The sequence below is a fragment of the Leptospira chreensis genome, from assembly GCF_016919165.1.
GTDB lineage: Bacteria > Spirochaetota > Leptospiria > Leptospirales > Leptospiraceae > Leptospira_A > Leptospira_A chreensis.
Window position 1 is genome coordinate 1 of sequence record NZ_JAFFPS010000041.1, and the last position, 115,343, is coordinate 115,343.

Annotated in this window: 109 protein-coding genes and 1 pseudogene (1 of these 110 running past the window's edge); 54 read left to right on the forward strand and 56 right to left on the reverse strand. The window is 39.5% G+C overall.

Annotation, left to right across the window (positions count from 1 at the left end; all coding sequences use genetic code 11):
* The 3 genes from JWG41_RS12605 to JWG41_RS12615 all read right to left on the reverse strand — a co-directional run.
* On the reverse strand, positions 1 to 1,242 hold a 1,242-nt coding region (locus JWG41_RS12605; protein ID WP_408611756.1), incomplete at its 3' end, for an OmpA family protein.
* A gap of 353 nt (positions 1,243 to 1,595) precedes the next feature.
* A complete protein-coding gene (gene serS / locus JWG41_RS12610; RefSeq protein ID WP_205270287.1) occupies positions 1,596 to 2,852 on the reverse strand; it encodes a serine--tRNA ligase in 1,257 nt (418 codons plus the stop codon).
* Positions 2,845 to 3,654 (reverse strand): TatD family hydrolase, encoded by an 810-nt coding sequence (locus JWG41_RS12615; protein WP_205270288.1) that lies wholly within the window; start codon positions 3,652 to 3,654, stop codon positions 2,845 to 2,847. Before JWG41_RS12615 ends, serS begins: the two co-directional genes overlap by 8 nt.
* A 105-nt stretch (positions 3,655 to 3,759) precedes the next feature.
* Between JWG41_RS12615 and JWG41_RS12620 the strand changes: the two genes are divergently transcribed.
* Genes JWG41_RS12620 through JWG41_RS12635 form a run of 4 tightly spaced genes read left to right on the forward strand, consistent with a single transcriptional unit; the run spans position 3,760 to position 7,406 of the window.
* On the forward strand, positions 3,760 to 4,749 hold the full coding sequence (locus JWG41_RS12620; protein ID WP_205270289.1) for a M23 family metallopeptidase: 990 nt from the start codon (positions 3,760 to 3,762) through the stop codon (positions 4,747 to 4,749).
* Positions 4,749 to 5,102, forward strand: coding sequence for a bactofilin family protein (locus JWG41_RS12625; RefSeq protein WP_100788910.1), 354 nt, complete (start codon positions 4,749 to 4,751; stop codon positions 5,100 to 5,102). Before JWG41_RS12620 ends, JWG41_RS12625 begins: the two co-directional genes overlap by 1 nt.
* An 8-nt stretch (positions 5,103 to 5,110) precedes the next feature.
* Positions 5,111 to 5,581 carry a YaaR family protein gene (locus tag JWG41_RS12630; protein WP_205270290.1) on the forward strand — a complete coding sequence of 157 codons (471 nt, stop codon included), beginning with the start codon at positions 5,111 to 5,113 and terminating at the stop codon, positions 5,579 to 5,581.
* A 4-nt stretch (positions 5,582 to 5,585) separates the two neighbouring features.
* The gene (locus JWG41_RS12635; RefSeq protein WP_205270291.1) at positions 5,586 to 7,406 is read left to right on the forward strand and encodes an ABC transporter transmembrane domain-containing protein; all 1,821 of its coding nucleotides are present in this window, start codon (positions 5,586 to 5,588) and stop codon (positions 7,404 to 7,406) included.
* On the opposite strand, the gene JWG41_RS12640 is transcribed toward JWG41_RS12635, so the two are convergent.
* Genes JWG41_RS12640 through JWG41_RS12650 form a run of 3 tightly spaced genes read right to left on the reverse strand, consistent with a single transcriptional unit; the run spans position 7,380 to position 9,778 of the window.
* The gene (locus JWG41_RS12640) at positions 7,380 to 8,276 is read right to left on the reverse strand and encodes a ParB/RepB/Spo0J family partition protein (RefSeq protein ID WP_015682732.1); all 897 of its coding nucleotides are present in this window, start codon (positions 8,274 to 8,276) and stop codon (positions 7,380 to 7,382) included. The two genes, JWG41_RS12635 and JWG41_RS12640, sit on opposite strands and share 27 nt — an antisense overlap.
* Positions 8,277 to 8,280: 4 nt before the next feature.
* Positions 8,281 to 9,042: a ParA family protein gene (locus JWG41_RS12645; protein WP_002972914.1), complete on the reverse strand. Its 762-nt coding sequence runs from the start codon at positions 9,040 to 9,042 to the stop codon at positions 8,281 to 8,283.
* On the reverse strand, positions 9,035 to 9,778 hold the full coding sequence (locus JWG41_RS12650) for an RsmG family class I SAM-dependent methyltransferase (protein ID WP_205270292.1): 744 nt from the start codon (positions 9,776 to 9,778) through the stop codon (positions 9,035 to 9,037). Before JWG41_RS12650 ends, JWG41_RS12645 begins: the two co-directional genes overlap by 8 nt.
* 58 nt (positions 9,779 to 9,836) lie before the next feature.
* Here JWG41_RS12650 and JWG41_RS12655 point away from each other — a divergent pair, with 58 nt between their 5' ends.
* Positions 9,837 to 10,562, forward strand: a complete 726-nt coding sequence (locus JWG41_RS12655; protein ID WP_205270293.1) for a hypothetical protein — start codon at positions 9,837 to 9,839, stop codon at positions 10,560 to 10,562.
* Between the two features lie 348 nt (positions 10,563 to 10,910).
* Here the strand turns inward: JWG41_RS12655 and mnmG are convergent, their stop codons facing one another.
* A complete protein-coding gene (gene mnmG / locus JWG41_RS12660; protein WP_205270294.1) occupies positions 10,911 to 12,785 on the reverse strand; it encodes a tRNA uridine-5-carboxymethylaminomethyl(34) synthesis enzyme MnmG in 1,875 nt (624 codons plus the stop codon).
* Positions 12,786 to 12,954: 169 nt separating this feature from the next.
* Between mnmG and JWG41_RS12665 the strand changes: the two genes are divergently transcribed.
* The 10 genes from JWG41_RS12665 to JWG41_RS12710 all read left to right on the forward strand — a co-directional run bounded on the left by JWG41_RS12665 (position 12,955) and on the right by JWG41_RS12710 (position 25,072).
* Positions 12,955 to 13,878, forward strand: a complete 924-nt coding sequence (locus JWG41_RS12665; protein WP_205270295.1) for a branched-chain amino acid transaminase — start codon at positions 12,955 to 12,957, stop codon at positions 13,876 to 13,878.
* Positions 13,879 to 13,883: 5 nt separating this feature from the next.
* Positions 13,884 to 14,816, forward strand: a complete 933-nt coding sequence (locus JWG41_RS12670) for a hypothetical protein (RefSeq protein ID WP_205270296.1) — start codon at positions 13,884 to 13,886, stop codon at positions 14,814 to 14,816.
* A 175-nt stretch (positions 14,817 to 14,991) separates the two neighbouring features.
* Positions 14,992 to 16,317 (forward strand): chromosomal replication initiator protein DnaA, encoded by a 1,326-nt coding sequence (dnaA, locus tag JWG41_RS12675; protein WP_205270297.1) that lies wholly within the window; start codon positions 14,992 to 14,994, stop codon positions 16,315 to 16,317.
* 246 nt (positions 16,318 to 16,563) lie between these two features.
* Positions 16,564 to 17,682 carry a DNA polymerase III subunit beta gene (gene dnaN, locus JWG41_RS12680; protein ID WP_205270298.1) on the forward strand — a complete coding sequence of 373 codons (1,119 nt, stop codon included), beginning with the start codon at positions 16,564 to 16,566 and terminating at the stop codon, positions 17,680 to 17,682.
* On the forward strand, positions 17,682 to 18,779 hold the full coding sequence (gene recF / locus JWG41_RS12685; protein WP_205270299.1) for a DNA replication/repair protein RecF: 1,098 nt from the start codon (positions 17,682 to 17,684) through the stop codon (positions 18,777 to 18,779). The genes dnaN and recF overlap by 1 nt, the downstream gene beginning before the upstream one ends.
* Before the next feature lie 3 nt (positions 18,780 to 18,782).
* Entirely contained in the window at positions 18,783 to 19,106 is a 324-nt protein-coding gene (locus tag JWG41_RS12690; protein WP_205270300.1) for a DciA family protein, read from the forward strand.
* A gap of 79 nt (positions 19,107 to 19,185) precedes the next feature.
* Entirely contained in the window at positions 19,186 to 21,105 is a 1,920-nt protein-coding gene (gene gyrB / locus JWG41_RS12695) for a DNA topoisomerase (ATP-hydrolyzing) subunit B (protein WP_205270301.1), read from the forward strand.
* 19 nt (positions 21,106 to 21,124) lie between these two features.
* Positions 21,125 to 23,650, forward strand: coding sequence for a DNA gyrase subunit A (gyrA, locus tag JWG41_RS12700; RefSeq protein WP_205270302.1), 2,526 nt, complete (start codon positions 21,125 to 21,127; stop codon positions 23,648 to 23,650).
* Positions 23,651 to 23,663: 13 nt separating this feature from the next.
* Positions 23,664 to 24,677, forward strand: a complete 1,014-nt coding sequence (locus tag JWG41_RS12705; protein ID WP_205270303.1) for a tRNA dihydrouridine synthase — start codon at positions 23,664 to 23,666, stop codon at positions 24,675 to 24,677.
* 11 nt (positions 24,678 to 24,688) lie between these two features.
* Positions 24,689 to 25,072 (forward strand): PilZ domain-containing protein, encoded by a 384-nt coding sequence (locus JWG41_RS12710; protein ID WP_205270304.1) that lies wholly within the window; start codon positions 24,689 to 24,691, stop codon positions 25,070 to 25,072.
* 71 nt (positions 25,073 to 25,143) lie between these two features.
* On the opposite strand, the gene JWG41_RS12715 is transcribed toward JWG41_RS12710, so the two are convergent.
* Positions 25,144 to 25,725, reverse strand: a complete 582-nt coding sequence (locus JWG41_RS12715) for a lipoprotein LipL21 (RefSeq protein WP_205270305.1) — start codon at positions 25,723 to 25,725, stop codon at positions 25,144 to 25,146.
* A gap of 129 nt (positions 25,726 to 25,854) precedes the next feature.
* Between JWG41_RS12715 and JWG41_RS12720 the strand changes: the two genes are divergently transcribed.
* Together JWG41_RS12720 and JWG41_RS21225 are read left to right on the forward strand one after the other, a co-directional pair.
* Positions 25,855 to 27,432: an LIC10012 family protein gene (locus tag JWG41_RS12720; protein ID WP_205270306.1), complete on the forward strand. Its 1,578-nt coding sequence runs from the start codon at positions 25,855 to 25,857 to the stop codon at positions 27,430 to 27,432.
* Complete coding sequence (locus JWG41_RS21225; RefSeq protein WP_205270307.1) at positions 27,413 to 28,300, forward strand: helix-turn-helix domain-containing protein; 888 nt, start codon at positions 27,413 to 27,415, stop codon at positions 28,298 to 28,300. The genes JWG41_RS12720 and JWG41_RS21225 overlap by 20 nt, the downstream gene beginning before the upstream one ends.
* Here JWG41_RS21225 and holA read toward each other — a convergent pair.
* Positions 28,279 to 29,388, reverse strand: coding sequence for a DNA polymerase III subunit delta (gene holA, locus JWG41_RS12730; protein ID WP_205270308.1), 1,110 nt, complete (start codon positions 29,386 to 29,388; stop codon positions 28,279 to 28,281). The two genes, JWG41_RS21225 and holA, sit on opposite strands and share 22 nt — an antisense overlap.
* Before the next feature lie 51 nt (positions 29,389 to 29,439).
* Here holA and JWG41_RS12735 point away from each other — a divergent pair, with 51 nt between their 5' ends.
* Positions 29,440 to 29,670, forward strand: a complete 231-nt coding sequence (locus tag JWG41_RS12735; RefSeq protein ID WP_205270309.1) for a hypothetical protein — start codon at positions 29,440 to 29,442, stop codon at positions 29,668 to 29,670.
* Here the strand turns inward: JWG41_RS12735 and JWG41_RS12740 are convergent.
* Positions 29,654 to 30,229 carry a Maf family protein gene (locus JWG41_RS12740; RefSeq protein ID WP_205270310.1) on the reverse strand — a complete coding sequence of 192 codons (576 nt, stop codon included), beginning with the start codon at positions 30,227 to 30,229 and terminating at the stop codon, positions 29,654 to 29,656. The two genes, JWG41_RS12735 and JWG41_RS12740, sit on opposite strands and share 17 nt — an antisense overlap.
* Positions 30,230 to 30,507: 278 nt before the next feature.
* Here JWG41_RS12740 and JWG41_RS12745 point away from each other — a divergent pair, with 278 nt between their 5' ends.
* Complete coding sequence (locus tag JWG41_RS12745; RefSeq protein WP_205270311.1) at positions 30,508 to 31,245, forward strand: SDR family NAD(P)-dependent oxidoreductase; 738 nt, start codon at positions 30,508 to 30,510, stop codon at positions 31,243 to 31,245.
* A 14-nt stretch (positions 31,246 to 31,259) separates the two neighbouring features.
* On the forward strand, positions 31,260 to 31,889 hold the full coding sequence (locus tag JWG41_RS12750) for an L-threonylcarbamoyladenylate synthase (RefSeq protein ID WP_205270312.1): 630 nt from the start codon (positions 31,260 to 31,262) through the stop codon (positions 31,887 to 31,889).
* 52 nt (positions 31,890 to 31,941) lie between these two features.
* Here the strand turns inward: JWG41_RS12750 and JWG41_RS12755 are convergent, their stop codons facing one another.
* A complete protein-coding gene (locus tag JWG41_RS12755) occupies positions 31,942 to 32,937 on the reverse strand; it encodes a CapA family protein (RefSeq protein ID WP_332461295.1) in 996 nt (331 codons plus the stop codon).
* Positions 32,938 to 32,989: 52 nt separating this feature from the next.
* Between JWG41_RS12755 and JWG41_RS12760 the strand changes: the two genes are divergently transcribed.
* Complete coding sequence (locus JWG41_RS12760) at positions 32,990 to 34,696, forward strand: alkaline phosphatase family protein (RefSeq protein WP_205270313.1); 1,707 nt, start codon at positions 32,990 to 32,992, stop codon at positions 34,694 to 34,696.
* A 27-nt stretch (positions 34,697 to 34,723) separates the two neighbouring features.
* Here JWG41_RS12760 and JWG41_RS12765 read toward each other — a convergent pair whose 3' ends face one another.
* From JWG41_RS12765 to JWG41_RS12780, 4 genes are read right to left on the reverse strand one after another with little or no spacing between them, the layout of a single operon-like run.
* Positions 34,724 to 36,916: a ribonuclease R family protein gene (locus tag JWG41_RS12765; RefSeq protein ID WP_205270314.1), complete on the reverse strand. Its 2,193-nt coding sequence runs from the start codon at positions 36,914 to 36,916 to the stop codon at positions 34,724 to 34,726.
* 4 nt (positions 36,917 to 36,920) lie between these two features.
* Positions 36,921 to 37,592 carry a tRNA (adenosine(37)-N6)-threonylcarbamoyltransferase complex dimerization subunit type 1 TsaB gene (tsaB, locus tag JWG41_RS12770; protein ID WP_205270315.1) on the reverse strand — a complete coding sequence of 224 codons (672 nt, stop codon included), beginning with the start codon at positions 37,590 to 37,592 and terminating at the stop codon, positions 36,921 to 36,923.
* On the reverse strand, positions 37,589 to 38,047 hold the full coding sequence (gene tsaE, locus JWG41_RS12775) for a tRNA (adenosine(37)-N6)-threonylcarbamoyltransferase complex ATPase subunit type 1 TsaE (protein ID WP_205270316.1): 459 nt from the start codon (positions 38,045 to 38,047) through the stop codon (positions 37,589 to 37,591). Before tsaE ends, tsaB begins: the two co-directional genes overlap by 4 nt.
* Entirely contained in the window at positions 38,044 to 38,898 is an 855-nt protein-coding gene (locus JWG41_RS12780; RefSeq protein ID WP_205270317.1) for an Hsp33 family molecular chaperone HslO, read from the reverse strand. The genes tsaE and JWG41_RS12780 overlap by 4 nt, the downstream gene beginning before the upstream one ends.
* A gap of 75 nt (positions 38,899 to 38,973) precedes the next feature.
* Between JWG41_RS12780 and JWG41_RS12785 the strand changes: the two genes are divergently transcribed.
* The 6 genes from JWG41_RS12785 to JWG41_RS12810 all read left to right on the forward strand — a co-directional run bounded on the left by JWG41_RS12785 (position 38,974) and on the right by JWG41_RS12810 (position 45,566).
* Positions 38,974 to 40,956 carry a beta-galactosidase gene (locus JWG41_RS12785; protein ID WP_205270318.1) on the forward strand — a complete coding sequence of 661 codons (1,983 nt, stop codon included), beginning with the start codon at positions 38,974 to 38,976 and terminating at the stop codon, positions 40,954 to 40,956.
* Positions 40,957 to 40,980: 24 nt separating this feature from the next.
* On the forward strand, positions 40,981 to 41,871 hold the full coding sequence (locus tag JWG41_RS12790) for an LIC_10030 family protein (protein ID WP_205270319.1): 891 nt from the start codon (positions 40,981 to 40,983) through the stop codon (positions 41,869 to 41,871).
* Between the two features lie 12 nt (positions 41,872 to 41,883).
* Positions 41,884 to 42,726 (forward strand): inositol monophosphatase family protein, encoded by an 843-nt coding sequence (locus JWG41_RS12795; RefSeq protein ID WP_205270320.1) that lies wholly within the window; start codon positions 41,884 to 41,886, stop codon positions 42,724 to 42,726.
* A 107-nt stretch (positions 42,727 to 42,833) separates the two neighbouring features.
* Entirely contained in the window at positions 42,834 to 43,409 is a 576-nt protein-coding gene (locus JWG41_RS12800; protein ID WP_205270321.1) for a superoxide dismutase, read from the forward strand.
* A 112-nt stretch (positions 43,410 to 43,521) separates the two neighbouring features.
* On the forward strand, positions 43,522 to 44,904 hold the full coding sequence (locus tag JWG41_RS12805; protein WP_205270322.1) for an anthranilate synthase component I family protein: 1,383 nt from the start codon (positions 43,522 to 43,524) through the stop codon (positions 44,902 to 44,904).
* 56 nt (positions 44,905 to 44,960) lie between these two features.
* Entirely contained in the window at positions 44,961 to 45,566 is a 606-nt protein-coding gene (locus tag JWG41_RS12810; protein WP_205270324.1) for an anthranilate synthase component II, read from the forward strand.
* Positions 45,567 to 45,616: 50 nt separating this feature from the next.
* On the opposite strand, the gene JWG41_RS12815 is transcribed toward JWG41_RS12810, so the two are convergent.
* Both JWG41_RS12815 and JWG41_RS12820 read right to left on the reverse strand, forming a co-directional pair.
* Positions 45,617 to 46,840, reverse strand: a complete 1,224-nt coding sequence (locus JWG41_RS12815) for an LIC10025 family lipoprotein (RefSeq protein ID WP_205270326.1) — start codon at positions 46,838 to 46,840, stop codon at positions 45,617 to 45,619.
* Positions 46,815 to 47,378, reverse strand: a complete 564-nt coding sequence (locus JWG41_RS12820) for a hypothetical protein (RefSeq protein WP_232373980.1) — start codon at positions 47,376 to 47,378, stop codon at positions 46,815 to 46,817. Before JWG41_RS12820 ends, JWG41_RS12815 begins: the two co-directional genes overlap by 26 nt.
* Before the next feature lie 43 nt (positions 47,379 to 47,421).
* On the opposite strand from JWG41_RS12820, the gene JWG41_RS12825 reads away from it, so the two are divergent.
* Positions 47,422 to 48,156 (forward strand): SHOCT domain-containing protein, encoded by a 735-nt coding sequence (locus JWG41_RS12825; RefSeq protein WP_408611757.1) that lies wholly within the window; start codon positions 47,422 to 47,424, stop codon positions 48,154 to 48,156.
* On the opposite strand, the gene cysE is transcribed toward JWG41_RS12825, so the two are convergent.
* Positions 48,153 to 48,869 (reverse strand): serine O-acetyltransferase, encoded by a 717-nt coding sequence (cysE, locus tag JWG41_RS12830; RefSeq protein WP_205270327.1) that lies wholly within the window; start codon positions 48,867 to 48,869, stop codon positions 48,153 to 48,155. The two genes, JWG41_RS12825 and cysE, sit on opposite strands and share 4 nt — an antisense overlap.
* A gap of 362 nt (positions 48,870 to 49,231) precedes the next feature.
* On the opposite strand from cysE, the gene JWG41_RS12835 reads away from it, so the two are divergent.
* The 3 genes from JWG41_RS12835 to JWG41_RS12845 are packed head-to-tail and all read left to right on the forward strand — an operon-like array spanning position 49,232 to position 52,330.
* Positions 49,232 to 50,158 (forward strand): site-2 protease family protein, encoded by a 927-nt coding sequence (locus tag JWG41_RS12835; protein WP_205270328.1) that lies wholly within the window; start codon positions 49,232 to 49,234, stop codon positions 50,156 to 50,158.
* Positions 50,158 to 51,555, forward strand: coding sequence for an NHL repeat-containing protein (locus tag JWG41_RS12840; RefSeq protein ID WP_205270329.1), 1,398 nt, complete (start codon positions 50,158 to 50,160; stop codon positions 51,553 to 51,555). The genes JWG41_RS12835 and JWG41_RS12840 overlap by 1 nt, the downstream gene beginning before the upstream one ends.
* Positions 51,500 to 52,330: a hypothetical protein gene (locus tag JWG41_RS12845; protein WP_232373982.1), complete on the forward strand. Its 831-nt coding sequence runs from the start codon at positions 51,500 to 51,502 to the stop codon at positions 52,328 to 52,330. The genes JWG41_RS12840 and JWG41_RS12845 overlap by 56 nt, the downstream gene beginning before the upstream one ends.
* Before the next feature lie 7 nt (positions 52,331 to 52,337).
* Here the strand turns inward: JWG41_RS12845 and JWG41_RS12850 are convergent, their stop codons facing one another.
* Positions 52,338 to 53,531, reverse strand: a complete 1,194-nt coding sequence (locus tag JWG41_RS12850) for a DegT/DnrJ/EryC1/StrS family aminotransferase (protein ID WP_205270330.1) — start codon at positions 53,529 to 53,531, stop codon at positions 52,338 to 52,340.
* A 156-nt stretch (positions 53,532 to 53,687) separates the two neighbouring features.
* Here JWG41_RS12850 and add point away from each other — a divergent pair, with 156 nt between their 5' ends.
* Positions 53,688 to 55,040, forward strand: a complete 1,353-nt coding sequence (gene add, locus JWG41_RS12855) for an adenosine deaminase (protein ID WP_205270331.1) — start codon at positions 53,688 to 53,690, stop codon at positions 55,038 to 55,040.
* A 298-nt stretch (positions 55,041 to 55,338) separates the two neighbouring features.
* Here add and JWG41_RS12860 read toward each other — a convergent pair whose 3' ends face one another.
* The 3 genes from JWG41_RS12860 to JWG41_RS12870 all read right to left on the reverse strand — a co-directional run bounded on the left by JWG41_RS12860 (position 55,339) and on the right by JWG41_RS12870 (position 56,821).
* Positions 55,339 to 55,701, reverse strand: coding sequence for a nuclear transport factor 2 family protein (locus JWG41_RS12860; RefSeq protein ID WP_205270332.1), 363 nt, complete (start codon positions 55,699 to 55,701; stop codon positions 55,339 to 55,341).
* Positions 55,702 to 55,732: 31 nt separating this feature from the next.
* Positions 55,733 to 56,329 (reverse strand): dihydrofolate reductase family protein, encoded by a 597-nt coding sequence (locus tag JWG41_RS12865; RefSeq protein WP_205270333.1) that lies wholly within the window; start codon positions 56,327 to 56,329, stop codon positions 55,733 to 55,735.
* Positions 56,330 to 56,437: 108 nt separating this feature from the next.
* Positions 56,438 to 56,821: a hypothetical protein gene (locus JWG41_RS12870; protein ID WP_205270334.1), complete on the reverse strand. Its 384-nt coding sequence runs from the start codon at positions 56,819 to 56,821 to the stop codon at positions 56,438 to 56,440.
* Positions 56,822 to 56,988: 167 nt separating this feature from the next.
* Between JWG41_RS12870 and ygiD the strand changes: the two genes are divergently transcribed.
* Positions 56,989 to 57,825 carry a 4,5-DOPA-extradiol-dioxygenase gene (gene ygiD / locus JWG41_RS12875; RefSeq protein WP_205270335.1) on the forward strand — a complete coding sequence of 279 codons (837 nt, stop codon included), beginning with the start codon at positions 56,989 to 56,991 and terminating at the stop codon, positions 57,823 to 57,825.
* Positions 57,826 to 57,839: 14 nt separating this feature from the next.
* Entirely contained in the window at positions 57,840 to 58,499 is a 660-nt protein-coding gene (locus JWG41_RS12880) for an alpha/beta hydrolase (protein WP_205270337.1), read from the forward strand.
* Positions 58,500 to 58,981: 482 nt separating this feature from the next.
* Here the strand turns inward: JWG41_RS12880 and purB are convergent, their stop codons facing one another.
* Positions 58,982 to 60,286 carry an adenylosuccinate lyase gene (purB, locus tag JWG41_RS12885; RefSeq protein ID WP_205270338.1) on the reverse strand — a complete coding sequence of 435 codons (1,305 nt, stop codon included), beginning with the start codon at positions 60,284 to 60,286 and terminating at the stop codon, positions 58,982 to 58,984.
* Positions 60,287 to 60,394: 108 nt separating this feature from the next.
* Between purB and JWG41_RS12890 the strand changes: the two genes are divergently transcribed.
* Entirely contained in the window at positions 60,395 to 61,162 is a 768-nt protein-coding gene (locus JWG41_RS12890) for a glucose 1-dehydrogenase (protein WP_205270339.1), read from the forward strand.
* Here JWG41_RS12890 and JWG41_RS12895 read toward each other — a convergent pair.
* From JWG41_RS12895 to JWG41_RS12910, 4 genes are all read right to left on the reverse strand, one after another.
* Entirely contained in the window at positions 61,149 to 63,113 is a 1,965-nt protein-coding gene (locus JWG41_RS12895; protein ID WP_205270340.1) for a M23 family metallopeptidase, read from the reverse strand. The two genes, JWG41_RS12890 and JWG41_RS12895, sit on opposite strands and share 14 nt — an antisense overlap.
* 90 nt (positions 63,114 to 63,203) lie before the next feature.
* Entirely contained in the window at positions 63,204 to 63,986 is a 783-nt protein-coding gene (locus JWG41_RS12900) for an enoyl-CoA hydratase/isomerase family protein (RefSeq protein WP_205270341.1), read from the reverse strand.
* Positions 63,987 to 64,021: 35 nt separating this feature from the next.
* Positions 64,022 to 64,987 carry a response regulator gene (locus tag JWG41_RS12905; RefSeq protein ID WP_205270342.1) on the reverse strand — a complete coding sequence of 322 codons (966 nt, stop codon included), beginning with the start codon at positions 64,985 to 64,987 and terminating at the stop codon, positions 64,022 to 64,024.
* A gap of 7 nt (positions 64,988 to 64,994) precedes the next feature.
* Positions 64,995 to 66,305 (reverse strand): EAL domain-containing protein, encoded by a 1,311-nt coding sequence (locus JWG41_RS12910; RefSeq protein ID WP_205270396.1) that lies wholly within the window; start codon positions 66,303 to 66,305, stop codon positions 64,995 to 64,997.
* A 127-nt stretch (positions 66,306 to 66,432) separates the two neighbouring features.
* Here JWG41_RS12910 and JWG41_RS12915 point away from each other — a divergent pair, with 127 nt between their 5' ends.
* The gene (locus tag JWG41_RS12915; protein ID WP_205270343.1) at positions 66,433 to 66,678 is read left to right on the forward strand and encodes a GlsB/YeaQ/YmgE family stress response membrane protein; all 246 of its coding nucleotides are present in this window, start codon (positions 66,433 to 66,435) and stop codon (positions 66,676 to 66,678) included.
* A 105-nt stretch (positions 66,679 to 66,783) separates the two neighbouring features.
* On the opposite strand, the gene JWG41_RS12920 is transcribed toward JWG41_RS12915, so the two are convergent.
* Positions 66,784 to 67,527 (reverse strand): YebC/PmpR family DNA-binding transcriptional regulator, encoded by a 744-nt coding sequence (locus JWG41_RS12920; protein ID WP_205270344.1) that lies wholly within the window; start codon positions 67,525 to 67,527, stop codon positions 66,784 to 66,786.
* Between the two features lie 123 nt (positions 67,528 to 67,650).
* Here JWG41_RS12920 and JWG41_RS12925 point away from each other — a divergent pair, with 123 nt between their 5' ends.
* From JWG41_RS12925 to JWG41_RS12940, 4 genes are read left to right on the forward strand one after another with little or no spacing between them, the layout of a single operon-like run.
* Entirely contained in the window at positions 67,651 to 68,817 is a 1,167-nt protein-coding gene (locus tag JWG41_RS12925; protein WP_232373983.1) for an acyl-CoA dehydrogenase family protein, read from the forward strand.
* 55 nt (positions 68,818 to 68,872) lie between these two features.
* The gene (locus JWG41_RS12930; protein ID WP_205270345.1) at positions 68,873 to 69,442 is read left to right on the forward strand and encodes an anthranilate synthase component II; all 570 of its coding nucleotides are present in this window, start codon (positions 68,873 to 68,875) and stop codon (positions 69,440 to 69,442) included.
* Complete coding sequence (locus JWG41_RS12935; protein WP_205270346.1) at positions 69,439 to 71,334, forward strand: ABC transporter ATP-binding protein; 1,896 nt, start codon at positions 69,439 to 69,441, stop codon at positions 71,332 to 71,334. The genes JWG41_RS12930 and JWG41_RS12935 overlap by 4 nt, the downstream gene beginning before the upstream one ends.
* Positions 71,331 to 71,732 (forward strand): response regulator, encoded by a 402-nt coding sequence (locus JWG41_RS12940; protein ID WP_205270347.1) that lies wholly within the window; start codon positions 71,331 to 71,333, stop codon positions 71,730 to 71,732. Before JWG41_RS12935 ends, JWG41_RS12940 begins: the two co-directional genes overlap by 4 nt.
* Here the strand turns inward: JWG41_RS12940 and JWG41_RS12945 are convergent.
* Positions 71,719 to 73,599 carry a HEAT repeat domain-containing protein gene (locus JWG41_RS12945; protein ID WP_205270348.1) on the reverse strand — a complete coding sequence of 627 codons (1,881 nt, stop codon included), beginning with the start codon at positions 73,597 to 73,599 and terminating at the stop codon, positions 71,719 to 71,721. The genes JWG41_RS12940 and JWG41_RS12945 overlap by 14 nt on opposite strands.
* Before the next feature lie 143 nt (positions 73,600 to 73,742).
* Here JWG41_RS12945 and hflX point away from each other — a divergent pair, with 143 nt between their 5' ends.
* Positions 73,743 to 75,305: a GTPase HflX gene (gene hflX / locus JWG41_RS12950; RefSeq protein WP_205270349.1), complete on the forward strand. Its 1,563-nt coding sequence runs from the start codon at positions 73,743 to 73,745 to the stop codon at positions 75,303 to 75,305.
* On the opposite strand, the gene JWG41_RS12955 is transcribed toward hflX, so the two are convergent.
* Both JWG41_RS12955 and JWG41_RS12960 read right to left on the reverse strand, forming a co-directional pair.
* Complete coding sequence (locus JWG41_RS12955) at positions 75,289 to 75,660, reverse strand: STAS domain-containing protein (RefSeq protein ID WP_205270350.1); 372 nt, start codon at positions 75,658 to 75,660, stop codon at positions 75,289 to 75,291. The two genes, hflX and JWG41_RS12955, sit on opposite strands and share 17 nt — an antisense overlap.
* A gap of 6 nt (positions 75,661 to 75,666) precedes the next feature.
* Positions 75,667 to 76,950: a homoserine dehydrogenase gene (locus JWG41_RS12960; protein ID WP_205270351.1), complete on the reverse strand. Its 1,284-nt coding sequence runs from the start codon at positions 76,948 to 76,950 to the stop codon at positions 75,667 to 75,669.
* Between the two features lie 144 nt (positions 76,951 to 77,094).
* Between JWG41_RS12960 and JWG41_RS12965 the strand changes: the two genes are divergently transcribed.
* Positions 77,095 to 77,739 (forward strand): hypothetical protein, encoded by a 645-nt coding sequence (locus JWG41_RS12965; RefSeq protein ID WP_205270352.1) that lies wholly within the window; start codon positions 77,095 to 77,097, stop codon positions 77,737 to 77,739.
* A gap of 3 nt (positions 77,740 to 77,742) precedes the next feature.
* Here JWG41_RS12965 and JWG41_RS12970 read toward each other — a convergent pair whose 3' ends face one another.
* Entirely contained in the window at positions 77,743 to 78,354 is a 612-nt protein-coding gene (locus tag JWG41_RS12970) for a hypothetical protein (protein ID WP_205270353.1), read from the reverse strand.
* A 94-nt stretch (positions 78,355 to 78,448) separates the two neighbouring features.
* Here JWG41_RS12970 and JWG41_RS12975 point away from each other — a divergent pair, with 94 nt between their 5' ends.
* Positions 78,449 to 79,717, forward strand: a complete 1,269-nt coding sequence (locus JWG41_RS12975) for a formylglycine-generating enzyme family protein (RefSeq protein ID WP_205270354.1) — start codon at positions 78,449 to 78,451, stop codon at positions 79,715 to 79,717.
* Between the two features lie 5 nt (positions 79,718 to 79,722).
* Here JWG41_RS12975 and JWG41_RS12980 read toward each other — a convergent pair whose 3' ends face one another.
* The 3 genes from JWG41_RS12980 to JWG41_RS12990 are packed head-to-tail and all read right to left on the reverse strand — an operon-like array spanning position 79,723 to position 83,244.
* Positions 79,723 to 80,184, reverse strand: coding sequence for a MarR family winged helix-turn-helix transcriptional regulator (locus tag JWG41_RS12980; protein WP_205270355.1), 462 nt, complete (start codon positions 80,182 to 80,184; stop codon positions 79,723 to 79,725).
* A gap of 37 nt (positions 80,185 to 80,221) precedes the next feature.
* Entirely contained in the window at positions 80,222 to 81,808 is a 1,587-nt protein-coding gene (locus JWG41_RS12985; RefSeq protein WP_205270356.1) for a phytoene desaturase family protein, read from the reverse strand.
* A complete protein-coding gene (locus JWG41_RS12990) occupies positions 81,808 to 83,244 on the reverse strand; it encodes a DUF4139 domain-containing protein (RefSeq protein WP_205270357.1) in 1,437 nt (478 codons plus the stop codon). Before JWG41_RS12990 ends, JWG41_RS12985 begins: the two co-directional genes overlap by 1 nt.
* A gap of 92 nt (positions 83,245 to 83,336) precedes the next feature.
* Between JWG41_RS12990 and mtnP the strand changes: the two genes are divergently transcribed.
* The gene (gene mtnP / locus JWG41_RS12995; protein ID WP_205270358.1) at positions 83,337 to 84,200 is read left to right on the forward strand and encodes an S-methyl-5'-thioadenosine phosphorylase; all 864 of its coding nucleotides are present in this window, start codon (positions 83,337 to 83,339) and stop codon (positions 84,198 to 84,200) included.
* Here mtnP and JWG41_RS13000 read toward each other — a convergent pair.
* Positions 84,197 to 84,589, reverse strand: a complete 393-nt coding sequence (locus JWG41_RS13000) for an STAS domain-containing protein (protein WP_205270359.1) — start codon at positions 84,587 to 84,589, stop codon at positions 84,197 to 84,199. The two genes, mtnP and JWG41_RS13000, sit on opposite strands and share 4 nt — an antisense overlap.
* Entirely contained in the window at positions 84,586 to 85,755 is a 1,170-nt protein-coding gene (gene galK / locus JWG41_RS13005; RefSeq protein WP_205270360.1) for a galactokinase, read from the reverse strand. Before galK ends, JWG41_RS13000 begins: the two co-directional genes overlap by 4 nt.
* Positions 85,756 to 85,799: 44 nt before the next feature.
* On the opposite strand from galK, the gene JWG41_RS13010 reads away from it, so the two are divergent.
* The gene (locus JWG41_RS13010) at positions 85,800 to 87,143 is read left to right on the forward strand and encodes a glucose-6-phosphate isomerase (RefSeq protein WP_205270361.1); all 1,344 of its coding nucleotides are present in this window, start codon (positions 85,800 to 85,802) and stop codon (positions 87,141 to 87,143) included.
* Here the strand turns inward: JWG41_RS13010 and JWG41_RS13015 are convergent.
* Genes JWG41_RS13015 through JWG41_RS13030 form a run of 4 tightly spaced genes read right to left on the reverse strand, consistent with a single transcriptional unit; the run spans position 87,129 to position 92,134 of the window.
* The gene (locus JWG41_RS13015) at positions 87,129 to 87,851 is read right to left on the reverse strand and encodes an NTP transferase domain-containing protein (RefSeq protein WP_205270362.1); all 723 of its coding nucleotides are present in this window, start codon (positions 87,849 to 87,851) and stop codon (positions 87,129 to 87,131) included. The genes JWG41_RS13010 and JWG41_RS13015 overlap by 15 nt on opposite strands.
* Entirely contained in the window at positions 87,851 to 88,831 is a 981-nt protein-coding gene (locus JWG41_RS13020) for a phosphotransferase (RefSeq protein ID WP_205270363.1), read from the reverse strand. The genes JWG41_RS13015 and JWG41_RS13020 overlap by 1 nt, the downstream gene beginning before the upstream one ends.
* 8 nt (positions 88,832 to 88,839) lie before the next feature.
* The gene (locus JWG41_RS13025) at positions 88,840 to 90,351 is read right to left on the reverse strand and encodes a hybrid sensor histidine kinase/response regulator (RefSeq protein ID WP_205270364.1); all 1,512 of its coding nucleotides are present in this window, start codon (positions 90,349 to 90,351) and stop codon (positions 88,840 to 88,842) included.
* Entirely contained in the window at positions 90,344 to 92,134 is a 1,791-nt protein-coding gene (locus JWG41_RS13030) for an ATP-binding protein (RefSeq protein ID WP_205270365.1), read from the reverse strand. Before JWG41_RS13030 ends, JWG41_RS13025 begins: the two co-directional genes overlap by 8 nt.
* 1 nt (position 92,135) lies before the next feature.
* Here JWG41_RS13030 and JWG41_RS13035 point away from each other — a divergent pair, with 1 nt between their 5' ends.
* A complete protein-coding gene (locus JWG41_RS13035) occupies positions 92,136 to 93,005 on the forward strand; it encodes an alpha/beta fold hydrolase (protein WP_232373985.1) in 870 nt (289 codons plus the stop codon).
* Here JWG41_RS13035 and JWG41_RS13040 read toward each other — a convergent pair whose 3' ends face one another.
* Positions 93,006 to 93,239 (reverse strand): ferredoxin, encoded by a 234-nt coding sequence (locus tag JWG41_RS13040; protein WP_205270366.1) that lies wholly within the window; start codon positions 93,237 to 93,239, stop codon positions 93,006 to 93,008.
* 49 nt (positions 93,240 to 93,288) lie between these two features.
* Between JWG41_RS13040 and JWG41_RS13045 the strand changes: the two genes are divergently transcribed.
* Positions 93,289 to 93,654 (forward strand): response regulator, encoded by a 366-nt coding sequence (locus JWG41_RS13045; RefSeq protein WP_205270367.1) that lies wholly within the window; start codon positions 93,289 to 93,291, stop codon positions 93,652 to 93,654.
* On the opposite strand, the gene JWG41_RS13050 is transcribed toward JWG41_RS13045, so the two are convergent.
* From JWG41_RS13050 to JWG41_RS13075, 6 genes are read right to left on the reverse strand one after another with little or no spacing between them, the layout of a single operon-like run.
* Entirely contained in the window at positions 93,651 to 94,433 is a 783-nt protein-coding gene (locus tag JWG41_RS13050) for a TlyA family RNA methyltransferase (protein WP_205270368.1), read from the reverse strand. The genes JWG41_RS13045 and JWG41_RS13050 overlap by 4 nt on opposite strands.
* Entirely contained in the window at positions 94,414 to 95,337 is a 924-nt protein-coding gene (locus tag JWG41_RS13055) for a polyprenyl synthetase family protein (protein WP_205270369.1), read from the reverse strand. Before JWG41_RS13055 ends, JWG41_RS13050 begins: the two co-directional genes overlap by 20 nt.
* 51 nt (positions 95,338 to 95,388) lie before the next feature.
* Positions 95,389 to 95,802, reverse strand: a complete 414-nt coding sequence (locus JWG41_RS13060) for a nucleoside-diphosphate kinase (RefSeq protein WP_205270370.1) — start codon at positions 95,800 to 95,802, stop codon at positions 95,389 to 95,391.
* Positions 95,803 to 95,844: 42 nt separating this feature from the next.
* Positions 95,845 to 97,953, reverse strand: a complete 2,109-nt coding sequence (locus JWG41_RS13065) for a cation:proton antiporter domain-containing protein (RefSeq protein ID WP_205270371.1) — start codon at positions 97,951 to 97,953, stop codon at positions 95,845 to 95,847.
* 18 nt (positions 97,954 to 97,971) lie between these two features.
* Positions 97,972 to 98,454 (reverse strand): pantetheine-phosphate adenylyltransferase, encoded by a 483-nt coding sequence (gene coaD, locus JWG41_RS13070; protein ID WP_205270372.1) that lies wholly within the window; start codon positions 98,452 to 98,454, stop codon positions 97,972 to 97,974.
* A gap of 1 nt (position 98,455) precedes the next feature.
* Entirely contained in the window at positions 98,456 to 99,664 is a 1,209-nt protein-coding gene (locus tag JWG41_RS13075; RefSeq protein ID WP_205270373.1) for an argininosuccinate synthase, read from the reverse strand.
* An 81-nt stretch (positions 99,665 to 99,745) separates the two neighbouring features.
* On the opposite strand from JWG41_RS13075, the pseudogene JWG41_RS13080 reads away from it, so the two are divergent.
* The 3 genes and pseudogenes from JWG41_RS13080 (at position 99,746) to JWG41_RS13090 (ending at position 102,960) form a co-directional block, all read left to right on the forward strand.
* Positions 99,746 to 100,894, forward strand: a pseudogene (locus JWG41_RS13080) (nitrilase-related carbon-nitrogen hydrolase).
* The gene (locus tag JWG41_RS13085; protein WP_205270374.1) at positions 100,878 to 101,405 is read left to right on the forward strand and encodes a hypothetical protein; all 528 of its coding nucleotides are present in this window, start codon (positions 100,878 to 100,880) and stop codon (positions 101,403 to 101,405) included. Before JWG41_RS13080 ends, JWG41_RS13085 begins: the two are co-directional and overlap by 17 nt.
* 1 nt (position 101,406) lies before the next feature.
* A complete protein-coding gene (locus tag JWG41_RS13090) occupies positions 101,407 to 102,960 on the forward strand; it encodes an FAD-dependent oxidoreductase (protein ID WP_205270375.1) in 1,554 nt (517 codons plus the stop codon).
* Here the strand turns inward: JWG41_RS13090 and rlmD are convergent.
* Together rlmD and JWG41_RS13100 are read right to left on the reverse strand one after the other, a co-directional pair.
* Positions 102,953 to 104,152, reverse strand: coding sequence for a 23S rRNA (uracil(1939)-C(5))-methyltransferase RlmD (rlmD, locus tag JWG41_RS13095; protein ID WP_205270376.1), 1,200 nt, complete (start codon positions 104,150 to 104,152; stop codon positions 102,953 to 102,955). The genes JWG41_RS13090 and rlmD overlap by 8 nt on opposite strands.
* The gene (locus JWG41_RS13100; protein WP_205270377.1) at positions 104,149 to 105,222 is read right to left on the reverse strand and encodes a quinone-dependent dihydroorotate dehydrogenase; all 1,074 of its coding nucleotides are present in this window, start codon (positions 105,220 to 105,222) and stop codon (positions 104,149 to 104,151) included. The genes rlmD and JWG41_RS13100 overlap by 4 nt, the downstream gene beginning before the upstream one ends.
* Positions 105,223 to 105,323: 101 nt before the next feature.
* Between JWG41_RS13100 and JWG41_RS13105 the strand changes: the two genes are divergently transcribed.
* Entirely contained in the window at positions 105,324 to 106,940 is a 1,617-nt protein-coding gene (locus JWG41_RS13105) for a sensor histidine kinase (RefSeq protein ID WP_205270378.1), read from the forward strand.
* On the forward strand, positions 106,937 to 107,866 hold the full coding sequence (locus JWG41_RS13110) for a response regulator (RefSeq protein ID WP_205270379.1): 930 nt from the start codon (positions 106,937 to 106,939) through the stop codon (positions 107,864 to 107,866). The genes JWG41_RS13105 and JWG41_RS13110 overlap by 4 nt, the downstream gene beginning before the upstream one ends.
* A gap of 5 nt (positions 107,867 to 107,871) precedes the next feature.
* Here JWG41_RS13110 and JWG41_RS13115 read toward each other — a convergent pair whose 3' ends face one another.
* From JWG41_RS13115 to JWG41_RS13130, 4 genes are read right to left on the reverse strand one after another with little or no spacing between them, the layout of a single operon-like run.
* Complete coding sequence (locus JWG41_RS13115; RefSeq protein ID WP_205270380.1) at positions 107,872 to 108,513, reverse strand: HAD family hydrolase; 642 nt, start codon at positions 108,511 to 108,513, stop codon at positions 107,872 to 107,874.
* Entirely contained in the window at positions 108,503 to 109,216 is a 714-nt protein-coding gene (locus JWG41_RS13120) for an RluA family pseudouridine synthase (protein WP_205270381.1), read from the reverse strand. Before JWG41_RS13120 ends, JWG41_RS13115 begins: the two co-directional genes overlap by 11 nt.
* Positions 109,213 to 110,403: an ankyrin repeat domain-containing protein gene (locus JWG41_RS13125; RefSeq protein ID WP_205270382.1), complete on the reverse strand. Its 1,191-nt coding sequence runs from the start codon at positions 110,401 to 110,403 to the stop codon at positions 109,213 to 109,215. The genes JWG41_RS13120 and JWG41_RS13125 overlap by 4 nt, the downstream gene beginning before the upstream one ends.
* Complete coding sequence (locus JWG41_RS13130; RefSeq protein WP_205270383.1) at positions 110,397 to 111,725, reverse strand: hypothetical protein; 1,329 nt, start codon at positions 111,723 to 111,725, stop codon at positions 110,397 to 110,399. Before JWG41_RS13130 ends, JWG41_RS13125 begins: the two co-directional genes overlap by 7 nt.
* Positions 111,726 to 111,891: 166 nt before the next feature.
* On the opposite strand from JWG41_RS13130, the gene JWG41_RS13135 reads away from it, so the two are divergent.
* Both JWG41_RS13135 and JWG41_RS13140 read left to right on the forward strand, forming a co-directional pair.
* Complete coding sequence (locus JWG41_RS13135) at positions 111,892 to 113,067, forward strand: EAL domain-containing protein (protein WP_332461296.1); 1,176 nt, start codon at positions 111,892 to 111,894, stop codon at positions 113,065 to 113,067.
* 180 nt (positions 113,068 to 113,247) lie between these two features.
* Entirely contained in the window at positions 113,248 to 114,480 is a 1,233-nt protein-coding gene (locus tag JWG41_RS13140) for a DUF2804 domain-containing protein (protein ID WP_205270385.1), read from the forward strand.
* 147 nt (positions 114,481 to 114,627) lie between these two features.
* On the opposite strand, the gene JWG41_RS13145 is transcribed toward JWG41_RS13140, so the two are convergent.
* Together JWG41_RS13145 and JWG41_RS13150 are read right to left on the reverse strand one after the other, a co-directional pair.
* A complete protein-coding gene (locus JWG41_RS13145) occupies positions 114,628 to 115,107 on the reverse strand; it encodes an LA_3150 family lipoprotein (protein ID WP_205270386.1) in 480 nt (159 codons plus the stop codon).
* Between the two features lie 9 nt (positions 115,108 to 115,116).
* On the reverse strand, positions 115,117 to 115,343 hold the end of the coding sequence (locus JWG41_RS13150) for a porin (RefSeq protein ID WP_205270387.1). It continues 1,477 nt past the right edge of the window; only the last 227 of its 1,704 coding nucleotides appear in the window; its start codon lies off the right edge, out of view; it ends in the stop codon at positions 115,117 to 115,119.

The window sequence follows — 115,343 nt, forward strand, 5'->3', positions numbered from 1 at the left end:
TCGATTTTTTTTGGACGAAGTCTCATCTGTCCCTTGAACCATCGGCTGTGTTGGCCCTTTTCCATCCGTCGCCAAACGTTTGGGATCCACTCCTTTAGAGACTAAATACTGTTTAACGGACTCCGCTCGCTCTTTCGAGAGAACCATATTGTCTTCAAACGTTCCTGTTAAATCTGTATGGCCTATAATTTTCATTTTTTTATCAGAATTTTCATGTAGGTAGTCAACGATAGAGTCTAGTGGAGCCGAAGATTCCGGTTTTAAAACCGAGGAAGCCCGTTCAAAGTATACCGAATCCAACGAGATTTTTTTTGTTTCCTCTAGTTTCTTTTGCACCAGATTTTCTTGTTTGGGGACGGATGCGGTAAACACATCAAAGGATCTACCTTCGACTCTCCTACAAAATAAAAATGTCTTTTTTACCTGTTGGAAAACAATATAAGCTTCATCTTCTGTGGAATTGATTGGGGCCCCTAAATTCTCAATATCTTTAAAGGATTCTCCGTCAATTTTTGCCATATACAAATCAAATCCACCGTATCCACCAGGTCTGTTTGATGAGAAAAAAAGAATGCTTCCATCATCATTAAAGGCAGCCGCAATCGTCGCATAATTATCATTAATGGGAGAAGGGAGAAGTTTTGGATTCGACCAAGTGTTATTCTTATATTGGCTAAAATATACTTTGGCGAGATTTGGTTTCCCAAAAGGATACCTAGTAAAAAGTAGCGTGTCTCCTAGTAGATGAGGATTCTCTTCGATTTCTTCTGTGTTGATGGGACTCGGCAATGCCACGGGACTACCCCAAGATTTTCCGTTCCAATTCGAAACATATAAATCTCTAGAAATACCAACCTTACCATCGGGTAACATTACTTCTACGGAACCATCTCTATTCGAAGACAATAACAATGTTTTTCCATCCCTTGTGATAAAAGGGCTTTGGTCATCATAAGGAGAATTTAAAACATCAACCTCTTCTGGAAAATCCCAAGTCCCATCCTTTTTACGTTCCGATTTAAAAATTTCAGTATAACCCTTACTCGAACGTTTAGAATAAAAATACAAACTCTTAGCATCCGGAGTCATCGTAGGTCCAAATTCTTGAAACTCAGTATTGATCGGCCCTTGAATTGGAGCAACCACCAGACTTGGTTCTACATCCGCTGTTTGGCTATAAATAGAATTAGGAAGAAAAAGAATCTGAAAGGAAAGAAATAGAAGAAGTGTACAATAAACGATATGCGATAAGGATTCAGTCCTATCCTGACGACGGGAACTCCCTATCAATTTACGAATAAACGTAATGCGTTTAACACCCCCGCGTGCTGGGGAATAAGCGAGATTCGCATAATCAACGTATATGCGAGATTTTATGAGTAACGCATAAACCACCAATCCGGCTAAATATCTGCATTTCGTATATAAACCCCAGACTGAAAAAGAATTTATCTTACCTAACTCCAAAAAATTATTTTTACCAATTAGAATTAGTAATGGGAGTTTTTTATCAATCGATATGGTGATGGATTTTGAATTTGATCTAGATAAAGACGAATAGGGCATTTGACACCTCGGTCATCTGCCCTAAATTTTTAACGAATGTATGGTTTCAATACATCCGGAATTTGGAAGGTTCCATCTGCTGATTGGTAATTTTCGATCACTGCAGCCAGTGTTCGACCGATAGCAAGACCGGAACCGTTCAGAGTATGGACGAGCAGGTTTTTTCCTTCCTTTGACTTGTATCGAATTTTTCCCCGTCTTGCTTGATAGTCTTTGAAGTTAGAAACAGAAGAAATTTCCATAAATCGACCAAGACCCGGCATCCAAACTTCGATATCGTAGGTTTTCGAGGAAGCACTAGACATATCTCTACTACAAAGTAACATCACTCGGTAAGGAAGTTTTAGTTTTTGCAAAATGGATTCGGCATCTTGGAGCATTTTTTCGTGCTCCGTTTGTGAAGTTTCCGGTTCTACAAATTTGACTAGTTCCACTTTTTGGAATTGGTGCACACGAACAAGACCCCTTGTATCACGCCCATAAGAACCCGCTTCCCTTCGAAAACAAGGAGTGTGAGCACATACGGAGATTGGTAATTCTTTTTCAGAAATAATTTCATCACGGTAGTAATTCGTGAGTGGCACTTCCGCTGTTGGAATCAAGTTGAGTCCGTCTTTTTCTAGCCTGTAAAAATCCTCTGCAAACTTGGGCAACTGGCCTGTGGCAGTCATGGACTCATCATTCACAAGAACAGGAACCCACATCTCTTCATAACCATTTTCAGTTGTATGGGTATCAAGCATTAAGTTCATCAATGCTCTTTCAAGTTTGGCACCAAGTCCACGGTAAGTGTAAAACCTTGCTCCCGCAAGTTTCACTCCCCGTTCAAAATCAAAAATACCTAATTTTTCCCCAATGTCAAAATGTGTTTTTGCTTCGAAAGATAGTTTGGGAACATCACCCCACTGACGAACGAGAACATTGTCTGCTTCTGATTTTCCTTCTGGAACCGATGGATCGAGTAAATTCGGAAGACCCAAATTGAGATCCTGTAAAGACTCTTCTTCTTTGGTCAGTTCATCTTCAATGGCTTTGATTTGATCTCCAACACCTTTCATCGATGCAGAAATTTCGGTGATGTCTTTGCCTTGCGATTTTTGGATTCCAATTTCTTTCGAAACTCGGTTTCGTTCCGCACGAAGGTCCTCTACTTCCAATTTTAACTTACGTTGTTTTTCAGAAACAGATTTGATTTTAGCTTCGATGTCTGCGGAAGCAACACCTCTCTTTTGTAAGGTGGAAAGTAGCTCTTCTGGATTTTGGACGATACGGTTGATATCAAGCATGGTGATAGGCCTTTCTTTCTGTAAATTTTATGGAATTTTGATAAATACGATCGGATACTTCGGAATTAGTTTCTGTACGCAACGAGAACATTTTTTCTAATACAAAAGGTAAATGCGAAGAATCATTTCGTTTTCCTCTATGAGGCATTGGCGATAAAAATGGTGCATCCGTTTCGATAAGAATTGTCTCTAAAGGAATTCTACGTGCAGCTTCTTGGATGTCGGTCGCAGACTTAAACGTAACAATTCCTGAAAAGGAAACATAGTAACCCAAATCCACAAATTGTTTTGCTGCTTCATAATCATAAGTAAAACAATGAATCACACCAAATGCTTTTGTTTTAAATTCTTTTAACGCTTCATACGTATCTGCAAAGGCGTCGCGCGAATGAATCACTACAGGCAATTTATAATCAGCAGAAAACTGTAAAAACTTTCTTAACACTTCATTCTGAGCCAGTCTAGTACTCGCGTCATGATAGAGATCGACACCAATCTCACCGATGGCTGAAAATTTTGGATCATCCATTCGGGATTTTGCTAAATCTAAAATTTGGTCCGCATTGGGGAATTCATGCGTTTCCGTCGGATGGCAACCAATCGAATAGAAAATCTCTAAGTCTTTAGTCGAATGAGTTTCTGAAATACGAACAGCTTCCTTAGAACTAGGTAAATCAATTCCGATTTGAACCATGCGGTCTACTCCAGCCGTTCGGGATTTCGCCAGTGTTTCTTCAATCTCTTGGCCCTGTTCCCGAATTATGTCTAAGTGGCAGTGTGTGTCGATGGTTGAATATCCCATAAATAGCAAGATTTGTAATTTCCACTGGATGAAAATGAAAATTCAATCGAAAGATATAGTGGGTGCATTAACTTTTGTTTAAATAGTCAAAGGTCTCGAAAGAACGTGGAAGTAAAACAAAGACTACATTTAATTTTTTACCGTTTGCGGTATAAAGTCCAGGAATGGAAGCTTAAGTTGTCTCAACGTTACGAGGATCTTGATAAAAAAGGCCGTGAACGTCTGACCATTATGGTCATTCCGCATACCGACCGTAAAACCATTAACTTTGTTATCTCCTACAAAGCCATTTCCATCTTTATCGGAATCATGGTAGTCCTTCTTGTGATCAGTGCTGTGAATGTTTTATCACACAGTGGATCCATTCACCAACTCACAGAACTCAATTTAACCAACAAAGACTTTATTCGACAATCCTCTAAGATGAAGGAAGAGGTGAACTCCCTTCACGAAACCATCCAGTATTACTATGAAAGGATATCGAACCTTTATATTAAATTAGGTGGAGATCCATCTCGCGTTTCTAAAGGGATGGGTGGACAAGCAGGACAGTTCCTCGCATTACAAGGAACACCGCAATCGGACATTACTGATGAATCCTTTCGCATCAAAGAAGACATTCATAATCTAAAATTATCTTCCGAACTTTCTGAAGAGATCATCAAACTCATTAAAAAAAGAAAGAGCATCATTCGAAATACTCCCTCCATTTGGCCAACCAAAGGTTATGTTTTGTTTCCATTTGGAAAATACATCTCTCCTGTGACTGGAAAAGAAGAGTTAAACCGCGGATTGGACATTGGATCTTTTCCAGGTGCGGAAGTCATTGCCACTGCTCCGGGTATGGTGTTTGATACAGGATATTCTCCTGCTACTGGTTATTATGTAAAATTGTCTCATCGTTTTGGATGGAAAACAATCTACTCCAATCTCGATCGAATTCGTGTTAAGAAAAATGAAAAACTCTCCAAGGGCGACATTCTAGGTTATGTTGGAAAATCACCAGAAAATCCGATTTACCATCTTCATTATGAAGTCCATGTTGGTACCCAAGCGTTGAATCCGTTTTCGTTTCTCAACCAAATTCAAGAATAATGCCGAATCCATCTACAGAAGAAGAATTTTTAGTTAATAGCATCATTGGGGAAGGCGCCGAGTTCGTAGGCGAATTCAAATTCCCTGGCCTCATTCGTATCGATGGAAAATTTCGAGGAGTTCTCGAAACTACCGGAAAGGTACTTATAGGAAAGTCTGGAATCGTCGATACAGATATCAAAGCACGTGTGGTCGTTGCCGGGGGAGAAATCCGCGGAAACATCTATGCAACAGAACGAGTTACCTTACTTTCCAGCTGTCGATTAGAAGGGGACATTGTCACTCCTCGCCTAATCGTAGAAGAAGGCGTAGTGTTTCACGGAAAATGCACGATTAACCCCACTCGTCATTAGGCGGGTTTATGATCATTCAAAACAACAACCCTAAGTCGGTATCCACTCAGGCGAAGAAAGGTGCCAAAGAAAAGCTCTCCGGATCTTTTGCTCCAGTCGATGAATCCAAACAAAGTTTTTTAGATATTTTAGAATCTATCGTTCCTTCCGGAAAAGAGGAAACCCGAGAGTTAAACGAACTCTGGAAAGATCTACCTGATTTGGAAAAAGAACTGATTAAAGATCCCAACCACAAAAATCTCGAATCGTATAAAAAACACATCAAACAAATTGCAGAGCTGATTCTAAAGAAAAACTACAAAGTCATGCAAGCCCCACAACGCGGACGAAATGACCAAAAAGACGTACGTTATGTAAAGGTTGTGGATGAAAAATTAGATCTCCTCGCCAAAACCATGTTTTCTCCCAACAACAGTGCGTTCGTGATTTTGAAACAATTAGATGAAATCAGAGGTCTACTTATTGATCTAAAAGGATAATTCTTTGCAAACTCCAGACCGACCAAAATCGAAAAACATCCGCGCGCTCTCCAAAACTTTTTCTTACCTCAAACCCTACAGATTACAAATGGCACTTTCCTCCTTTGCCTTACTTTTTACCGCAGGGGTAACTTTAGGATTGGGTCAGGGTTTACGCCATTTGATTGATGCTGGTTTTTCTGCGAGATCCAAACAAGAATTAGGTTATTCACTCGCCTTTATTATTTTAGTGGGAATCCTCCTTGCGATCGGAACCTACATTCGGCATTACTCAGTTTCCTGGATTGGGGAACGAGTGGCCTCAGACATTCGAAGAGATGTTTTCAAACATATCATTTTCATCCATCCCAGTTTTTTCGAAATGAATTCTCCAGGGGAAATTCAATCTCGGATCACCACCGATACAACTCTCATCCAAACAGTGATTGGATCTTCTGCGTCCATTGCCCTTCGAAATGTTTTGATGTTTGTAGGAGGGATCATTTTCCTTTTTATCACCAATGCCAAACTCACAATGATCGTTCTACTCAGTGTTCCTTTCATTGTGTTTCCGATTTTGTTTTACGGAAAAAAAGTTAGAAACCTATCACGCACCACTCAGGACAAAATTGCAGGGATTGGAACTTACGTGAGTGAATCCCTTCTCAATATTAAAATTTTGCAATCCTTCCACCACCAAGAAGAGGATGTTGAAAAATTCACTCATACGGTTGAGGCTGCTTTTGATGTCGCTGTTGCACGAATCAAACAAAGAGCACTCCTAATTGCAGCAGTGATTCTTTTTATTCTCACAGGAATCAGCGTCATGTTATGGATTGGGGGAACCGATGTATTAGAAGGAAAAATTACTGGTGGAGAACTCATCGCTTTTTCTTTTTATGCGATCATGGTTGCCAATAGTGTTGGTGCTGTTTCGGAAGTGCTTGGGGATTTGCAAAGAGCGGCCGGAGCTACCGAACGTTTGATGGAACTTCTTTTATCTGAATCAGAAATCAAAGATCCACAATTTCCAAAACCGATCGCAAACATTCTTTTTCCCAATGAAGGAAACGGATCTCTGAATGGTTCTTCTAAACAGAAAGGACTAAAAATTAATTTGGATCATCTGCAGTTTTCGTATCCATCACGTCCCGATCATAAAGCCATTCGAGGCATCCATTTAGAAATTCCTGCAAACAAAACCACGGCCTTAGTTGGTCCTTCCGGTGGAGGAAAGAGTACACTCTTTGAACTCATCCTCAGGTTTTATGATCCCACGGAAGGAAAGATTCTTATCGAAGGTGTCGACCTAAAAGATTTAACTTTAAAAGACTTACGCTCTCTAATCGGCTTTGTTCCCCAACAACCCATTCTCTTTAGTGGGACCTTACGCGAGAACATCGCCTATGGAAAACCAAATGCCAGTTTTGAAGAAATAGAGAAAGCTGCAGAGAATGCCTACGTAACAGAATTTCTAAACCAACTTCCCGATGGATATGAAAGTAATTTGGGACATCTAGGAACCAGACTCTCGGGGGGACAAAAACAAAGAATCGCGATTGCGAGAGCCATACTTCGGAATCCAAGAATTCTACTTTTAGATGAAGCCACCTCGGCTCTCGATTCGGAATCGGAACAAATGATCCAACGAGCTTTGGACTTTTTGGTGAAAGAAAGAACTACCATCATGATCGCGCATAGACTTTCCACAGTAGTGAAGTCGGATCAGATTGTGGTGATCAAAGAAGGGGAGATCGAGTCCGCCGGAACCCATGACGAACTCATTAGAAAAAGTGAATTGTACGACCGGTTGGCGAAACTACAGTTTCACACCGAGCTGCTCTAGGATTCTTTCCATATCACTTAAGTTCGCATAAGAGAAAACGATCTTTCCTTTTCCATTCGTTTCATTGTGAGAGACTTCGACTTTGGAACTGTATTTGTTTCTGAGTTTTGTTTCTAACTTCACGATACTACCGTCGCGTTTGTCTGGGCCAACAGAAGCAGACTTTGATTTTTTATCAGGGTTCAAAAGATTAGAAACATAGTTTTCTACCTCACGAACATTCCAACCTTCAGAGATTACCTTTTGACCTACTTCTAATTGTTTTTTAGAATCGGGTATGGAGAGCAGAGGGCGAGCTTGGCCTTCCGAAAGTTTTCCTTCTTTCACCAAGTCTTGTAATGGTTTGGGTAAAGACAAAAGCCGAATCAAGTTGGAAATGGTGGCGCGGTTTTTTCCCACACGAGTGGCAAGGTCTGTTACCTTTAACCCGCGTTTGTCGATAATTGCCTGGTAAGCCAAAGCTTCATCCATTGGATTGAGATTTTCTCTTTGGATGTTTTCAATCAGAGCCAACTCCATCATATCCGCTTCGGAAATGTCACGAACAATGGCTGGTATTTTTGCAAAGCCAGCAAGTTTACAAGCCCGAAGCCTTCTCTCACCTGCTACCAAAAGAAATCCAGAACCAGATGGATTTTTTTGTACAACGATGGGTTGGATCACTCCATGTTCAACAATGGTGTTCGAAAGTTCTTGGATAGAGGCATCCGAAAATTGTTTTCTTGGTTGGTGTGGGTTTGGTAAAATTTCTGTGACTTTGATTTCTCTAAGACCGCTGAGTTCCTCTTTAGAAATCTCAACATTGTTTTCATTTACAGGAATTAAATTCCCAAGTCCTCTTCCTAAAACTTTACCTTTGCCGAGTGCCATAACCTTATGCCTTCCCTACAATTTCTTCCGCTAAACTTTTATAACTTTTAGCACCCACACCATCTGGATCATAATAGTTGATCGGTTTTCCAAAAGACGGGGCTTCTGATAATTTTACATTTCGTGGAATGACAGTTTCATAAACTTTTTCTTTGAAGTAGTTACGAACATCTTCTGCCACTTGGTTTGCTAAGTTGGTTCGTTTGTCATACATCGTAAGCAATACACCTTCGAGTGCGAGAGATGGATTCCATTGTGACTGTACGAGAGAAATAATTCTCATCAACTGCGAGAGTCCTTCGAGTGCAAAGTATTCTGTTTGTAAAGTGATCATCACTGACTGCGAAGCACAAAGAGCGTTGATGGTAAGAACACCAAGAGAAGGAGGGCAATCGATTAAAATATAATCATAGGATTCTTTGATCGAAGCCAAAGCATCTTTCAATTTGAATTCTTTCTTATCCATTCCAAGGAAGTCGACTTCCAAACCAGAGAGGTTGATGTTTGAAGGAATGATATCCAAATTGTTTACGAAAGTTTTTTGAACTGCTTCTCTTGCTGAGAGTTCTCCAATCAAAACTTCATAAGTAGTTTTGTGTAAGGACTGCACTTCCAACCCAAGACCTGAGCCTGAGTTTCCTTGAGGATCAATATCGAGGAGGAGAACTTTCTTTCCCAAATCAACAAGATTGGATGCCAAGTTAATCGCTGTGGTCGTTTTACCGACTCCACCTTTTTGGTTACTGATAGAAACGATTTTACCCATTCTTGCTTTTAGTCTCCTTTACGATTTCTTTCCAGTCGCGGGGGTATCCCTTTTTGGGAAGGGAATTCTTTTGCAGTATTTTGATATGTCTCTTTCCCACAAACTCTAATTCGGGAATGGGAATTTCTTTTTTCATAAAGAAACCATTGTTCGTGAGAACCTCTGTTTCTTTCTCCAAATCTTGGTAGGGTTGTGCAAGGAAGGGACATAAGATTCCTTTTTGTTTCACCATCCGCGCAGTTACTTCGGCTATGTATGGGTAAGGAACCATCGCTCTCGAAGTGACCACATCAAAATTGGAATTGATCTCCTCTGTGCGTGCATAGATAAACTCGACTCGCTTTTTCACTTTAGAAAGACTTCCACTTTCTATCTCTGTTTCCAAAAGCGTCAGTTTACGTTTCTGCGAATCAACGAGAAAGACGTGGGGTGCTTTTTTCAAAAGGGCAAAAAGAAAACCGGGAAGTCCGGGCCCTGTTCCTACATCGGCCACGTTTGTTTCACGTGAAACATATCCTGTGCTTTTTAGTTTCCAAACGTAGATCATCGATTCCAGAATATGTCTCTCTAGTATTTTCTCAGAATCATTTCGAGAAAAGAATCCGCCTTTCTCGTTGTCTCGTTTGAGAAACTCATAAAAATTCTTCACTAGTTCCCAATCAAACTCAGGTTCGAGAGATGGGAATAGAGTAGGGATGATGGCTTGGATTTCTTCTTGGATCGTTTTTTCTGACATAATCTCGTTATCGTTTTAAATGAATTCGCCGATGTCTCCTGTAGGAGAACTCTTTTCCATGATTCGAATCATTAGTTTTTTAATCATCCTTTCCTTTCCTATTTTAGGTTACACTCCCGGCAAGTGGTCCCACAAAGATGCCTACCTTTTTAAAAAAATTAAGAAAGTTCCGAATAAAGAAATCGTACGCAACGCAGAAGGGCAGGTTGTTTATGTCGCAGAATATGAATACAACTCTGATGGAAAATTGATCAGCGAAACCTATTCAGATAAAGAGGGCAAAGGAGATGGAAAGACAACTTTCCGTTACACCGATGGACTCATCTCTAGTGAAGAAGTCTATGACAACGGTGGTCATCTTGTTGAAAGAAAAGATTTTCAATTCAAAGGTCGTGCTTTGAAAAAGATGAACATCAAAGATGGAGAAGGACGACTATTGATTGTTTATTCCATTGAGAGTGATGGAGAAGGAAACGTCTTTGCGGCTGAAGGTAAAAACTTAGAAACCAAAGACAATGAATCCTTTCGTTTTCAAATTGATCCGAAACGTCCCAATGTCCAAATCCAATACCTGACTGATGATAAGAAAAAAGGTCTTGGTGAGATTCATTTCAAATTCGATGCAAAGGGAAATCTCGTTGAAAGAGAATTCTTTCAGGGTGAAAGCCGTCGGGTTCATAAACTTAAATACAAAGCCGATGGAATTTTGGAGTCTCATTCGTTTCACGTGAAACAAGGGGACAACTGGATCCTAGAAAAGACTCACGTGCTTGTTTACGATTAGAAAAGCTTGATACTAGTTTCCCAGGATCGTTTTAAAAATCGCCAACCAGTCAGTGCCGATTTAAAAACCTGGAACAGAGATCATCAATCGGAAGTTTAAGATCGTGTGATACGCAAAGCGAAAGACGAAACAATTTAGCTGAATTCAAAGTTTGATTTTAGAAAGTTAAAAAGTCTATTTTGCGAATGATAAAATTCAGTTCCTGGGTTTTTGAAAACAAGCTATCCAGGTTTATCGATGCGGCCTAAAATTTTTGATTCAGAAAATGGATTCAAAGAGGATAAAAAAAACCAAGAGGGGAGTCCTTCTTGGTTTTTTAATTTGAGGAGCTTTGTCTTTTGTTTTTGATTATCGTCTGTCTACCAAATGATAAAGAAGTAGATCCACATCAGAAGGATCCACTCCTGAGATATGAAGAGCATTTTCCAAATTCAAAGGCCGATGTTTTTCTAACTTCACCACAGCTTCTGTCTTCAAACCTTTCACACTGGCGTAATCAAAATCAGAAGGGATCTGAAAGTTTAAAAACTTATTACGATACTCAATGGTTTCCAACTCACGTTTCAGATAACCTTCATATTTGACTTCCATTTCCAAAACTGCCTTTTCGTCTTCGTTCAAAGATTCAAGATCTGAAAGAATCGGTTCGATATCTTTGATTTTGATATCGGACCGTTTTAGAAACGAAGCCACGGTGTGGCCGAACTTATAATTTTCAATCTTCCTTTCTTCCAGAACTTTCGTGAGTTCTTCGGTAGGCTTCATGGAAGTCACAAACATTTGTGATTTGATTTTTTCAATCCGAGCATAACGATCTTTCATATCCGTATAGAGAGACTCGTCCACAAGTCCCATCTCATATCCATACTGCATGAGTCTTCGATCCGCATTATCTTGGCGAAGGAGTAGGCGGTATTCTGCACGACTGGTAAACATTCGGTAGGGATCTTCCACTCCCTTATAAACCAAATCATCTACAAGAACTCCGATATAAGATTCGCTGCGTTTGAAAAGAATGGGTTCTTCTTTTCGAACAGATCGAATCACATTGTAAGCGGCCACAAGCCCTTGAGCTGCAGCTTCTTCATACCCAGTTGTGCCGTTAATTTGACCTGCATGATAGAGGCCTTTGACTTTCTTTGTTTCCAGAGTTGGGTTTAGTTCTGTTGGATCCACAAAATCATATTCGATAGCATAACCCGGACGCATGAGTTCCACTTCTTCTAAACCTTTGATGCTCCGAAGAAACTTCCACTGCACTTCCTCGGGCAAACTTGTGGAGACACCATTCAGATACATCTCGTTGGTTTCATAACCTTCGGGTTCGATAAAAATTTGATGGCGATCCCGTTCTGCGAAGCGAACCACTTTATCTTCAATGGAAGGACAATATCTGGGGCCAATACTTTTGATCTGACCGGAATACATTGGAGAAAATTCTAAGTTTTGTTTGATGAGTTCATGAGTGGTGTCGTTGGTATAAGTGATGTAACAAGGAATCTGTTTGCGATCGATCTTAGAAGTGGAGAATGAAAAAGGACGCGGGTTCTCATCTCCCTCTTGTACATCAAGTCCTTCAAAGTTGATGGAGTTCTTATGAACACGAGCCGGTGTTCCTGTCTTTAATCTTCCCAGTCGCAATTCAAAACGTGCAAGTGTATGGGAGAGACCTTTGGTTGTTGGCTCACCAATCCGGCCGGATTCTTTTTGGTAAGTTCCAATATGGATCACACTGGATAAAAAAGTTCCTGTCGTTAAGATCACATGGTTGGTATAAAATGTAAACCCGCGTCCCGTGATGACACCGGTCACTTGGTTTCCTTCCACAATCAAATCCTCAACCGTGTCTTGTCGGATCGAGAGAGTTTTTAATTTTTCCAACTGGTGTTTGATCATGAGTTGGTATTGTTTTTTCTCTGCTTGTGCGCGAGGAGCCCAGACCGAAGGACCTTTGGATGTGTTTAACATCTTAAATTGAATTCCCGTTTGATCGATGACTCGGCCCATAAGACCACCGAGGGCATCGACTTCTCGCACCATATGTCCTTTGGCAATTCCACCGATGGCGGGATTACAACTCATCTGTCCGATGGTATCTAAGTTCATTGTGATGAGGAGAGTTTTGAGACCAGCCTTGGCAGAAATATAAGCAGCTTCTGTTCCGGCATGGCCTGCGCCGACAACGATACAATCAAATTGGTTGGGATAAAAGGATGGATTCATATTATGTCTTCTTAAGTATTCGTTCGTATCAAAAACGAGTGAGAGGATTCATTCTTGTTCTACTCTCTAGAACGATATCAAAACCATCGGCCTATGGTTCGAGAGAAAAAAAGATAAAATTCATTTTCTAATTTTGAAACTTCAGAAGATTGGAGTGATAGGAATCTCAATGGCTCAGAATTCATTCCCTTATACATACTTTGAAGGAAAGATCGTTCCTTCCGAAGACGCAAAAGTCAGTGTCCAAACCCATGCCTTGCAATATGGGACCGGCGTTTTTGGTGGAATCCGCGGATACTACAACGAAGCGAAAAAAAATCTCTATGTCTTTCGATTGCCGGAACATTGCAAACGTCTTGTGAACTCCACAAAGATCATGCAGCTTCAAATCAAAATCACACCAGAAGAAATCCAATCTATCATTTTGGAACTGCTTCGAAAAAACGAAGTAAAACAAAACGTATATCTTCGGCCTTTTATTTATACTTCTGCCTTACAACTTTCTCCGAGATTCCATGATGTGAAAGCTGACATCACTGTTTATGCTTTGAAGTTGGACGACTACCTCGACACACAAAATGGTCTTACAACAATCGTTTCTTCTTGGCAAAGATTTTCTGATAACCAAATTCCCACTCTTTCGAAAGTCAGTGGTGGGTATGTAAATTCTGCTCTGGCAAAATCAGAAGCGGTTCAAAATGGAATGGACGAAGCCATCTTTTTGGATGCGAGAGGATTTGTATCAGAAGGTTCAGCGGAAAATCTTTTTATCGTTCGGGATGGAGTGATCCATACACCAACCATTCCTTCTTCCATCTTAGAAGGAATCACTCGTCGCAGCATCATTCAAATTGCAAAAGACTTAGGGATCCAAGTTGTGGAAAGAGATATCGCTCGTTCGGAACTCTACATTGCTGATGAATTATTTTTTTCAGGCACTGGTGTGCAAGTGGCTTGGGTGAAAGAAGTGGATCGAAGGGTGATTGGAGATGGAAACATCGGTCCCATCACAAAAAAAATCCAATCGATTTTCTTTGAAGCAGTTCGCGGCGAACAACCGAATTACATGAGCTGGCTCACTCCGGTATACTAGTCACTATGTCTGATACTTTGTTTTCCTTCGACCAAGTGTCAGGCCAAGATGTTGCACTGACCTACTTAAAGTCTTTTGTAAAAGATAGATCCCGAATTCCAGGATCGATTATCTTTCACGGTCCCGATGGAGTAGGGAAGTGGATTGCAGCAGAAAGATTTGCAAGACAACTTCTTTGTTTGGAAGGAACCTCTTGTGGAGTTTGCGATTCTTGCCGCCAATTTATGAAAGGAGTCCATCCCGACTTCATTCAATTTCCCCGAAGAAAAAACATTGCGATTGGAAAAGAAAAAGATCCAGAAGACTTCACCATCCGTTGGCTTTTGTCCTCACGCATTCCTTACAAACCTCATACCTCGGATTACCGAGTGGTTTTATTTCCCGAAGCCAACCGCATCAACAATGAAGCAGAAACCACTCTTCTTAAAACTTTAGAAGAGCCACCTCCTCATACAAAGTTTATTCTCATCGTCAATGACTTACGAAACTTAAAACAAACCATTGTGTCACGATCCGTTTGTGTTCCCTTTAATTATCTCCCCCAAGACGAAATCAAAAAGATTCGCAGAAATGAAATTTCTGAATCCAAACTTTACTATGGTGGATCACTCAATCCGTTTGAAATCGCTGATGAATTTTTGGAAGAGTGGCATGAGAACGTGAGAGAACATTGCCATGATTCCATTTTGTTATTCAAATTGGAGAATTGGGTGCGTGATCAGTTGGGAGAATTTCGAGCTAGCAAGGAAGGGCTTACGGGAATCGATTTTTTAGAGATGATTTGTCTCTTACTTCTCTATGAATACAGACAAAAAAACTTTGAAGCCAATGTCGGGCGAATTGAAGCCATCCTCGATTTCAAAATGAAATTACATTATGAAATTCCAGCCCTTGAGTATGTTCTTTTATCACAACTTTTTTTAAGACTTGCCACTTAATTAAGAACACCTAACAGCCAATATTCGAACGAAATTCAAAAGAAGCATTTGGAGACATAATTTTTTTATCAGCGTCGACTATTTTTCCTAGTTTGGATCGTTTCTCGATTTTTCATTTGAATTCTACCTACTTGCTAAAAGTATAGTACCCGATTTCACATTTAGGGCGGGAAACTTGGACATACGTTGGGAAGAAATTTTAGAAGAAATATCGAAACAGATACCTCCCAAGTACTTTTCCAATTTCATTGCACCACTCCGATTCGATAAATCGGAAAACCAAATGGTACATTTGACAGCTCCTTCCACGGGAATCAAACGCCATGTGGAAACCAAATATGTTAGTTTCATAGAAGACGCCGTCTATCAAGTAATAGGTGATCGTTTTCGAGTCTCCATTCTCGCAGAATCGGAAGCTTCCACACAGATTTTCAAAGAAGTCATCCAATCCAAATTCGATGAATCTGACTCAGATCTAAATCCAGAGTTTATTTTTAGTAATTATATCACTTCTGATTCCAACCGGATTGCTTTTACAGCTGCCAAAAGTGTAGCCGAGCAACCCGGAAAATACAATCCACTCTATATCTTTGGGCCTGTGGGTGTTGGAAAAACACATTTACTCCACGCCATCGGAAACGAGATCAAAAAGAAGGATCCATGGAAAACGGTTCGTTATGTAAACAGTACCTCTTTTTTAAACGAGTTTATTTTTACCGTCAGACAAAATAACCGTGAGTCTCTCGAGTCTTTCAAAATTCGTTACCAGTCTTATAATGTTTTACTCTTTGATGACATTCAGTTTTTAAATGGGGGTGCTGAGAAAACTCAAGAAGAGTTTTTCGCTCTCTTCAATTTTCTTTATGATAGAAAACGCCAGATTGTCATCGCATCAGATCGCCCAAGTTATGAACTTCCGTTACACGAAAGGCTCAAATCCCGATTTGTGCATGGTCTCCAAGCCGATATCAAATCCCATGACTTGGCTCTACGCATCGAACTTTTACGTGCTAATTTTTCAGAATTCAATATTCCTGCCAGTGACAAACTCCTACTCTGGCTCGCCGAACGTTTGGAAGGTGATTCTAGAGCTCTCATTGGAATCGTAAACGACTTGGTTTTGTATAAAAAGGCGTATGAATACTTTTTACTCACGGAAGAAAAAATTCAGGAGATCGCAGAAGCCCGATTTCTCACAAATAAAAAGAGAATCGGGTTCAGCCCCGACATGGTCATTGATCTCGTCTGTGAAAGGACGAATGTGGCAAGGAAAGATCTCCTAGGGAAGAGCCGGAAGGCCGATTTCATCCCACCTAGGCATTTGTGTATGCTCCTCCTTCATGACGTCCTCCATGTTCCCAAAGCGCAAATCGGTAGGATTTTTTCGACCACACACTCGACTGTCATCCACGGAATTGATAAGTTCAAAGAACGGATGAAAACAGACCCACAATGGGAAGATTTTTTCCACACCATCAAACACAAGATAAGTTTCCAATAACCTGTCAGTAACGCAAAGACTACCTGTCGATAAACTGTCGATAGGACATAGTCACAACTTATTGTCCCTAAAATTTCTCCTTACCTGTTCAAAGTGACATAAATATTGACAGTTGCAAAAAGGAAAAAACCTGACATAATTCAATAAAAATTGAACTTTCCAGGCTTTATCAACATACTGACAGAACCAGCGGAAACGACATAATATATATAAAGATATATAATATAAATAAGAAGAAGAGGAAAAATGAAATTCACTGTCAATACTACAGACTTCCTAAAAGCAATCAACTCAGTGGATGGCGTAATCTCCGTTCGAGAGATAAAGTCAGCCCTTTCCAATTTGAAAATTCAAACTGGAGACAATGAAGTATATCTTTCTGCGACCGATTTAGAGATCGCTATTAAAACTTCTGTTCCATCTACCATTGGGGAAAAAGGAACGGCATCCTTACCTGCAAAACAACTATCGAGTATTTTTAAAAATCTAAACTTTGATACAAGTTTACTCACAACCACCGACCAAGCAGAAAACTCTGAGACAACAATCACAGATGCTTCTGGTAAGATGGACACTAAGTTTAAAGTAAACGGAATTGATTCAGAAGATATCAAAACAATTCCTAAAGTAGATGAGTCAAGTGTGGTTGAGTTTCCTTGCCAAACCATTCGTGAGATGTTTCGTAAAACTTCTTATGCAATGGCGATTGAAGAAACACGTTTTGTATTCAATGGTCTTTTTTTAAAACCAGAAGATACCAATCTGATTGTTGTGGGAACTGATGGACGTCGTCTTTCTAAAATCATTCGTAAGTTTCCAAAACAGTTTCCATTTAAAAATGGTGTGATCATTCCTCACAAAGCAGTTCGCGAAATGCTTAAGATGATGGAAGGAAAAGAAACAGCAAAGATTGGTTTTGTAGAAGAACAAATTTATGTTTCCTCTGGAAACGTAGAACTTCTTTTCAAACTCATTGATGGAAACTTTCCTGATTATGAACAAGTCATTCCTAAACAAACATCCGAATCCGTTCGAGTTGTTAAAGCTGACTTTTTAACTTTCTTAAAACAAGCTTTGATTTCTGCAGAAGAACCATCGAAACAAGTTCGTTTGGCTTTTACAAAAGGGAGTGTGAACATCAGTTCTTCCAATCCAGGAACGATGATGTTTGATCACAACATGCCAATTGAATACAATGGAGAACCAATCACCATTGCCTTTAAAGGTGATTATTTGAGTGATGTGGTTAAAGCTGTGGATGATCCTGAAGTCATTTTTGAGTTCACGACTTCTAGTGCACCGGTTCTATTTAAAGATCCTTCTGATAGTGACTTTGTTTCAGTCATCATGCCAATGAAACTTTAATGTTTCTAAAAAAGATCTACATAAAGAACTTTCGTAATCACGAAGAAACAGCGCTTACTTTCCAATCACGTCTTATCTTTTTTATTGGCAACAATGGAGAAGGTAAGACAAACCTTCTCGAATCCATCTCCCTTCTTTCTTATTTAAAAAGTTTTCGTGAATCGGACCAAAACCAACTCCTTCGTTGGGAAACTTCGGACACCTTCATTCGAGCTGAATTTGAATCAGAAGGGAATGAATATCTTTTTGAATATGGAATTGAACATTCTTATTCCAAACGAAAGAAATTGAAAGTGAATGGAGAAGAGTTTAAAAAGATTTCTGACTATGTGGGATATTTTCGTTCGATTGTAATGAGCCCACCAGACATTCTCATCATTGAAGATGGGAACGTAGAAAGAAGACGATTCTTAGATGCTTTTATCTCTTCCACAAACCGTTATTATCTCAAACAACTCATTGAATATGATAGGCTTGTCAAACAACGAAATGCAGCCCTAAAAAAAGAAAATTCCACAGATCGTGAAATTGGAATCTGGGATGAACCCATCATCGAACATGATGCAGAAATTCGAGAGATCCGAACCAAAACGATAGAAAGTCTTTCTGGTTACTTTCATAAAAACTTACAACAGTTAAGTTCTGGAAAGGATCCCTTCTTTTTAACTTATAAACCTAACCTATCCTCTAAAGAAGAACATAGACAGCGGTTGATCGATAATTTGCGGAAAGACAGAGCCATCGGATACACAAGCTGCGGCAATCATAGAGACACACTTCCTATAGGATTTGATGATAAGGATCTCAGTGGGTTTGGATCCCAAGGCCAAAAACGAAGTGCTGTCATTGCTCTCAAAACTGCCTGTTTCCAAATGATCCGTGATACGACAGGTGAGGCACCGGTGCTTCTCATTGATGACATCATTCGGGAACTGGATGTCAAACGGAGAGAATACTTTGTAAATTTGATTTCCGAATGTGGACAGGCATTTTTTACCACCACTGATTTAGAAGGAATCAATGAATATGTCGGGAACCTAACACTAGATAAAGAAATCTACCAAGTGGAAAACGGCAAAGTGAAGGTGTTTTCTTAGATTATGAAGAAAGTCGAACTCTCGGAACTCTTCCAAAGTTTGGAAAAAATGGGTATGGACCGGGAAGCAGTCTTCCGAGACCAGATCCTTAAAAAACTCCGACTGCAATGGAACGACATTGTGGGTGAGTATTTTGGCAAACAGAGTTTTCCCAAATCCATTGATGGTAAAAAACTCACAGTTGTTTGTCGTCACTCCATGATATCCCAGGAATTGGAGTTTCAAAAGGCCGAAGTTCTCGGTAAAGTAAACTCAATTGCGAACCCGGTTTTATTGGAAAAAATCCACTTTAAAACAGGAAACGAATTCCAAAATCCTAGGTCTTAAAGCCACCCAAATCCCCCCGATTTCACTTGCCCTTCGAAGGTCTTTCTGGGATACTTCCTATAGGGTATCTTATAAATCTATGTCCAACCAAACCGATCCAAACGCCTATTCAGCCTCGAAAATCAAGATCCTAGAGGGTCTCGAAGCGGTCCGGAAACGTCCCGGAATGTATATCGGAACCCAAGATGAGTCCGGCCTACATAAGATGGTTTATGAGGTGGTGGATAACTCTGTGGATGAGGCTATGGCCGGTCATTGTACTGAGATTGATGTTCGCATCCTACCGGATCATATCATAGAAGTCAGAGACAATGGTCGTGGGATTCCTACAGGAATTCATCCCGACAAAGGTAAGTCCACAATTGAAGTGGTGCTAACCATTTTACATGCCGGTGGTAAGTTTGAAAACGATGCTTATAAAGTTTCCGGTGGTTTGCACGGGGTGGGGGTTTCTGTAGTCAACGCACTCTCCACATATTTAGAAGTGGAAGTCCACCAAGAAGGCAAACTCCATTACCAAAAATACCAAGCTGGTGTTCCTGTTGAAGATGTAAAAGTCATTGGAGACTCTACTCACCGCGGAACAGTCGTTCGCTTTAAAGCGGATGATACAATTTTTACCACTGTTGATTTTTCTTTTGATACCCTTTCCGCAAGATTTAGAGAAATTGCCTTTTTAAACAAAGGGCTTCTGATTCGGATTCAAGACCAAAGAAAAGAAGAAGTTGCAAGTCACGAATTTAAATTTGAAGGTGGGATTGTTTCTTTTGTCGAATACATCACAGAAGCTAAACACCCTTTACATAAAGTTTTACATTTTGTGGGTGAGAAGGAAAATGTTTGGGCAGAGATTGCTCTCCAATACTGTGATACGTATAGCGAAAACATTTTTTGTTTTACCAACGCTATTAATAACAACTTAGGTGGAACCCACTTAGAGGGATTTAGAACCGCTCTTACACGAACTTTGAATGACCATCTAAAGAAAGACCAAATTCTTTTTAAAAAACAGCCCAATGGTTTGCAAGGGGATGATATTAAAGAAGGTATTTGTGCGGTTATATCGATAAAAATTCCACAGCCACAGTTTAACTCACAAACAAAAGAAAAGTTAGTGAATGCCGAAGTGAAGGGTCTTATGCAAACCATCACGGGTGAAGGACTCAACCGTTTCTTCGAAGAAAATCCGGCTGTTATCAAAAAGATTTTAGAGAAATGTATATTAGCTTCCAAAGCAAGAGAAGCAGCGAGACGGGCACGTGATCTCACGAGAAGGAAAACAGTTTTAGAAGGTGGTGGCCTTCCTGGGAAACTTGCGGATTGTTCCGAAAAAGATCCTGAACATTGTGAGTTGTATCTTGTCGAGGGGGACTCGGCTGGTGGCTCCGCAAAACAAGGTCGGGATCGTAATACGCAAGCGATCCTACCACTGAAAGGTAAAATTCTAAACGTTGAAAAAGCTCGTTTGGACAAAATTTTGTCAAACGAAGAAATTCGAACACTAATCACTGTTATGGGAACAGGAATTGGTGATGATGAATTTAATATCAATAAACTCCGTTACAAAAAAATCATTATCATGACGGATGCGGACGTGGATGGATCACACATCAGAACCTTATTACTTACTTTTTTCTTTCGGTATATGAAACCCATTATCGAAACTGGATCTTTGTTTGTCGCACAACCGCCGTTATATCTTTTGAAATTTGGTCGTGAAGCTGTTTATGTTTATTCGGATCGGGAAAAGGATGAAATCTTAAAAGGCAGACCCAATGATAAAGTAACGATCCAACGATACAAGGGACTTGGGGAGATGAACCCGGAACAACTTTGGGATACCACAATGGATCCAAAAGAACGAGTGATGTTACAAATAAAGTTACAAGATTTTGTAGAAGCAGAGGATACATTCAATATCCTTATGGGAGATGAAGTATCTCCTCGCCGTCGTTTCATTGAAGCGAATTCATACAAAGTTGCAAATTTAGATCTTTAATCGGAATTAGGATAGAAAAATGACCGAACAAAACGGCCAAGAAAACGAATCAAACAAAACCTTAGCACTGAATCTTTCCGGTAGACCAGACGTAGCCGGAGCTCTTAAAGCTGGTGTACGGGTCATTCCGGTTGAAATCGAAGACCAAATGAAGGAAGCTTACCTTGATTATGCAATGAGCGTAATTGTGGGTCGTGCCCTTCCTGATGTCAGAGATGGATTAAAACCAGTTCACAGACGTGTTCTCCATGCGATGAATGAAAGAGCTTGGAGATCCGATCGTCCTTATGTAAAATCTGCGAAAATTGTTGGGGAAGTAATTGGTAACTATCACCCTCATGGTGACTCTCCTGTTTATGAAACCATGGTTCGTATGGCGCAAACTTTTTCCATGCGAGAAACTCTTATCGATGGTCAGGGTAACTTTGGATCTGTCGACGGGGACAACGCGGCGGCATATCGTTATACGGAAGCAAGGCTTACTAAACTTGCAGAAGAACTTCTCAAAGACATCGAAAAAAATACTGTAAGTTTTTCGCCAAACTTTGATGATACGAGACAACAACCAGATGTTTTACCTGCTAATTTTCCAAATATTTTGGTGAATGGTTCCACAGGAATTGCCGTGGGTATGGCAACAAACATCCCACCACATAACTTGAAAGAATCGGTGAATGCTGTCATTGCTCTCATTCAAAACCCTGATATCACACTTCCTGAACTCATGAAAATCATTCCGGGCCCGGATTTTCCTACGGGAGGAACGATCATTGGTGGGGAAGGCCTCTATCAAGCTTATGCGACGGGAAAGGGTTCCATTCGCATTCGTTCCAAAGTTGATATCATCGAAAACAACAAAGGTCGCGAGATCATTGTCATCAATGAAATTCCTTATCAGGTAAACAAAAAGAACCTACTCGAAAAAATCGGGGACTTGGTGAATGAAAAGATCATTGAAGGGATTTCTGAAATATTAGACCTCTCTGATCGAAAGGGAATTCGTGTTGAGATTCATATTAAAAAAGATGCCAATGCTCAAGTCATTCTAAACCAACTTTTCAAACTGACTCAACTACAAGTAAGTTATGGAATTACCATGCTTGCGATTTTGGACAACCGTCCTAAAATCTTTTCGCTGAAAGAAATTCTAAAGGCTTATGCCAATCATAGAAATGAAGTCGTTATCAAACGAACTGAATTTGATTTAGACAAAGCACAGAAACGAGCTCATATCTTAGAGGGCTTACGCATTGCACTCGATAATATTGATGAAGTGATCCGTATCATTCGTGCTTCGAAAGATGCGAGAGAAGCACAAAGTTCTTTGATGTCGACCTTTGCTCTTTCTGAACTGCAAGCAGATGCCATTTTGGAAATGCGTTTGCAACGCCTCACATCATTAGAAGTACAAAAGATCATTGAAGAATTAGAACAAGTGAGACTTCTCATCGCTGACTTAGAAGACATCCTTGCCAAACCAGAACGAGTGAAATCAATCATTTGTGATGAGCTTGGGAAAGTAGCGCAATCTTTTGGAAACAATCGCGCAACAGAAATCAGTCTTGAGTCTATAGAGTCTTCTACATTCAACGCAGAGGACTTGATCGCTGACGAAGAAGTGGTTGTCCAACTTTCTGAAGATATGTTTATCAAACGCCTTCCTATGGATACCTTCCGCCGACAAAAACGCGGTGGAAAGGGCGTACAAGGAATCTCTACCAAACGAGAAGACTTTGTTAAAAAACTAAGTAGCGCGATGACTCATGACAACTTGATGCTCTTTTCCAACAAAGGTCGGGCTTTCCTTATGAAAGTTTACGAACTACCGATTGGTTCGAAAGAAGCACGTGGTAAGTCACTCAAAGCCGTAATCAATTTGAATGATGATGAAATTATCACATCTTTATTCACTTTTAGAAACTTTGATGAATCCTATCTACTCATGGTGACGAAAGAAGGATTTGTGAAAAAGATCCAATTGGATGAATTCACAAATACGAAAAAATCGGGAATCATTGCCATTGGACTTCGTGATGGAGATGAACTCATCGATGTGATCGCCAATCCAAGTAACTACGATGTCTTTATCGGAAGTAAAAATGGTCTCGCCATTCGAATGAATTTGAATGAACTCCGCTCGCAAGGTAGAACAGCATCTGGTGTCACTGCGATGAAGTTAGAAGACGATGATGCCATTGCAGGGATTACGAAAGTAGAACCTGATACTACATTATTCTGTATTTCTGAAAATGGATTTGGAAAACGTACTGATTTTGAAGAATTCTCAACCAAAGGTCGTGGTGGCAAAGGGATGACTTACTTTAAAATTGGAGAGAAAAACGGAAGATCTGTAGGTATTGCTACTGTGAAAGAGGACGATGAACTTCTTGTCATCACTCAATCCGGAATGGCCATTCGAGTGGAAGTAAAAACCATTTCTATGGTGGGACGTTCCGCTATGGGAGTCAAAGTTGTGAATACGAAAGATGAAGACTTTGTAAAAGACTTTGCTGTTGTTAGAGACTCGGAAACCGAATCTGAATAATTAGAGAGTTAGCATGATTACCATCGGGAATGTAACAATCAAAGGTGACGTTGTTCTTTCTCCGATGGCAGGTATTTCAGATAGTCCTTATCGACAAATTTCCAGACGATTTGGATCTGCCTTTGCTTATACGGAGTTTGTTTCCACGGAACAATTGTTAATGGGAAATACAAAATCCCTAGATATGTTTCGTTATTTAGAAAAAGAAAGACCTATTTTTTTTCAAATCTTTGGCTCCGATTTAGAAACGGTTGTCAATGCATCGGAAATTGCCGCTTCTAAAAAACCAGATGTGATAGATCTCAATATGGGCTGTTCTGTGGCAAAGGTCTCTCATCACGGTTCCGGAGCAGGGCTCTTGCGAAATGTTCGGTTGGCAGGAGAAATGATCGAAGGGATCCGCAAAAAAACTGGCCTTCCTGTTACAGCGAAGATTCGCCTTGGATGGGATGCAAATTCCTTAAACTATTTAGAAACAGTCAAAGTATTAGAAGGATCTGGGGTCTCTGCGATTTCCGTTCATGGAAGAACGAAAGCAATGGCATACACTGGTTTAGCCGATTGGAATCCCATTGGTGAGATCAAATCAAAAGCAACGGTTCCCATTTTTGGAAATGGTGATGTGGCAAGTTTTGCGGAAGCCTTAGATAAGAAAAAGAAATATGGTGTGGATTTAGTTCTGATTGGTCGCAAAGCCATTGGAAATCCTTGGATCTTTTCGGAATCACCAAAGGAAAACTGTTCCTGGTTAGAAATCAAAACTGTGATCCTAGAACATTTGCATCTTATGTTAGATTTTTATCCTTCCGTTGATGATTATGCTTTGATCCTCTTTCGAAAGCATTTTATACGGTATATAGAAAACACAGGTTTTCCTGAAGAGAGCAAACGAGAGTTATTGCAATTTACAAATGTGAATCAATTTATAGATAGATTGGAATCTGTTTCTATAGATTCTAAGTTTTTGGAAACAAGCGAAATAAAAAACGAGAATATAAACTGTGAAACGTTTGTGAGTCTCGCGTAAAGGAAGTTAAAATGGCAGATTCAAAACAATCGATATTTTCTGATAGTTATAGTAAGTATGGTGGAGCCAAACAAAAACGTAAAGATGCAAGGGTGAAGTTAGATGTGCCTTGCACTGTGGAACTTGTAAAATCCAAAAATACGCCGGTTACTGGACATCTTTCCGATTTGGGAACGGGAGGTTTGGCATTCCAAACCACTGCCATCTTTTATGAAGGAGATCAGGTGAGGGTTCAATTTTCTCTGCATCAAAATCCTTTAGAAATTATTGGAACGGTCCACCGGACGGCTGGTAAAACGACTTCAGTGATATTCCAACCACTGGGTGCGGAAGAACATAAAATCGTTCAAGAATTCATTCACAAACACTACTTCGACCCTAAGTTAAAAAAGTAAACTAAGACGAAGGCAAAAAAAAGCCTCCTAAAGAGGAGGCCTTCTTTGAAACTAAAAACTAAACAGTCAGATTACTGAACTGCAGTTGCCTTAGCTTCAAGCGCTTTTTGTCCACCTGCATAACGCAAGTATCCAACACACTGACATTCTTCCCAAGTTTCAGGTTCGCCAACATTTGCACAAATTCCTGTTTCATTGTTAAGTGAGCAGCAGTCGTAAACCCCAACACCTTTGATGATACCTTTAGATTCAGAAACAATCACGGAACCTGTGGATTGACCATCAGATACACCGGATGCTTGTTCTAAATATTCACCTAAGATTTTTTTCAAACCATCACCAGCAACTTGGAGACGAGCTGCTTCACGGCAAGTGGATTGTTTCATTGCAACTGAGTTAGCTTTGATTGCTTTGTCAGAAGCACGTGCAGAAAATTTCATGTAAAGATAATCGTATTCTTTCTCTTTTCCTTTGCAATACTCAGCCGGGCTTTCACCACGTTTTGCAGCAGCGGCGTCAGGCGCACAAGCCCAACCTTCAAAAATCCAACCATTTTTACCTACGGTCGTAGCGTCTCTTCTGCCTCCATCATTGGATCCGCAAGATACAACAAATGCGATTAGAGAGGCACATACGATAAGCGATTTCTTCATAAAGAATCTACTCCTTTTCCGGAGAATTTGATCCTATAAAAACCCCTTGTCAATCTTTTCTCAAAGAAAACGAAAGAAGGTAGAAGGATAAAGATTTACATTTTCCCTCAATGGACCGATTCTAATTTTATGTCTCGCCGACCCTTCCGAATTCCCTACGTATGGATACTCGTTTTTATTGCGTTCTTCCCCGAATTTATTTTTGCGAAAGAAATTTCTATCCTACCCGCTTACATTTCTGGTGAGGTTCCTTCGGTTCTAGGAACCAGACGTGAGGCGGGTTTTGAATTGTCCCGACTTTCACGACATTATCTAAAACGAAATTTTTTTACTGAAATTACAGATCCAAAATTAATAGAAAATTATTTAAATGAAACAGAGTGGAATGAGGAAGCTGAGCTAAAAGATCAGGAACTTTTCTCTTATTGTAGTGAATGGGATTCTCATTTTGTGGTTCAGGATCAGATTGATTTTGGAACTCCCATCCTTGTGAAAACGGTCATTTTTAATTGTAAAAACCAAACAAGACAAACCATCCAATCTAAACTCATTTCTAATTTTGTATTGGCATACGAAAAACATAACGATAAAAGTTTTCGGTTTTTACCCCCAAGGTTTTATGAAAAAAAGAATAAGGCAGTCTCTTATTATGAAATCAATCTATTTGTAGACATCCACTCGTCCTATGCTTATTACAAAAAAGATATTTTAAAAAGTTTATCCGCTCTGTATGACCAAGACGGTTTGTATTTGGGTGTCACTCTTGTTAAAAAGGATAAAACGGTTTCTATTCCCCCAACAAAGGAACATGCAGAAATTAAAAAACTGATGGAAGAAACCGGATGGCAAGGGAATAACCAAACCGAATCTGTAGTTTCCGCATTACAAGGGTTAAAATCAAAAATCTCTTCTGGTAAAAAGGAATCTAGAAAACTATTTCTATTACTTTCCTCCAGTGTGAAGGACAAATCAGGATCTATCATTATGGCACTGAATGATCTTCGTCATATGGAAATTGAACCGGTGCTTCTTATTCCCAATCATTCAGACTTGAGTACAATCAGGGAATTACAACGAATCGGTAAGGCAAGTAATAGTCGTGTTGTAGGAATTACAGAATACCAAAAAATTGGAACTTCAGAAGGTTATGAATACCTTTATCTAAATCAGTTTAATGTTTATTCTTCTGCGGAAGAATTACAAATGCCTTTCAATTGGAACCAAAACCAAGTCAAAAAATACGATGCCTCTTTGGTCCGAGCCGCAGTGGATGTGATCACTCCCTACAATCTTTACCTTGCTTATGAAAAAATTTCGGACAAACGTGTTTTAGAGAAAGAAGAAGTAAAAACGGATTTGGAATATATTCTTCGGACAGAATCCAATACGGACCAAACAGAAAAAGATCGTTTCCAAACTGTCCTTGTCGAATCGAAAGGCGAAGCAATTTGGATTCAATTGCCTTATGATGTGACTGTTACCAAAGGAAAGGAATATTTGATCCAAACAACATTTGTTTTGGATCCTCTCTCCACTTGGGGAGTTAAAAATGCACCGGCGGAAACGAACTTACTCAAAGTAAACACCACCTATCCCAAAACATTGATGGTGAAACCTTCACAGGCAAAAAAGTTCTTAGATACAAACAAAATCAGAGAGTTCAATGGTTATCTCCAAGGGACAGTGAGTGTCATCAAAAAGAAGTAAATCCAATCACGAATGGATTTGTAGCGGATCCGATATACAAAAGATTCGTAACCAATGGATCGAAACATCCAACTCAAACTTACCAATGTTAATCATTGGAGAAAGAGGAGTTGGTAAAAGTTTTTGGATTCAAAGAAGTTTGGAACAAAGAAATATCGCCGAAAATTCTATCATTCGATTGGACTTTCAATACCCGTTTCTTTTTGGAGAAACATTAGAGAAAATCAAATCTTCTAAGCAAATGATCACAATTCTCATTGATCAAATCACAAAGGCAAAGCCGGAAGAAGTTATCCAATTACAACAGTGGTGGAAGTCTGAAAAATATGAAGAAAAGTCGAAGGTGTATTTGTATTGGGAAATTCATTCGGAAGAATTAGAAATTCTAAACCAAAAGAATGTGTATTCCGATTTTTATGACCAATTGAAATCCTTTCGATTTGAATTACCGAATCTTAAAAAAAGAATTTCTGAACTTCCACAGTTTGTTTCCCAATTTTTAGAAGAAGCAAACGTTGGGTTGAATAAAAAAATCACAGGGATTGAAGAAGAGTTTTTTGTATTTTTTAAAAACAAAAACTTCCGCACCAATCTTTCTGAACTCAAAGATATGATCTTTGCTCTTGTGGGTTTTTCTTCTAGTAAACATTTACATTGGAAACAAATCCCTTCACATTTTTTTGAAAATCAATTATCAGAATTAGAAGTAAAACCAGGAATCAGTTTGGAGATTTATGAAAAAGAAATCATTAAAGCCAATTTGATTTATACAAAAGGAAACCGGGAAAAGGCGGCTAAGTTACTTGGAATTTCAGAAAGAAATTTGTATCGAAAACTACATGAATATCAATTAGAAGATCTTTCTTGAAGTAATGAAAACAAATGCATGATTTTCTGTAGAAAATAGTTTTTCCCTTCTTCATCGCGAAGTCCCGATTTGAATTTAATATTCATCTCAATCACTTGCTCATAAAACTGATCTAAAATTTTATCCGTAAACAACGCCGAATCAGAAACCAATTGTCGTCTTACAAAATTTTTTCTCGCATCGGAATAACTTCCGGTTTTTAAAAGTTCATCCATAAGAGGAATGGGAACTTCTCCGTTATGTCTTGAGCGAATGACTTTGATTTTACGAATCTCATCTAATTTGTAAGTGAGTCTTGTTAAGAAACTGAGGATCTCGGAATTTTGATCACCAAACTTTGTGAATTCTTTAAAAAAATCTACTTTTCGTTTTTGGACGAGTGATTCAACGAGAGTATTTGTATTGAGTTCATTTTGGCTAAATAGAACGATATTAACATCGTCGATTGTAAATTTAGAACGATGTAGGTATTGTTTTAATTTTTTAACACTTTTTAAATAAGCACCGACGTTTGCAGGAATTCTATGAATGAATTCCTCAGCCGCATTGGGTTCGAAATGTGCTTGTTCCTGATCACAAACTTCTTTGAATACTTTTGGATAGTCGCTTGGGTATAAAAATTTTGTTTTATAGAAGTTAAGCGTACTTTGAAAGAGTTGGATCAAACTCTGTGGGATGTCTTTGCTATCGTAATGCACTAATAAAAAAATTTCATCGGATACGGAGGTGATGTTTTTACGAAATCCAGAAGCAAAGTCTTTCCACTCCTGAGCGGACTTTGTATCAAGGATAGGTTTAAAAAGGGCAGAAGCTTGTTTGACTATGATTAACTTTCTTGGATAAAACATATCCGGAGTGAAAAGTTCGGCAAAGAGTTTTGCTTGTTCGCCGGATTCGGAAACAATCAAAATGATTTCGTAAGTGCCTGCTGATTTGGAAAGTGCTTCCTTGTAGTGTTCAATGATGAGTTCAAATTCGTAGGAGTCTTCCCCCGAGTAGGCAAAAAACTGGGGTAAGTTCGAAGTTTGGGTTTTGAAGAGTTGGAAAAGAGAGGTAAATTCCCTAGCTTGCGATTTTTTTGTTTCCATTTTCGATAAACCGGTCTAATCTTTCGTTAGGATCAGGGCGATATTCATAGTATGGAAATCTCAAGTAATGTGGCAAGAGTTTCAGGACTAGGCGAACCGTATATGTATGTGTCCCCCACATACAATACCCAAGCGGTCGAACAAGTAGAAGCGATCCAATCGCGCGCCTACCAACCAAAATATGTTTCCGGGGAAACGGAAAAAAAAGCAGCGGAGATCCAAACAAGTCCGGATGCAAAAGCAGCTTACAAACCTGGAAATTTAGTCAACATTTACGCGTAAGCGAATTCTCCCAGAAAGGCAACCATACCGAAGAACGTGAAAGAAAACTTCGGAGGGGAAATCCCATAACATTCGTATACGATCCCTCTCTAAACCGCACAGGTCCGTCCGTGTCTTGGATTCCATAAGAACCTGCTTTATCAAACGGTTGGCAACGCAGGATATAATCTCTAATTTCCTCTTCCTTCCAATCTTTAAATTCAATGATGGTTTCTTCATAGAAAAAATCAAAAGTTGAATTCGTCTTAAGCCCGGCACCTGAAAATACAGAATGTTTGTTCCCGGATAGTGTTTGTAAGATGCGAATCGCATCCTCTAGATCTAAAGGTTTGTGTAAAATTTCATTTTGAAACACAACGATCGTGTCAGCGGCCAGATATAAATGATTGGGATTCCCGTCTGCCCCCAATTTTGAGTGAACCATTCGTTCTAAATAAACTAGCGGAGGTTCTTTATTGATTTGGGCCTCATCTATGTTCGCTGGTTCCACCAAAAATTGGAATCCAAGGTCACTTAGGATTTGGATTCGTCTGGGTGATGCTGATTTGAGTATAAACAAATTCTTGCTATTCCTTACGGGATATTGTTTCATTTCATAATGATGAGTCCTCGAGTTTTGGCTATTTTTTTATGGGCATTCGTTTTGGTTTTTGGATGTAAACGAGGTTATTCGGAGGACATCCAAGATTGTAATCCCGTGGCGGATTACTATGACAAAGGGACACACTACATAAGAAGAGATTTAGTTCGGGACGATAATACTTTAGATTATAAAAAACTTTTGGAAGACACAAAACCTCAAGCTAGCGATTGTTATCCTTCCAATCACGAGGTAAAATGAGTTTATTTGATGTAAAAGGGAAAACGATTTTAATCACCGGAGCAAGCCGCGGTATTGGAAAAACCTTAGCTCTAGGCTTTCGCGATGCCGGTGCCATTGTTTACGGAGCAGGGTCAAGACCTGAGTCTATCGAATGGATGGCGAAAGAAGGTATCAATGGAGTTGTGCTTGATGTTCGTAGCGAAGGTTCGGCATTTGAAATCATAGGCCAAATCAAAGCCAAACATGGCAGACTTGATACACTTATCAACAATGCAGGGATCGCAACGAATACCCCAGCCTCTGGATTCAAAGAAGAAGAACTACAAAATATTGTCCAAACAAACTACGTAGGCGTCTTTCGCAATTGCCAGGCTTATTACAAACACCATAAAAAAGAAGGTGGGAACATCATCAATGTGGCTTCTGTTTTGGGTATGGTCGGCAGTAAACTTGCCTCCGTATATTCTGGAACCAAAGGTGCTGTGATCACACTTTCCAAAGCTTTAGCCATTGAATGGTGTAATAATGGTTATCGGGTGAATGTGATTTGTCCGGGTCTTATTGATACCGAGATGACCGATATGATTAAAGATAAAGAATTTATCATGAAACAAGTGCTTGCGGGGATTCCTATGGGTCGGCTCGGAAAACAAGAAGAGATTTTGGGAGCAGCGATTTATTTAGCTTCCGATTCTTCTTCTTACATGACAGGTCAGTGTATTGTTTTGGATGGGGGACTCACTGCTCAGTAGCAGGAATCCAATTTATGATCCTATACCTTCATCCTGAAAATCCAGAAATTCGAAAACTAAAACAGATTTCGGAGCGATTGAAGGATGGAGCTGTTTATATTTTTCCGACGGACACTGTGTACGCTATGATCGCTGATTCACATTCGAAATTAGGCGTCGAGAAAATATACGCAATCCGTAAATTACCCAAAGACAAACCTCTTTCTCTTTTGTGTAAAGATATCTCGATGGCTTCCAATTTTATCGAATACTTGCCCAATTCTGCATACCGCCTGATGAAAAGGATTACTCCGGGGCCTTTTACCTTTGTTTTAAGGGCCAATAAAAACCTACCGAAACCCTCAGTGGTTCACCATAAAGATAAACAAATCGGTATTAGAATTCCTAATCATATTTATCTTTCGGAACTTTTAAACATTCATGATTCTCCTTTAACCTCCACATCAGCATTTTGTGATGACGAATTCATTATCGATATCGATGATTTAGAAACTATCTATGGAAACATGGTGGATGGAATTGTCGATGGTGGGATTGTAAAAACAGAATTATCTACTATTTTACAAATCAATGATGATTCTATTGATTTAATTCGCGAGGGAAAAGGATTCGAATTAATCGCCTCGGAAATTTCTAATACTTAAAAACTAAATACCATTGTTTATGATAACACGATCATAAATAGAATTCTCTTATCTAAAAAACTAAACCTGGAATCTTCTTTAAAAGAGATTCATATTCATACATTCGTTTTTCAGAATGTTTTGGTAATTTCAATGGAATTCCGTTTTGTTTGTACTTCTGAATGGGGATGATTTTATACCCGTGCGGATAAACCCATACGGGATCTGTGGTAATATTTTTGATTCGTTTTCGTTCTTTCGAATCTAGTTCCAAATCAAATGTAAGAATGATTCCTCCATCTGTTGCTTCTCTGTTTTGAGCAGATAAAAAATTCCCGAGAGAGTATGCAACAAGCCTATCTTCTGAATGTTTCTCTTCTTGGAATAGATCCACTCTTTGCACTACATGGGGATGGCCTCCGATAATGATATCGGCTCCGACTTCTAGTCCAATGTTTACCCATTTGGTCTGTGAGTTGTCTGGTTTTTCTTCGTACTCTTTTCCATAGTGATACCAGAGAATTACAAAATGGATCCCATTTTCTTTAGCAAAACGTACGTCTTCACGAATTTTTTCCTCATTTAACAAACGTACGATCCTATCGTTTTTTACCGGGATTCCGTTTGTCGAATAGGTATAGTTATAAATAGCAATTTTGATTCCATTCACTTCTTGGATAAAATCTTTTCTTTCTAAGTAGTCCGCATTATTTTTGAAAGTACCAACTGGAATCATTCCTTTGTTGATTACCGAATCTATTGTATGGTCAATTCCCGAAGGACCTTTGTCGGCGGAATGATTGTTGGCAGTCGATAGAATATCAAATCCTGCATTTTGAATTCCTGTTAAATAACCAATGGGAGAACCAAATCTAGGATAACCAGTAAATTCATTTGGGTCAGAGCTTATGGTTGTTTCCAAATTTCCAAGTGTCAGATCGGCATCTTGTAATTGGTTTGAAACGAATTCGAAACTAGAACTGGAATCGTAGTCTTTAGTTTTTGGTCTATAGTAGGTTGCGATTTGTGAGTTGTGACACATGAGATCACCTACCACTTTAATTCTCACTTGCCTCGAAAAGTAAACATCAGGTAAAGTGTAGCAAGACAGGAAGGAAACAGTGATAAACCAAAATAATAATAAACGAAAAATTAGATTCATCATTGGTTTGTTGATCGTTTTTGCCAGCTGTGGTTGGGAACAGGATTATAAACGTGCTGCTTTTTTATCCATGCAACCAGATACCGATTTAATACTGGCTCCGTATCCATTCAATATTTTTGATAGAGAGGCAAGGGATGCAATCACTCTTTCTCATTATTCCAAAGAAGAGATTAAAAATATTTTAGAAGACCATGATTTGTCTTGGGAGGAATTAAAAATCCAATGGCAATTGGATGCTGAAGAAGAAAATTTTTCCAAAGAAGTCAACTATACCTCCCATTATACACAATACTTTTATGATACAGAAATTCCTATTTGGATTTATGGTCCCAAATGGATACGAAATGGACAGTATTCCGATGAGATCAACCAACAACATATCCCTTCTATCTATGGAAAGATTTTAGATTTTAAGTTTAAAAACACAATCGATGTCTCTTACTTAGATAAAATCTTTCAGAAACAAAAAGAAAAACCAGAAATCATTGTTACCATTGTTGTGGACCAAGGTGGTAGACAACTTTACAAAGCGCACAAAGGTTCTTACCCATTTTTAGAAGATCTAAAAAACAAATCTGCCTATTTTAAAAAAGCCAGAGTAGGGCATTTAGAATCTCATACAGCTGTTGGTCATATGGCAATCGGAACGGGAGCCTTTCCTAAAGATTCCAAAATATTTTCTAATGAAATCTATTCGTATGCAGATGGAAAGGTTTTGCATAGGCCTGTATACCAAGGAGTTGATAAAGATTGGGATCTCAGTGAATTAGAAGTCCCTAGCTTTTCCGATGAGTGGGATCTTTTCAAAAATAACGAACCGGTCGTTGTTAGCCAATGTTATGCGGCAAGAGCAGCTGTCGGTATGGCGGGACATGGAAAACTTTTTAATCCTTCCTCAAAAGGAAAGAGCTCTCTTAGTTCCGACTCTGACTTTGTGTATTGGCAAGATATCAAAAATTTATCTTGGTCATCCTATGCTGATGCGTTTCTTACTCCAAAGGCGGTGCAAAAATACAATTTGTATCAATTCTATCTGGAGAACAAAAAAGATATTACCACTCATTTTAAAGCAAAAGATCCAGTGGAACTCATGGCTAAAATCCATCATTTTCAAGGATCCGAGTTCCAAGTCAAAATGGACGGAGGTCTCTTTCGAGATACTCTAACAGAAACAATTCTTACCACTAAAAAAGACAAAGATGGAATAACAGATCTTGCCTATGTAACCTTAAAAGCAACAGATGCTGTTGGCCATTTATATGGATGGGAATCGAAAGAAGCAGAAGAAGTTTTGAAAGCAACAGATAGTGAAATTCAAACCATCTTCGAATTTCTAAAAACCAATTTTGGAGATCGTTTCCTTTTGGTGGTCACCGCTGACCACGGTGCCGCTCCTATGCCAGAAATTTCGAATGCACTTTTTTTAAGCCATGAAGGATTTTTCTCTAAAATCAACGAGTTACTCCCTGAAGCTGAAAGAAACAAACGTTCCTTAGTGAAATGGGTGGCGCATTCGCAGTTATCTTTGGACAGGGAACTAATGAAGACTTATGGTGTGACAGAAGATGCGATCATAGAAAAAATTCTGTCCATTCAAGTGAATGAAAGAAAGTTTTTTAGAAAGGTATGGAAACGTGATGAGATCCCGAACCTATCTCTATGAGATAGAAAATAGATTCGGAAAGTTAGTTTACTTTTTTTTGGTTGGGGTTTCGTCTTTTTTGAAATCAGTTAATTTCAAATAAACTTTGATCTCTTCAAAATCAATTCGATCGAGACTTACAGAAACCGGATCGCCGATAAAGAATATCTTGGAATATTTTTTAGAATAGAAGGAGAAATCGTTTTTGATCACAACTTCAAATTCATCTGTAAATTCAGATTTATCCAAAACTCCTTCCAAATTGGAAATATCCAATTCTACAAAAATCTGAGAAGGCCGGATTCCAACGATAAAACCTTTGAATTCTTTGATTCCCGTAGATTCCAAATAACGAAAGGATTTGATTTTAACAATGTCGCGTTCGGCATCGGCGGCTCTACGTTCTTCCTCTGAACAATGAAGTCCCATCACTGCAATTTCATTTTCAGAATAGGTTCTTTCTGTTTCGAGAAGTGTGGCTTCTAAAACCCTATGAACGATCAAATCCGGATAACGCCTAATTGGTGATGTGAAATGGCAATAGTCCTTAAAACCAAGTCCCCAGTGGCCCAGTGGATCGGCTCCGTAGTAGGCTTGCATAAAACTTCTTAAGAGCAAATAATTAAAAATTTTGCCAACAGAATTGTTTTCAATTTCTTTTACAGCCTTCATAATCTCGGCATAACTTGTATCTTTGATTTGGATATTATAACCGTTCAGTTGGAGGAAATGATTTAAAGTTTCTAATTTCTCTTCATCCATGGCTTCGTGGATACGATGCAGTGAAGGAGCTTTTCTCTTTCGTAAAAATTCATCTACCTTTAAGTTGGCTGACAACATCAACTCTTCGATTAACATATGGCTTGTTAATCGTTCACGATTTTCGATGCCTACTGGTTCTTTTCTTTCGTTCCAAGTAATCGTAGTTTCTTTTAAATTTAAATCAATTCTACCAGCTAACATTCTGCGTTTGCGTAAGGCTTCGGTAAATTGAGAAACCTGATACATCCAGTTGTTTGGGTCTTTGGCTTTGATTTCTTCTTCGGCCATCTCGTAGGTATATCGGGTATTAACTTTGATTACCGATTTATAAAACTTAGCGTTATAAATTTCACCAGTTTTACTCGCTTCCAACTCTACGGTAAAAGCAAGTCTGTTGGTTCCAGAAACCAAACTACATAGACTTTCGGATAGGATTGGTGGTAACATTGGTACCACTCGGTTGGCTAAATAAACTGAAGTGGCTCTTTCATAGGCTTCTTTGTCTAAAGCCGAACCTTTTTCTACGTAATAGGAAACGTCAGCAATATGAATCCAAATTCGTAATCGATTTCCTTCATCTACGTAACTAATTGCATCATCAAAATCCTTAGCAGTAATTCCGTCGATTGTAACAGCATACAATTCCCGTAAGTCGGTTCTTGTATTCCAATCAGTTACTGTTTTTTCAGAAACTTCGTCTGGAAAATCTAAAGGAATAAAATCAGGATGCACCGGATCATAATTGTATTTCATTAAAATCCGTTGTAAGTCGCTGTCTTCTTTTGTATCCGATTCAAAACGGATAAAACTGACATCGTACAGATTCTCTTGAGGAGGTGCACCTTCTTTAAATTTTACGATTAGGATGTCGTTTATATTAATTGAATCGAAGGTATCTTTCAAAATCGATTTTACGTGAAGGACTCCTTCTTTGTTCTCCCCAAGCATATCCAAAAAGTTTCCAAAAACAAATTTGTTTGTTTTTTCGCGGACTCGCATGCGGTAGAGGACACGGCCTCGTTTGAGGACATTGGTCACTTCTGCTTCGAGCCTATCTTTCTTTCCAACTCCTAAAGGAATGACTTCTACTTTATCGCCTGTGATGGCAGAATTAGTCATCGGCCCTGGAACAAAAATTTCATTTTTGGAAGGTAAGGAGATAAACCCATCCCCTCTTCTGGAGATAGATATTCTTCCTGTTAGGCGAAAAGGATCTGCAACAGTTAAATACTTTTTGTTTGGTATCAACAATCCTTCGACTTCTAATAGATTGAGCAGTTGATCGATAAGAAATTCAATTTCCTTTCTAGGAACTTTTTCTTTTCGTTTGAAGGATTTTACCTTCTTAGTTTTTGGGTCGGGTCGTTTGAATTCACTGGATTCGGTAAATTTTTTTTTGATCTCTTGTCTTGTGATGTCCTTTCCGGATTTTTGATCCAGAAATTCTATGATTTTTCTTTGTATTTTATAGGTATCCATAAATTCATTTGTGATCTACATAGGTCCCGCGAATGTAATTGGGCAGGAGAGATAAATAGTCGTTTTTATTTAGTTCGGTATTGAAATAATGTTTCAAACTATACTCTAGTATAGACGAAAGATTTAGGTTTGTCGCTTCAATTTTTGTTGCCGTTTCTGTGTAAAACTTAGGCAAATTTCCAGTATAGTACCAATTGTTAGGTGTCCATTCATTCGTTTTGATTTTGGATTCAATTGTTTCTGGTGTCAGGTCATAGGATTCGGAAAACTCAAAACCGTGATTATATTTTACGTAGTATTTACCTTGTTTGCCATCCAAACAGAGTAGGGAAGATCCTTTGTCAGAACTTTTATCTTTTATACCTACTAAATAGGCTTCCAAACTATCGATTCCTAATACCGGAATCTTCCAAAGTTGAGCTAAATCTCTCGCAGTAGTTACTGTTATGCGAATTCCAGTAAAGGATCCGGGTCCGCTTGCGACAAGAATCAAATCTGGTTTTTGGATGTTTGCCATTTCTAAACCTAGACGGATCATTTCCACTAGTTTATAAGAAGATTCTTTTGGAGTCGTTTCTGTGAGCTCTGCTAGAGAAGTAAGTCCTGATTCCGCCGAGTGATTGGCGACTAGAATTTGGATCCAATCCTGGGTGGTGTCAAAGTAAAGGATATTCATCGGATCTCGTCTTCTGACCATTCTAAGGTATAGGATCGGCAATCTATAGAATCAGATTCAATGGATAATAAAATTCGATTGGTTTTTGGTAGGTAAGGCTCTGCGATTTGCCACCATTCAATGGCTGAAACTCCTTCTTTTCCCCAGATCTCTTCAAATCCTAATTCCTCAAGTTCTTCAGGAAATTTGAGTCGATACAAATCAAAATGATACAAACGGAACTTAGGCGAATCGTAAATATTGTATAAGGAAAAAGTGGGGGAGTTGATTGAACTTTCTGTACCCATACGGCTGAACCACTCGCGAACGAAGGTGGTTTTCCCCGCTCCCATCTCACCCGTGATGAGTAAGACAGGAAATTGTTTTTTCTTTAGAAATTGTTCTACCAATTGGTCCAAACTCACAAACAGAGGGTTTAGTTCTGATTCTCTCAAAGAGAGAAAACTTGCCTTCATTGGTTAAAGAATTTCTCCACATCGAAGGAATCAAACTGGTAAGCGGTTCTACAAAATTCACAAGTGATTTCAATCTTTCCCATTTCATCAATGATTGAATCTGCTTCTTGTTTACCGAGAGAAGCAATGATATCAGCCACCTTATGTCTAGAACAATCACACAAAAATTCAGGAGCTTCATTACTTAAAATTTCTAACTCCGATCCTATTTCGGTTTGTAAGGATTGAAACATATCATCCAAACCCAAAGACCAAAAGGATTCTTTTTTGACTAAGGAATGAATCTTAGAACTTAAAAAATCAAAATTATCCTCCGGTGCATCAGGCAAAGCTTCAAAGAAGATTCCCTTCGCAGAAAAATCATTTCCTGGGAAATCAAAGGGAAAGACTTCCATTCCAACAATGGCTTTGATTTGTTCCGATTCGGTAAGGTATTTGATAAAATTAACTTCGAAAGTATCTTCTACAAGATTAGTATAAGACTGATAAGTATCTGAATCAAAGTCCCAACGGATTACTTTCATAATCCCTTGGCCTAAAATGAATTCGTTTCGAATATCTCCATCTTCTAGGTTTGCAGAATAAGCGACAGATTTCATTTTTCCATAACGATCACTGTAGGCTAATGCTTGTTTATTGGATTCATCCTTCCATTGAATGCTCACCTTTTGTTGGTTTTTTGTCATCTCTGCGAGAAACAAAGCTCCCATCATGGTTTTGGAAAGGAATACGGACATTTCTTTGTTAAGAGAATGTAGGAACATCGCCTCTTTGGCGGTTTCCGTGAGATTCACTAGCGTAAATCGATAGTGGTGGGTGTTGGCAATACCTAAAATAACTTTATCAGACATTATTTGATTGAAAGGGGTGTTTTCTGATTCAGTCTGTGTCACAAGATAGATTCTGCAATCGCAAAAAGGAAAAATATGATCTTTGGTGCCTGTTATTACCCCGAACAATGGAACCCTAAGGACTGGGATGAAGACCTAAAAATAATGAAAGAGATGGGTCTTTCTTCTGTAAGGCTCGCAGAATTCGCATGGGGAATCATGGAACCGAAGGAAGGAAAGTTCGACTTTTCTTTGTTTGATGCGGTTTTAAAAAAAGTCCAAGACCATGGGATGACTGCTATCTTAGGAACTCCCACAGCAACCTTCCCTCCTTGGTTGTATAAAAAATTTCCAGAAATCGTTCAGGTTTCGAAAGAGGGAATTGTTCGAGGCATCGGCACGCGCCGCCAAGCTTGTTTTTCTTCCCCTGCTTATAAAAAAGCTACAGAACGGATTGTGACTGCCATGGCAAAACATTTTGGCAATCACCCCGCTGTGGTTGGTTGGCAAATTGATAATGAGCCGGGTCACGAAGGATCGGATGTCGATTATTCCCCCCTGGCTTTAAAAAATTTTCGCACCTGGTTAAAGGACAAATACAAAACTTTAGATTCGCTTAACGGGCGTTGGGGGAATGTATTTTGGGGAGTGATTTACTCCGATTGGAATGAAATTCCCTTACCAGCCGCTCATGTGGCAAGTAATTTCAATCCCGCTATGATCCAAGACTACTACCGGTTCCAATCCGACGAACTAGTTTCCTATATCCACTTCCAAGCAGAGATCTTACGAAAGTATAGCAAAAACAAACCTCTCACTACCAATCTTTATCCTTCTCCTTTTTTACCTGTTACCGATATGTCGGCATTATTTTCTAAGTTAGACTATGTATCTTGGGACAACTATCCTGTTTGGGGGAACCAACAAGAACCATACCCACATCCACTAGTCACTGCCACCCAACAGTATTCGAGAGGATTAAAAAATAAACCATACACTGTGATGGAACAATTTTCTGGTGTACAAGGCCATGATACTTTGGGTTATCTCCCTCCACCCGGACAAATTGGACTTTGGTTAACACAAGCCATTGTCAATGGTGCGAACCAAATATATTTTTTTCGATACCGCACAGCGCGTTTTGGACAAGAACAACTTTGTTACGGAATTTTAGATCATGGAAAAAGGAAAACTGCAAAATACTTTGAACTAAAAAATACCATTGAAGATATCAAAGAATTTGCAGAAGATATTACAGATTCGCCTTACAAAGCAGAGGTGGCAATTTTACATGACATTGATAATTCTCGCAATTACAAACACCAACCTTTAAGTGATGGATTAAAATTTGCTCCCGTTCCTTTTGCGCAAGTGGGTTATGATATTGAACTTGCCACTTGGTTTGCCGGAACCAATGTTTTAAATGTAAATTCGCATTCTTTGGCAGTTCATGCAGATTACGATTGGTCCAAGTACAAAGTTCTAACCCTTCCCCTCTACACGATGTTTGACACAAAGGTTGTGGAAAAACTGAAATCTTATGTGGCAGGTGGGGGAACTTTGGTTCTTGGATACCGAGCGGGAATCAAGGACAAAGACCATTGGATGGTGGAAGAACCAGTTCCCGGTGTGTTTGGCGAGATGGCAGGTGTGGAAGTATTTCAGTTTGAAGCACCAGCAACAGACAAGGTCGGAATTCGTATGGGGATCTTACCACTCAAAGGTGCCAAGTTTTGTGAAATCCTAGAACCAACCACAGCGAAGGTGATCGCCAAGTATAACGATTCTAAAAAGTTTTATTCCGGAAAACCGGCAATCACAGTCAATTCCTATGGAAAAGGCAAAGTTTATTATGTGGGAACCTCTTTAACTCCTGAAAGTTTCATCCTCTTATACCGAAAGATATTAAAAGAAGCAGGTGTAAGATTTGGTTTTCTCGGTGCGAGCATCGAACGCCATTATCGTGAAGGAAAGAATTACAATTACGAAATCACGATGAATCATTCCGGTCGATATAAGTTGGCTGGACTTTCGATTTTGAAACCCTTTGGTTATCGAATCAAAAGAATTCAGAAATAGTAAGTTAAAATTTCAAAATAGAAAATGAAAGTACAAGATTATCAATCAATCAATCGAATTCTCAATGAGACAGCTGCTAAAAATAAACCAGGGGAAATCTATGTAGATAATCTACATTCTCCTTATATCCAATTTTCTGATCGATTTATAATTCCAGGAACATCAGTCACACAACCAGAGTTTGGTGATATCAAAGAATTTGTGCAAACCGTTTTGAAACACATTCCCGAGGCAATTGAGGGAACTTATTTATTACCAGAACCGAGACCTAAAAGAGAAACAGGAAAATTGTTTTTTGTTCGGCCTATGATGTTTGGGTCTTCTCGGTTTTTATATGTTTTTTCAGTAGATATGTTGTATTTGGGCGGTGCCAGGTCGGAAGAAGTAAAAAAGGCCGGTTCTCAAAATATGACACCATCAATCATCACTGACAGGTTGTATTTCCAAATCAAAATCATCCATCTTCAATCGACTAAAGAAGAGGGAGAAAACGTTACGGACTTCCAAGCCAAACGGTTTCAAGGTGGGATCTTTCGCGTTGAATCGGAAAAAGATGCCAACAAACCAATTCGAAGGTTTTCCGAAATCTTTGATGAAATTGATTTTTCAGAAACAGAATCTAAAATTCGTGAAGAACTGGGAATCACTCCTGAGGTTTGGAAATTGGGGAGGATTTATAGTCCGATAGGCATTGATTATTTGTCTTTATCACTACGATTTTTAATTCCTAGTTTACCAAACACCATAAAGCAGTTTCGAAACTTCTATCCCATTCTGACAGAAACAGAAGCGGGAATTCCAGATGAAACCTTAAAGAAATACCATGACTATCTTTCTTTGTTCGAAGTGGAAAGAACCCAATCAAAGTCCGGTAATATTTTGTGGAAAGTCATTCAGAAATCATCCGATAATTAAAAAGTAGGTAATATGGGCATATCGTCACCAACCATTAGTTTCCCCATTGATGAAACCATCAAACGGATCGAATACGTAAAAGCAAATGCGATGGGAATCATCCATGAAGCAAAAAAAATCCAAAGGGAAGTATCTTCCGTTCGTTCGGAAACCGATGCCGACGAGAAGGAAAGAATTGATTCCGCCGATGGTAAGTTAGGTGATATCCTGATTCGATTTTTGCAAAAATCATTCCCAAAAGATGGAATCATTTGTGAAGACAAACCAACCATAGATGGCGGTGATTTTAAATGGGTACTCGATCCAGTGGATGGTTCCATGAATTTCGTTCGTGGGCTTCCTTTGTATGCCATCTCCTTTGGATTGGAACATAGAGAAACACCGGTGGGCGGAGTTGTTATTGTTCCCCCGCAGGAGTCCGTGTACTCAGCGGTTATGGGAGAGGGTGCTTATAAAAATGGGGAACAGATTCGAACTTCAAAAATTTCGGAATTGAACCGAGCCATTTTTTCACCGAACCTTCCCACAAAACGAGCCCATATGATCCAAGAAATCATGGCAGACCTTTCCGGTTTTTTAACCTATGCGCGATCCTTTCGTAGGACTGGCTCCTTTGTTTTGGACGCCTGTTTCATTGCCGAAGGTGTGATGGATGCGATTTGGGAAAAGACAGTCAAACATTGGGACGTTTCGGCCATTTCCGTGATTTTAGCGGAAGCAGGTGGGAAATTGACTGACTTAAACGGAGTCCATTACTATACCGGACTTCCGGAGTTAGTGGCTTCTAACGGAGTTTTACATTCGGAAATTTTAAATTTATTAAAGACAGTTCGTTCTACAGTCAGTCGAAATTGATAGAGGAATGATTAGAATCATTCCACTTTTTTAGTTTACGATTTGCTTTTGCGAACCATACTAGAGACAAAATACAAATACACTTGAATCCATCAGGAGACACCACCATGGAACATAAACTCCCAGAACTTCCTTATGCTAAGGATGCCCTTCTTCCCCACATTTCACCTGAAACTCTCGAGTTTCATTACGGAAAACACCACCAAACTTACGTTACAAACCTGAACAACCTAATCAAAGGTACAGAGTTTGAAAACGCTAGTCTCGAGGAAATTGTACAAAAATCTTCTGGCGGAATTTTTAATAACGCAGCTCAGATCTGGAACCATACTTTCTACTGGCATTCTCTATCCCCAAAAGGCGGCGGAGCTCCTACAGGTGCTGTTGCTGATTTGATTACTAAGTCTTTTGGTTCTTTTGATGCTTTCAAAGAAAAGTTTTCACAATCTGCCATTACTAACTTTGGATCTGGTTGGACTTGGCTTGTTAAAAAAGGTGACGGTGTCGAAATCGTGAATACGAGCAATGCTGGTAGCCCTTTGAAAGATGGTCTCCAATCCTTACTCACAATTGACGTTTGGGAACATGCATACTATATCGATTTCCGTAATGCTCGTCCAAAATACGTGGAAGCATTCTGGAATTTAGTAAACTGGGACTTCGCAAACCAAAACTTAAAATAAGAACGGATTTAAGAATCACACGTCGAAAGGCAGGTTCCGGAATCCGGCTCCTGCCTTTTTTATTTCATAAAAAGATTCATAATGAATCTTGGTACCTAATACAGAGTTTTTTATGACCCAAACACTTCCGAAAATCAAGATCCCCAAAAAACCCAATTACACTTCATTATTGTTACCGGAAGGAATCGAGTTTTGGGAACTCTTTCGGGTCATTGAGGCTAAATACGAGAATTGTTTTTTACTCGAATCGGCAGGGGACAACCAATACGATTCCCGTTATTCCGTTATGGGATTCCAACCGTCCCATCTCCTCGTGGGTGAGACAGGCGTTTTAGAAATTGATGGAAAAAAATATTCTGTAGATAACCCATACTTTGCACTAAGAGAACTCACGGATTATGATTCGCTAAGCATTAGTTATGCGGGTGGATTTGTGGGATATCTCGGTTACCAAAGTATGCAATTCTTTGAACCCAAACTGAAACTAGAACCACATCCTGATTTTCCTGCGATGATTTTCGGTTTGTATTTGGATGGACTGATCTACGATAAATTTACAGGGGAATTGATTTATTTCGATAATGGAACCAACCGCATCGATGAAGTGAACCAAATCCTGAAATTGGCAGTGAATCAAAAGTCTGAAAAACCGAAAGCCAAGGTTTCTTTATTACAAGCTGGTTTGTCGAAAGAAGTGCACAAACAAATGGTGGAAGAGGCTTTAGAAGAAGTAAAAGCCGGAAACACTTTCCAATGCCAAATTGGATTTGAAGAAATCTACCACGTGGATGGAAATCCATTGGCCATTTATGAAACCTTGCGAGAGATCAATCCTTCTCCTCATATGTATTATGTAAAATTTGGATCTCGTGCTATTTTGGGTGCGAGCCCCGAGCTATTATTTCGATTACGCCAAGGAGAAATGGAATCCTTTCCGTTAGCAGGAACCACCAAACGGGGAGTAGATGCCAAAGAAGATACTCTCCTTGCAAGAAAACTTTTAACCGATCCTAAAGAAATCGCGGAGCACAATATGCTCATCGACCTACACCGTAATGATGTGGGGCGTGTGGCAAAATTTGGAACTGTCAAAGTGCGTAGGCGTTTTGATGTAAAAAGATTTTCTCATGTCCAACATATCTCCAGCGAAGTGGTAGGAATTCTTTCATCCAAAGAAGATATGTTTTCCGGACTTGCCTCTTCCTTTCCCGCAGGAACCCTTTCTGGGGCACCAAAGATTGAATCTATGAAGATCATTGAACGGATCGAAAAATCACCTCGTGGTCCCTATGGTGGTGCTGTGGGAAGTTTTGGATTGAATGGGGATTGTACGTTTGCAATTCCGATTCGTAGTTTTTTTGTGAATGGAAACAAAGGTTTCGTTCGGGCTTCTGGTGGGATTGTTTTTGATTCCAAACCGGAAGATGAATACCAAGAAATCATCAATAAAATGGCCTCGGTTCGCAAAGCCTTAGATTTACACAAAGGTTCTTAACTTGTGATGGAAACCTATTTAATAAAAATCTTATATAAAGGAATTTCAACATCCCTATGAAAGTACTCATTCTCGATAATTATGATTCATTTACATTTAATCTTTACCAAATCGTTGGGGAAATTTTGGAAGAAAGAGAAGAACTCTTCCAATTGGATGTGATCCGAAATGATGAAAAGTCATTTGAAGTAATTAGATCAGCTAACTATGATAAGATTATTATTTCCCCTGGTCCCGGCCACCCCGCTGACCCTGCCTATTTTGGCGTGAGTGCGGACATACTAAAGGAATTGGGTAAAACCACTCCAGTGCTTGGGATTTGTCTCGGAATGCAAGGAATGGCAACGGTGTTTGGCGGGGAAGTGGTTCGAGCCAATGTGGCAATGCACGGAAAACTTTCTCCGATTGAACATGATGGGAAAGGGGTTTTCCAAGGACTCACACAAGGAATTGAGATTATGCGTTACCATTCTTTGGTAGCGAAAGAGACTTCTCTTCCTAAGGATTTGGAAATTACGGCAAGAGTTTCAGCAGGGGAAGGAAAAGGGGAAATCATGGGACTTCGCCACAAAACTTTAAAAATCGAAGGGGTTCAGTTCCATCCTGAATCTTTTGGGTCGGAAGAGGGGAAAGATCTACTTCGAAATTTTATTAATTCCTGATCCTATAAAGCTAGATGATCAAAGAAATATTTAAATCTAGCTCCTTTAAATTACTTTAAATCTTTTAACATAGCCTCTTCCCAAGAGGCAAAAAAATCAAAATCATTGCTGGCTTTTTGGGAATCGTCTCCACCAAACAGAGAAAAACGTTTCCGTTTGGTTTCGTTGTATGTAGTGATGGTGTTGGTTTGTCCACTTGGTGTTTTTTTGAATGTGGCGTGAATTTGAGAACCGCCCCGGCCTTGAGTTCCTTGGATGAGTAGGGTAAAGAACTCATTAAAATATTCATCCATATTTCCGGGAATAAAGAAGTTTACAAACCCTTGGGGAATGACATAGAAAAAGTTTCCATTAATTTCTTTTTTTCCAATCCGTACAAATTGTCCATCGAGTGTATCAGTTTGTTTATCAAAAGTTGTTTTTAATTTATATTCCAAGTTATCAATTTTTACGGTGATTCCAAAAGATCGAATTTCCACATCTCCTAAGAATCGAATTTCTTTAGGTGATGAAAAATAGTCGGAAGGGGGATTGACTGGAAAATGAAATTGGACGGTTCTTCCTTGGTTTGTGATTTTAAACTTGTGGGTTGGATTGCCTTTATCCCAAACCTGCAAATTGATTTTGGTTTTTTCCAATCGTGATCCTGTCCTTTGGTAAAAGCCGGGAAACTTAGCTTTTGTATCCTCATTGATGGTAAATTCCAATGTATGCCACTCCGCGTTTTCAGTCACATGGCAAGCCATGGCGCTACATAGAAATTGTAAGTTTTCAGAGGAAGATTTTAAGGATTGGTAGGTGCTGTGGTCGTCAACGGCTAAGGCAAAATCATGGAACCATTGGAAAAAATCTCTGGGTTGGTAACCATTCAGTTTGTGAATGATTTTTCTTTCGACAGCATAGATTTCTCGATCTTCCCAAAGTTTGGGAGTGAAGGTAACTTTTGCCAAATAATCATATTTAGGTGGGTCGGCTTCATTCCAATGGAGATTCCAATTCTTCTGGTTGTCAACCGTGCCAGAGAGAGAAAGGAAGGGGTAACCTTCTGAGGTTTTTTGTAATTGGGATTCGTTTTCTTCGCTTAGGCTACCGGCTAGTGCGGAAAAATAGACTTCGTTTTTGGCAGTGGATTTAATCGAACGCTGGAGATGATCATATCCTTTCCAGAATTGGTAGTAGTTTTCATTTTTTTGCAAACAATTAGAAACACTAACGAGTATTAAAGGTAGAATTAAATAACTTTGTAATTTATATTTCTTTTTTAAGAATTCCATACACTTCTTGGATGAGAGCTTCTTCCATTTCTTCCTGATAGGACGAAGATATCATTTTGCCTGATTTATTAAATATACGTAAATAGGATTCGCCTTTGGTTAGACCGGTCGATAGGTGGCCTTTGCGATCTAAAAGAATACTTTCGAATTGTTTTGTCTTGGATTCTTCTACATAATCTTCCACTAGTTTGTTAGTTTCTTGGAAGTCTAAATAGAGAAGGAAGTGGACTTTGGAACTATCTTTCCAAAGTAAATTTTGCATTTTCCAATAGAGTTTTCGGCCTTGTTTGCGGCAAAGTTCCAGATCACGAAGAAAGCATCCCATAAGGACAACCGGTTTTCCTTTTACGGAACTGTCAGAATACGATTGCCCATATTGATCCTTCATGTGAAACTGTGGTATGGACTGTGCATTCCATTTTTCCCCAGAGAAAAGAACAAAGACCAATAGAACAAAAACCAACCGGCACACGGTTTTTAGCATATTCATAAATTCATTAACGGCAAGTTCAAAATATTCCTTTGTTCTGATTCTCATTTTTTTTATTTCTAGTTGTTCGAGTTTTAACAGTAAAATCAAACTGATTGATTCCTCTGCGTCCTTGGCTTTTTTTGAAGTAGAGGAAGAGGAGTGGAGAAATATCTTCCCGAATGAAATTTCCAAACTCACCATAAACACAAAAAATTTTCAGCAATTACCTAACGTTCTAAAATCCATTCAATACAAACGGGGTGTCCTTGCTTATGAGGATTGGGATGTTTTAGTTCCCGAAGTTTATCTTTCTGAAATAGAAAAATTTGCTGAAAAGGTAAGTTCGAACAAGGAACCAAAAGTTTATCTTTGTATTTTCAAGTTAGATGATATTCTTTCTCCCAATGTTAAAATTCTAAAAACAAGTTTTTATATTTTGAGTACTGAGGATGGTTTGGTTTTATTATTCCATGAAATTAATACCAATATCAGTTTTCAATCGCAGTATTCCTTTGAAGACTGGGTGATCTTTCATCCCAATCGCATCAAACCAATCTATCGACCAGAACTTTGGTTACGGGATAAACAAAATACAAGTATGTATAGAGATAAGGTCGCAGTTAAAAATGCCATTTATGGAAACGTGGTAATTTATAATATTCCGGAACTGATCTCCCAACCTCCTCTCTTTCGGTATCCGAAAGAAGATGAAATTTCGATTCCAACAGAACAGTGGAAATCAGTTCCAGAGAAATTGAAAGCACTTGAGGAGTTGAGGAAAAATCAACTCATTACAGATGAAGAATACAATCGGAAAAAGACGGAACTTTTAAAAGAATTTTAAATTCCATCTCCATGGATGAATTCTTGGATGAACTTATCATCTTCTGGAGCATCGATCGAAGATTTTTCTAAGAGTTGTTGTTTCTCGTATAGTTTGTTAATGAGTTGTTGTTGGGTTTCCACCTTTTCTAACAAAACAGAAAATACTTTCGCAATCGGGTCTGGCATTTGATTGTGTTCTAACATTTGTTCTACGCTATCAGAAGTAGGATCACCAGCTTTGACAACCTTACCAGGAATCCCAACCACAGTAGATCCTGCGGGAACGTTTCGCATAACAACGGATCCAGCTCCGACACGGACATGGTCTTCGATTGTGATATTTCCCAGGACTTTGGCCCCAGCACCAATCACGACATTTTTACCAATGGTCGGGTGGCGTTTCCCAGTTTCCTTTCCTGTTCCACCAAGGGTCACACCTTGGAAAATCAGTGATCCACTTCCGACAATGGCCGTTTCCCCAATCACAACTCCAGAGCCGTGGTCGATAAAAACTCCCGCTGCAATTTTGGCTCCCGGGTGGATGTCGATCCCTGTCAAAAACCGGCTAATATAGTTCACGAGTCTTGGGATGATGGGCAATCGAAGTTTATAGAGTAAATGTGCGAATTTATGAAGCCAAAGGGCGTGCAGGCCTGGGTAACAAAGAATGATTTCCAAATAGGACTTTGCTGCCGGGTCAAATCTTTTGATAATTTTTATATTTTCAAACATTGATTAGTTGGTATTAAATTTAATGATTAGACTAGTCAACTTTTCCGAGAGTTGGGAAAGATTCAATGGGAAATCTGGCTCGAACTGCGTACAAAAAATTCACTTGTTCAATGGATTCTGAAGACCTGTTTTTCGGAAGAAAAATTTTCCTTTTATCTACTTCGTAAAATCAAATCAACTTTGGCAATTCGATCGGATTTGACACAGTTTTTCCAAATGATTCTCGAGTTCAAATTCCAACTGAATGAGGTTCAGATCGTAGGGAAAATTCAAATTTCTTTGTCGGTTTTAGTTTCTAATTGATTCTATGGTTAGGTTCTATATCTTTTCGAGTAGAAATAAATTTCTAGGTTGTTCCGAGTTTGGAATCAAAAAAAACAATACACATTCTTTTATTCATTCTTACATTTTTTACATTAACTTACTCCGATATATTTCTAAATCCGCAAGTTCCACAAACATTAGAGAATTATAAACTTATGTTTTTTGAGAATTGGCCTTATTCGGTTTCTTTGCTGTTGATTTTACTCGCTCATGAAATGGGACATTATTTGCCAGCAAGGTATTATGGTGTGAAAGCAACTTTGCCTTATTTCATTCCTTTGCCTGTGGGTCCGATTGGAACTATGGGGGCTGTCATTCAAATCAAACAACAAATTCCCGATAAAAAAGTTCTATTTGATATCGGGATTGGTGGACCTACGGCTAGTTTGGTTTTATCGATCATTGCTTGGTTAGTGGGGATTAGCCTTTCAAAAGTAATGGAGATACCACTAGGTTTTGATCGGTCTGGATTTTTATTTTTTGGTGATAGTCTTTTTACGTATTTTACAACGCAGTGGATTCTAGGACCCATTGATTTTGCAACCATGGATATCCAAGCTCATCCTTTGGCAAAAGCGGGCTGGGTTGGTCTTCTCATCACAGCGGTAAACTTATTACCTTTTGGTCAATTGGACGGTGGCCACGTCATCTACTCTATGTTTGGTGAAAGTTATCGTAAATGGATCCATCGTTTGTTTATATTCTTTTTGATTTTTGCCTTGCTTCACTTTACATGGTTACTTTGGGGTTTTATCATTTATTTTGTTGTGAAGGTGGAACATCCATTCATTCGCGATTCCCTTTCTGGTATTGGGAAATTTCGTTTTTATTTTGGAGCGGCAATGTTAGTAACATTCCTAATTATTTTTGTTCCAAAACCGATTATCTTGGGTTCTGAATTTGATGATTCCTCTCTACTCACAGATATTTTTCGTCTGATAACAGATAACATTGGGTTGAATTAATGATTCGTATTATATTATTATTAACATTTTTTTCCTTCGGGCTACTAGCTCAGGAAAGTAAAGAGTACAAACTTACAGACAAAGCTTATGGCCTTGCTTGGGATGGAGTGAACTTTTGGTACATTGATACCAATCGTCGAGCTATCATCAAAATCAATGAAATTGGTGAACAAGAAATCTTTAACTTAGGATTAGCCAACCTTCGTGGAATTAGTTTTGATTCCAGGGAAGGAAAACTCCTTGTGGTGGCACCAAAACAGATTCTGAAATTGGATCCCAATTCTGGCGGGATTACAGACAAAATCCCAATCCCTCTTTCGAATGTTGCAGGCATTGCCAGTGTAGGAAATTATTATTATATTTTAGATTTGGATTCTGGAAAAGTGCAAATTTATGACCAGTCTTCCTCACTCTTGATAGGTGGCTTCTTTACCGACCGAACTCGGCCGCGTGACATCTGTTATGGTAGGGATTCTTTGTGGATTTCGGATTCCGCTGACAATAGTATCTATCGTTATGATACCAAAACTGGAAAAATCACAGGTTCGATCAAAACAAACTTACGTTCGGTGCGAGGTGTTTTACTGAGTGGATCCAAACTTTGGGTTGTGGATCGGGAAAATAAAGAAATCAAAAACATTCCCTTCATTGAAACAGAACGTTTCATTGCTTCCGGTGAAGAAGAATACAACCTAGAAGTTTCGTTAAAATTCAAACTGGATTCCGTGTCGCTTTCGAAAGCACAGATTGCGATCCTCCATCCCCCTTCGAACGAACAACAAAGAATTCGTTCCGTAAAATTTTTGGATGCAACTTACCAACCCACCTTTATCCAAAGGAACCGAGTGCATCTAAAGAAATTATCGATTGAGGATTTACCGGGAGAACAGATTGTTAAGTATAAGTTTTCTTCTAAAAACCAATTCATAAAGTATTATGTGACCGATGAATATTTGGATAAAGACGCCGTTTATCCTGGAGACGTAACCTCTTTTTATGAAAAACCGGCAGAAGAATCTAAATTGTTACCGAGAGATTATTTAGATGCGATTTACCAGGCTCGCCAAACTAGTGTAAGCATCAATGATTTCAAAGATAAAATGAAAACACTCGGTGTTCCTATGCAGCCTTTTCGTATGATTCGTTTTGAAAAAGGAAAACCAAAATCAATTCAAGATTCTTTATCCATTTTTCTTTTGAGTTATGGATGGATTCCCATTGGTGATTTAGGGCTTGGAAACAATACAGATAAACGTTATTTTGAAAAAAAGGAAACAGATTTGATTTTATACCAAAGTTTGAATTTCAAATCTTCAGTTTCTCCGGTATACTTCCGTAAGGATGTTAATTCGGAATGGGAAAATTTACCTGCAGAAATTACTTACAAAATTAAGTAGAGTATCCCTTCTCTTACTCTTTGCCTGCTCTGGACTCGGACAAAAATTTGATTCTTTGTTTGTGGACAGGGCCGTCGAACGAGAGGATAAATTTAAGGAACTTGTAGAATCCACATGGATCCAATTTCCAAAACTAGGACTTTATTGTGAAAAAGAAACTTCCTATCACAAAGTGTTTTGTAAGATCCAAACTGTTCTTAGTTTTCGAAAACTTTCTGAATATTTAGAAATTCCGATTTTTGAATCCGGTCCACACACCAAATACTATTTGGAATTGAACTCCCCTTCAGAGTTTGGACATTACAATCCAGAGTTTCCTTTGAAACTAAGAGAGTATCTTCTTCCTGCAAAAACAAACCCAGAGTTATATGCTCTCACTTTACCGATTTACGAGCGACTCATTCGAAGTACTGCTCGTGAGTTTTTTATCGTTTACCAAAAGTTGGATTCGAATCCTAAGTTTTTTAGAAAAGAAGCAGATCGTTATTTATTGTTAGTGGAAGAAAACAGGTTGGATCCTTATTATTTGGATCGATTCATCTTATTTCTTTATCCGGCTTTTACAGATAATGAAGATCCTGAAGAATCCTCTCGTTTTGTTTATTTGAAAGGGGATGAAACCATGGATTCCCAAGTAGTAAAGGAACTGGTAGGATTTTGGATTCGTAGAAAGGCAGATGGTACGGATACCGAATTTGTTTTGGGATTGGTGGATCTACTTAAGTTGTACGATCCGGAGTTTTATCAAAACCGGACCGCACCTAAAAACGATTAACTTAAGATTAACCGAGAATTTCTTTGACGGCGTCGATCACATCTTTTTCATCTGACTTGGTCATACCAGCAAATAAAGGAAGTGATACAGAGCGATCATACATTTGGCAGGCATTCGGATATTCCTTTCGATTGTATTGGAATGTCTTTTTATAGTAAGGATGTTCAAAGATAGGAATGAAGTGAAGGCTTGTGCCAATATTTCTTTCTTTTAATTCTTCTACCAAACTATCTCGTCCTACTTTAGCAATTTTAGGATCTACTTCGATTCGATAAAGATGCCAACTGTGAATTCCATCTGAATCTTCTTTGGGAAGTTTGATTCCTTTTAGGGAACTAAACTCTTGGTTATAATGTTTTGCAATTTCTGTTCTGCGTTCCCAAAAACTATGAGATTCTTTGAGTTGGACAACGCCTAACGCCGCGGCGATGTCAGTCATATTGTATTTATAACCGGCATCGACCACTTCATAATACCAACCTGGTCGGTTGAATGCATCACGGTTAATTCCATGAAGGCGCATTTTACGAATTCGTTCTGCAGCTTCTTTATGAGAAGTGGTGACCATCCCCCCTTCTCCTGTTGTGATACCTTTAGTGGCATAAAAACTAAATACTGTGAAGTCACCCCAGATACCGATCATTTTGTTTTTATGGACTGCTGGGAAAGCATGGGCTGCATCTTCAATCACATAGAGATGATACTCTTTTGCGATTGCCATAAGCGCTTCCATATCGCATGTATAACCGGCCAAATGTACAGGTAAGATGGCTTTGATATGTTTGCCTGTTTTTTTACTTTTGAGTTCTTTGCCGTTCCAAACGCATTTGGTTTTGATGGTCTCTCGCAAAGTTTCTGGCGTCATCAAATTATGGATGGGATCCACATCGGTAAGAATCGGTTCGGCACCAAAATAACAAATTACTTCCGAGGTGGCAGTGAAGGTGATGGCACTTGTGATGGCAGCATCATTTGCGGTGAGTCCGATTGCTTCTAAGGCAAGGTGGAGGCCGGCGGTCGCTGAATTCACAGCGATGGTTTCTTTACTTCCGACAAAGTCACCAAACTCCATCTCGAATTGTTTGACTTTGGGGCCTGAGGTGACCCATCCAGATCTTAACACTTGGGCCACTTCTTCAATTGCATCTTCCGAAATGGAAGGAAGTGCAAACGGTAGGAAGGTTTTGCGAGATGTGAGCATATTCATTTATACGACATAATTCGGAAAAAATTTCCAGTCTTTTCCGCTCCCAAACTTCCTATCGACGGGAATTTTCAAACCTAAATAGGGATTTTCACCGGGTCTTTAAAAATCTACTTGTAGAGACCTACCAATTTCCCCATTCTTTCCTGGAACATGGAAGTTCCTTTTTTTGAGATTTTAAATCGTATTGCTGTCATTGACCGCGACATTGCAGAGCTCAATCGCCTAAAGAGCCGCCTGCCAGCTGACAGACCGTACTCGCCTACCATTCAACTTACATTTGATAAACAAATCAACACTCTGTTAAACGAGAGAGTTTCCCTTATGGAGCTCCCGATCCTCCACCCGCCACTTTGGTTGCTTTCCAAAGAAGGGTTGGAACCGTCCGCAGAGCCTTCTCTCCTCAGAGAACGGAAGTCTTTACTTGCCGGGGATCTCTCGGTTCCTCATCCCAACGAACAGGATGTCATTAATTTCATTCGAGAAATTCCAAAGACCGAGGTGCATCTTCATTTAGAAGCTTGTGTGAACAAAGAAACGTTGAAGTTTCTCTACAAAAAGAACGGGATCGAAGTCACCGACAAAGAGTTTGAAGATAAATATAATTTCAAAGATCTAAATGGTTTCATTCAGGTATTCTTCTTTGTTCAAGGATCTGTGAAAGAAGCATCCGACCTTGGATATTTTATCGATAGTTTAGCCGAATATTTACGTTCTAATAATATCATCTATTGCGAAGCATTCTTTGCTCCTTCTAAGTTCATCCAAAATGGTTTGGATTTTGATGAAATGGTGGAAGTGATGGTAAATCGCATTCGCCAGATCGAAGCTAAAGATGGAATCACCATTCGATTGTTAGTTGACGTGTCTCGTTCCTTTGGCCCAGAGAATGCAATGAACAATCTCAAAAGAGTTTTGGGATTAAAACATAAAGAAGTAATTGGAATTGGTCTAGGTGGTGCAGAACTTATGGGTCCTGCCAAAGATTATTCTGAAGTTTTCAAAGTAGCACGTGAGTCGGGTTTACGATGTGTCGCTCACTCTGGTGAAGACGATGGGCCTTGGGCCATTTGGGATGCAGTAAACCTTTGTAAGGCGGAAAGGATTGGTCATGGCACTTCTGCCATCCAAGATCCAGAACTGGTTCGTTACATGAAAGAAAATCGAATCCCGATTGAGATTTGCGTTACTTCCAATGTTTTTACAGGGAAATATGTTCGTAAGGAACAAAACCATCCTGTTCGTTATTATTATGATCAGGGATTGATGTTATGTATCAATACGGATGACCCTGATATTTTTAATGTAAATCTAACATACGAATTCTTTAAACTCTATCGCTTTTTGGATTTTTCTATCGATGAAATCATTGATTTAGTGAGACAAGGTGTACTTTGTACCTTCCATCCAGAAAAAGATTCCTTATGGAAAGCTATGGAAGAAAAAATCGATTTAATTAAATTGAAATACAATTTGGTTTCCGAGAAACAAGTAACGGCTGTTTAAGTTTCTGCAACAAGGTTCGTCTATTTGATATAGATGGAGCCCGGCTAAAGTAAATTAAATTAATTTGTTCGTATTTCTAGTTATTGAAATTCAGACGGTACATCGTTTGACGTTTTCCTGATATAATCTTCATTTATGAGTGTTTGGTTTCTATATCTTTTGAAATAGAATTTATTTCCAACGATTTTAGTGAATTGTTCTACTGCGCTGGATGTATATTGGTGTTTTTCTCATCAGGGTAACCTTTTTAAAGTTAAATTTAACAACTATTATCGCTATATTTTCTAAGTTTTAGTAATTATAAAAACTTTGGTTCTCCCATTAAAAACCAAACTTTGCTTATTTTCTCATTTTCGATTTCATAAATTGCTAAAACTTCGATTGTTGCTTTTCCTTCTGGTAAATTTCGAGTGACTACTTCACTATCCACAATTTTTCCATCATAGTAATTTCTTGATATTAGTTTTGCATAAAGATCTGGTTCTTGAAAGCGAATCAAATGCCTTTCTTTGATTTGTTCGATACCATCGGCAATCAATGTCTTTGGATGTAAAAACATTTTAGCATTTGTATCCCAACATTTTAGGAATAAATCAATATCTTTATTATTATAAGCTTTTAATTGAGTATTAATTAAATCTAAATTTGTTTCTTCATTCATATGATTTTGTTTCGTATTTTATTTCAGACCTTTAGAAACTTCCTGTCTGAACTTCTCCGGCACGTTTGTAATTTGCGATTATGATCCCCGTTTGCGAAATTTGGCTTTCAATCAGTTTGAAAGCAGCGGGGATGGTTCCCTCCATAAATAATTTTTTTCCGCTACCTAATGTGATAGGATAAATCTTTAACCAGAACTCATCTATTAAATCATTTTTCATCAGAGTTTGTACAAGGTTGGCACTTCCATAAACATGCAAATTTGGACCATCTTCCAGTTTAAGTTTTTTGATTTTCTCTACTATGTTTCCATTAAGAAATACAGAGGGTTTCCATGAATGAGATGTGATTGTATTAGAAGCAACATACTTAGTTACTGACATGACTTTCGGCCAAATCTCCGAATGTTCTGGCCAGTATGGTGCCCAGATATCAAAAGTTTTTCTACCTAGTAACAAATCAAACGACATATTCATTTGCTTTTCCATGACCTTGCCGATTAAGTCATCAGAATAAGGAACTTGCCAGCCACCATAAACAAAACCGCTGCTTGTATCTTCTGTTGGCCCACCACCAGCTTGTATCACTCCATCAAGGGTAAGAAATTCAAGTACAATTAATTTTCTCATGGTAATGCTCCTATCAATGATCTAAAATTCATTTAAATTAATAAAAGTTAGGCGTATTAATTTAAATGATTCAGAGTTTATAGATTCATTCAATAGTTTTGAATTTTGTTATTTGTTTTTTTGTTCTAGGATACTGCCCATTGCAATAGCAAAAAATAACAAAGATAAATATCGAAATCCAATTTGAATAAAGTATACATCAATTTGCATTTTGGACATTGGCAATAGAATCAAAAAGTCAAGAATCCAATTGATAGAAATCCAAGAAGTTCCTATGATGATGCCTTCTTTTAAAAACTTTGAATCCACTAACAAAAAATAGCGATACAGCAAAAAACAACCGCTTAAGGAACCAACAACAATCATAATTGTTTTGAAAAGAAATAGATCAATTTGTAGTTCGCCATCTTTGGAAAAAAAGAATATCGAAATAAAAAAGGGAAAAAACCAACTCAAAAAACCGTATCCCAAATTCCATTTAATTGCCTTCATATGGTAAATCCTATGTGTAATTGCTAAAACATTTTGCAGATTCTCATATGGTGGTGAAAACAATAATTTTCCATTTTACTGTCCAACAATAGCTTGACAATAAGTAGTTTGATATTAAACTATCTAAATAGAGGGATCGGAGTTAGTCAAGAACTCCGCTAAATCGTATGAACCAGCCAGAAACCACAGAGAATTCGAATATTTTTCAAACATCCGCGACTATGCCGTCATTCTTTTTAGGACATGGAAGTCCGATGAATGCTATCGAGGAAAATGAATTTGTGGATGGTTTGCGTGAACTCGTAAAATCCATTCCCAAACCGCAGGCTATCCTTTGTATCTCGGCACATTGGGTTACAGATGGTACATTTGTAACTGCTATGGAAGAACCTCCCACCATACATGATTTTGGCGGCTTTCCTAAGGCTTTGTTTGATGTGCAATACCCGGCTCCCGGTAGTCCTGATCTCGCAAAACTAGTTCAATCGACAGTGAAATCTCAAAATGTAAAATTAGATTACGAATGGGGATTGGATCATGGAGCTTGGAGTGTGATTAAACATATTTACCCCAAGGCAGATATTCCAATCGTTCAGTTGAGTATGGACTATAAAAGTTTACCGGAACAACATTTTGAGTTAGCCAAAGAATTAGCGCCACTTCGAAATCAAGGAATCCTCATCATTGGTAGTGGAAACATTGTACATAACTTGCTTATGGTGGCTTGGGACCGATTGAATGAAGTGTACGGCTTTGATTGGGCACTTGATGTAGATCGAAAAGTGAAAGATTGGATTAATAAAGAAGATTATCAATCGCTAATCCAAATTAGAAATCATGGGAAGGAATTTGAATGGGCCATTCCCACAGCCGAACATTATTTGCCTCTTCTTTATACTTTAGGATCTAAATTGAATTCAGATTCGGTTTCGTTCTTCAATGATAAACCGGTTGCTGGTGCCTTGACTATGACTTCGGTAAGACTGGATTCGCAACGTAATTAGGGGGAAACACACAGATGGAAAAACCACTAGAATACTTAGTTCGTAAACCCAAAGTTCCGATTGAAAATCCTCCTCTTTTACTTTTGTTACATGGGGTTGGTAGTAACGAGGAGGATTTGTTTTCTTTAACCAACTATCTTCCAGAATCCTTACTCATCGTATCTGTCAGAGGTCCTTTAACTTTAGGAAGGAATAGTTTTGGATGGTACGAAGTTTTATTCACAACGGGACAACCGAAAATCAATTTGGAACAAGAAACTGAGAGTAGAATACTTTTGTTACAATTTTTAGATTATTTAAAACTGAATTATAAATTCGATGAATCGAATGTTTGGATTGGTGGATTTAGCCAAGGTGCCATCATGTCTTATTCGATTGGTTTATTACATCCAGAAAAAGTGAATGGGATCATTGCGCTCAGTGGTCGTTTGTTAGAAGAAAACAAAGCGCAAGTGAAAGTCTCAGAGAAAGTTCTAAGTAAAAAAGTATTTATATCTCACGGAACCAATGACCGCGTGTTGTCTGTGGATTACGCTAGATCTGTGAAAGGATTTTTAGAATCGATTGGAGTAAATCCTCATTATCAGGAATATGAAGAAGGTCATAGCATCAACCGGGAGATGTTAAAAGATTTAATCCAATGGTTGGAAGTAGAATTGGAGAATCCAAACTAAGGCTTCAAAATAAAATTTTAATATAAGCTGCTTTCCTAATTACTACCTAGATAAGTTTATCTGAACTTTGTACGTTTGGTGGGTTTTAAAATTTGGAGCACGATATACGTATGTCGTTTAACCAACATCTACGAGACGATAACCGCCAGCGTTAGCGTTTATTCGCCCCATCAGTGCGGTTAATTGCATTACGTTTATTACCCGCCCGCCGTAAGTCCAATAAACGCTCCCTCTATCCATTTACGCACACAATATTGACGAATATATGCAATCCGTTTATAGCGCGTACACCAATCTAATCCATATAGAATCAATAAAATCCCAGGTTGAAAGTTTTATTTACAAACGAATCCAAAACAAAAAAACCTATAGACCAAAGTAATTTGATCTATAGGTTTCAAAGTCAATTGGTTGATAGTTCGATTACTAGTTCTTTGTGAGCCAATGAGTTAGCAAACTAGCGAACATATTTACTTAGAAAATTAATCGATAATTCCCAAACGTTTGAAGATGAGCGGAATTCGTTCTAAGTAAGGTTTGATTTGAAAAATTTCTTCCAAATCGCTATCTTTTAGAATGGCCGAACATCTTGGATCTTGTTTCAAAAGATCGCGAAGATTTTTGGATTGGTCTCCCCAGACAGCCATGGCATTTTCTTGAACGATGAGATAGGCATCTTCACGAGAGATTCCGCCTTTTTCAATGAGCCATAACAATACTTTTTGTGAAAATATCAAACCACGAGTTACATTTAATGTACGTTCGGTGGCATCTGGATAAACATGAAGTCCTTTTAAGACGAAGTTCATTTTTTCTAAAATGTAATCGAGGGCAATCGTAGAATCAGGAAGAACGATTCGTTCCGCAGAGGAATGGGAAATATCTCTTTCATGCCAAAGGCCTACGTTTTGTAATCCAACGTTAACGTTAGAACGAATCACTCTGGAGATTCCAGAAATACGTTCACAGACAACAGGGTTACGTTTGTGAGGCATTGCGGAAGATCCTTTTTGGCCTTTAGCAAATGGTTCTTCTACTTCTCGGCCTTCTGTCTTTTGTAAGAGGCGAATTTCTGTTGCCATACGATCCAAACTGGCTGCAACCACACCGAGAACTGACATATAAAAAGCGTGTCGATCGCGAGAGATCACTTGCGTTGCAATTGGATCTACCTTAAGGCCGAGTTTATTTAGAACATATTCTTCGATTTCTAAATCAATATTGGAATAGGTTCCCACTGCTCCGGATAATTTTCCTACAGCAATTTGTTCGCGCGCATCTTTCATTCTTTCCAGGTTACGTGTCATCTCAGCAAAGAAGAGGGCAAATTTTAATCCTAAAGTCATTGGCTCTGCATGGATACCATGCGAACGTCCGATACAAGGAAGGTCTTTGTACTCTTTTGCTTTTTCTTTTGTTGTTTGCAATAGGGTTTCGGTTCTTTGGATGAGAAGGTCCATTGCTTGAACCATTTGTACACAAAGTGCTGTGTCCCCAACGTCACTGGAAGTCAGTCCAAAGTGAACATGTCGGCCTGCAGGGCCAATATAAGAGTTTAGGTTTGTCAAATAGGCGATGACATCATGATGTACTTTCGATTCTATTTCTAGAATTTCATCTACATTGAATTTTGCCTTTTGTTTGATGGTTTCTAGGTCTTCTTTTGGGACCTCTCCTCGGTTGGCACGGGCCTCGCAGGCATAAATTTCAATATCTGTCCAAATTTTAAATTTGTTCTCTAATTCCCAGATGGCGGAAATCTCTGGGTGGCTATAACGATCGATCATAAGGGCAGTCTTTCATTAGAAACTTCTGTTTCAACTGGGAATTTTACGATTGCCGAACGATGTTCGAGATTCAAGTTTAGAATCTAGTAATAAATCCTAGGGGGGCATATGTCCAAAGAATTCGAAGGAAAAGTAGCACTGGTAACAGGAGCTGCCTCTCCCATTGGTTTGGGAAGAGCAATCGCAAACCGTATCGCATCGCATGGTGCAAGTTTGGTGCTTGTAGACTTAAATCAGGAAAAAATTGAAGAAGCTGCCAGAGAAGTAGAAGCAAAGTTTGGTGTGAAAGCAATCGGTGTTGCTTGTAACGTAACAAAACCAGATGATTGCGACGCTGCTATCAGCAAAACCAAAGAAGCTTTTGGAAAATTAGACTTTCTTGTAAACAACGCAGGGGTTTTGAAAGACAACCTCCTCATTCGTATGTCTGAACAAGACTACGATTTCGTAATGGATGTGAATTGTAAGGGAGTTTTCCTTATGACTAAATCCGCAAGTAAATTGATTCTTAAATCTGACTCTGGTCGAATCGTAAATATCTCCTCAGTTTCTGGACTCACAGGACAACCGGGACAAGCAAACTACTCCACGTCTAAAGCCGGAGTGATTGCACTTACCAAAGTATCTGCTCGTGAATTTTCAGGAAGAAACGTTCTTGTGAATGCAGTTTGCCCTGGATACGTACAAACAGAAATGACGGGAACACTTTCTAAAGAAGTGCAAGATAAGTTAACTGATCCTGCTGTGATCCCACTCAAACGTCCGGGAAAACAAGAAGAGATCGCATCTGCTGTTAAGTTTTTCTTAAGCAACGATGCATCTTACATTACTGGAACTTACCTCCGTGTAGACGGTGGTGCTGCTATCGGGATGTAGACTTTTTATCCTTTGCCTTGGGTGCGGATGTGATAGGTTTCACCGCCTTTTGCACCTTAGGCGAAGATGGTTTGGTTTTCGTTTCTTTCGTATTTTTTTTATCTTTCAAACTATCAACGTTTTGATTATCTATTGTCGGTTTTTTCTTTTCTTCTGGAACCGGTGGTGTTTGGATTTCGTAATCATAACGAACGGTAGAGCTCCAATTTCCTGCAAAATCCCTGACACTCGCAAGCACCGTATGTTTTCCTGGTTCATATAAAATCTCTGGTTCAAAGATTTCTAAACGTCCATCCTTCGGAAAATATTCTGCTTTTCCAGGAACACCATCGACTGTGATATCAAATCCGTCTGGCATAATTCCTGATCCAACATCAACAGCCTTTAGATAGAGAGCAAAGTCTTCTCTCGGATAAACTGTTTTGTTCATCAAATCATGTAGATAAATTGTAGGAGGCGTTTGGTCGGATAGAACCACGAAAAGTCCGGTTTTACGGAGTCTTACTTTAAAAAACTGACCCCAGGAACTAAAAGAAGATCCATTGATTTTTTTTACATTTCCATCAGCTAAAACTTCATATAAATCCGCAGAATTGATGTCTTTGGTTTTAGGAACCTTTACATAAAGATCATAACCCAAGTTGAAGTCTTTAAAATCAGGACCAATTTTGTATACGCTGGAGAGTTGGTTCAGTCCCTGCGTATTGATTTTAATTTGTTCTTGTGCTTCGATTTCAAAAAATGCTTTGGAATATACTGCATTCACTGGAAAAAATAATTCCACTTTTGTATCTTTGGATTTGAAAGTTGTGTAACGATCATAGTACACATTGTACTTCCATTCTTTGGTAACGATGTGGCTGTAATCACCCTGGTCTTTCAGGATAAAAAAGGAAGCAAAGGACATTTGCCCACCCATTCCCGTTGCCCGGATTGTGATTTCCTTTGGCTCTCCCATTCGCATCTGTTCGCTATCAAGAAGCCCTTGTTCTCGGCCATTACTTCTCATACCCACAAGATCATTTCCATCGCGAGTATGTAAATAGTATGAAAATGGATTTCCGTTGGGTTTACTTACAGAACTATCATAAAGTAAAACATTCTTTCGTGTATGTTCTTTTAGAATCTTGGAAAGTTGAAAACCTTGTAAGATATTCTCACCAATTAACATATCTAAGGTGAAAATTCCTAAGCGATTGTTATTGGATTTTTGATGGAGGGCGACTTGGATTCCTACTTTACCTTGGATGAATAGGGTGGGAGACTCCGATAATTCAAATCGATTTCCGCCACTTTCATAAAATGGAATTTCAATGGTTTCGTTTCGGCCGTTGATGAATGTACGAGGAGTTTGCGGAGTGATCCGAATTGTATTAAAAACAATTGGTTCGGCCACATTGTATCCCAAACCATAATGCATGGGATTATAATATACATTGTCTTTAAATAGTTCAAAATGTAGGTGAGGAGGTCCAACACCAGTATCGCCAGAAAAAGCAATCGTTTCTCCCGCTTCTACATCCACCGCTTCCGGAAGTGCGATATCAAAATCCGTTCGATCTTTGTATCGTCTTGCTTGTTTTGATTTTAGAATCTGTTTGATGATCTTTTGCGAAAATTTATGTAGATGACCATAACGAGAAGTCATTCCATCATCATGTTGCAAAAATAACGCATAACCAATGCTAGTCCATCGTCTTTGGACTCGTGTTACTTTGCCTTTTGCGACGGCAAGAATAGGGATTCCGATTTTTCCCCCTGTAGAAAAATCCTGTCCCATATGAAAATGGCCGGTTCGAAATTCGCCAAAGGCACCAGTAATGGAATCATAACCCTTCACTGGCCAAAGGTATGGAGTTTTTAAAACAAAACCGGGAGGGTAATCAGAGATAGATATTGCAGAGAGTGGATAAAGAGAGAGTATAAGTACTAATACGAACGAGCGCAACATCTGATTTCACTATTATTTTCGGCGCTTATGGTGAAAAGACTTATAAGAATCGAGGGGTGTTCGTATTTTTCCCCTCGATCAGCGAATTTTTTATTTAAAAACGGGTCTACGTTTTTCCTTCAGAGCTGTCATTGCTTCGAGTAAATTGTCTACAACACCTGGCTGTTCAAAAGATTTGATCGTATCTTTTTTATACTGTTCTAAGTTTGCGAGGAGTGCGCCGTTCAATGTATTTTTAGTGGAACGATATGCAGCCGACGGAACTTTTGAAAGTGTTTCCAATTTCTTTAAAGCGATCTTTCTTATGTCTTCTGGTGTTGGAGCAATTTCATCAATGAGTCCAATTTTTTTGGCCTCTGCTCCTTTGTAAGTGGATCCTTCCAAACAAACTTCCGCCCAGTATCTTGGATCCACACACATACGAATGCGATCGATAAAACTTCCTGGCAATGGAAGGCCTACATTCACTTCTGTAAATCCGATCCTTCCCTTTCCATCGAGCATATATTTAAAATCGGAAGCAACTGTGATGACAGCACCACCACCCATCGCATGACCTGTGACTTCGGTGATGAGAGGTTTATCAAACTTAACAAGTTCACCAAAAAGGATGACAATTCCACCCACTTCATCAATCAGTTTATCCCGACTTGTGGAGAGTAGATTTTCTGCATCGAGTCCATTACAAAAAAACTTTGGATTATCTGTCGTAAGGATGACACCTCGTTTGGTATTATCAGCTTTGATTTCATTTAAAATCTCACCTAGGTCTCTCATGTTTTGACCTGTTAGGGAGTTTTGTTCGTTCATTTGAAAGCGAATGATTTCGCCTTTACCGTTGGGAATGTCGATGACTTCGCGTTTGTAATTCATTGGTTACTTCTTTTGTTTTGTGATTTTAATATTTATTATTGAGGAGGATTTTCAGTCGAATTAGGATTAGGTGGTGTTTCAGCAGGAGTTTCAGAAATGATTGGATCTTCGGATATTGCGGGAAGTACAGGTCCACCCAATGGAATCTCTATCTTTATATCTCCTAAAGAAGTAGGAGGAGGTGGTGGACTTTCTTTTCCACTATCTTTTGAAAATTTATCTTTTTTCTCTTTTTTACGTTGTTCTTCTTTTTTCTGTTCTTCCATTTTAACGTATTCATCGAATTCGTTAGGTGCCATAAACACTAACATCTTTTCATCATCTGATGCGTGTTCAATAAAAGCTCCCATATGACGACCAGCAATAAACACTACTTTTTCATGACCCAGAAAAAGCTTCATGACTCGTTCGAATACTTCTACTTCTTCCTTACCGAGTTCTGGAACGACGCGGACATCAAAACAAATCCATTCTGATAAGATGGATTTTAAAAAGTTAGGAGTGAAGATTTTTTTAAATTCTGGAAATACATATCGTTTGAGATTGGCACGGCATTGGAACAAAACACGACCATGCCCCCTGTCCACAACAATGAAGGACATATTGTCTCTTGTTTTGGAAGATTCACTAAATTTATATTCTTCAATATGAGAGTGGATTCGATCAAGGAGTGGTTGTTTGATCAATGGTTTTACCATATAATCTGTAAACCCAAGAGCCTTTTGGTTTGCCACAAAGTTAGCATCTTCTTTAGGAATCATTGCGACAATCGGAATGTTGTGTGTGATCACATCGCGGCGAAGTTCCAAAACAAATTCTAATTCTTTTTTGTCCTTAAATGTCAATCCCATCAGAATGATATCTGGGTTAGAGGATTTAACATACTCCTGAACCGTTTGAGAAAATTTTGTTACGACAACTCTTTGGCGTAAACCAAGGAAGATGTTTTCCAAATCCTGAGCGGAATTGGGATCGTTTTCAATCGCCATAATAAAATGCATAATTATTTTAAATCAAACCCTCTTCTGATGCAACTCGAAACAAATTCCCGACTTTCTTTTGTTTTTCTGACAAAATTTTATCTGTCAATACTTCTTTCACTACATCTTCATGAATGGAATGCAGAAGTTCAAAATCTCTTTTGTAATCAGAGACAGTCATTTTTCCAAATAGAATGTTTGCTTGGAATTGATAGATTTGGTGTTCCATAAGAAATCGCAAAGTATCATAATCCTCAACCGCTTCTGCAGTGATCACGGCCTCCCTGTTGTCGGCAAGGCGTTTGCAATAATCAATAAATGCCAGGTTATCTAAAAATTTAATTTGGTCTTCTTCGATTTTGAATTTAAAACTGATCGGATCTAGTTTGAATTCTTTGATCATAATTCCGAGATCCAAAACAATTTGGTGGGATTGACTTTTGACACCAAAGTCGTCGGCAGCAAAACTCATTCCGTGAGAATAAAAAGCATGGCAAACATCTTTCAGTGGGTAGTTGGAATCGTCGTAAGGTTTTTCTACCAACTCAAAGCGAATGTTCTCTGGAAGTAGGTCCTTGTTTTGAATCAGTTTTTTCAAACGATCCACACGGCCTACGTGGGAAAATGTATCAATCAATGATTGAGGAGAAATATTGAATTTTAAAAGTCCGGGAGCTCCTTCACAGGCAATGATTAGTTTTTCTAAAATCAAAAGTTCAATGCGGTTTAGATCTTGGTCGGCCGGGATGTCATTGATTAAATCTTTGTAACCGATGTAAGCTCCACCGCCTAGAAATACTTCTCCCCCTTTGACAGAATAGGTTTTGTCTTTGGGATTGAAGATCACAGTGGGTTGGATCATGGCTTCGTGTACGGAGCCAGAAATATAAGTGTTGGCTTTGTTGTAATAGGTCCAACTCCAACGAACTAAGTTATCGTTTAGATTTTTTTCCGAAGATTTATAAAGTTCATTATAAATTTCATCACTATCAGAGATAAAATTAGATTGGGTTCTGGAAACTCCAAAGTGAAAGGATGCCGTTTTATTTTGCATACACTGTTGTTGGAACTTACCAACAGCGTTTTCGATATTGGGAAATTTTTCAATATCCCATTCAAAAAGGGGAGAAATTCCCATAATCAAAATGTTTCTTTTTTCTAAGTAATGAAATCCGAAACTGATATCTTCTAAATCCAAACAGGCATAAAACTCGGTTCGGAGGAGGTCTAGAAAATCAGTCAGTTCAATACCACAAATGTTTTCGAAACGAATGAGGAAGAGCGGTTTTCCTTGGTTCTCTTGGATGAAATTTTTTTTGAACACGTCCAAGTCCTTCATACCAAAATAATAGGGACCTGTTAAAAGTTGATTTTTCAAATGTAGCCTTCGTATATGATTTGATTCTCAAACGACTTCTTGTAAATTTATGAGAATTCTAAAGAAAAGGCAACAAGGATAGTAACTTATGTATAGTTTTATTTGGTTTTTACTGATTGGTCTTGCGGCAGGTTGGCTTGCAGGTCGTATTTTACGTGGAAGAGGATTCGGGCTCATTGCCAATTTGGTGATCGGTGTAGTGGGTTCCTTTTTAGGTGGGATTGTGTTTGGACTTTTGGGCTTTCGCTCTTACGGTCTCGTCGCAGAACTTCTAGTGGCAGTCGCAGGATCCATTTTACTCATCTTCATCGCAGGCCTGATTAAAAAAAGATAAACCCTTTGTAGTGGATTTCTCTTGTAGAGCTTTTGCAAAACAAAAGGTCCCATTAAGATAAAAGACAGGGCGACATAAATCGTCCCTGTCTATGGGAGAAAAATTTTAATCCAGTTCGACTCCGTCACCTAACTCAAAGTTGGAACTCACACCTTGCACGTCGTCGTTGGCTTCTAGGTTTTCAATTAACTTCATTACTTTTTCTGCCGTTTCTTTATCGTTCACTTCCACGGTCGTCATCGGAATGTATTTGATTTCCGATTCTTCCATATTCAGACCCTTAGTGGAAAGAGCTGATTGCACGGCTTCGTATTCGGCAGGAGCCGTCAGAACCACATACATCCCGTCATTGATTTGGATGTCTTCGGCACCGGCACCGAGTGCTAAATCAAACAGAGCTTCTTCAGAAATTTGATCCGCTTTGAGGGTCAGTTGGCCTTTCCGTTCAAAAAGACGAGATACGGCCCCGGCATTGGCAAGCGACCCGCCTTGTTTGGTTAGAATGCTTTTAATTTCGGGAGTAGTACGTGATTTTTTATCCGTGAGGACATCCACCATAATGGCAACCCCACCCAGTGCGTAACATTCGTACAGACACTCTTCATATACCATCCCTTCCAAACCACCGGTACCCTTTTTGATGGCACGTTCGATATTGTCCTTTGGCATGTTGGCAGCTTTTGCTTTTGTAACGGCTAGGCGAAGTCTTGGATTTCCTTCTTGTTCTCCGCCACCATCTTTGGCTGCTACGGAAATTTCTTTGGCAATCCTTGTAAAGATGGCGCCTCTTTTGGCGTCAATGGCTCCCTTTTTTCTTCGAATCGTCGCCCATTTCGAGTGTCCTGACATTGTTTTCTCCCAAGGCTAGGATTTTGGATTCAAAAGATTTTTCAACAGATTTAAGTCGCCCTAGTTTCTTGACTCAGAGAGAAAATTCCAAAGTACTGTAAAAAAACATCTATAAGGCATACCATGATCGACTTTTCCATCACCGATGAACAAAAAGCCCTCCGCGATTTAGCGAGAGATTTCGCCAAAAATGAAATGATTCCAAAGGCGGAACACCATGACCACTCAGGTGAATATCCGAAAGAAGTATTAAAGAAAGCTTTTGACGTAGGCCTTATGAATATGCACATCCCCGCAGAATACGGTGGGGCTGGCCTCGGTGTTTTGGACGAACTCATTGCCTCAGAAGAGTTGTTTTATGGCTGTTCGGGAATGGCCACTGCCATCCTCGCGAACAATCTTGCATTAGCGCCTGTTTTACTTGGTGCTGATGACTACGTAATGAAAAAATTTATCCAACCAATGTCGGAAACCTTCACTCTTGCCGCTTATGCCGTGACAGAGCCTGGAGCTGGATCTGACGTAGCAGGGATTCGAACCACTGCCAAACGAGTCGGTGATGAATACATTGTCAATGGATCCAAAATGTGGATCACGAACGCAGGTCATGCGGACTGGTTTTTTGTTTTAGCAAAAACAGATCCAAATGCCGGCCACAAGGGTATGACTGGATTCATCGTAGATGCAAAAACTCCAGGAATCATCATCGGTAAAAAAGAAAAAAACATGGGACAACGTTGTTCCGATACTCGCGGTGTTACCTTCGAAGATGTAAAAGTTCCTAAAGAAAACATGATCGGTAAAGAAGGGGAAGGATTCAAAATCGCCATGGGTGCTTTTGATAAAACTCGCCCAGCCGTTGCGATTGGTGCTGTGGGAGTGGCTCGTGCGGCCCTTGATCATTCCATTCGTTATGCGAACACTCGTAATGCATTTGGTAAACCGATCTCTGTCAATCAAGGTGTTAGTTTTATGATCGCTGAAATGGCTCGAGACATTGAAGCCGGAAGACTACTCTGCTGGCAATCTGCTTGGCTTATCGATAATGGATTTAGAAACACATACCAAGCATCTATCGCAAAAGTATTTTGTGCTGATATGGCAATGCGTGTCACAACGGATGCCGTTCAAATCTTTGGTGGTTACGGATTCAACGAAGAATACCCTGTGGAAAAATTGATGCGTGATGCAAAAATCTTCCAAATCTATGAAGGTACTTCACAAATCCAACGTGTGATCATTTCCAAATTTCTCAATGACGGGGTTGGGATCGAATCTCCTAACGCGTAAAGATTGGATTTAGGACAGGTGGATATATGCGAACCTCCACTTGTCCTCTCCTAGTATGTTTCTTCTCATCGACAACTACGACTCATTCACCTATATTCTGTACCAATACCTGAACCAAATCATACCAACCACTGTCATGCGGCACGATGAAGATCTGCCTCTGGACTTACATAAAAAATACCAGGCAGTTGTTTTGTCACCGGGACCTGGCCTTCCTAAAACTTCCGGCAAATTAATGGCTCATATCCAATCTGTGTATGAGACCATGCCTGTACTTGGGATTTGTCTTGGCCACCAGGCACTAGCAGAAATTTCCGGTGCCCGTCTCGAACAAACATCGGAAGTGTTCCATGGACGGCCATCTGAGATCCAACACAATGGGGAAGGTGTGTTTAAAAACATTCCCAATGGATTTTTAGCGAATCGGTACCATTCCTGGGCTGTTTCGAAAGTTTCTTTACCCAGCGAATTGGAAGTGACAGCCGAAACAAAAGATGGAGTCATAATGGGAATTCGTCATAGAAAATGGAATAAGGTATTTGGGGTTCAATTCCACCCTGAATCTATCCTCACCGAACATGGGGAGACCTTACTCCGTAACTTCTATGAGGAAGTGATCCAATGAAATATTTTTTAAGACTATTGTCCTATTCTGTGCACTACCGAGAACGATTTGTTCTGGGTTTGGTATTTGCACTTTTGACAGCTGTTTTGAATGGTATTTCTCTTACCGCACTCATCCCTCTCTTTGATTCGTTAGGTGGCGATAAAAACAATCGTTTTCATTTGGATTTGACCCTTCCGGAAAAAACCATTCTCGTCCAGGAAGTTCTACTGGGTGAAGACAGTCTTGATGGGCTCGAACGACTGAAACGTGTCATTATCTCTGCAAAACTCCAAATCAACCAGTTCACAGAGGATATGGAACCGAAAGAGGTGGTCTGGGCGGTTTGTATTGCCGTTTTTCCGCTATATCTCTTAAAACTAGGAACTTATCTTTTATCTGTTTATTGTATTGCTACCGCTGGTTATAAAGCGGTGAGAGACATTCGCCAAGAGTTATTCCAAAAAGTCCAGAGGTTACCTCTCACATACTTTTATAAAGAAAAAACGGGTCTTATCATGAGTCGCGTGATTAACGATGCAGAGACTGTAGCGGCGGTCATTTCAAGTAACTTACGTGATGCGGTGATTAACTTTTTTTACGTGGTCACTCACCTAATGATTTTGATTTATCTAAATTCAGAATTATTAATTTTGGCCTGTCTTACGATTCCTGTTGTGATTTTGCCGGTAACATTATTCACGAGAAAAATATCATCATCCACAGCCCGGTTCCAAGAAAAACTGGCCGACCTCAATAGCCATATCCAAGAATTCATTTCAGGGATTAAGGTCATCCGAACCTTCCGCCAAGAGAATCAGGATCTTAAAAAATTCGATAACATCAACTATAAGGTGTATCGCCGCACTTTCAAAGGACAGTTCTATTTACAAATGGCACCGAGCCTTGTAGAACTCACTTCTTCCATCGTGGTACTTGGATATTTTGCTATGGGTGCCAAATTCATTTACTCCGGTAAGTTTACCCAAGGGGAGTTTATGGCCTTCCTTCTTACCTTGTTATTTTTACTTCGTCCGCTCACCCAACTCTCGCAAATGGTCGGTAAAATCACCCAAGCCAATTCGGCAGGGAAACGGATTTTTGAAATCATCGATCGGGATTCGGAAGTGGTAGAACATGGAGACGAAACGATTCTCGAAAAAATCGAAACGGGAATCCAATTCGATGACATTCATTTTTCTTATCCAGGCACCAACCAAGAAGTTCTAAAAGGAATCAATTTAGATATCAAACTTGGGGAAACATACGCCTTTGTCGGAACCAGTGGTTCTGGTAAATCCACTCTTATGGATTTAATTCCCCGCTTTTTTGATCCCACTTCTGGAAAGATCCGAATCGATGGGGTGGACATCCGTAACTTTTCTCTGAACTCCCTTCGTAAAAAAATTGGGATTGTCACCCAGGAAATTTTTCTCTTCCACGGAACCATTGCAGATAACATCGCCTATGGGACGGGTGCTGCTTCCCGGAAAGAAGTGGTTCGCGCCGCTCGTCTTGCCAATGCCCATGACTTCATTACCAAAATGGAAAAGGGATATGATACGGTCATAGGCGTTCGAGGACTCGATCTCAGTGGGGGCCAAAGACAACGTCTGGTCATTGCTCGTGCTTTGTTACGAAATGCGGAAATCATGATTTTGGATGAGGCAACAAGCGCTCTCGATGCGGAATCGGAACGTTTGGTCAGCCGCGCTTTGGAACGACTCTTTAAAAATAGAACCACTTTTATCATCGCCCATCGTCTTTCGACAGTGCGTCGTGTGAAAAACATCGTAGTCATTGAAGAGGGTGAGATCAAAGAACAAGGGGATCATGACTCCCTTTTAGCAGAAAATGGAATTTATAAAAAACTATACGACAGTCAATTTGCTGATGCGGAGATTCAAATATGAAAAGAGTTTTAATTGTTGATGATAATGATCGTTATGCGAACAATTTAAAATCATATTTTGATTCAAAAAATATCCCATCGGACAGGGCAGTGGATGCCAAAGAAGGCCTAGTTCTTTTTTCTAAAAATCCAAACTACGATATGATCGTTTCTGATGTGACTATGGAAACCCAAACCTCAGGGCTTTGGATGATGCGTCAAATTTACAAATCAGGTTACAAGGGTGTTCTTGTGATTGCTTCTACTGGATTTGATGTATTCGGTGTGATGCCGTTTTCCTCTCGGTTTTTACCTTGGTTTTGTGGTCTCCATTGGATGATTCCGAAAGTGCCACTCAAACAAGGAACGGTGGAATGGGTTCCCACCGCCCTCTCTTTCGGAAAAGTTAATCCTTTTTAAGAACTTTGATCTCTTCGATCGGATTGAAGAGATTGTTGTGTTTTCCTTTTTTCAAATTGGAATACTTTCCAGACTTTCCATCACTTCCTAATTGTTTCACTTCAATGATATCCAGTTTTGGATAAAATACCCAACCCGTCACAAACGCATCTCTGGCACCCGGTAGCGTAGATTCCATTTTCACTTGGATGTATTTGTCTGTGAGGATATCTTCCCCAATCCGAACGGCAAATTCCTTTTTGGTTTCAGAAAGAACGAGACCAATCTCTTTATTTTTAATATAAGATACGGGTCTAGACCTTTCGTTTGGTTCAGATCTCAGATAGTCATCTTCGATCAGAATGATGGCATATTTGCCAAAGGCTTTTCTTCGGAGTAAAGATTCTCCAATTCGTTTCCCGAGTTTCTCATCGGTTTGGGCTTCGTTCAATCGAATCAGTGCAAAAGTGGCAGAAAGAGATGGGTTTTTACTAATTTCATCAACAGCTAATAAAGCAAGGTTTGGCTCTTCCGCCACCACTCGTTCTAAAATCCGTAAACTTTCTCGGCTACCGTGAATGGCGAGAGCTTCGAGGGCCGCTTCTTTGATCTCAGGTTCATTGGACTTTAAAAATTTATCAAATACTTCTACATCAGCATCTAGCCTGTGATAGGCGAGTCCTCTTAGGGACCCGGAAACAATGACAACATATTCAGAAGCAAGTCCTGTGGTAAGGATCATCTCTCTTCCTGCTGGATCTTTGGTTTTCCCAAGACCTTCGTAACTGACGGCAATCACTTCGGGATCTTCAGCTTTCGTTCCAGCAATGAAATAGGAAAGAGACCTTTTGTCTCCCAGATCCGACAAAGCTTTGTATGCGGCCGGTCTTACTTGGTATCCATCTCGATCAATGGCAGTTTGTAAACTCACACGGCCTGCTTTGAGACGACCGAGAGCCAGGGCTGCTGCCGAACGAACTCGAGGGATGGGGTGGGTGGCTAGAATTTTTTCTAAGTTCCTAGGTCTACGGTAGTATTCCCATTGGAAAACTTGGACGAGGCCGCTACGAATTTGTTCCGTATACTCTCTGTCTTTTTTTTCTTCGTCAGAGAGAACTTCTTCCTCTTCCTTTTTGACGAGTTCATTGATTTGTTCATCGACTTTCGCTTTTCCTGTAACTTTTGTTTTGCGATTCAGGCGTTTGATCGAAATTTTGGAACCAATATCTTCTTTTTTAGTAATTATCTTTTCTGGTTTTTTGGGTTTATCTTTTTTATCATCTATAATGATGGGATCTTCCACCACAGGTTTGATTTCTGCGTCGGCAATATCTTTCCCTTGGGAATAGTTATTGGAATCTGATCGAATATTACGAATGGCATTTTGAATTCCAATGGCTTTGGGACTGTATTGTTTTAGCGAATCTAAAATATTTCCCAATGCATAAGTCACGCGACCAATGGCAGGTCCATCAAAATCATTTGGTGTGCTATCAATTAGGTCTTGGTTGGTTTGTACAAGCCCAGGAAGTTTTGTGATGATGGGTGGGAGGTCTTCTTCTAAGTAGGCCGCCGCTTGCATCTCTTGCGCTGCCGGTTCCCCTACGGTTTTTTTGCTATCGGCACGAAGGGCTACATTTTCCCCAAATTCTAAAAGCGCAATGGCCTTATGTGCCTCTTGAATGAATTCATCATACTTACGATTGTTTGTTACCGGGACCAATACTTCCTTTGTTTTATGCGGATCTAAATCGGTTCCTTGGTATTCTTTATACTTTGGTGAAACGTCTGTTAACTGGTATGGCTTTGAAGTGGAACAACCTATCAACAGAACCAGGACCACCCATAAACTGCTCTTCCAAATTATGTCTTGACCCTTTTGAAACATCTGATAGCCTACTTCCATACTTTGAATATCGGATACTTACTATAAGTAAAATTAGCGGCAATCTAGCTGGTCTCAAGCCAAACCAGGTAAAAAAGTTAAAATCTCTCTCCGAAAGGCGTCTCAGAGAGGATTCTATCATATCTATGGACCTTGCTAGGCTCGTAGGTGAGATTTCTGTAGAAATTCGTAGGCAAGTCGGCCTTCTCATTGAGAGGACAGGTTATGTCACGCATCTCATTGTTGGCAATGACAGCTCCATCGAAATTCCTCATTTGGACCGCTACCGTGTTGCCCATTCACGACTCCGAGGCCTTCGCCTTTTTCACACTCACCTCAAAGAACACCCGTTAAACCAAGAAGATTTGATGGACCTTGTCCTCAACCGCTTTGATTCCATTACCGCTGCTTGTGTGGGTTCTGACGGAATTCCCAAATTCTTTTTTTCCGCTTTTATCAATCCAGATCCCGATGCTAAGGAACCTTGGATCCTCTCTCCGAAACAATATCCTGGCCAATTGAAGTATGGATATTCAGAGCAAGTCGAAGCCCTTGAATCCGAATTCACAAAAAAAACATCCATCTTAAAGGAATCGCAAAAAGAAAACCGAGCCTTCCTTGTGGGTGTGTATGATGTGCGAAAGATGAAACGTTCGCCTGACCATTCTATGGCGGAACTCAAAGAACTTTGCCGCACAGCCGGAATCCATGTTGTGGATACCTATATCCAAAAAAGAGATCCTGATCCCAAAACTGTTGTGGGGAAAGGAAAGTTACAAGAAATCATCTTAACTTCTGTCCATAAAGACATTGAACATTTGATTTTTGATTTGGAACTCACTCCTTCTCAGGCTAAAAAAATCTCTGATGCTAGTGATTTAAAAATCATCGATCGCACCCAATTGATTTTAGATATATTCTCCAAAAATGCAAAATCGCGGGATGGAAAACTCCAAGTCGAACTGGCCCAGCTCAAATACCTCAAAAATAGACTTTCTGAATTGGATGACAATATGAGTCGCCTAACAGGAGGAATTGGGGGAAGGGGGCCTGGGGAAACTAAGTTAGAAATTGGGAACAGGCGAGTGGAAGAAAAAATCACTCGTTTGGAAAATGAACTGAAAGACCTCAAACGCCGACGGGAACTAAACCGTAAGTCTCGGACAAGAAATGAGATCCCCATTGTGGGAATTGTTGGTTATACCAATGCAGGAAAGTCCACTCTCCTCAATGCCTTAACCAATTCCACAGTCATTGCCGAGGACAAATTATTTGCTACTTTGGATCCTACAACCAGGAGGATTCGTTTTCCTGAAGAAAGGGAAATTATCATTTCCGATACGGTTGGATTCATCCATGACCTCCCGCCAGATCTCTCCCAAGCCTTCAAGGCCACTCTGGAGGAATTAGGGGACGCCGACCTACTTCTACATGTAGTAGATTCGACAAATGCTAATTATGCGGAACAAATGGATGCGGTAGACACCATTCTTAATTCCTTAAAATTAAACGAAATTCCACGAATGGTGGTTTTTAACAAAGCCGATGGACTCGATGAAGAGACTCATGCCTCTTTTGAAAAAAATGGGTCTTTACTCGTCTCCGCTGTTACTCGTGACGGATTGCCTAATCTTTTGGGTTTGATTGAAGAAGAGATTTGGAAAACCAAGGAACAAAAACCGGCCCTCGTGGCTACTCCCAGTGAGTGATGGCTTCCTGCTTTGTATTGAAGATCTGAACCTTACGCGGTAAATCCATCAGGCGAATCACGTTTTCTAAAAAGTGATTCAAACCCCCAATCAGAATTTTGCCATGATGGCTCTCCACAGTTTTGATGATTCCGATTAGCGTTGCTACCCCAATGCTATTGATGTACTCCAGTTTTGTGAGTTCCAAAATGATATTGTAAACTGCATCCCGAAAGATCACCGAAATATTCCGATTGATTTCATAAGCATTGGTATTGGTGATCTGGCCTACAAAGGAAACTACCAGAACTCGTTCGCCTTTGATCTCGACGAATTCTGTTTTTAGATCTAGGGAAGGAAATTGTAAATTCGCCATGGCGAGTTACAGTTTTTCCAAGAGCCGGATGGCCACAGTTTTCTGTTTGATGATGGCAGACATGGTATCAATTTCCTGCAGAGATTTTTGAAATTCTCCTTCCGTGGCAGCGTGTGTGAGAACAATTACGGACACAGGCTCGGAAGTAGACTCTCTTTGTTGGACGGATGCAATTGAAATATTATGACGGCCGAGGACCTTAGAAATTTCGGCAAGAACCCCGGGTTTGTCTACAGTAGAAAAACGTAGGTAATAACGAACCAAATTGTCCGGTTCTGGAAAGGCTTTTGCTTCTGGAAAAAGATTATTTTCTTTGGCGATGTCACTACTTCCGAGTCTTGAGGAATAGTAAATGATGTCGGAGAGAACGGCACTGGCCGTCGGCATTCCCCCAGCCCCTTTCCCTGTGATCATTCCTGAATCTGCTTCTTTGGTTTTATAAAACACAGCATTGGATTCATTCATCACATTGGCGAGTGGATGGTCGAGAGGAACAAGGGTAGGATGCACCTTGGTCAGAACCCCCGCCGAACTTCGTTTAGAGATTCCTAAAAGTTTGATTCGGTATCCGAGAGAAAGTGCGGATTGGATGTCCGAGGATTGTAAGTCAGAGATTCCTTTTACAGATAAAGAAGAGAACGAAACGTAATCACGGAAGGCAAGACTCGCAAGCAAACTGATTTTATGGCCCGCATCAATTCCTTCCACATCGAAGGTGGGATCTGCTTCTGCAAATCCTAAGTCTTGGGCTTTCTTCAAAGCAGTGGAATAATCCCAAGATTCTTGTTCCATTTTGGTCAGGATGAAATTGGTTGTCCCATTCAGGATTCCGCAGATGACTTCAAATTCGCAAGAAGAGAGTCCGTCCCGTAAAGTACGGATGATGGGAATGGAACCGGCAACGGCCGCTTCATACCCGAGTTCCGCTCCGGTTTTTCCGGAGATCGAATACAATTCCCTACCTTTTTCGGATAACAACGCCTTATTGGCCGTGATGACAGTTTTGCCATTTTCCAAGGCAGACTGAACCGCTTTGTAGGCAATGTCGGTTCCGCCTATCAATTCAACAATCATATCGATATCCGAACGATTTGTAACCGATAGTACATCGTCCGTTACTGGAACGTTTGTTTTACCTTGGAGTTTTCCCGGGCTACGAGTGGCAATCGCCGTTAGTTGTAAGTTGATTCCATAATGATTTTGGATTTTTTCTCGGTTTTTTTCCAAGAGTTGGAGTAAGCTAGTGCCGACAACTCCGGCACCCAATAGACCAATACGAACTTCTTTCATCTAGGATCACGATTTCGTAGGAGAAAGGGAAACACACTTAAAAAAAATTTAAAAAAAAACAAATTTGAGAAGAAGTTCTTCAGCTTTTTTTGTTTTTATGTGATAACTATAATTAGAATTGTCTCGGCAATAAGGATTATCATTATGGCAACGAAAAAATCATCATCTGCCGCTAAGAAGAAGGCTGTTAAAAAAGCGGCTAAGAAAACAAATACGGTTAAGAAACAATCTACAAGAAACGAGAGTGCATCTCTTTATAAAAATGACGAGTCAGCGCAAGTTTCTCTTCAATCCCCGGTATCTCATTCCGACGGATCTTCCCACGGTACAAAAGAATCTGGAAATGGAGTGTATCTATTTTTGGTTTTGGCCGGCGTGCTTGCCATCGGGTATTTAGGATATGTGAAATACTTCAAAACAAAAGCACCAGTGGCTGTAGCATCCGTTCCTGCTGATGCACAAACTAAACCAGTGCCTGCTGCACCAGAAACAAAAGTAGAAGAAGCGCAAACAGAAGCTCCTGCTGCTGGATTTCTACTGGATAAAGTGGCGTCCAAAAAATGGTCAGAAGCTGGCGCTTATTGTAAATCTGTTGGTGGAGTGGTTCCTTCCAAAGATGATCTCGTAAAATTTGCAGCTACGGCTCCAAAAGAGATCAAATCTAGCGAAGAGAAATATTGGACTAAAACAGAAGTGGATAAGAAGTCAGGTTTGGCTTACCGTTTTTCTAACGGAAAGGCTCCCAAAGTTGACAAAGCTACTTCTTTAAAGGTTCTTTGTAAAAACTAATCTCTAACGAGAGTTTGATTGGATCGGGGCTAGAATTTCTCTTCTGATTTTGTCCGCAAGGTCAGAAGAAGCAAAAATCTTCCCCGATACATCAGTTAAATAGAAACTATCTTTCGCACGTCCCGTTTCGAAATCGGTTTCAATGGTCGCACTGCGAATGTTGATTTGGTTTTGCATCAGAATTCGTGAAACATAATACAACAAACCCCTTCCTGCACTGCTTTCCAAATACAAACAAGTTTCATTCCGTTCGGGAAGATCGCTAAATATAAATTCTGGTGTTTCTCTAAAAAAAGTGGCAACTGCCGGTTCTTGGATTTGTAACTTTTCCAAGATCTCTTCAAACTTAGTATTTTTGGAAAATAAGGAATCCATCATCATTCCTAATTTGAAAGCGGCTTGGGTAGTATCACCACCATCTGCTTGTAAAATGAACGAATCGATTGTAAATTCCTTTCCTTTCTCAATCACTGTGCTTAGTTCTCCAGAAAGGATGTCCATTTTCAGAGCATAAATGATCGTAGCGATTCGGTGGAAGGTACCAATTTGGGTAGAATCCGTTTTTAGGGAAATTAGGATGTTTTCCTTCTCTCGTTTGTATTGAAACTCGATCAATGTGGCATTTCCCTTTCCCACAGATTGTATACATGCACAGGAAATTTCAATCAAAAGGTTTCTGCAAAATACGCCGATGATGATAAAAGACAGTATGAAAAAATTACTATTGATTCTATTCGTTTTGGGGATAGCTGCGGCACCCCTTGTTTCGCAAGAGGAAACTTCGGAAGAATCACCCTTTGCATCAACCAAAAAGAAAGTCCAACTCTGGAAAGGGGAAGTGGTTGGTGTTTATAAAAATAGATTGTGGATCAAAGTTCGAATCTATCGCAACCAACGAATCTCCAAACTCTCTTTGAAAGAAATTAAATCTTTATTTGCCGATACAAAAGAATTTCCTGTATATCAAAAACTCACCGATCTCAAACAAGGTGTCCTTGTAGTGCGAGATACCGTTTGGGAAGAAAAAAATATCAATAAAAACAATCAATTCATAGAGGTAGTGTTAGTCGGCGATTACAAACCGGATCTCAGTTCAAAAATGAAAGAGATCACAACCGATGCCTATATTTCTAGTTATATCGAAGAAGATTTTTTCACAGAACCAGATGCCTTTTTTAAAGGAAGATACACCCCTCCTAGAAAAACAGTCTTTCATCCCAAAGATAGAAAAGAAATGGTCCTTGTCACACGTGGTCTATTTTTATACGGACAAGGAACCGATCCTTCTGCCGACAGTTTTAACCCGTATTTTTTAGAACCAAAACCTTCGAACCTAAAAGAGATACCTTCCTTTTATATTGATAAATTTGAAGTTACCAATGCAGAATATGCTTATTTTTTAAAACAAACCAATACGCAAAGTCCTCCCCATTGGATTGGGGGAAAGTATCTTGAAGGGGAAGGGGATTTTCCTGTGATCCATCTCACGTATCGCGAAGTCGAACGTTATGCGAGTTGGGTGGGAAAACGAATTCCTACCGAATGGGAATGGGAAAAGGCAGCCCGCGGTCCCGGTGTGATTGAGTTTACCAATCGGGACGAAACCTTAGGGTATCAAATCATTGCCACGAAATACCCTTTTGGGGATGAATACGATTCCCTTTATTGTAATACTAGAGAATCAAAAATAGGAAAGGCACAGTCTGTTTATGAGCTCTCCACCGAAGGAGAAAGTCCTTATGGTGTCATTGGAATGTGTGGGAATGCGCCGGAGTGGACATCGAGTGATTACCAGTTGTATCCGGGCCATCATATCAAAAACTTCTCGTTTGGGAAAATTTACAAAGTGGTTCGCGGGGGTTCGTATTCGGACGCAGCAAAAAACTCTACAGCAAGTGCTAGGTCTTATGGTGGGATTCCCAACCTATCAGAAGATAGGCGAGCTGGATTTCGTTTGGTAATGGATTACCGAGATTGATTCTATTATTTAGCTAAGACTTCGTTTCTTTTGCCCAGTTTTTTACAGATCTTTCCAAGAACTTCTTGTTCGTCCGGAGAGAGCACTGCAAATTCTGAAGTGATCCGTTTTACGTGATCAGGAAAAATTTGTTCGATTAGTTTTTTTCCTTCTGCAGTTAGGTGGACAGAGATAAACCTTCTGTCTTCCACACCACGCACACGTTCCACGAGAGTTCTTTTTTCCAGGTTGTCGATCACGAGAGTGATGTTTCCTGTACTCTTTAGAATTTTGTCCCCTAGATCTTTTTGGCAGAGGGGACCCAAATGGTACAAAGTCTCTAAAACCCCGAATTGACTTTCTGAAATATTCCACTTAGTGAATTCAGAAATGAGTCGGGAAGACAGAGATTCCGCAGCGCGTTTCAATTTAATGAACGCATCCAGGGCTTGTACTTCTTTTTTAGATCCTTTAAATTTTGTTCCCATTAGTTTAATATCAAACTATCAAATCTTAAACCAATTGTCAACTGGTTTCTTGGCTCTTTTGGAAAAGATCTTTCATGAGCCGTAGAGTTCCCGTGAGCCCTAAAACCACGGAAGATGCCGCCACACCACCCATTAAGGCACCGGCAACGCCCGGAGAGCAGGCATCGGCCCCTGTTAGGTAAAGATTTTTGATCGTTGTCCTCACACCTAACCATTCTTGTTGGAAGCGCTCCGGTGTACAGGAAAGTCCATAAATGGAACCTTCTTTATGTCCGGTAAAAAATTCTGTGGTGATGGGTGTGGAGAGTTCTGTGAATTCAATGAGGTCTCGAAATCCTGGAAATCGCTCTTCTAAAAATGATAACATCCCTTCTGTGATGGTTTCCTTGAGTTTGGTATAGTCTTCCCCCCGTTTTTTCCAGGGTTCCTCTTTCCATTTGGCAAAAAGAGAATAGTCAGCAAAACTAATGGCTTCGGCGGTATGCCCTTCGGCTTCTGGATTTTTTAAGGAAGGAAAGGACAAATACATCATGGGAGGTTTTCCAAAAACCAAATCATTTCGTTTCGCATAACAGGCATCATGGTCTTTGTCAGGAAAGATCCAATGGTTCTCGCCATGGAATCCTAGTTTTCGTGGAGATTCCTTAAATCCAATATAGAGTGTGATGGATGTAGTTCCTTGTGTGCTGAGAGTTTCCAAAGGTTTTTGGAAGGAGACAGAATGTTCTTTGGGTAACAATTTGTTGTAGGTGGTGTAGGCTCCGGCATCGGATACGATCACATCTGCAAAGAATTCTTGTTCTAAAAAAGTTTTTCCTTTTTGGACTTCTACTTTTACACCAATGGCTTTGTCTCCATCCAAAAGAATTTCTTTTACGGTATGGAGGATTTTTAAACTCCCCCCGTTTTCCTCGACAATGGGTTCAATCGAATCTACAATTTTGGAAGATCCCCCAATCGGAAAGTAACCCCCGTTAAAGTAGTGTGTCACAATCATCGAGTGGATGGCAAAAGAAGAGACAGAAGGAGGAAGTCCATAATCACCCCACTGAGAACTTAGAATGGCTCTTAAGTTTTCATCCTGAATATTTGTTTCCATATATTCTTTCGTGGTGATATAGGGAGAAGGGATATGGTTTAGGTTTAAAAACTTAGCGGCCTTTTCAAAAACAGCCGGTAGCGCTTTTAGAGTAAAATGCCTTCCGAACCATTGGGTGAAGGATTCCACATCACGAAAGTATCTGTCAATGGCTTCGACTTCGCTCGGAAACTTTTCTTTTAAGTCTGACTTAAATCGTTCTTTTTCCCCATAAACCGGGAAACTCAAACCCGGGTAATCGAAGACCTCAAATGGTTCTTCCATTTTGTTCCAGGTGACACCCTTTCTTGTGATGGAATCAAAGAGAGTTCGTAACATCGAACCCTCACCTAAATCACCAATGTAATGGATTCCCACATCCCATTCAAATTTTCCAAGCCTTTTGAAGGTGTGGGTAAATCCGCCTAACTTAAAATGACGCTCGAGAACCAATACTTTCTTTTTAGCTACTTGAGAAAGGATAGAGGCGGCCGTGAGGCCACCAATACCAGAACCGATAATAATCACGTCATATTGATTGTCCATTAGTGGTATTTAGTTTCTACAGTATATTCCACGGTAACGGTTTCGTTTGCTTTCACTGGAACATCGGAATAAGCTTTGGTTGCTGATTCTTTTGTAAATTTATGAGAAGATTTTGTGATATTCCAATCTCCCCAAAGACTTGCGTAGAATCTTACTTCGATCTCTTCTTTTTTCCTGTTTCGAATTTCTACAGAATAAGTCGATTTGTCTCCGCGTGAAAGTTTGAACACTTCATTGGAAAGACGTTTTCCATTGGCAACGACATCGAAAGCTTGGCCTGTTCGAATTTTGACTTCTTCATTTTCTGGAGTGTGATCAATTGTATCTTCTCCTAGAAGTTGTTGGCGTCCTTTGGAATCTGCTTTAAAAACACGGATGGTTCCTTGTGGGAGTGGTCTTCCCAAATTGTTTTTCTTAGCATTTTTGAAGATGTATTTAACGGTGGCGTTATTGAAATTTTTTTCATTTCCCTCATACATCGGTAGATTTTCAAAAACAAAATACTTTTTGATTTCGATACCTTCGGATTGGAAAAGTTGGACTTGTTTGGTTTGGTTATAACCAATGTTTGTTGGTTGATCCAATGTGTATAAATAGTATTCCGACAAATTTTCCTGATTGAATTCAGGGGCAGCATCGGACTCAGCATATTCTTTCATCATTGTTTTTTTCACAGCGCGGGGTTGTGTTGCATAAGAGTTCACTTGATTGGAGATTAGGTTCACCTTTCCCGCAACTAACTGTAACACTGCGTTTTTGAACTCAGCACCGGAGTTGTTGTTTAGGGTGACCCAAGAATTCAAACCACAGTTATTTTCCTCTTTGTCCAAAACAAGAATGTAGTCAGCAGACCATCCGAGACCATTTGTTTGGTAAGAAACTTCTACAGTTTGTTCTTTCTCTGTATCGTTCTTTAATTTCCAAACAAGAGTAGGTTTGGCATAAAGATTTTCAGGGATGGTTGGAACTGTCACCCTTCCATTGTATCCAAGGGAAATTTCGTCACCAATTTTATACACTGGGTTTCCGTTGTTTGCAATCAGTGTGGCTTTAACGGTAGTTGTTTTTTCTTTTCCTTCATTGTGAAGGGTCACTTCTTTTCCAATGTATTTGTCCATCAGGCGTTCAGGAGAAATTAAATCGTATTCGTAGTTTTGTTCAAAGACGGTGAGTTTTTTGGAATCTTCTCCTTTGACTCGAACTGTTTGGGGGATGATGAGTGAAGGAACATCTTCAAAACGTAAAGTGCGAATTCCTTTCGAGAGATTCAAAGTTCGAGTTTCTCGAACAAGACCAATCCCCCCATTGTAGATAGTCACACTGACTGTTTTGCGGTCAGATTGTGTGGACAGATCAAAAGCGGAATCGGATGTGATGGTACCGGCAGTAAAAAACAGAAGTGTTAGAGTGGTTAAGGGTAATATTTTGAATTTCATGTATTCTCCCATGAGCATTCTATACTTTGCAAAGGTAAAAAACGAATGCAACCAAAATCGTTGGGGGAAAACTGCACTTTAAGAGGATTCATATGTCAAATGTAGTAAAAATCGGGGTCATTGGCGGAACTGGCCTATATTCAATCGATGGAATGGAAATCATTAAAGAAATCCATCCTGAAACTCCTTGGGGCAAACCATCGGACACTATTACCATTGGTCGGTTCAAAGGAAAAGAAATTGCATTTTTACCACGACATGGAAAAGGACATTCTTTAAATCCAAGCGAAGTTCCTGTTCGTGCCAACATTGCCGCATTGAAACAGTTAGGCGTTGAAGAAATCATTGCTTTTAGTTCTGTGGGAAGCCTCCGCCAAGAAATTGCCCCTAGAGATTTTATCATCCCTTCCCAAATCATTGACCGCACGAAAGCAAGACCATCCACATTTTTTGAAAATGGAATGGTCGCACATGCTCCGTTTGCTGATCCGTTTTCACCAGGTCTTGGTAAAAAAGTAGAAGAAGCAGCCAAACAAATCTCCCTTCCGATCCATACCAACAAAACATTGATTTGTATGGAAGGCCCTCTCTTCTCTACAAGAGCCGAATCTCATATGTACAGATCTTGGGGAGCTGATATCATCAATATGACAGTTCTACCGGAAGCAAAACTAGCGCGGGAAGCAGAGATTCTCTACCAGATGGTTTGTATGTCTACTGACTATGATTGTTGGAAAGAAGATGAAGCCCATGTCACTTTGGAAATGGTTTTAGGAAACTTAAGTAAAAATGCGGAAACAGCTAAGAAGTTACTTTCAGCTCTCATTGACTTATTAGGAAAATCAGATGATACAAGCCTTGTGGGGAGTACAAAATTTTCTTTGGTGACTGCACCAGAAAAAAGAAACCCAGAACAAATTGAAAAATTAAAATTCCTTTTCCCTACCTATTTCTAAACAGACTGTACGGCCTGTTCCAATGTCGGATAAATTTGGAGCAGGCTTTTCAGCTTAGTTAATTCCAAAACATATCTTACTTTTTCAGACGGGGAAATGATACGAATGTATCCTTTTTGTTTCATAAGTCTCGAATGAATCCCCAAACAAACACCAAGCCCTGAGCTATCGATATAACTGACTTGTTCAAAATTGAGGAAGACGTTGTTGATCCCTTTGGAAATGAGAATTTCCAAGTTTTCTTTCATTACCTGTGAATTGTATAGATTGATTTCTCCTGACAATTCAAAGTACACAGCAGTTTCTGGAAGGGGGACATATCTTTGTTGGAGGACTTCCATTTTGAAGTCGCCACTTTCAACTGTGTAATCACTCCAGTTTTCGATCATATTAAAATTTCCTTTACCCCGTCCGAAATTTGAAACTTGTAGAAGTCTATCGCAAGGTCAAATTTTTGTTGATAACTTTTTTTTAAATCTTCTTCGATTTTAGAAAAATGATCCTTCAAGTCTAGTACGAGTACGCATCCACCAAACCCACCACCGATCATTCTCGCACCAGTGACACCCAGGTTCTGCAAAGAAGCAACAATGAAATCAGTTTCGGGGCAAGAGACTTCGAATTCTTTAGATAAAGACCAATGTGTTTGGAAAAGAGCCGATCCTACCTCTTTAAAATTGCCTGATTCCAATCCTTCGATCACAATTTTGGTTCTATCCCGTTCTGAAGTGACATGTTTGGTTCGTTTCCACTCTTGATTCGTTAGGCGACATGCGTCGAGTTCTGATTCTGTAAGGTTCACATCGTACAAGTGTGTAAAATTTGGATAATTTGTTTGTATTTTTACAAGTGCAGACTCACATTCCGCTCGGCGCTGGTTATACGCACTGTCTTTTAAACTATGTTTCACATTGGAATTGATGAGGTAAAATTCGTAATCTCCCAAATCAAAATGGTGGTATGAGTATTTTAGAGTATCCGTATTTAAGGAAATACAATCATTCTCTTTGCCGACAGCAATGACGAATTGGTCCATGATTCCGCATTTGGTTCCAACAAAATGATTTTCTGCCCTTTGGCCAATGAGGGCCACCTCTTCTTTGGAAATGTCCAATCCAAATGTTTCTCCAATCGCAAAACCTGTGACCACTTCCAAGGCTGCCGAAGAAGAAAGGCCTGATCCTTGGGGGATGTTTCCATCGACTAATAAATCAAAACCGGGAACCACATGGCCTTTTTTTTCAATTTCAACAATGACACCTGCAATGTAGTCCGACCACGGTGCTTGGGGATTCGGTGTTAGAGGTTTCTTTATCTCTACGGTTTCGTTATATGTGACGGAGTGTAATTTGTAGGAGGCAGTATCCTTTGGGCGAAGGTATACTTGTACGGCAAAATTGATAGCAGCAGGAAGTACCGTTCCCCCTAAATAATCTACATGTTCTCCAATGATATTGATTCTAGCGGGAGCTTGAAACAAACGAGGGAGTTGTTTTGTTTTTCCAAATATTGATTCAAATCGATTCAAATTTTCTTTACTTCTAAAAGAATCCACTTCATCTTCCTTTCGATGCCATACTTTATTTTAGGACAGGTGCTATGTCGAACCTAAAAATTTCGGATCGCTTTGTGAAATCTTTTCTTACTGAAACTTTGATTCAGAAAGAATTAGAAAATGCCGAAAAAGCCCGACAAACTCTACTGCAAAAAACAGGAATTGGAAATGAATTCTTAGGTTGGGTGGACCTTCCCGGCCAAATCACTGCAGAAGAATTACAAAAGATACGACTGGCTGCCGAAACCATCCAATCTCATTCTCAGTATTTGGTCGTCGTGGGAATTGGTGGGAGTTATCTCGGGGCACGTGCTGTCATAGAAGCTTTAACTCCTGAATTCGGAGGACATGAATCCCATAGAAAATCCGTAAAGATCATCTATGCCGGTCATCATTTGGATGCAGATTATCATGCACGTTTGTTAGCTTTTTTAGAGAACAAAGAATTTTCAGTAAATGTAATTTCTAAATCTGGGACAACAACCGAACCTGCCATCGCCTTTCGGTTGTTACTTTCTCTTCTGGAACGAAAGTATGGAAGGGAAAATGTCAAAAACCGAGTGTTTGCAACAACGGACAAAGAAAAGGGAGCACTTAAACAACTTGCTGATGAATACGGATTTCCTAGTTTTGTGATTCCTGACGATGTCGGTGGCCGTTATTCGGTGTTCACACCGGTTGGGTTATTACCAATTGCGGCCGCTGGATTTAGTATCAACAAACTCATCGATGGCGCCAAACAAATGGAAGCAGAATTAAAATCAAAAACTGCTTCGGAAGGGAACGTTGCTACGCACTACGCAAGCATTCGGAACGCTCTTTATACCCAAGGTAAAAAAACAGAAATTCTAGTGAGTTATTCACCAGCTTTGGTATTTGTATCCGAGTGGTGGAAACAGTTGTTTGGCGAAAGTGAAGGGAAAAATGGGAAAGGAATATTTCCTGCCTCAGTACAATTCACTACGGATCTTCATTCTATGGGACAATACATCCAAGATGGAGAACGCCATCTCATGGAAACAGTCATCAAGGTGGAATCTCCCAAACAAGATGTTTATCTAACCGAAAAAACCGATGATCGCGACGGTCTCAATTATTTAGCCGGCAAAAAACTTTCCGAAGTAAACCAAAATGCTATGCTTGGGACTCTCATTGCGCATAAAGATGGCGGCGTTCCTTGTTTAGAAATCGTATTGCCAGTGTTAAGCGAAGAAACCATTGGAGAACTTTTGTATTTCTTTGAATTTGCTTGCGGTGTCTCCGGTTATATGTTAGGGGTAAATCCTTTTGACCAACCAGGTGTTGAAGACTATAAAAACAATATGTTTGCTCTGCTTGGAAAAAAAGGATATGAAAAACGGAAAAATGAAATTCTAAGCCATATATGAGGACTTAACAAAGGATTCGATTTTGGAAAGTTCAGTTCCAAAAATGTCTTTGGTTATATAGGCATCCCAAAGTTCTTTAGTTCCTAAATCCAAAACAGATCCGGGGAAAACCTCTCCGGTGATTTCCCCTCTCTTCGCACATTCTTTAAAAATATCGGAAAGATCGTGGTATTGGTTTTTTTCCAAATGGCTTAGGCAGTTTGGATTTAAAATCGCAAGCCCAATATAGTAATAAGAGCCGCTTCCAAATTCCAAACGCCCGCTTGCTTCAATATTGATTTTTGTATACGTCTGGTCCGTAGGCGCGGGTAGTAAATACAAATGGATTTTTGAATTATTCGCTAAACTAGTCTTAGGTGAAAAATCGGAATTGGGGAAAAATAAAGTATCAGGATTAATCAGTAAAACCGGCTCTTTGGATGATTCTTCTGGAAAACCAGTACGGATTCCGCCCGCAGTTCCCAAGATTTTTTCTTTTTCTTCTAAAACTGCAATGGGATATTGTTTAAAATTTTTTACATGAACTTTGATCTGTTCACCTAAATAGTGTGTGTTGATCCAAACTTTAGAGATTTTCCATTGATTCAGTAGATAAAGGCTATAATCGAGTAAAGTGATCCCTTGGATTTTTAACAGAGGTTTGGGGCAATTTTCGGTGAGAGAACCCATGCGTTTGCCAAACCCGGCAGCCAAAACAAAGGCGTTCATTAAATCTTAAAGTCCTTATGACGACTGAGTTCTTCTCGCAAACTTCGAACAAATATAAACAAGGAATCGGCAAACATTCCCAATTGGATGATTTCTTCTAGTTGGTTGAGACAAGATAGGATGGAAGGTTTGAATTTATCTTTTTTGTGGTCTGTAACCATTCGGAAATAGGTTCCCAATGCTTTGAAGGATCTTTGTAAAGCTTGTAAGTAAAATGTATCGTTGAATTTTTTGGTTTGGTCCTGGTTTCGTTCCCGGAAGGATTTTAACATTAAAGATCGAAAATCTCTCGGCAGTGGATAGTAGGCATCGTATAAAATTGAAGCCAAATCATATTGCGGAACTCCCATCCTTGCATCCTGAAAATCAATTAAAGCATAATTAGAATTAGGTGGTATCAAAAGATTGCGACAATGGAAATCTCTATGGGTAAAAACATTGATCGGATATTTGTTTAGATATCCGACGGTTTCTTCGATAAAGGCGTTTGCTTCATTAGAAATTTCTGTTTTGAGATGAAACTGTTTTCGAAATGCTTCGAATTTTTCCAAAGTTAAATTGGTTTCAAAGCTGAGCTTTTCTGTATCAAATTTTCTATTTTTTACTAGAGGAGGCGGGTCTAGAGATTGGAGTTTTAAGATTAAATCGATTAGGATAGGAAATTTACTTTTATAATCACTGAGGTTGTAAGTGCTAAAATCATCCAAACCTTCAAAACTCATAAATGTGAGTCCCATCTCTCGATTGGCATCCAAAACTTTAGGAACCTGAATTCCATTGGTGTTTAGAAATTCGGAGATGATGATAAAATCTTCGTTTACTACTTCATCAACACAAACCACAACATCTGTTTTTTGGGAAGTGGTGATACGAAAGTAACGCCTTGTGGATGCTTCTTCTTGTAAGGGAACGATTTTAGAATCTTTACCATAACGAGAAAAAATCAATTCTAGTTGTGAGTCATTGAATCCTGGATACACGTAAGCAACTATGTTTCAGAAACCTTTGGAAAAATAAAATGAAATTTGGAACCTTTGCCGGCATCTGATTCAATTTGTAACCGAATTTCAAAATTATCTACAATTTGTTTGACCACAAACATTCCCAGGCCCGTACCCTTTCCCAGTTCTTTGGTTGTGAAATAGGGTTCGTAGATTTTATCTAAGGTCTCTTGCGACATACCTTCCCCATCGTCTGTAACAACAAGATGAGAATACTTTTGATCTTGGTAGGAAGAAATTTCTATCGTTCCAATGTTGTTTGTGGCATCTGCGGCATTCAATAGAATGTTTGATAACAGTAGTGCAAATTGATCTGAATTCATTCGGATCGGAACTTCTTCGGTGGATTCTTCTCTTTTGATCTGACAGTATTTTAATTTGGCAGTTTCTTTGAATACTTGAAGGACGGATGAAATTTCTTTGTTTAAATCTAAAACTTTGGACTGTTCGCTATTTGATTTTAATGATTTTCCCAACTGTAATAAGTTGGAAGTCAATGCTCGTAACTTTTCTGTTTGGTTGAGAGTGACTTTCAGAGCTCTATCCTTTAACATCATGTCTGCATTTTCTCTGGAGGCCATTTCCACAAACCCTTGGATGGCAGTTAATGAATTATTGATTTCATGTCCTATACTTGCAGCCACTACTGATAAAAATGCGCGACGTTCGGAATGGATGAGTTGTTCTACCATTTGTTTTTTTTGTGTCACATCTCGGATAACACCTGTGTAATAAGTATCTCCATCCAAACTATAAGAACAGATGGCGATATCTGCTAAAAACGTAGTATGATCTGAACGTAATAAAGTGGCATCTGATAATTGGAGTGTAGATTTATTTGCTTCTTCCCCCAAAACCTTTGCCACCTGACTCATATACTTTTGCATTTTGTTTTCAGTAAATAGAATCTTAACAGACTGACCAATTAAATCCAAAGGTGTATGAAATCGAAACATATCAAAACTTGCTTTGTTTGCGGAAACAATCGTTAATCTTGAATCGATTGTGATCACGGCATCGGAAGTGGCATTGAGTATGGCTGCGTTTTGTCTGTTTAAATCTAAATTTTGAGTTCTGAGGGCTTTTTCCAATTTTTCCGATAACATCAATTTTTCTAAATCGGAATCTTTTTGGTTTTTTACTTCTAATGCTCGCTTAACAACCGATAGAATCTGTGTTTTATCTACAGGTTTGGAAATATACTCAAAGGCATGGTAACGAATTGCGGATTCGGCGGAGGAAAGATTTGGATTTCCTGTAATCAAAACTACAGGCAAATTAATGTTTTTTTCTGCAACGAATTTGGTGAAATCAATTCCAGACATCCCGGACATTAGAATATCAGAAATAACGACTGAAAATGTTTCCCCTGAAGAAATTCTGCGGATTGCCTCGGATGCGGATTCTGCGAGTTCAATTTGATATCCCTCGCGAGATAGAACTCTTTTTAAGGCGATTCGGATGTCTTCTTCATCATCTACGATTAAAATTTTATCCATTGTCATCTGTATGGGCAGGAAGGTAAATTTCTACCTTAGTTCCTGTTCCTTCCTTTGTTTTAATATAGATTTCTCCACCATGTTCGGCGATAATCTTTTTTGAAATAGAAAGTCCCAAACCAGTTCCTTGTTTATTTCTTCTTGTTGTAAATAATGGTAAAAAAACTTTTTCCAAAGTATCGTCATCAATCCCAGGTCCGTTATCTTCTACAGAAAATACGACCCATTCTTTCTTTTGATTTTTAACTAGATCAATACCTAATTCGATTTTTGGATATTGTCTCGCATTCTCCATTTCGGAAAGTGCGTTGATGGAGTTTACCACACAATTGATCAATACTTGTTCAATTTCCTGCCAACGAACAAAAATTCCCGGTAAATTTGGGCCGGCATGTCTTGTAAAATCGATGTTTTTCTTTCGGCAACTGACTTCAACCAGTTCACTGGTTCGTACCAAAATATAATATGGTGAAACAAAATCACGGTTTGGACTTTCCATCCTTCCTAAATCAAGAAGTGCCTTTACCAGATCTCGAATTCGTAAATTTGCCGATTCGATTTTTTTTAGAATATTACGGCGTTCATTGGGATCCGTTTCATCGACAGTAATCAAATCATCTAAATACAAAAGGGCACTTTGTAATGGGTTGTTGATTTCGTGAGCAAGACCTGCGGCAATTTCACCAATACTTGCAAATTTCATGGATTCGATAAGTTGTCTGTCCATCCTTTTGGCTTCCGTTATATCAGAAAATACCAACATGATTTTTTTATCATTGGGATCAAACCGCCTTACAGGAATAAAGCGAATCTCAAATGTCCGTTCTTCCCCAAGAAGTAAATATTCGAATTCAGTTGTTTGTACATTTTGGTATTCGACAACAGTACGTAAAACTCCCATCAATTTGGATTTCATTTTTACATCGAAGAAATGGAAGATATCTTCCCCTACTTCAAATGCAAATACTTGGAATAACAAAAATTTAAAGATAGGGGCAATTTCTAGAATGATTGCGTCTCTGTTGATGATTACAAAACCATTGTTCATGGTCGCAAAGAATGTTCTTAATTTGTCTTCACCATATTTGACAATACGTTCCGCGTTTTGTAATTCTGAAAGATCGAGGAGAAGAATGGTAATGCCTTCCGGTTTTCCCTCTTCTGTTGTGATATAACTTTGTAGTTGGAAGGTAATCAATTCTCCAACTTCAGGTTGGAATTCAATGATTCGTTTTGTGTTTCGAACCAAAATTTCTTTTTTTAAGGATTCGGATAAGGAAAGGACATTGAATAAATTATAAGATTGGATTGGTTTCGCTGAGAGCCGGAACAAATGAACCAACCGTGCATTGGCATAAAGCAAGTTCCCATTGATATCCGCTTGTAGAAATGGAATTTCTAGATTGTCAATGATTTCCGAATTTTGTTCTGCATACTCATGATTCCAATTGATGGTGATAGAATAAATTTCTGTATCTGAATCAAAGAACTCTGTTAACGAGGAAAAATGAACAGAAACGGCAACTCTTTCCGATTTTTGGTTTTTTAGAAACCATTTGTATTCACTTTTTGATTGCGGATGGATATGAATTTCTGAAACCAAAAGTTCATGATCATAGAAGAGATTTTGAATCTCCAATGATTGGGAAGATTTAAGATGCAATCGTTCCATTGTGTTTGGATCGATATAAAGGATTTGTTTGGATTTAAGATCGACGAAAACCAATCCATTCTGGGAATGGGAGAGAAGCTGCGATAGTCTTTCAATTTTTAGATTCAACATTATGATAAAATACGTTTACCGAAGCCTTTTTAAAAACTATCAGTCCCAGAGACGTAAATCAATGAAAAATATGGGTGGTATACCCTGTTTCGTTGAGATGGGCGGACATAAAATCTTTTATTGGAAATTTGGAAATGGCAACCAAAAACCAATCGTTTTTTTCCACGGATTACTCGATGAAAGTTTTGGATTCCGAAGAGTCGTAAACGAACTGTTAGATGACGGTTTTCCGTTATATGTATTTGATTTGCCGGGGTATGGACAAAGTAAGTTACCACTCGTAAAGTATTTATACCAAATAGATGTTTGGGCTGATTTGCTCCTCGAGTGTTTTCAAAAATTAGAATTAAAAAACATCTGCCTCGTAGGGCATTCGATGGGAGGTCTCACTTCTCAACATTTAGTTTTACAGGATGTTCAAAAAAGAGTCAAAAAACTTATCCTTTTGGCTCCTGGTGGAATTCCTCATCCAGAACGAGAAAGGATGCGAAAAATTCTATTTCCTAAAACAGAAAAACAAGTGGTTTTACTCCTTCGTTATCTTTACGGAGAAGAATTCCCGGAACCAGGATATCTTTTTCGCCATACACTTGTTACTATCTGGAATGAAAAACCGAATGAATACTTGCAGGAAAATACTTTAAGACGAGAAGATGAGATATTTTTTGATTCCAAAATGAAGGGAATCCAAATTCCCACTTTGATTTTGGCTGGTGCGGAAGATGAAATCACTCCGCCGTTTATGATGAAAAAAATGAAATCTTATATCAAAAAAAGTAAATTGGTATGGATTCCAAAAGTGAGACATGCAATCCATTTGGAAAAACCTGATGTAGTGGCAAATAATATCAGAATATTCTATAATTCTTAATTATTCTCCGTCATCCCCGATGGCATCCACAGGGCACATGGCCAACGCAGCTTTTGCCTGTTTTTCCTCTGTTGGGTTAGTTGGCTGGTTTTTAAAGAAAATGTGACTTTCGTCGTCATTATACTGTAAAAGGTTAGGGGCTTCCTTAATACAGTCGCTACAGGGGACACAGGTCTGGTCGACATAGTATTTTCCTGGGACATTTTCCGGTTGTTTGCTACTTTTATCTGCCATAGAGTATTTTTACTTTTTAACAGACCCCCCCTTATAAAATAAAGCATATATGACGAAAAAGAACATCCTCATCGTAGAGGATGAACCCTTCCTCGGACTCAATATCAAACAGAAAATCGAATCCTTTGGTTTTCATGTGATAGCCGTTGTGCCTTCCGGGGATGAGGCCTTCCAAATAGTTTCGGAAAAAGTTCCGGATCTTATCCTAATGGATATTAACTTGGAAGGACCTTTGGATGGGATTGATACAGCCGAATCTTTACGAGAGCAGTTCTCTGTTCCGGTATTATTTTTGACCGGATTTTTGGATGATACAGCAAAAGAAAGAATCAATCAAAACCCGTCGTATGCGTATTTAATGAAACCGTTTACTACTGACCAATTAAAAGCCGCTGTTTCCAGTTTTACCGCTTAAAGTTTTTTTCCCGAACCTTTCCATTCCCATCGAATCAAAAATTCCCGATTCCCATCAGCACCTTGGATGGGAGATTCCGCGAGACCCAAAAATTTTAGATTAGAATCGAATTTTTTGATCTTCCGCCAAACAGATCTTATCGTAGATCCAATGTTATGCGAGTTTTTCAAAACCCCACGATCCAATTTGGATGGATGGACTTCAAATTGTGGTTTGAATAAAGAAATTCCCTGCCAAACAATTTGAGGACTCGATTGAAATAAAGTGACGAGTGATCCAAAAACGGGAACCAGTGATATAAAACTCAAATCCATAGTGATCCATGTCTCAGGAGTCAAGGGTTCCAACTGAGTTATGGTTAAATCTTTTAAGTGAGTGCGGTCAAAGACTGTCACTTTCGGATCATTCGCAATCTTTTGGGCCAATTGGCCATAACCAACATCCACAGCAATGACACGGGAGGCACCTTTTTCTAAAAGCACCTGACAGAATCCGCCAGTAGAGGAACCCAAATCAATACAGGTTTTGTTTTCTACATTGGCATCGGAAAAAGCATCGAATGCACCGAGAAGTTTGTAGGCTCCCCGGGACACATAGGTTTTGATTTTTTCTTTGGTGCGAACGTTATCTTTAGGGGAGATATTGGTTCCCACTTTGGAAACAACCACATCGTTCACGAGAACAGACCCAGATAAAATGAGGGAGCGAGCAATTTTTAAATCAATCGCATAACCTTCGCGAACGAGGTAATCATCCAGTCTAATTTTTTCTTTCGGCAATGTATTTAGGTAATCCTAAAAAGAATTCATTGTTTAAGGAAGGTAGGTCTGCAACCAGAGAGATGGCTTTCTCCACAGACTCATTTTTGAATCGTTTTGCCGTTTCCATTCCATAAAGACCAGGATAGGTGAGTTTACCGGCCTTGGCATCTTTCCCAGGAGTTTTTCCGAGATCCTCAAGGTTTCCTTCCACATCCAGAATATCATCTGTAATCTGGAATAATAAACCAATTTCTTTCGCATAACTAGAAATGACGGCCTCTCTTTCCTTCCAATCGGGCCGGAGCCGGTTTCCTAAAAGGAAGGAGGCTTCGATGAGAGCTCCTGTTTTCTTTTCATGGATGGATGTGAGTTTGGATTCTTTGTTTTGGGAACTCGGATTTTTTTCTTCTTCAATATCTTCCATTTGCCCAAGGATCATTCCTTGGATTCCGGCACCTTTGTGTAGGATTTGAATGGAATCCCGAATGGCGATTGGATCTGTGGACTCTATCAAAGACAACAAATAGAAACTAATCGAATTGAGTGTATCCCCAGCAAGGATGGCGGTAGCCTCATCAAACTGGATATGGCAAGTGGGCAATCCACGACGAGTGTCGTCATTGTCCATGGCTGGTAGGTCGTCATGAATCAAAGAATATGTATGAATGCACTCTACGGCCAATGCCGCTAAGTAAACCGATTTGTGATCTTTAAGATTGGTCTCTGCCGGTAAGTGGTCTGGGTTAAAAAAAGAATTGAGTACAAAAATAGGTCTGATTCGTTTTCCACCAGCACGAAGGCTATACAAACAAGCTTCTGTTATGCGAGTAGTGGGTGAAAATAATTCTTTGGTATAGGATTCAAAAAAAGAATCAAAGAGTTGTTTGGAGGTTTTTAGAATTTCTGAAAAGGATGGTAACACAGTGAAAAGACCGGCTCTATTTAAAGAACCGATCGTTTGGTTGGTTCGAACTTAGGTAAGTTCATACCCTTTGAAGAAAAACGCAATTTCTTGAAGTGCGTTAGCAACAGAGTCAGAACCGTGAACTGCGTTAGCTTCTTTGCTTTCTGCAAAGAGTGCACGGATGGTTCCTGCTTTTGCTTCTTTCGGGTCAGTGGCACCAATCACATCTCTCCAATGAGCTACTGCATTGTCTCTTTCAAGAGCGCAAGCAACGATAGGGCCGGATGCCATGTATGTGCAAAGGTCATTGTAGAAGGGACGAGCCGCATGGACTGCGTAAAATTGTTTTGCGTCTTCGAGGCTGAGTTTTAAGGATTTCAGTCCTAGGATTTTAAATCCTTCCTTTTCAATTCTTTGAAGGATGTCACCGATGTGTTTGTTTTTCACAGCATCGGGTTTAAGCATGATAAAAGTTCTTTCCATATCTCCAATACCTTAGAGAAACCGAAAAAAGCAATCGAATCTTTAGGTGGTTAAAAAACGAACCAAAAGAAAAGAGGTCGGGAGTAGGTCCATTTTTTCAAATCCCATTTCTTCCCAAACATTCAAATCGATGAGGATGAGTGAATATCCTGTGATTTTATTTAAGGCAATCGGGTAGGGATTCAAATCCGTTTCCGGTTGGACCAGGTCTTCCACTTTGATTTTGGTCGACTTCATTCCTTTGAGTGAGGTTAGTTTTTGAGAAAAACCAAGGATTGGATCCTTTTCGCCCTTATAAAGAATGGCTACTTTTTCTATCGATTCAAGGCCGTTGTCGATGAGAACTCCCACCGTTGCGGGGCAATAGTTTAGAATCCCTTTAATTTTTCCTCCCGTATAACTGCGGGAAAATAAAGGTTTCGCGGCACCGATGAGGAGGGTGTCGGTATGTTTGATTTTGGCAAAGTTGACAATTTCGTAAGTTACATTGTCTGTAATGCGGTATTCCGTTTGGACTTGGATTCCCATACTAGAGCCTGTTTGGCGAATGGCTTCAAAACTGGCATCCCGGTATCGACGAATTTCTTCGTTGGAAAGAGAGTCGTTCGGTGAAATGTGAAGGGCAGTAATTTCTAAATTTTTCTTTTGGTTTCCGGAAAGGGAATAAATTAGGCGGACCAAACTTTTCCCCATTTTTTCCTGAGCAAAAGCCACTAACACCCGTAATTTGTCATCAGCAGGTTTTTCTGTAGGGATTCGTTTTTCTGATTTAGAGAAGAACTTTTGAATTCCATCTAGGAGGGGGCCAGTGGAGAGAGTGGTGACAAGAGCCATAAGGACAAACACGGCAAAGATCTCAGGACTCAAAATTCCAAGATCATACCCAATGTTCAGAACCACAAGTTCCATAAGGCCTCGTGTATTCATTAAAGCGCCGATGGAAAGGGAATCTTCCCAATTAGAACCTGAAATTTTTGCAGCAAAGGTACTTCCTACAAATTTTCCAACAACGGCCACGAGGATGACCAGACCTAAAACCAACCAAAGATGGGAACCGTTGAGAAGTCCAATCTCTGTTCTAAGTCCCGTGATCACAAAGAATATCGGTAAAAACAAAATGACGGCAATGTCTTCGATCTTTTCTGCGATGAGTTTTTTTAGATTTCCTTCAGACGGCATAATCACACCAGCGAGGAAGGCTCCAAATAATGCGTGGATCCCGATCACTTCTGTTGTGAGTGAGGATAAAAATAGAATCATTAAAATGAGAGCGACTGCGGTCCGTGTTAGGTTTTCACGAGAGATGTAGATGGAACCCAATCGTTTGAGAAAGGGTGCGACCAAATAAATCATAGTTAGGATATAAGCAAAAGACAATCCAATGGTAAAAAGCGCTGTGTTGAGATTTCCGGCTTTGGAGATGGTAACGATGACAGCAAGTAAGATCCAAGCGGTGATATCATCGGCAGCGGCACAAGTCAGAACCATAGCACCAAGTGGAGTTCTTGTTAGGTTTCTTTCCTGTAGGATTCTTGCGAGTACGGGAAAGGCGGTGATGCTCATGGCAATTCCCATAAAGAGGGAAAAGGATAAAAAACCTACATTTTCCGGAGCATAGTCAGTATAAAAATAATAAGCCAAAATCATTCCTAAAAAGAAAGGGAAAATGATACTGGCATGGCTTATGATGATGGCAGAGTGTGCTTTGGTTTTGAGAACAGAAAGATCGAGCTCCATCCCAATGATAAACATAAAAAGAACCATACCAATTTGGCTTAAGGTTCCCAGTGTGGGAAGACTTGTTGGTGGAAACAAAAATCCCATAGTTTCAGGGAAGTAGTATCCGAGTAGTGATGGTCCGAGTAAAATCCCAGCAACAATCTCACCCATCACAGAGGGTTGTTTGAGTTTACGAGAAAATACATAACCTACGAATCTTGCGGATCCGCATACAACGATGATCTGAAGGAAAAGAAGAGGAAGTGGATGGTGGAACCTATTAAAAAAATTCTCCGTATCCAATTGTTCACTTGTTACATGAACTATATTTTTGGCAGATTCTAGTAGGTTTCCGGCTTCGATAAGGAAGTAACCAAGGGAACCAAATAGAAGTAAGGTGAAACCGTAGAAAACCGATGAACGTATTCTCATAATATCCTTATTTTCGCCTTAAACGGAAAATTTTTTCGCAAGAGCATCACCCACAACATCAGGGACTTGGTTAGATACTGCTCTGCCATGTCTTGCTACTTCTTTGACGATTGTGGAGGACACAAAAGAATACTCATTGTCTGCCATTAAGAAATAAGTTTCGATTTCTGGGGCTAATTTTTTATTCATAAGAGAAATTGCATATTCGTAGTCAAAATCGGTCACCGCACGAAGCCCTCGTAAGATGACACGTGAGTTCTTTTCTTTGCAATAATCGACTGTAAGTCCTTCAAAGGTATCGATTTTAATTTTGTCCCAACCTTTGAAGACCTTTCCAATCATCTCCACTCGTTCTTCGGAAGAGAAGAGGGAAGATTTTTTAGAGTTAATGGCTACAGCAATGATGATCTCTTCGAATAACGGATGGGCTCGCCGTATAATGTCGAGATGACCGTTGGTGAACGGATCAAAAGAACCTGGATATACGGCGATATTTTTCATCTTATTTGTTTACCCTTGCCCATTCTTTCATAGGAAGTCCGTAAAGGTTGATAAAACCTTCCGCATCGTACTGGTTGTACAATTCTTCCTTTTCAAAAGTGGAAAGTCCTGCGTTGTAAAGGGACTTGTTGGATTTTCTTCCGACAACTGTACAACTACCTTTATAAAGTTTAATGCGAACAGTTCCATTTACGTATTTTTGTGTGTAATCCATGTAAGCTCGAAGAGCATTCATTTGGTTGGAATACCATTGGCCGTTGTAGATATAACGAGCAAACTCTTGAGAGAGTTCGTCCTTTTTGTGCTGGGTGTCACGATCTAGTGTAATGGATTCCAAATCACGATGAGCAATATGTAAAATACTGCCACCAGGAGTTTCATACACACCGCGAGATTTGATTCCCACTAGTCTGTTTTCTACGATGTCGACTCGGCCAACTCCATTTTTTCCACCTAAATCATTCAGTGTTTCCATGACTTCGAGAGGATTGAGTTTTTTCCCATCGATCGCAACACAGTCACCGTTTTCAAAATCCAACTCTAAGTAAGTCGGTTTGTCTGGAGCTTTTTCTGGAGAAACCGTTAAGATAAACATATCTTCTTTGGGTTCATTGAATGGATCTTCTAAAATTCCACCTTCAAAGGAAAGGTGCATTAGGTTTCTGTCCATACTGTATGGTTTAGCAGCTGTTACGGGAACAGGAATTCCTTTTTTCTTTGCGTATTCAATTAGTTCTTCTCGGCCACCAAAATCCCAAGTTCTCCAAGGGGCAATGATTTGTAAGTTAGGCGAAAGAGCTTTGAAAGTGAGTTCAAAACGAACTTGGTCGTTTCCTTTTCCTGTAGCGCCGTGAGAAAAAGCATCAGCTCCTTCCTTAGTTGCAACTTCTGCCATCGCTTTGGCGATAAGAGGCCTTGCAAGAGAAGTTCCTAATAAATAACGCATTTCATAAATAGCATTTCCCCGAATCGCAGGGAAGATAAAGTCACGTGCAAATTCCAAACGTAGGTCTTGGATGTAAACTTTGGAAGCTCCGGTATTTTTTCCTTTTTCTTCGAGACCGGTTAACTCTTCTTTTTGACCAACATCGGCACAAAAAGCAATGACTTCACAACCGTAGGTATCTTTCAACCAAGCAAGGATGACGGAAGTATCCAATCCACCGGAGTAAGCGAGAACGATTTTTTTGGGAGCAGGTTTCTCTTTCATAGAATAAGGTCAAAATAAAAGAAAAAACTAAGAACACAATTAAATATTGTCTGAAACGAAGTTGTGTAGTAGATTTGGAGGATGCGTTTTCTCGTTTCTTTTTCCATTTTTGTAAACATTGCCGTTTTTACGATCCACTGCCAAAAGCAAGTTGTACCTCAAGAGGAAATCTTAAACTTCCTTCCGAATCCAAAGGTCTACATCCAAAAGGAGGGAGGAGGGAAACGCGGAAGTTTCGTAGGGATAGAGCCTTATCTCAACAAGTACAGTTACGCAACCGAGGATAGTTTTTAAATCGCACTCGGTCACTACTTCCAAATGGCAAAGGAGAAGGAACTTCTCTTTGTGGATCGTAGTATCATCGTTCTACCAGAATATTTAGGAACTTGGCTTGTGGTCACCGCCGAAGACAAATCCATTTTTCAAACCAATACAATCCAGGAAGCCATGGAGGTTTTGGTAAAACAAAACCTGGGATCTTTTCTTTGGCATTATCTGTTTAGCACTTCGTATTCTTCAGACACATTAAAAGAGACAGTCTTTCGGATGAAGGCTTGGCAGATGTCTGACAGGTACCAATCAGTGTTTGCAAGACTGGCTCGTGAATACCGGGTCTCTATTGTTGCAGGTTCTATTGTGCTTCCTCATCCCAAAGTCATTGAAGGAAAGATCACTCCTACCGATGGCCCTTTGGAAAACGTAAGTTTTTATTTTCATCCTGATGGACGAGTGGATGACCAAATTGTGCGTAAACTCTTTCCCATAATCGAAGAGAAAGAATTTTTAAAAGAAGGGAAATTGGAGGAGAATGCCACCTACCAAACTCCCCTGGGAAAGTTGTATACCATGGTCTGTGCTGACTCTTGGTTTCCCGAAGTGTACAAAGAATTACAAAAATCGGAAGCAGAACTTTTGGCAGTTCCTTCTTTTGTCGCTCCGGCCGATGCTTGGACTGCCAAATGGAACGGTTACAATGGTTATGCGAATCCTAAAGACATCGATCTAAAAGATATCGGTTCTATCTCTGAACGGACTGCTTGGAAAAAATATGCTATGTCTGGCCGTCTGAAAGATCCTAAGGTAAAGGCTGGAATCAATGTGTTTTTTCGGGGAGAAATCTGGGATATGAATGCCAGTGGTGACGCCTTTTTATCTCTTGGGGGCAAACCGATTTTAAACATTGTAAAAGAAGAAAAAAACCAAGGAAGAATCTATGCACTCTTTCTCTAGAAAATCCTTTTTGGCTCTACTGCTCTTTTGTGCGGGGATCAAATCCAAAATCCGTTATTTCTATTTTAGTGATTCAGAAACAAAAACGGTCACGGCTTTTGCGGAAGCGGTGTTACCCATCACAGAGCCCGGGCTGCCCAGTTTAGAAAAAGCAGATGTTATGCGAAGATTAGATGAGGAATTGTATTTTGTATCTGAAGAGATTCAGGAAGATTTTCATTCCGCAGTAATGGTTTTGGAATACCTACCTCTTCTTTATGGACAGTTTGCATTTTTTTCCAACTTGAGTTTAGAAAAAAGAGAAGGATTGCTCCTCGAATTAGCAGATACAGATTCTGATATTTTGCGAGCCGTGGTTGGCAATTTAAAACTTTTGGTTTGTCTTGTTTACTATGGACACAAGTCCACATGGAATTCCATTTCCTATCCAGGCCCCTTTGCCAATCCTCCCGAGAAGTGGAGTGAGGCAAGAATCCATTACCAAAATCTGGTGAAGGGAAAAGGAGTTTAGAATGAAGTCAGGAACCTATCGTGATTATAAATCTTACCAACCAAACGAAACGATCCTAGCCGATGTAGTGGTGATTGGTTCCGGTTGTGGAGGGTCGGCCATGGCTTATGAACTTTCTAAAAAAGGATACAAAGTGGCCCTCATTGAACAAGGGGGAAACTACCATACGGGAACTTTTGATAACAATGAACTGAATATGGGAGGAAAGGTTTCTGCAGAGAGAAATTTTCATACTACTGCCGATGGTGGGATTAATCTTGTGTATGGAAACAATTTGGGTGGGGCTTCCGTTCACTACTGGGCTGACAGTTACCGCACACCCGAAGATCGTTTGCTCTTATGGAACCGAAAGTATGGGATCGATCACCACCTACCGGAAGATCTAAAATCCTATTGGCCAGAACTGGAAGAGGATCTCCATGTCTCTCCTGCTGGGGAAGAATACTTTAATCCCATGAATCGTTTGTTTCGAGGTGCCTCACAAAGGTTAGGTTGGGAAGGGCATGCCGTTCCCCAGGCGAGAAAGAACTGCCAAAAGTCCGGCCATTGTATGCAGGGTTGTTTATTTGGCGCTAAACAATCCCAGCTTGTGACTCATATCCCAAGGGCTGTCCAACTAGGAACGGATGTGTATACAGACCTTCGAGCAGAAAAATTAAACTACATAGGTCAAAAAGTCACAGGCCTCGAAGCTGTGGTGATTGACAGACGCACCTTACGTCCTACAAAAACAAAACTTACCTTCCAAGCCAAAGCAGTTTGTGTTTCCGCTGGCGGATTTGGAAGTTCTACTTTTTTACTTCGTAATGGTTTAAAAAAGCGACTTCCCGCTCTCGGCCAATTCCTTGCGATCAATCCATCCCCCATGGTACATGCGTTATATGAAGAACCCATCGTCCAGTGGCGTAATATTCCAGCAGCTTATGGGGTAGAAGGCTTTCGGTTGGCCCGTTACCAAAATGGGAACTATAAGGAAGGTGGGTATATGCTCATGCCAAACCAATTGCAACCGGCAACACTTGCGGCTCTCATTCCTAGTTTTGGAAAAGAACACTTTCATTATATGAAACAAATGGAACATTTAGGTGGAACCATTGGTTGGATTGACGATGTGGATGGAGAACTTGGATCGATTGAAGTGGATCTTTTTGGGAAACGGAAAATTCATTATCCTTTTGGTAAGATCACCAAACAGATATTTAGCGATATTACTTATAAACAAATGAAGTTAAACTTTGAAGCCGGTGCTAAGGAAGTCTTCCTTGCAGGCATGAAACTAAAGAAATATTCGAAATTGCCTAAAAAAGAAGAAATCGATGCTCTGGCTTGGAGACCGGCCGAATTTCCGATGGCAGCTCCTCATCCTGCAGGAGGTTGTCGGATGGGAAAATCACCAGAAAACTCGGTGGTGAATTCCCGCCACCAAGTCCATGGGTTTCAAAATTTGTTTGTCGCTGACTCTTCTGTATTTCCTACAGGGGTGAGTGTGGATCCCAGTTTTACCATTATGGCTTTTAGTAAAAAAGCCTCTGAGTTTGTAATGGATGTTATGTGAGATTTTTATTTCTAAATACGGCTACTGTTTCCACATGATCGGTTCTTGGGAACATATCCACTGGTTGGACAGAATTTAAAAAGTATTGTCTTGCGAGTAGATTTGTATCTTCACGTAGGCTTAAAGGATCACAAGATACATAGACAATTTTTTTAAATCCCATTCCTAAAATGGTTTCCGCAACTTCGGCACCGAGGCCAGTCCTTGGTGGGTCAAGAACCAAGGTGTCGTAGTTTTTTCCATATAAAGAAGGTAATACATCGGCCACTCTACCTTTACGAAACCGTACGTTATGTACGTGATTGTATTTGATGGATTCGAGAGCGGTTCTGTGAGAAGCGGGATTTTCTTCGATCCCCATCACTTCTTTGCAATTATTAGAAATCCAAAAAGAAATGGTTCCAATTCCGGAATAGGCATCAATCACTCGACTGTTCGGTTCGATTTCATCGAGTACTAAATTGTACAAACTCGGAGTTTGGATGGGATTTACTTGTAAAAAAGTGGAAAGGCCGACGCGGAATTTATGTTTTCCAAAATGTTCGTGGATATAAGGTCTTCCCCATAACAAGTGTTCTTCGCGACCAAGGGCCATTGTGGTATGTTTTGTATTGATATTATGAATGATACCAACAATTTTTCCGAGTTTGCCTGATTTACCAATTCGGTTTTGGATTGCGGTGTGAAGTCTTTTGGAAGCATCTTTGGGATGAGGTAGATCTTCTTTAGCTGTGACAATCCCAAGAATGATTTCCCCTGTAGAAAAAGATTTTCTTGCTACAAGATACTTCATCATTCCTCGTTTAGATTTTTCATTATAAGGAAGTAGTCCTTCGCGCCTAGCCCATTGTTTGACTGCCAGAGCAATTTCCGTAAGTCCTTGGTCTTGGATATCACATTCGGTTTGGTCTAGGACAAATGTGGACTCTTTATTAAAAAGACCTAAAGTAAGAAGGGTTTTATTTCCAATGATTCGTCTTCCAAAAGGAAGTTGGATTTTGTGACGATAAAATTCAGGAGACGGACTGGGTACAATGGTTCGAAATTCCAAGTGGCGATAGGTTTTGAATAGTTCTTTGATGTTCTGTTCTTTTTTTCGAAGTTCTTTGGTGTAATCAATATCTAAATAGTTACATCCGCCGCAAGTTCCGAAGTGAGTACAAATTTTTCCACCGGGTTTGGTTGTTGTCATAATGAGTTTCCGGTTCCTACAAGTTCGGAGATATTGGAGAGTCCTTTTTGTTTCAGTGTTTTGTCGAGGTAACTACAAATTTGGTAAGGCAAAAATGGTCCTTCATAAATATAAGCTGTATAAATTTGCACAAGGTTGGCGCCGGCCTCAATCATTCGTTGTGCTTTTTCTCCAGTGTCAATTCCGCCCACACCAATGATGGGAATTTTTCCTTTGAGTGTTTTGTAAGCAAGAGAAACAAAATGAAGGGATCTTTCAAAGAGTGGTCCACCTGAGAGTCCACCTTCCGGAGGGTTCTCTTCACCGAGCACTTCTTTATTTAAGGTAGTGTTTGTGAGAATGACACCATTAATTTTGTAATCCAAACAAACCTTTAGATTTTCGACTAACTCTTCTTCTGATAAATCAGGAGCAAATTTTAAATACAAAGGAATGGGAAACTTTCCATCGAAAGCCTTTTGGATTCCTTCGATGAGTTCGATCAGGCTTTTTTTGGTTTGGAGGGAACGTAGTCCCGGTGTATTGGGAGAGCTGACATTGATCACAGCATAGTCCCCATAAGGAACTAATTTTTTTAGAGTGTAAACATAGTCGCTCACTGCGTCTTCTAGTGCAGTGACTTTGGATTTTCCCGCATTGATCCCACGGATTCCAAACTTTGGTTGTTTCTTTATGTTGAATTCGGCAATGTCCGCACCTGGGTTATTGAATCCCATCCGGTTGATGAGTGCCTTATGTGTTGGATAACGAAAGAGACGAGGTTTGTCATTACCTGGTTGTTCTTTGGCCGTGATGGTTCCTACTTCGATAAATCCAAATCCCATATGGATCATCGTAGGAAAGAGTTCGGTTGTTTTATCAAAACCGGCCGCAAGGCCTAAAGGATTGGGAAATTGGATTCCTTGGATGTTCTGTTTCAGCCTTTCCGATTTGTATTCGAAGAGGGAAGAAAGAGTTTTATGGAAAAAAGGAATCTTTTGTGAAAGCGAAAGGAAACCTGACACAAGATGGTGTGCCGATTCTGGATCTAAATGAAACAGGATTGGTTTGATGAGGTGGTTGTAGAACAAGAGGAGAATCCTTACGTTGATTCTTTTTTCACGCTCTTTTCTTACAATTTCTTTCCGAAAATAGCGATCTTTCAGAGATTCATCATCAGGACTTTACTTAAATGGCACCTAATTCTTCATTTTCCCGTATTTGGCAGAATCCTTCCGACTTTCCAGCGGAAGTTGTATTACGGGAATTGGAAAACCTTCTCAGGTCCAATCCCGATTTTTGGCTCAAAATCAACAGAGACGGAATCATTGTAGACTATAAAACTTCCCGGTTTGTGAACATTGGGGACAAACCAGAAACCCTTCTTGGCAAACATATCGATGTTGGCCTACCTTCTTACCTTCGTGAAATCACAGCCGAAGCCCTCGCTTACCTCTCTGAGAAAAAAAGTCAGGTGTTTTGGAAAGAGTATTCCTATGGTATGGAACCAAACATTCGTCATGTGGAAGTGCGATTTGTGGTTTTATATGAAGGATATATCATGTCCACACATCGGGACATCACAGAAAGGAAACGTTTAGAAAGTGCTTTTCTCGAAAGTGAATCTAGATTCCTTTCCATGGCACAGAATGCGGCCGACTCGATTGTGATTATTAATGATGAAGGGATCATTCAGTTTTTTAACAAAACAGCAGAGAAAACATTTGGTTATGGCCAAGAAGAAATCATCGGAAATAATATTACCAAGATCATTCCTGATGGATACAGAGGGAAACATAACACTTTCTTAATAAAATATAAAGATACAGAATCTCAAACAATTATGGGTGTGGGAAGGGAACTTGTCGCACAAAGAAAGTCAGGTGAAATATTTCCCTGTGAATTGTCTGTTGGGGAATTCAAAACAAAATCTGGTAAAATGTTCACAGGAATTCTCCGTGACATCAGTCTTCGGAAACAACAAGAAGAAGAACTATACCAATATAGAAATCATTTAGAGGATTTGGTAGAAAGCCAAACCATGGACTTGAAGATGTCCAAAAATATTGCAGAAGAAGCGTCTTATATGAAGTCCCTTTTTCTTGCCAATATCTCCCACGAACTCAAAACTCCGATCCACGCCATTTTGAGTTATGCCGAACTCGGGGAAGAAAAATCGGCAACGGTTCCTCCGGAAAAAATCAAAGAATACTTTCAAATCATTGATTCTTCAGGCAAACGATTGTTAGGTTTACTTGAAAATTTGTTAGATATTGCCAAACTAGAGTCTGGTAAAATGCGATATCTTTTTGAAAAAAACTGCCTGAAAGAAACTACAAAATTTGTGATCAACGAAATGCGTTTAATTTTGGAAAAAAGAGGAATCACAGTTGTTTTACTAGATAAGGAAGAACGTTGGGAAGCGGAGTTTGACTATGAGCGAATCCAACAGGTGATAAGAAATATTCTATCGAATGCATTAAAATTCATTCCAAATGACACTAATATTGAAATTAGTATGATCCGAAGAGAATTTATTCCGAGAAAAACTCAGTCATATGTGAAAGGTATCGGAATACAGATTCGTGACTTTGGACCGGGGATTCCTCCGGAAGATTTGGATAAAATTTTTGAAAAATTCATCCAGTCCAAACAAGTGAAAGCAGGAACCAAGGGAACAGGACTCGGATTGTCCATTTCCAGAGAAATTGTCAATGACCACCATGGGTTGTTGTATGCCGAGAACCATGAAGAAAAGGGAGCTATTTTTACTATGTTAATTCCTTGTTCTCGTGAGGGACTTAGATGATCAACCTACTCGCTGTGGATGATGAAATGATCAATTTGATGATCATTGATGAGTCCCTTTCTGACAAAGGATTTACCGTTGTGAAAGCAAGGGATGGTGAAGAAGCATTCCAAATTCTGAGTTCAGATACAACGGTCTTTCATGCCATCATCTTGGATCGACTGATGCCCAAGATGGATGGAATTGAATTATTAAAAAAAATCAAACGTTCTGAGAAGTATAAAGACATCCCGGTTATCTTTCAAACAGCCATGAGTTCTGTTACTGATATGACGGAAGGATTGGATGCTGGCGCCTTTTATTATCTAACCAAACCTTATTCTAGAACTTTGCTCGTCCGTATTGTGCAAACGGCAGTAGAACATTTTATCAAACTCCAACGTGCGAAAGAAGACCTCCATAAAGGTATGGGTGCTCTCCGACATATGCACACGGGAGAATTTCGCATTCGTTCCATTCGTGAATCCCATGAATTGGCACCTCTCCTTGCCAATGCTTGTCCTGATCCCGAACGCGTGTTAACTGGGATTATGGAAATTCTAAACAATGCCATTGAACATGGAAATTTGGGTATTTCTTACCAAGAAAAATCAGAACTCCATGATAACGACAAACTGATGGAAGAAATCTTTAGAAGATTAGATACACCTGAGTTCAAAGATAAATTTGTAAAAATTACTTTTGAAAAAAACGATCACCATATAGAAATTCGGGTGAGTGACCAAGGGAAAGGGTTTGATTGGCAAAGGTATTTGTCTGTGGAAGCAATGACAAAGAATGCCTTCAAAACTCATGGGCGTGGGATTTTTATGGCACGTAAATTGTCCTTTGATGATCTTTCTTATACGGACGAGGGCAGAACCGCAGTCATTCGGATTGACCTATCCAACAAAAAAGGAAACTTACTCACCGACTTTCAAGAGTAAACTTTCTATAAACGAAAGACAATGGGGTCGGTGAAGTCATGAATGATTTGTTCTACATGGCTTCTTAATTCCGATTCTGTATGGGATGTGGCCACACCCATAATGGAACATCCTGCCGATTTTCCCGATTGTAAACCGGCGAGTGAATCTTCAAACACCACACAATCCTTAGGATCTAGTCCCAATTCCTTGGCACAAAGTTGATACACTTGCGGATGGGGTTTGCCTTGGCTTACCATGGGACCATCTACAATCACATCAAAAAAATGCCGTAGTGATAAAGTATCCAAAGTGAAATTTACATTCATTGTGGGAGCTGATGTACCAAGAGCAATCTTTAGATGATTGTCTTTTAGAAATTGTAAATATTCTACAAGACCTATATGTGGTTTCATTTCTTTTGCATATAAATCCTGATACCAACCTTCTTTTTCGTCTCCATATTGTTTGCATTCTTTGTCGGAGATATTTCCAAAAATCATTCGGAAGAGGTCTGCATTGGTTTTGCCATTGAAGGTATCTCTATAGATTTCTGCATTCAGTGGAAATTGATATTTTTTAGAAAATTCCATCCAAGCTTTGAAATGAAAAGCATGGTTGTCAACGACGACCCCATCCATATCAAAGATAAATCCTTTATGTTTCATTTGTGTTCCTTTCGTATCCACCAACAAGGCCAGTGATAAAACTGGGGATTTTTGTTTCAAAGCTAAGTACTTCTTTACTAAAGGGATGAGTCAATTGGAGGGAAAAAGAATGGAGGGCCATTCGAGGATAAGATCTTGTATCGTTTCCATACTTTGTATCTCCAACAATAGGATGTTTTTTGTCAGAGAGGTGGACTCGGATTTGGTTTTTGCGGCCAGTAAGTAGTTCAATTTCTAATAAAGAATACAAATTGGTTTCTTTTAAGATTTTGAATTTTGTTTTAGAAAGTTTTCCTAACTCGGGTTCGTCGGAGGAATAAACACGGTGGGCTTTGGATTCTACAAGATAGGATTGGATGGTGCCGGACCTCTCTTTCCAAACACCATGACTCACAGCTAGATAGATTTTTTTGGTTTTCTCCCAGGATTCTTGGAGGGTTTGTTTGGCGGTTTCCGTTTTTGCAAATACCAAAATTCCAGAGGTTTCCCGGTCCAACCTATGTACGATAAAGATTCTATTTTTAGACCTTTCACTTCCTTTTTTCACGTAGTCCATCAGGGCTGCATAAGCAGTTTTTGCTTTTTCTGATTCGGTGGCGATCGTGAGAAGACCTGCGGGTTTGTCTACGACAAGGATGTCGCGATCTTCATGTAAAATGGTAAGGCCTTTTGGTAAAAATCGAGTATTGGTCTTTTGTTTCATTCTTTCTTGAGTAGTTTGAGAACTTTGGGATTGTTTTGTCTTTCTGCAAATTCAATCGCAGATTTTCCCCATTGATCCTTTGTCTCTGGATCGGCTCCTGCTTCCAACAAAAGTTTGATGAGTTCCAATTTTTCGTTCAGTATCGCACTATGCAACATGGTGGATCCGTATTTGTCTAATCCATTGATATTTTTTTCAATCGTGAGAAGGATTTTTGCGGCTCTCCAGTTTTCATTGATGATGGCTTGGCCAAGGGCAGTAACTGATTTTCTATTCCGTAAATTTGGATCTACATTTTGTTTGGTGAGTATCTCCAAAATTTCATAAGAATGTCCAATGACACTCAAATGTAGGGCCGTATCCCCTTCTTTGTTTTGATGGTTGGGATTGGCCCCTGCTTGCAAAAGAATTTGAAATAGTTTTGGTTTGTCTTCGGAATCACTTCCTTTGTTTCCCATATTGATCATGGCAAGTAGTACTGTATTGCCATCGGAATCTTCTAATTCGATATTGACTCCGCGCCGAATGAACTCTTCCACGAGTGCAAAATGTCTGACAAAGACTGAGACCATCAGTGGTGTTTTTCCAAATTTGGTTTGGGCATTCTGATTGGCCCCAACATTCATTAAACTTATCGAATGTTGAATGGATTTAAAATCAAGAGAGGCTGCAGAGATTAAAGGTGTTTCTGTATAAAAGTCTCTGGTTTCTAGATCGGCTCCTTTCGAAATAAATAAATTGAATATTGTGGGATCAAACTTTCTTGTTTTGATCATATAATAATGAAAGTGGGATCGTTTGTAATCGAATTCACCCAATTGGTAATTGGGATCCACTCCGGCTCCTAAAAGAATTTTAATGATTTCTGTTTTATCAAATCCAATGGCTGTGGAAAGAGGAGTGTTTCCACGAATCATCGCTTCGTTAGTATTGGCTCCTTTGGATAATAAAAATTTGGTTAGATCGGCATTTCCTAATTCTGCTGCATAATGGAGTAAGGTATATCCATCTACAGAACGTTTGGCGTTCACATCAAAACCTTTGTTTATTTTGTCTTTGATGGTTTTCGGATCTCTCAATTGTGATAAATCTAATTCTGTCGCAAACAGAGGAAAGGTGAGTATGGCAAAGAGAGCCGTGTAACATAAGAACTGAATTGTAGATTTAAGATTTGTATTTTTTACCATGGTGATACCGCTCCTTGGGGACGAAGGATGAGAAGTTCGCGGCCTGAAGAAAGTGCCAAAACTTCTCTTAGTTTTGGATGTACAGAAAAAATATGAGGATGGATGTAATTGTCTTCTTCATTGGATGCAAAAAGTAAAATTCCTTTTTTGGTATCAACGATATTGAATTTTCCTGAAGAAAACAATCCACCGATAATGAGTATGTCGTTTGATGGGGCAATGAGTTCACCAGCATCAAAAAAGGAAGATCGAAACAGTTCTTTTTTTGTTTCTAAATTGTATCCGTAAACTTGGATATACCCGCCTTCGGTTCCAGCTGAACAATATAAATTTTTTCCATCGGGAGAAACAGTTACGGAACGAACGGTTTGTCTATCTTTGGTTTCCAAATCCGGCGAAGTGCTGAGCGGAATATAAACGATGGGACCTGCTGGTTTTTCTTCTACCAGTGGGATATTACTATTTTGCAGCATAACCGATTCATTGATTTCGTGAATTCGGCCGTGGGCATTGCCGTATATAATTGTATTACGTTTATTAACATGTAGGTAAGGGAATTGATGGTGTGCAATTTCAAATCCGGCCGGTTGGGTCCAATCTGCTGTGTTTGGATCGGATGTTAATTGAAATTCGTTTAATTTTCTACCAGAGTTTGTTTCATAAATCACCAACCTTCGATCATAAAAATGAGGACCGTCCATATTGTGTTTATAAGAAACTAGAATTTTTCTTCCACCATCAATGTATTTGGCACTATCGATAGTTTGTATCCAGTTAGGAGAAAGGCCTGCTGCCTCTCGATTGTGTTTACTTTCATCTCCGGGATAACGATAGTCTATGTCAGCAGTGACAGAATAAAAAACGGAAAATTCAGCAGGGAATTTTTTCGATATACTTCCGTTATCTGAAGATCGCACGACCAAATAACGTTCTGATGATTGCAGGTTGGGATCAGTTTGGCCAAAACTCAAAAAATTTTTTCCATCGGGAGATACATCAAAAATTTTTGGGCCGTCAAATTCCTTTTGGTAGTACATCTTTGCTTGTACTTTCCAAATTGAACTTCCATCTAACAAACTAATGCGATAAATATAAAAATCAGTGGTGCCGATGATGACTGACTTACCATCGGTATGGTATTGGAAGCTGAAAATATTTTGCCCATCAATCTCGGGAGTGATTCGGCTTTGGATTTGCCAAGCTGAAGTTGGATCGGCGGTATTTGTCCCCTCGCGGCTGATCGTAGGGAATCCGGATCCCGACGTGGGGTTTGTCCAAAGAGAAAGGAAGAGAATTCCGATTAAGGGGAGGTACTGGCGCATCGTATGAGTCTAACAAAAGGTGGAAAGAGGGTCAAGAATTGTCCATCCACCGCAGGTTTGTCTTTAATTTGGCTTGAAACTCGAATTTTGTTTAATTTATTGAATTATATTCTGTTAAAACAGATATTGTCCTCACGAAGGCTATACCACATTGGAATCTTTACAGATAAATCATTATGTCCCTTTATTCCAACCGATCTTTTCCGTGGAGGAACAGACGGTGGTGGCCTACGAGTCTCTTGGCCGTAGACGGGACGAGTCCGGGAACTTAGTTTCGATTCCTGAGTTTAGTGATCCTCATGTATCACCGCTGCGCATGAGTATCATCGATCGGCAGTTACTCGGACTTGCTTTGACTCGAATCAGGTCAACTAATGATCGTTTGTTTGTGAACATGTCCCCTGACCAAGTGATTTTGGAGTATGAGGAAAGTCGTTCTAATTCATTGCCCATTTCCGATTTAGTGAATAGTTATGGGATTCCTCTGAATCGAGTTGTCATTGAGATCACAGAAAAATCAGGAAGTTACGGGACTGATGTTTTGGCAGCAGGAGTGGAACTTTTGCGAGAGCAGGGTTTTGGAATTGCATTGGACGACGTTGGTTCTGAATCTTCCAACTTAGAACGGTTAGGTGCCATTAAACCCGATATCATCAAAATCGATTTGAATTTATTAAAGAAATCCATCGAAAAAAGAGAATACCAATCCATCTTAGAATATTTAAAACAAATCTCTCTAAGCATTGGATCTCAGTTATTGTTTGAAGGGATTGAAACCGAAGAAGAATTGTTTCGTGCGATTAGTTCTGGTGCAAGCCTTCTGCAAGGGTATTTTCTCGGAAGACCTTCGGAGTACAATCAGGATAAACAAAGTATTTGTGATACAGTTGTTCCACAATTACAACTATATCATGAACGAAAACGAATCGAAGTAGCAACAGAGATTGAATTTGAAAAGAATATCAAACTCCAACTGGGTAATCTTTCTCTTAGAACTTTAGTTTTAGAAAATCGAGTTGTCATTGATCCCCATTCCTTTTTTAAATTGAACCAACAAATCCAACGTGTTTATATCACCGATTGGTTAGGAACACAAGTTTCTCCATACTATGTGCGGACCAATGAATTTGGATTTGCCGAGAACCTTTCCATGTTACAGAAAAACTGGTCCTACATGCCGTTTTTTTATAAACATGTCAAACAAGTCTTTCGAGACGCAGAGAATTGGCAGGTGAGTGATCCGTATTGGGATAAAGAATTAAAAAAAAACGTCATTGTATTTTCGAAAGTCAATGAACTCGGTTATTCTTTTTTTATCGATGTTGTTTTGGATTCTGTTTGATGTCATTGGATTTATGACATTGATAGGATCTCCTTTAAGAAAGAATCGATTTTTGTTTTAAAACTTAAAGTTTTCCCTATTGTATTTCCGTTTTTGAATCCAGAATTCCCTTTTGATTTGTAAGAAGTATTGACGATTAGTACCTGCTAATCTTCTAATTGCTTCTCACGGGGAAAATCTATGATCAAAAAAAAATCGATGTTATCGTTCTTTATTGGAATCTGCATTGTATCATCTCTACTCATTTATTCTTGTTCTAATTCAAAGTTAGGACCAAACGAAGTCAAAGACCAACATGGTAAAATCATTTCACTGATTCCTGAACCGGACCAAAGTCCCACAAAACAAACAGAAATTAAGTCCAATGTTTCCCTTTTAAAAGACAATGGTGAGTTGAATGTATCTGGTTGGGCTAGATACCCATTCTTTCAAGTGGATGAATCTAAAATCAAAGCTGATCCCAAACGATACAAACGGTGGGAACATTATACATTTTATAATGAAAAGTTTGGTGGTGCGATCACTGTGACAGACATTGGAAATTTAGCAATGGGAAGTATTGAACTTCTAGATTTTGCAACAGGAAAGGCGATTTTTTCAAAAACGGAACTCGTGAGACCAGGAGATATCTTTTTTCCTACCAACACAGCAGATCCTATCGAATTTAAAAAAGGGGATCAGTTCATTCGCATCACAAAACTAAAAGGAAAAAGAATCATCGAGTATTCTATCCTTGGGGATTCTTCTTCCGAATTCATTAAAGGAAATTTTGAGTTAATAGAAAAAGCACCGGAAGCTTTGGCTGTCATCACTCCCTTTTCCGAATCTGCATTTTTTTATGAATATAAAATGCCAAGTTTACTTTGTAAGGGTTCCATTACCTACAACAACATCACTTATGAATTTAATGACAAAAGTTATGCGGTGCTGGATTGGGGACGTGGCACTTGGCCCGAAAAAAACAAATGGCTTTGGGCAGCGGGTGCTGGTCTTGTCCAAGGGGAAGTGCTCAGTTTGAATTTGGGATATGGATTTGGAACTCCTGACAAGGCCACAGAGAATGGAATCGTTTATAAGGGAAAGGTTCATAAACTGGATAAAGTCATCTGGAAGTATGATGTCACAGACTATAAAAAACCTTGGAAATTCACAAGTAACGAAGGTCGATTGGAATTGGAATTCACACCAGTTTATGTTTTATCTTCCGACATCGACCTCGCAGGAATGGTGGGATTTTTAAAACAATTGTATCAAAACTTTAGTTTTACAGAAATTTTAGACTTACTGAAAACAGAAGCTTATTTGAACAAAGCTTTTGGTCATTACAACGGTTATGTGATATTGGATAACGGAACAAAATTAGAAGTCAAAGACCTTGCTGGTTTTGTCGAACAAATGTACCAACAGTGGTAAAGGGTCATTTCTAATCTCTAATAACTCTCCTTGTTTGTGTATCCATCACAATCAAGGAGATTGGGAATCTAAAATCGCAAAGGTTGTATTCACCATAACCATCTTTTAATCTCTAAGGTTTTCAGATCCTTATGATCCTCGTCTCACTCAAAATCCTGCCGCCGTGATGGCCGACTTCCCGCAGGGATTGTTATTCGGATCACAAGTAAACATCTTAAACGTAAACAGATCATTCGGATTGGGTCTTTGCGAAGTAGAACCAAAGTTAGTTCCACTGGCAAATCCTAGATCGGAACAAGAGGAAGTGGATACTGCATATTTTTTGATGTTGGTATTGAGAAGTCCACCCGCACCACCGGGAGGTGTGTTGAAGTAAGCTGTGGATCCAATACTACCGCCATTCAATTGAAAGGTATCGTAACAAGTTCCTGTATACGATCCACCGAGATCGGCCACTTCCATCACCACAAGAGATTTGTTTCTATCTGCCACACCATTCAGTAAGTTGTTGATCACAAGGGATGAGATGTCTTCCCGTTGCTGTTCTTGGGATTGGCAATTCCATAGAAAGTTAGAAACAACTAGGATAATCAAGAATCGTATCATAAGATTATTTTTTAAGTTCATATTTTCCTCTTAGTTGGGTCGATAGCTATAAGCTTCTGGAGAAACCACTCCGGTCCAAAAGTTCGCTTGCAGTTGTAAGTAAACTCTTCTATCATCAATAGGCATGGCATTTCCTGTGTTTGGATTCACATCAAACTGATTGCCAAGGACTTGGTAATAGAGTTGGGCTTTGAAATGGTGTTTGTCCCCGAATAGGTTTAGGCCTGCCCAATACACTCGCAAAGAATCTGTTGGAT

Coding starts and splice junctions, on each gene's coding strand:
- serS (WP_205270287.1), bottom strand. CDS start 2,852: ATGCTTGATATCAACCGTATCGTCCAAAATCCAGAAGAGCTACTTTCC.
- JWG41_RS12615 (WP_205270288.1), bottom strand. CDS start 3,654: ATGGGATATTCAACCATCGACACACACTGCCACTTAGACATAATTCGG.
- JWG41_RS12625 (WP_100788910.1), top strand. CDS start 4,749: ATGCCGAATCCATCTACAGAAGAAGAATTTTTAGTTAATAGCATCATT.
- JWG41_RS12630 (WP_205270290.1), top strand. CDS start 5,111: ATGATCATTCAAAACAACAACCCTAAGTCGGTATCCACTCAGGCGAAG.
- JWG41_RS12640 (WP_015682732.1), bottom strand. CDS start 8,276: ATGGCACTCGGCAAAGGTAAAGTTTTAGGAAGAGGACTTGGGAATTTA.
- JWG41_RS12645 (WP_002972914.1), bottom strand. CDS start 9,042: ATGGGTAAAATCGTTTCTATCAGTAACCAAAAAGGTGGAGTCGGTAAA.
- JWG41_RS12650 (WP_205270292.1), bottom strand. CDS start 9,778: ATGTCAGAAAAAACGATCCAAGAAGAAATCCAAGCCATCATCCCTACT.
- JWG41_RS12655 (WP_205270293.1), top strand. CDS start 9,837: ATGATTCGAATCATTAGTTTTTTAATCATCCTTTCCTTTCCTATTTTA.
- mnmG (WP_205270294.1), bottom strand. CDS start 12,785: ATGAATCCATCCTTTTATCCCAACCAATTTGATTGTATCGTTGTCGGC.
- JWG41_RS12665 (WP_205270295.1), top strand. CDS start 12,955: ATGGCTCAGAATTCATTCCCTTATACATACTTTGAAGGAAAGATCGTT.
- JWG41_RS12670 (WP_205270296.1), top strand. CDS start 13,884: ATGTCTGATACTTTGTTTTCCTTCGACCAAGTGTCAGGCCAAGATGTT.
- dnaN (WP_205270298.1), top strand. CDS start 16,564: ATGAAATTCACTGTCAATACTACAGACTTCCTAAAAGCAATCAACTCA.
- recF (WP_205270299.1), top strand. CDS start 17,682: ATGTTTCTAAAAAAGATCTACATAAAGAACTTTCGTAATCACGAAGAA.
- JWG41_RS12690 (WP_205270300.1), top strand. CDS start 18,783: ATGAAGAAAGTCGAACTCTCGGAACTCTTCCAAAGTTTGGAAAAAATG.
- gyrB (WP_205270301.1), top strand. CDS start 19,186: ATGTCCAACCAAACCGATCCAAACGCCTATTCAGCCTCGAAAATCAAG.
- gyrA (WP_205270302.1), top strand. CDS start 21,125: ATGACCGAACAAAACGGCCAAGAAAACGAATCAAACAAAACCTTAGCA.
- JWG41_RS12705 (WP_205270303.1), top strand. CDS start 23,664: ATGATTACCATCGGGAATGTAACAATCAAAGGTGACGTTGTTCTTTCT.
- JWG41_RS12710 (WP_205270304.1), top strand. CDS start 24,689: ATGGCAGATTCAAAACAATCGATATTTTCTGATAGTTATAGTAAGTAT.
- JWG41_RS12715 (WP_205270305.1), bottom strand. CDS start 25,725: ATGAAGAAATCGCTTATCGTATGTGCCTCTCTAATCGCATTTGTTGTA.
- JWG41_RS12720 (WP_205270306.1), top strand. CDS start 25,855: ATGTCTCGCCGACCCTTCCGAATTCCCTACGTATGGATACTCGTTTTT.
- holA (WP_205270308.1), bottom strand. CDS start 29,388: ATGGAAACAAAAAAATCGCAAGCTAGGGAATTTACCTCTCTTTTCCAA.
- JWG41_RS12735 (WP_205270309.1), top strand. CDS start 29,440: ATGGAAATCTCAAGTAATGTGGCAAGAGTTTCAGGACTAGGCGAACCG.
- JWG41_RS12745 (WP_205270311.1), top strand. CDS start 30,508: ATGAGTTTATTTGATGTAAAAGGGAAAACGATTTTAATCACCGGAGCA.
- JWG41_RS12750 (WP_205270312.1), top strand. CDS start 31,260: ATGATCCTATACCTTCATCCTGAAAATCCAGAAATTCGAAAACTAAAA.
- JWG41_RS12765 (WP_205270314.1), bottom strand. CDS start 36,916: ATGGATACCTATAAAATACAAAGAAAAATCATAGAATTTCTGGATCAA.
- tsaB (WP_205270315.1), bottom strand. CDS start 37,592: ATGAATATCCTTTACTTTGACACCACCCAGGATTGGATCCAAATTCTA.
- tsaE (WP_205270316.1), bottom strand. CDS start 38,047: ATGAAGGCAAGTTTTCTCTCTTTGAGAGAATCAGAACTAAACCCTCTG.
- JWG41_RS12780 (WP_205270317.1), bottom strand. CDS start 38,898: ATGTCTGATAAAGTTATTTTAGGTATTGCCAACACCCACCACTATCGA.
- JWG41_RS12785 (WP_205270318.1), top strand. CDS start 38,974: ATGATCTTTGGTGCCTGTTATTACCCCGAACAATGGAACCCTAAGGAC.
- JWG41_RS12790 (WP_205270319.1), top strand. CDS start 40,981: ATGAAAGTACAAGATTATCAATCAATCAATCGAATTCTCAATGAGACA.
- JWG41_RS12795 (WP_205270320.1), top strand. CDS start 41,884: ATGGGCATATCGTCACCAACCATTAGTTTCCCCATTGATGAAACCATC.
- JWG41_RS12800 (WP_205270321.1), top strand. CDS start 42,834: ATGGAACATAAACTCCCAGAACTTCCTTATGCTAAGGATGCCCTTCTT.
- JWG41_RS12805 (WP_205270322.1), top strand. CDS start 43,522: ATGACCCAAACACTTCCGAAAATCAAGATCCCCAAAAAACCCAATTAC.
- JWG41_RS12810 (WP_205270324.1), top strand. CDS start 44,961: ATGAAAGTACTCATTCTCGATAATTATGATTCATTTACATTTAATCTT.
- JWG41_RS12815 (WP_205270326.1), bottom strand. CDS start 46,840: ATGGAATTCTTAAAAAAGAAATATAAATTACAAAGTTATTTAATTCTA.
- JWG41_RS12820 (WP_232373980.1), bottom strand. CDS start 47,378: ATGAGAATCAGAACAAAGGAATATTTTGAACTTGCCGTTAATGAATTT.
- cysE (WP_205270327.1), bottom strand. CDS start 48,869: ATGTTTGAAAATATAAAAATTATCAAAAGATTTGACCCGGCAGCAAAG.
- JWG41_RS12840 (WP_205270329.1), top strand. CDS start 50,158: ATGATTCGTATTATATTATTATTAACATTTTTTTCCTTCGGGCTACTA.
- JWG41_RS12845 (WP_232373982.1), top strand. CDS start 51,500: ATGTTAATTCGGAATGGGAAAATTTACCTGCAGAAATTACTTACAAAA.
- JWG41_RS12850 (WP_205270330.1), bottom strand. CDS start 53,531: ATGCTCACATCTCGCAAAACCTTCCTACCGTTTGCACTTCCTTCCATT.
- add (WP_205270331.1), top strand. CDS start 53,688: ATGGAAGTTCCTTTTTTTGAGATTTTAAATCGTATTGCTGTCATTGAC.
- JWG41_RS12860 (WP_205270332.1), bottom strand. CDS start 55,701: ATGAATGAAGAAACAAATTTAGATTTAATTAATACTCAATTAAAAGCT.
- JWG41_RS12865 (WP_205270333.1), bottom strand. CDS start 56,329: ATGAGAAAATTAATTGTACTTGAATTTCTTACCCTTGATGGAGTGATA.
- JWG41_RS12870 (WP_205270334.1), bottom strand. CDS start 56,821: ATGAAGGCAATTAAATGGAATTTGGGATACGGTTTTTTGAGTTGGTTT.
- ygiD (WP_205270335.1), top strand. CDS start 56,989: ATGAACCAGCCAGAAACCACAGAGAATTCGAATATTTTTCAAACATCC.
- JWG41_RS12880 (WP_205270337.1), top strand. CDS start 57,840: ATGGAAAAACCACTAGAATACTTAGTTCGTAAACCCAAAGTTCCGATT.
- purB (WP_205270338.1), bottom strand. CDS start 60,286: ATGATCGATCGTTATAGCCACCCAGAGATTTCCGCCATCTGGGAATTA.
- JWG41_RS12890 (WP_205270339.1), top strand. CDS start 60,395: ATGTCCAAAGAATTCGAAGGAAAAGTAGCACTGGTAACAGGAGCTGCC.
- JWG41_RS12895 (WP_205270340.1), bottom strand. CDS start 63,113: ATGTTGCGCTCGTTCGTATTAGTACTTATACTCTCTCTTTATCCACTC.
- JWG41_RS12900 (WP_205270341.1), bottom strand. CDS start 63,986: ATGAATTACAAACGCGAAGTCATCGACATTCCCAACGGTAAAGGCGAA.
- JWG41_RS12905 (WP_205270342.1), bottom strand. CDS start 64,987: ATGCATTTTATTATGGCGATTGAAAACGATCCCAATTCCGCTCAGGAT.
- JWG41_RS12910 (WP_205270396.1), bottom strand. CDS start 66,305: ATGAAGGACTTGGACGTGTTCAAAAAAAATTTCATCCAAGAGAACCAA.
- JWG41_RS12915 (WP_205270343.1), top strand. CDS start 66,433: ATGTATAGTTTTATTTGGTTTTTACTGATTGGTCTTGCGGCAGGTTGG.
- JWG41_RS12920 (WP_205270344.1), bottom strand. CDS start 67,527: ATGTCAGGACACTCGAAATGGGCGACGATTCGAAGAAAAAAGGGAGCC.
- JWG41_RS12925 (WP_232373983.1), top strand. CDS start 67,651: ATGATCGACTTTTCCATCACCGATGAACAAAAAGCCCTCCGCGATTTA.
- JWG41_RS12930 (WP_205270345.1), top strand. CDS start 68,873: ATGTTTCTTCTCATCGACAACTACGACTCATTCACCTATATTCTGTAC.
- JWG41_RS12935 (WP_205270346.1), top strand. CDS start 69,439: ATGAAATATTTTTTAAGACTATTGTCCTATTCTGTGCACTACCGAGAA.
- JWG41_RS12940 (WP_205270347.1), top strand. CDS start 71,331: ATGAAAAGAGTTTTAATTGTTGATGATAATGATCGTTATGCGAACAAT.
- JWG41_RS12945 (WP_205270348.1), bottom strand. CDS start 73,599: ATGTTTCAAAAGGGTCAAGACATAATTTGGAAGAGCAGTTTATGGGTG.
- hflX (WP_205270349.1), top strand. CDS start 73,743: ATGGACCTTGCTAGGCTCGTAGGTGAGATTTCTGTAGAAATTCGTAGG.
- JWG41_RS12955 (WP_205270350.1), bottom strand. CDS start 75,660: ATGGCGAATTTACAATTTCCTTCCCTAGATCTAAAAACAGAATTCGTC.
- JWG41_RS12960 (WP_205270351.1), bottom strand. CDS start 76,950: ATGAAAGAAGTTCGTATTGGTCTATTGGGTGCCGGAGTTGTCGGCACT.
- JWG41_RS12965 (WP_205270352.1), top strand. CDS start 77,095: ATGGCAACGAAAAAATCATCATCTGCCGCTAAGAAGAAGGCTGTTAAA.
- JWG41_RS12975 (WP_205270354.1), top strand. CDS start 78,449: ATGAAAAAATTACTATTGATTCTATTCGTTTTGGGGATAGCTGCGGCA.
- JWG41_RS12980 (WP_205270355.1), bottom strand. CDS start 80,184: ATGGGAACAAAATTTAAAGGATCTAAAAAAGAAGTACAAGCCCTGGAT.
- JWG41_RS12985 (WP_205270356.1), bottom strand. CDS start 81,808: ATGGACAATCAATATGACGTGATTATTATCGGTTCTGGTATTGGTGGC.
- JWG41_RS12990 (WP_205270357.1), bottom strand. CDS start 83,244: ATGAAATTCAAAATATTACCCTTAACCACTCTAACACTTCTGTTTTTT.
- mtnP (WP_205270358.1), top strand. CDS start 83,337: ATGTCAAATGTAGTAAAAATCGGGGTCATTGGCGGAACTGGCCTATAT.
- JWG41_RS13000 (WP_205270359.1), bottom strand. CDS start 84,589: ATGATCGAAAACTGGAGTGATTACACAGTTGAAAGTGGCGACTTCAAA.
- JWG41_RS13010 (WP_205270361.1), top strand. CDS start 85,800: ATGTCGAACCTAAAAATTTCGGATCGCTTTGTGAAATCTTTTCTTACT.
- JWG41_RS13015 (WP_205270362.1), bottom strand. CDS start 87,851: ATGAACGCCTTTGTTTTGGCTGCCGGGTTTGGCAAACGCATGGGTTCT.
- JWG41_RS13025 (WP_205270364.1), bottom strand. CDS start 90,351: ATGGATAAAATTTTAATCGTAGATGATGAAGAAGACATCCGAATCGCC.
- JWG41_RS13030 (WP_205270365.1), bottom strand. CDS start 92,134: ATGTTGAATCTAAAAATTGAAAGACTATCGCAGCTTCTCTCCCATTCC.
- JWG41_RS13035 (WP_232373985.1), top strand. CDS start 92,136: ATGATAAAATACGTTTACCGAAGCCTTTTTAAAAACTATCAGTCCCAG.
- JWG41_RS13040 (WP_205270366.1), bottom strand. CDS start 93,239: ATGGCAGATAAAAGTAGCAAACAACCGGAAAATGTCCCAGGAAAATAC.
- JWG41_RS13045 (WP_205270367.1), top strand. CDS start 93,289: ATGACGAAAAAGAACATCCTCATCGTAGAGGATGAACCCTTCCTCGGA.
- JWG41_RS13060 (WP_205270370.1), bottom strand. CDS start 95,802: ATGGAAAGAACTTTTATCATGCTTAAACCCGATGCTGTGAAAAACAAA.
- JWG41_RS13065 (WP_205270371.1), bottom strand. CDS start 97,953: ATGAGAATACGTTCATCGGTTTTCTACGGTTTCACCTTACTTCTATTT.
- coaD (WP_205270372.1), bottom strand. CDS start 98,454: ATGAAAAATATCGCCGTATATCCAGGTTCTTTTGATCCGTTCACCAAC.
- JWG41_RS13075 (WP_205270373.1), bottom strand. CDS start 99,664: ATGAAAGAGAAACCTGCTCCCAAAAAAATCGTTCTCGCTTACTCCGGT.
- JWG41_RS13085 (WP_205270374.1), top strand. CDS start 100,878: ATGCACTCTTTCTCTAGAAAATCCTTTTTGGCTCTACTGCTCTTTTGT.
- JWG41_RS13090 (WP_205270375.1), top strand. CDS start 101,407: ATGAAGTCAGGAACCTATCGTGATTATAAATCTTACCAACCAAACGAA.
- rlmD (WP_205270376.1), bottom strand. CDS start 104,152: ATGACAACAACCAAACCCGGTGGAAAAATTTGTACTCACTTCGGAACT.
- JWG41_RS13105 (WP_205270378.1), top strand. CDS start 105,324: ATGGCACCTAATTCTTCATTTTCCCGTATTTGGCAGAATCCTTCCGAC.
- JWG41_RS13110 (WP_205270379.1), top strand. CDS start 106,937: ATGATCAACCTACTCGCTGTGGATGATGAAATGATCAATTTGATGATC.
- JWG41_RS13115 (WP_205270380.1), bottom strand. CDS start 108,513: ATGAAACATAAAGGATTTATCTTTGATATGGATGGGGTCGTCGTTGAC.
- JWG41_RS13120 (WP_205270381.1), bottom strand. CDS start 109,216: ATGAAACAAAAGACCAATACTCGATTTTTACCAAAAGGCCTTACCATT.
- JWG41_RS13125 (WP_205270382.1), bottom strand. CDS start 110,403: ATGGTAAAAAATACAAATCTTAAATCTACAATTCAGTTCTTATGTTAC.
- JWG41_RS13130 (WP_205270383.1), bottom strand. CDS start 111,725: ATGCGCCAGTACCTCCCCTTAATCGGAATTCTCTTCCTTTCTCTTTGG.
- JWG41_RS13140 (WP_205270385.1), top strand. CDS start 113,248: ATGATCAAAAAAAAATCGATGTTATCGTTCTTTATTGGAATCTGCATT.
- JWG41_RS13145 (WP_205270386.1), bottom strand. CDS start 115,107: ATGAACTTAAAAAATAATCTTATGATACGATTCTTGATTATCCTAGTT.